The following is a 103,310-nucleotide window of genomic DNA, read 5'->3' as shown; positions in this document are numbered from 1 at the left end:
CCTACCAGGTTGCACAGAAACAGAAGGCTGAAGCCGCTGTAGCTCAAAGCAAAGCCAAGGCGGCCGATCACTCCAACAGCTGATCGGTGTAGCGCGTCACCCGGCTGACAGAAACGCGGGGAGCATGAAGAACTCGAGTCACCAAATGAATCAGTAGCCGACTTAGGTACGCTCATGACCATTGAGCATGCTTAAGCCGGCTCGCTAACTGGCGCGAAACGTTGTGCGTACTCCTTTGGACTCACCCCCATGCGTCGCACGAAGGCTTTTCTGAGCACGTCGACACTGTGGTAGCCGCATCGGCGCGCAACCTCCTCCATCGACCGCCTTCCCAGCTCTATTTGCCGACAGGCCGCTTCGACCCGAACGTCCTCGACGTATTTCGCAGGCGTTGTCTTGAACTCCCTCTGAAACATGCGGATCAAGGTCCTCACACTTGTGGCGAGCTTGTCTGCAAGTATCTCGACCGTAAGCTCCGAATGTAGATGCTCACTGATCCATACGCATAACTCATCCAGGTTCGAACCGGTCGCATGCTGCGACTGGAGAGCGACGCTGAACTGTGCCTGACCGCCTGGACGTCGCAGAAACAGGACCAGGTTCTTCGCGATCTCCAAAGCGATGTCGTCTCCCAGGTCTTCACTGACCAATGCGAGCGCAAGATCGATTCCCGCCGATATGCCAGCCGAGGTGTACAGGTTGCCATCCTTGACCCAAATCGGGTTGGGATCTACCTGCACATTGGGGTAGCGGTCAGCCAGGCTACGCGCCATCCGCCAGTGGGTCGTTGCCTTACGACCATCCAATAGTCCTGTCTCGGCCAAGGCGAACGCGCCGACACAGATCGAGCACACACGCCTGACGCTCTTGGCTCGCGTCCGGATCCACTCGATGGCGGTCTGATCCAGCTGATCCATGGCTTTCCAGCCCGACGTCACGATCAACGTGTCGATCGCCTTGTTTTCAAGACGTTCCTGTTCAAGCGTCTTGTGCGCCATGAGCGCGATGCCGGTGCTGCTCTCCAGGTGTTCATTGGCGCCCGCGCAAACGAGCTCAAGTACGTAGGGAGCAGAGTCGCCGCGATGCAGATTGTTCGCATAGGCAAACACCTCCGCCGGACCGATCACATCAAGCGAATCCACGGGCGGCAAACCCAAAATCACCACTCGTTTTTGCACCCCGCCGATAAGGGGCAAGCTTGATTTCGTCGTTTTCCGCACAGCGATCTCCCGCGTTGACCAGGTACACATATTGGCACAAATCATCTGTAAATAGTCAATTCTGCCAACCGCACCTATTTAGAATGAACTGCGAACCAACTTCATCTCCAGGAAGCAAACATGAGTACACCTGTCACCATCGGCGGCTTCAGCGCTCCAGACTCTGAACTCGCTCGCAAGGCCTCTGCCCTCGTCGAACGCGTCCACTCGACAGTGCTCCTGCACCATGTGCATCGCACGTGGTGGTTTGCCGAATTCCTTGGCCAGCAGCGAGGCTTGAAATACGACCGCGAGGCCGTCTATCTCGCCGCATTGCTGCACGACCTGGGCCTGACGCACGAATTTGCAGCCGACCAACGTTTTGAGGTCGATGGCGCCGACGCCGCCAGCCGCTTCCTGTTGGAAAACGGTTACCAGGAATCGAAAGCCGAGCTGGTTTGGGATGCGATCGCCCTGCACTCCAGCGCCGGCATCGCCGACCGCAAACAGCCAGAGATTGCCCTGATCTACATGGGCGCCCATGTCGACGTGATGGGATTACGACTGGAGGAAATCACGCCATCGCTGGTCGAGGATACGCTGGCCCTCTACCCCCGCATTGGAATGAAAGCCGCATTTACCCAAGCGGTCGCTGAAGTGGCCAGGAAGAAACCTCACACCGCGATTGGCACTGGGCTCGCTGATGTCGGACGTCGACACGTGCACGGGTTCGATTGCCCGAATGTGTGCGACCTGATTGATCACGCTCCTTTCGACAGCTGAATGCGGTGCTGCCCAACGGCACTGTTGCGCAACATTCGTGAATGGGTGACGCCTGATACGTGATATCGGCGCGAGCAATGTGTGTTCCTTTACTTTGGAGTATTCACCATGCAGCAACGTAAATACCTCGTCACCGGCGCTACGGGGAAAACTGGCGTCTACACCATTCGCCACCTTCTCAACGGAGGCCATGCGGTTCGGGCTTTCGTACATCAGGAAGACGAGCGCAGTGCAGCTCTCAAGAGTGAAGGCGCCGAAATATTTGTCGGCGATCTCCTCGAGCATGACGACATCATCCGTGCGATGGAGGGAGTCACAGGCGCCTATCTGTGCTACCCCGTGCGCCCGGGCTACATTCAGGCGACCGCCTATTTTGCCGATGCCGCCCGGCGAGCAGGCGTCGAGGTCGTGGTGGAAATGTCGCAGATTTCCGCGCGGGAAGATTCATTGAGCCACGCCGCGCGCGACCACTGGATCGCAGAGCGCGTACTCGACTGGTCTGGAGTACCCACCGTCCATATCCGCCCGACATTCTTTTCTGAATGGTTGATCTTTCCGTGGGTGCTTGATCAGATCGTGAAGGAGAACAAGATCACGCTGCCATACGGTAGCGGACGACATGCACCGATCGCTGCCGAAGATCAAGCGCGACTGATCGCCGCTGTTCTCACGCAACCGTCTGGCCATATCGGGAAAACCTACCCGCTTTACGGCCCTGTCGAGATGAACCATCAAGAGATTGCCGATGAAATCAGCGGCATCGTAGGTCGCACCATCACCTACAGCCCTTCGACCATCGAAGAGTATCGCCAGCATCTGGAGACCTACGATCTGCCGGAGTTTGTGATCCAGCATTTCCTTGCGGTCGCGATCGATTACCAGAACGGAATTTTTAGCGGCGAGGATGGGGTTATCGGTCAAATCACCGGACAAGCGCCTCAAACGGTGGGTGACTTCGTACGTGCCAACCGGCAAGCGTTCGAGGTGTGATCACCAGGGGTGTATGCGCCTGGTCTTGATGACCTTTGCATACGCCACTTTTTAAGTAAGCGTTCCGGGAAGCTCAAGCTGACACAGAACAAGACGGACAAGCGCTCTACACTGTCCAGATCAAGTAGCACCCACTGAATAGCCATTCATTCTTTCCAATGGAGTGCCTGATGAACACCGTAATAGAGCTGTATGGCGCTAATACCGGCAACAGTCTGAGGGCTGCAATAGCCTTGGAAGAAGCAGGTATCCCCTACACGGCACGGAGACTGAATCTGCAAGCCAATGAGCAGCGCGACCTGGCGTACCTGGCGCTTAATCCGGCGGGAAAAGTCCCAACCCTGGTCGACCATACGTCGACACCGGCACTGGTCATCAACCAATCAAACGCAATCATTCAGTTCGCTGATGCCAAAGCTCCCGGCCGACTCGCACCAGCGCATCCTGGACCAGAGCGCGACAGAGTGTTTGATCGCTACTTCTTTTTCGTAACGGACGTAATCGCGCCTAGCCATGCAGCATTCTTCCTGCGCCAAGCGGGATTAAATGATGCGGCCACGCTCATCGATCTGCGGGTCATTGAACAACTCGTCTATGCAGAACGGTTTCTTACCGACGACTTTATGGCCGGAGATCAGTTTTCCATGGCGGACATCTCTGCCTTCACCATTGCGGCATCAATTCGTGACCGGCTGGATTGGGCAGCGCTTCCACGCTTATCACGCTGGTTCGACGCGATCGAAGCCAGGCCCGCCGTGCAGCAAGGATTGAAAGCGTTCCAAAGTCACTAAGCGCTACCGCGCAGACCTTTTTGTGTGCGCTAAAGAGTTCGACGACGCCTGCCCTGACGTTGAAAAGCCATCCCGATGTGAAGAGCCACGCTTCAACGGATGCCGTTCCACTGGGTTAGTCATGGATAGAACCGGTCTCACCCGACTGGTTCTAAAGACCCAACGCAGGTTGTCCGTTCAGCCTGATTCCAATAACTCTTTGATAAATCCGGCACCAAGCCAGGGTTTAACGGACAAGTGGTCGAGAGCCTCAACCACGGGGGATTGCTGGCACTTGGCAGCGGCTGTGGCAACACCAGACAGGGGGCGTTCGTCGGGGTGGGGTGAACTTCACCCTCACCGACGGTCACTAAGTCCCTGCAAGCGAACTCAAACAGAGGAACAGCCTTATGCAAATGGCCTCAGTTGTCAGCGCGGTGATTTCCAGTCTCGCGCCAAGTGTATTCGCCCAGAACGGCCAGCAAGACCCCGGTGCGAGCATCTCCGCCGTGGACTACCACTACGGGATGGAAATCGATGTGCAGAAGGTGCTGCAACGCACCGACACGTCCCAGAAGACAGGCGTGGTACCGGTGACCCTGGTCTACGAGGACAGCGAGGGCGAGGTGCACAAGATCCGCTTCCTCGAATGGGGCGGAAGCACAGCGAGCACCACCAGCATTACCTGATCAGCCCTGTCGATAGGGGTGCAGGCTACGCGCCTGCTCAGCGTAGGTCTGTACCCTCGACTCGCTCCTGAAGCAGGAGCTCGTCCACCACCACGCGTCGGCCGGCTGAGTCAGCCAACGTCCGGATAGTGGCGATTGGCGCGAAGCCATCCATTCGACGCTGCTCCGCCTCCACGCCGCGGCCCCAGAAGCATCGGCGCACTTCCTCGCCGCGTCACGTCAGCTCGAAATAGCCTGGACCTGCCATGTTGGAAGATCACCGACCGTGATAGCACCATTGATGTGATGGAGCTGCGCAGGATTGATGTTGGAGAGGAGCAGTTGTAGCTGCGCCATCGACTACTGCGCCGAACTCCAGGGCGTGCATTCGCAGATGCGATCACGACCCTACGTGCGAAAGCTCTTCGTCAATGAATCGCTCTGCATTCTTCGCAGCGGTTGTCGCAAACTCGTAACAGACCCGGAAGTCCTGCTCTGTTACGGATGCAGATCCCTGCAAGTTCTCCAGGCAGCGCGTTAATGCATGCTTTATCAAGCCATCATTCAGAGCATTGCGGGCTGCCTCTTCACCTTCAACCGCTCGAATGGCCGCTTCGATTTCTTCGATCTGCTCAATCTTTGCCGCCAGCGCGCCCCTGGCGAACTCATCTCGCTCGATGATTTTGGTCCAAGAGTGATCAACTATCAGCGTTTTCATTAATAGCCCCCTGTCTTACGGACTCATGCCGGGTCATCAACCAATAGCCCACAAACTCGAATCACGCCAGCCGGTGGGGATTCTCTATGTCCGCACAACAGAAGAAACCCCAGTTCATCCATGGCCAGCCAAGCATGGGTCTGCCCTTCCAGAAAGAGTGCCAACGCCGCCGACATCATCGAGCTTTACCAACGCCTTGCGGCCTGATCAGGCATCCCAGAAAACAAAAGCACCTGTGATGACCGGGATCCGCTCGGGATGAGCATGCCGCTGGCGCTCAAACCACCACCTCGTTTTCGTAACATCGAATCGGCGGTCTTGTTGAACTGAAAGCAGACGCCCCGAAACGCCGAAGTGACCACAATCCGGGCACCTCAGTTCTGTTCCATCAAGATCAGACTCAACTTTTAAAGCATCGACCCCGCAGACCAGGCATTCCATACGACTCTCCTTTTTTTAGTTAATTGCTCAACTGTAGCTGATCCCTACTCACCCTCCACCACCCGGGCATGGCCCGGCATAGGACGCCCCATGCCCACAGAAAATCAAATCCCTCGCCTTCCGAATACCAGGGCGACTTGGAAGGCGTTGCTTGATGGCAACCCCGGAGACGGTGGCGCCTGGTTGCAGCCACTCCTGAACAACCTGGGCCTTGAAAGATTTTGGATAAGAGGTTCGTTGGCGCATGGAAATCCTGACGTTAAGGGCAATCGCGTCCGCTTAAAATGATCCGACCCCGAAATGTTGGACATCACCATTGGGGGATGTCCAACATCTCAGGGTCAGATCACTCTGCGGTGCCACCGTTTTCTTCCAACCACACTCAACACACACAAACGTAAATGGCCTGGGTTTAATTGGCATCGCAGTTCTCCTGAAAATTGATCCAGAGTTGGCTCCATGAGCTCCCTCAGCCGCCGGGATACGCCCGCTCGATCTGCTGATCAAACTCTCCGCCATTCCCACAGTACTCCCGCGGAATACGTTCAATATCCTCGGAGATCTGCACAATCACCTCGCGTAACTCCAATTGTTCGTACCACCGGGCAGGAATCACCGCAGCACCATACTGAACACCCAACAGGTGCCCGGCGATCAGCCCGGTGCTGTCGCTGTCGCCACCGTGATTCACCGCCGTGATCACACCCTCCTCGAACGAGTGCGCCGTCAGGGCACACCACAGGCCAATAGCCAATGCTTCTTCGGCGACCCAACCGCCACCGAGTTCGCCGATGCGTTGCGGGGTGGGCTGGTAGCCTTCGTAAAAGAAGAACAAGACGCGCTCGATGAGACAGCGTGTTTCTTCCATACCGGGCTTTTGCCCGTATTCCCTCAAGCTCTCGGTGACTGCATTTTCAAGGCTGCCTTGCCCGTCAACAATGCGCTGGAGAATATCGGCGAACAACCCAGCCGCCAGGTAGCCCGTAGGGTGCCCGTGGGTTAACCGCCCGGACTGGCTAGCATAGTCAAAGGCGTTGGCAAAAAACGCACAGGGCGCGACACGCATCACGGCGCCACAGCCTTTGCTGTTGTTCTCCGCGACAGCCCCCAGCCGCGGACTGGCCTTGAGTGCACCTAAGCAGGTAGTGCCAGGGGCGCGGCGAGACCAGAGCGCCAGTTGCTCGATCAGCCACCCGTCCCTGCTGACAGGCATCACCGTAGGGTAATCCTGGGTCATCAACCAGCGCAGCAACGCATGATGGATAATGCTCGGCACGTCGCAAATCCCTCGCGAACTGCCGCGCACATGAGCCCGCAGCAACCCTTCGGCCGTGAAAAGCATCATCTGCGTATCATCGGTAATAGCTCCGGTGATGCCATAAGCCGGGGCAAAATCGACGATTCCCCGTGGCCCGAACTTTACCTGGATGGTGTGCCATTCAAGGAATTCGACGGGCGCCCCCAAAGCGTCGCCCACTGCGCCACCGAGCAAGCAGCCTTTGATCCGTTCAAGTCTGTTCATGTGCTTTTCCTTACGCCGCTGGAATCATTGCTTGCAGCAGCACCAGCTTTCTTTGCAACTGCTCGACGTGTGCCTTTTCGGCTCTAAGGGCCGAGCGCAGCTCGCGGTTTTCCATTTCCCAGATCCTTGCCCAGCGGGTTGCAGTCTTGCAATCGCGGATCGTCTGCCCGATGTCATGCAGCTTGAAACACTGAATCAGTAACACCAGCGCAATCATGCCCATCGCCAGCAAGGCCCCTGTCGAAACAGCATCCGACATTGTCATGTCTACATCCTTTCGTGAGTTCGATTGAGCTCGAAGACAGACCAAGAATATGTAGTGTTTTACGACAGGTATAGAATGTAGACTTATACAGGTAAAGTATTCACGCATATGGAGCGGTCATGAAACGCAAACAAGACATCAAGCAAGTTCGCTGGGATCTGGCACTTCGCTATCGCTTGATCGAGACCGTCGCCTGGTGGGAAGGCCGGCTGACCACGGTGCACCTGATCCAGAGCTTCGGGATCAGTCGTCAGCAGGCGTCCAAGGACATCAACACCTACATCACTGAACATGCGCCTAAAAACCTTACATATGACAAGCAGCTGAAGGGCTACGTCCCCAGCAAACAGTTCAAGCCACTGTTCATCGACGACAGCGCCAGCGCTTATCTGCACCTGCTCAATCAGACCCATTCCCGCGCGCCGCATGTGGAAGGGTTGGCCTTGGCGTATGCCCACACCATGGTGCTGGAGGTGCCGGACCGGACGATTCGACCCGAAGTGTTGCGCCCATTGCTCAAGGCATGCCGCGACAGCGAGGTTATTGAAGTCGAGTATGTTTCACTCGCTAACCCGGCTCCGGAAACTCGCTTGATTGCGCCTCACACACTGATTTACACCGGCATGCGCTGGCATGTGCGGGCGTATTGCGAGAAGAATCGTGAGTACCGGGATTTTGTGCTGAGTCGTCTGCGCGGCCAACCGGAGTTCGAACGCAAGACCGAGAACCTCATCGGCGAGGATGAAGACTGGAACACCGAAGTGAATGTGGTCATCGAACCCGACTCACGCCTCAAGCCTGCGCAGAAGGCAATCATCGAAGCCGACTTCGGCATGGAGGATGGTGTGCTGGTCATTCCGACACGCCGGGCCTTGGTCAAGTATGTGTTGCAACGTTTTCAGATCGATCCGAAAAAGCTCGACCCCAAAGCGGCGGCGCAGCAGATCGTGGTGAAAAATCTGGATGAGTTGAAGCCTTGGTTGTACGAGTGATCTAACAGCTACTGACTTGATTCGTGACGCAGTGCATCACGAATTACCCGTCTTCAGTGTAAGTGGGGGCGGACCGGGCTTACCTGATATTGCAGCTTACCTAAAAGAAGCCAAGTGCCACTATTGGCGTCCGACGGATAGTCCTTGTCATTCCTGTCCTGGAGAAAAGGGCGAAATTGAACACATCGCTATCTGCACCCCGGATTTTTTAGTCAGTACACGGACAGAGGTTTCGCATGACAGAAGAAAAGGAAGACAACGGCTCCTCTCTGATGAAACTTGTCGAGGCCATTGCCATCACGCCTAAGGACGCCCGGGAACTGGTCTCTCAGTATGAAGGCCAGGTACGCAAGGCAGAGCCGGATGCCAGCGGCGAGCGCATCCAGGCACTGGTTACTGACAAGATCATCGAGCGCTACTCCAAAATGGCAGCGGCCACCGGCGGTGCAACGTCCTTGGCCGGCGTCATTCCTGGCATCGGTACGGCGGTGGCCATGGTCGGGGGCGGCGCAGCAGACGTTTCGTTATGCATGAAACTGCAAATCGATATGACGATGTGCCTTGGCATTGCGATCAACAACAAAATGTCAAATGAAGACGCCAAACATATGTCCTTCGTCATCGCGCTTTGCGGATCGCTGGAACAGATGGCCTCAAGCGGCGCCACCAATGTTGCTTCGAAGGCGGCAGTAAGGGTTGTCAGTGAGTACCTCAAAGGCGCCACCCTTCAGACCATCAAACAGCTTTTCAAACAGGTGGGGATCAACTTCACCAAAGCTGCGGCGTCCAAAGCCATTCCATTCGGAGTGGGTGTCGTGATCGGTACTGCGGTCAATTATGCGCTGACTCGTTATGTGGGTAGCGTAGCCCGGGACGTATTTTTGCTTCATGTAGAGGGTAGTGAGGGCGCCACCACGGCGCTGTCATAGCAGCTCACTGAAACAACCTGCATACCGTCGCCACCCATTGTCTGGGCAATTGGGTGGCGGCGATACCAATTTGGAGCACGGCACCGCATCGACGATCCGTCGCCTCAAAAGCGCGCAGTCGCGAAAGCCATTCAGCCAGCGTTCGGTCAATAAATCCTGCATGCCGATGGCTCAACTTTTGGCTCCCAGCTCTATGGTTACCCCCTTTGATAGCTGGGGCTTTGTATCAATATGCGATCACCAGCAACTCCCAATTACCGCGACGCATTCTGCCCCCTACCTCATCCTGCCCTCGCCCAGGTTTCAGGATTTCCGCGATCTGGATCAGATCGGATTCATTCACCGAGCACGCTAAAGATTATTGGATTCAAGCCGATAGCCGACAAGCCAGCGTATTTCTACGTACAAGCCAAATTTTTTCACAAGGTGTCTCCGGAGAAGCGAGACGCCGCTCAGCACTGACGTGGTGGCGACATATGGACATGAAGAGGTCAACATCATGAATCAGCCTTACAGCGGTATCGTGCGCACTCCAAAGGCGCCACAGGCATGCCTGGCTATCGAACTGCGGCGTGTACCAGATGACATTCGCAACGACCTGCACAAATGGATGTGGGCGTTTGCCGAACTTTGGGCCTACAAACACGAGCAGCAGCCGCCCGCGACGCTGTGGACGAAAGATGTGTGGGTCCAGAACGCGGACGGCCATCGCGAACTCCACCTGGTATGCAGCAGCAAGATGCCTCACTATTTCTTGAGCGAGTTGGCCGAGCACTTGAGCCAATGGATCGAGAAAGCCCTCAAATTCACCGGGCGCGCCACAGTCGACGGCAACAACGAATGGATGCCACTGTTCCATTGGCAGGATGGCAAGGCCTGGAGCTACAAGGACCTGGACAACTGGCAAGACCGGGACCAGACACCCATGCCGCATGCTCCGCCCACCCCCGAATGCAATAACGGTTTCACCAACTACATCGAACCCACCACGTACTCGCCGGAAGAACTCAACACACTGGCATTCCAGGCCGCCCGCGAGTCAGGTGACCGTGAAGACCTCGGCGAGTATCTCGAGGCTAATCGAGACATCCTCCATTCCTTCGAAGCCTATGACAGAGGTGTAACACCGTTGCATCTGGCAGCGGCACAAGCTGATGTCGAGGCTTGTGAGACGTTGCTGCGCTATGTCTCTGACGCGGTACCGAACAGTTACTTCCAAACGCCACTCATGCACCTCGCGGACAGCCGTGCAAAGCAGTCCTTTGGGCCAATCATTTCCCTGCTCCACTCAACACTCCATCACAGAGATCCGAAAGGACGTACTGCATTGATGTTTGCCGCACATGGACAAGGCATCGGGAGTCGTCTCGGTAACCTGGCACTGGTCAAGGCACTGGTGGCGGCAGGCGCAGACGTTTGTGATACCGACGAACACGGTTACAGCGCTTTGGGTTGGGCCAAAAAAAACCTGAATCCCGAAAGGCCGGATGCCAATAGAGAAGTGATCAAGTGGCTCGAACAGCGCTATTACGAGAAGGAAGTCGAGCGTTTCTTCCGGCGGAACTACGAGCACCATTTTGATGAGAAAGGTGGGATGCATATTGTGAGTCGCAGCCGATAGATGACGATCATTATCAGGAGAACGATGCAACGTGAACTATCAGTCACAAGCAGAAGATGCCAACAGCCGCTTTCAGATCATGCAAGGTGGTTACGTCATGAAAGGCCGCGAGGCGCGACGCAAGATGTCGTAGGCACGCGCAACACTCTGCTCGTCTGCGGATGCCTTGTTCACACTCACTTTTCTTGACGGATCAAAGGTTCGAACCCATGTCATCGAATGACTACCTGCGCAACAAAATCCGCCCGCGGTTTCTCGAAGGGCTGGACGAGCAACCAACCACAGCCCCCTCTCCTGCCAAAGCAGAATTTCGCTGCGTCGAACCACGTTTCACCCTTGAGCGTGACGTGGTGATGTCGAGCGACCTGGAGCAACAGCTGGCAGAGGCTGTCGCCAAGATCGAGCATTACCAGACCATCTATGTCGAGTGGGGCTTTGCTGCTGCGGACCCGGCCGGCAAAGGCACGATCCTGAATTTTTACGGCCCGCCGGGCACCGGCAAAACACTGACGGCTGAAGCCTTCGCCGGAAGTCTGGGCAAAAAGATCATGCTGGTAAGCATTGCAGACCTGGAAAGCAAGTTCATGGGCGATACGTCCAAGAACATCGCTGCCGTGTTCCGCAGTGCCCAGACCGAGGGCGCGGTTCTGTTTTTTGACGAGGCGGACACCCTGCTGGGCAAACGGCTTTCATCGGTCACCCAAGGCATCGACAACGAAGTCAATGCCATGCGTTCGACCCTGCTGATCGAGCTGGAGCGACACGAAGGCGTGGTCATCTTCGCCACCAACTTCGCCAAGAATTACGATGCAGCGTTTGTCAGCCGTATCTCCCAGCACGTGGGCTTCGAGCTGCCGGGCGAGCCTGAGCGGCATGCCATCTGGGCAAAGCTTTTGGTACCCGGCATCCCGCTGGCCGATGAGCGCGACATGCTGCTGAGCTCGGTGGCGCAATCATCCCAAGGGCTATCGGGGCGTGAGATTCGCACCTGCATGCGCCTGGCCCTGGCCAAGGCCGTGAGGGTGCAGACAAAGCCCGCATTGGCGCTGGCCCACCTGCAGGACGCCATCGACCAGGTCGCCAACGCCATGGAGCAGATACAAACAAACAACAGCAAAAACAACACACCAACATTGGAAGCGGCACGCAAATTACTGGGCGTCAGCTGAGGAGCAAGTCATGGGTTTTTGGGATCGGGTAAAATCAGTAGGCTCCAGTGTTATCAACACGATAAAAGAAAAGGCCGTCGCCGCCGTCAACTGGATGGCCGACAAGGCGGAAACCTTTGTCGGCGACGTCAAGAAAATCTGGAAGACAGTAAAGCCCTATCTCAGTCAGGCTCGGGTCGCCCTCACCATGCTGGCCCAGTACTCCCCCTGGCCCATCCTGACCGCCTTGGCGCTCGGCCTGGAAAAGGTCCTGGGGTTTCTTGAAAACATCGACAAACATCCGTTGATGGAAAAACTGCAGAAGGCCATCGACTGGGTGATCAACGCCGCCCGGGAAATCCGCGAGAAAGTCCTCAACGACATCGAAATCAAGGAAGCCGAAGCACGTGCTCGCACGTTCAAGGAAACCATCGACAGAGTCCCGGCGGCTGAACTGGCAGCGGTCAGGGTAGCCGAGTTGATCAACGCCTACCTGCTGACCAAGGCCAAGATCCTACGCGTGGTCGACAGCGAGCAGTTCAAGGACTTCAACCATTACCTGCGCATCCGCGCGGCACAGAAGCTGCTGATGTTCTACGAAAAGCGCATGACCTCCATTGAGCGATTGAGCGATGTTGATGCCGACATGATGGCCCTGATGGATATCTCCACCAGCCTGCTGGACGAGAACCCGTCGCTGACGATCGAACAGACCGAAACCCTGAACGAGCTGACCACCCTGCATTTCGGTAAGCCTGTGGTGCCCTTTGTTTTCGAAGAAATGACCCTGGCGTGGAACATGGATCTGCAGCACCTCGAAGATCAGTGGCAACAGCTCAACAAGAGCCTGGCCCGCGACAAGGTACTGGCCAAGCGTATGGCAATGGCCAGCCGTACCGAAGCGCTGACACCGGAAGAACAGGTGGTACTCAATGACCTGGAGCGCAATCTGGGCCGGGACAGCCAGCGGCTGGACAATCTGGATGTGAGCATTCGGGAAAAACGCTCCTACGTGTATGCATCCGAGGGCTTTCTCCAGTTGCTGGAAAAGGACGAACAGCAGTTGATTGAAGCCGGGCAGGAATACCTCGCCGATCGCAGCGAGGAAGTCGGCGCGCTGATCGCCCGTTGTGCTCAACAGGATGTGAAGTGGGCAGACCTGAGCGAGGACGAGCAAGCCCTGCTGATCGACTTCGGCAATATCTTTGAAGATGACTGCCGCGCGCGCACTGAAGCGTTCAAGGAAATTGAGGTCAGCTTGTGAACAGCGAATTGATGAGCTTTTTGCTGCCGCATGCCGAACTGCTACAGATGGGCTTTTTCGTTTTCATCTGGAGCGTGACCGTCCTGACGGCTCTGACGGTCGCCCTGCAGGCCAAGCCCAAAGGCTGGGAAAAAAAGTGGCGCGGCGGCAATCTGGAATCATCGGCGCTGCAAGCGGACCATGGTTCGGTTCACGATTTGAGCGAAGCGGTGTCCACCACCGCCGAAAAAATCGCAGGCATCATGCCCGGGATGCTGTTGGTGGTGGGTTTGCTGGGAACCTTCCTGGGCTTGGGGATGGCGCTGGACCATGCGTCTACCATTCTCCAGAAAAGTGGTATTGCCTCCGTCGGTGCCATGGGCGGCGCCATGCAAGATCTCACGGCCATGATGCAGGGCCTGGGCACCAAGTTCAAAACGTCCACCTGGGGCATCATGGCCTTCATTCTCTTGAAGGTGTGGGATTTGCTCCTGGGTTACGAGAGTCGTCGGCTGGCCTGGTGTATCGCCAGGGTAAAGGCCGAGATGGAACGGTCCCAGGAACAACGCGAGGCCGCCCGCAAGGCACACGACGCCTTCCTGCATAGCTGCATGGCCAATGCTGCCAAGTACTTGAGCGGTGCCATGGGCAAACAGGCAGACGCGATGAAGGTGCTATGGCATCAACAACTGAAAACTCAGCAACGCACTGAAAGCGAAAAACAACAATTGCTGCAGGCTGGCTTCGACAGCCTGAACACCAATATTGCAGGCGTAGCGCAAGGCATCGGTGCGTTGCTGCAAAGTAACACTGACAGCCAGCAAGCCATTGTCAGCGAAATTGCGAGTTCCGCCGAACGCACCGAGCGGACACTCAGCGAATTTTCCGACAGCAATCGCAGCAATCTGCAGACCGGCTTCGAGGGCCTGAACACCAGCATTGCCGGCGTAACTCAAGGCATCGGCGCGCTGCTGCAAGGTCAGAGTGACAACCAGCAAGCCGTTGTCAGCGAGATTACGAGTTCCGCCGAACGTACCGAGCGGGCACTGAGTGAATTTGCCGACAGCAATCGCAGTAATCTGCAGACTGGTTTCGAGGGTCTGAACAGCGGTATCGCCGGCGTAACCCAAGGTATCGGCGCGCTGCTGCAAGGTCAGACTGACAGCCAGCAGGTTGCTCGCGAGGGGCAGGCCATTTTCAGCGAGATCGCGAGCTCCAGCAAACGTAGCGAGCAGGCGCTGACCGAATTCACCGACAGCAGCCGCAACAATCTGCAGGCCTTGCAAGCAGCAGCGCAGACTATGGGCGATGCCGGCATCAAAGTGGCGCAGTCTGCCTCTGAGCTCCAGGCAGTGGTGGATGACTTGAACGTCCGAATGAAGGAAGTCATGGAAGGTGTGAAAGCTGACCTGAATAGCACCTTGACGACCATGAACAACGACTTCAGCCACAACCTGAACACCATGGGCGCGCAACTGGAAATCGCAACGGGGAACCTTGCCCAAGTGATGGAAGCAGTCAAGGTCGACCTCGGTTCGACCATTCGAACGATGAACCAGGACTTCGGCGACAATCTGGTCAACATGACCACCAGCCTCGGCGAGGCAACGCAGAATATCTCCAACGCCATCGGCAACATGTCGACCACGGTTAACGCTGCCATGGAAAACGTGGCCGGGAACATGAAGGCAACTGCCGATGCACAGAAGCGGACCACCGAGGAGTTCGAGATGGTCAGCCTTAACTTGAACAGCAACATCGTTTCGATTCAAGGCGTCGTCGAAAAGCTGGCCAAGGATATTGTCCACGGCCTCAAAGCCGTGTCCGAAAACGGGCAACGCATGGTGTCGCTGGACAAGCGCTACGACAAGGTCTCGGAGATGCTCATCAAGGTTCCGGAGTCGCTCAACGCTCTAGCCACCGTTGCCTCACGGCCGCCAGTCGACCTCTCACCGCTTCAGCAATCCCTTGAGCAACTGACGGATGTTGCCCTCAGCATCAACGAGTCAGTCACGGCCAGAAAAGCCGTAGAAGCCTTGGTGCGAACATGAAAGAGAAACCAAGCGAGTGGGTATCCATCTCTGACCTGATGGCTGGCGTGATGGCCGTGGTGATGTTGCTGCTGGTGGTTTCGGTGCTGCAAAACCAGTTTGCCGAACTCAAGCGTCAGGAAGAGAAGAATCAAAGTGTGGTGACCGAACAGGAGAAAGTGACCGGTCTGCTGCAGGAGATGAAGGCTGCACTGGAGGAACAAGGCGATACCGGGCTTGTGTCTTTCGATCTGGCGGGAAACAAAATGACCCTGGGCGACAAGATGTTCGCCCGCGGCAGCGCTTGCCTGACCGAAGAGGCACAACGGCAGTTGCGGCTTGTCAGCCCGCGCATTGCCAGGTTTTTCGAAAGCTCCGGCCAGGCGCAGGTTCTGGTGGAGGGGCATACCGACAATATCCAGGTGTCGCGCCCAGTGACTGACTTCGCCAAATTCTGCACGGTGTACGACGATAACTTCACCTTGTCTGCGGCCCGCGCACGCGAAGCACGCAAGCTGCTCATCGAAACGCTGGAGGCTGCACAGGCCAGGCGCGTCATCGTAGCGGGCTATGGCGACTCTCAACCCTTGCCGGACCTGGACCCTGCCGATGAGCACAACAGGCGCATAGAGGTGCAGTTCATCAACCGCGCGGATTCGACCACGCGTATTTGACTGTATGAGCTGGCCTCACCCACTCGATGGGCCGAGGCCAGCGATCGCGTTCGATAAAACTCTCTGCAATAGCCACCAACCTTCAGAAGCGAATGCTGCTCTCAAACCAACCCCTCATTCCCCAACTTCACGCGCGCATAAAAGATAATCGCCACTGCCGGTATCAACGCCGAGTACCCTGGCATTAACGCCGTCTTGAAATTGGTAATTACCCGGCTCACTGAGTATTTCGCCAGCATCCCGGGCAGAAATGAAAGCACGCTCAACGACGTAGCACTCGCTACAGTTGCCAATGCGGTCTGCGAACTGATTGGTGACGAGTCTTCAGCCGTGCTGGCTGACGCCGGCGACTTGATATAGGACTCCAGCGTCAACCGCTCAGCTAGTGCATCTATGTGTTTGAAGTAATTGCGCTCGGACATGTTTTTTAGCGCCTTGATGGGCGAATGGCTCAAAACATGGCCGCCCGGGAAGGCATTACTGAAAAACTTGCATACCAACGCGGCTTCGAGGTCCAGGATAGTTCCGCAATCATGTATTTCGGCGCGCAATTCAAAATGTGAAGCCAGCATTTCGAGCACCTCGGCGTATGGCAAACCCTGGCGGCGAGTCATGTTGGCCAGACAATTGCCTCCCAACAGCTGGAGCTCCCTGGTGAAGGAGTACAGCTTGTCGTTGTCGTCCAGGTCAGTCCAGCTGCTGGTTTTGAGATGCTTGACCGCTTCGTCCAATACTTGCGGGGGCGAAAGATCCAGCAGGTCGTAGAGCAAGTAGTCGTCACGAATGTGGTCTTTTTCCAGCGCCTCGCCACTGCTGATGGGCGCGGGTAACTGCTGCCCCTGGAAACCGGCGAAACCGGTGCATTTCAGGACTTCGTGCAATTTCGGCCAATAATCCAAGTGTCCATAACCGGTCATGGCAACGTTTTCGAAATTCGGAACCTCGTGGCGGCCCAGGCAAGTCTCGTCGATGTTCATCAACAATATAGCGTCAGACTTGGAGTAAGCGTTGATCAGGCGACCACTAATACGCCCCTTGATAGCCAGCGCCTCGTCAGCAGTTACTTCTACCGCTGCAGCCATAAGAAGCACGTCACCTATGGTGAGACAACAGTAGTCGGGTTGACGGACCAACTTCCTTAGTGCGCTGACCAATACCCGGCCACCCAAGGAATGACCAATCAGGTTGACCTCGGTCACATAGGGATGTTTCTCGAGCAGATAATCGTCCAGCTCGCTCAGAAGTACATCTCCCATTTGCGTCGCACGGCGTCGGATGAGGGCAAAGTGCGCTGCCCGGTCGGCTACCACAGCCGCCGCCGCGGCATAAGGATGCACCCGAGATGCTCCGTATATCAGGCCGCGCGACACGCTGTTCACATGGGAGTAATGACTCGAGCGCCAGAAACCCAAAATGTTTATACCGCTATGAAGCGTGGATGGGACTTGCCTGGACAAAGCCCTGCGATCGCGCAGGTCATGGCCGGCCGAGTAACCGTGAATGAATACGTTAGCCACCGTGCTCGCTTGATGAGGCAAGGTCAAAAACTTGAAGTGTTTTTCCACAAGTGAAACTCCGATTGAACAGCTCTGTCACACAGTGGTTTGCGTTATTGCTGGAGGAAGAATTTTTTGCCAATTACGCCGATCAGGCGAAGGCAGAGCACGACCGCGGTGAACACTGCTACCGCTTTGGCGGCAAGCAGGAAGTATTCCTCGATGCCGTGGAACAAGAGATTCAGTATCAGCCCTACCCCGGCAATCAGGGTGGCGATAAGGAAAAGTCCAATGAAGGGTCGCAGGAATTGGGAGTCGGTACCTTTTTCGATCAGGCCCAAGAAGGCCCGCAAAACCAGAAGACAGATTACCGCGCCAACAATGATGCCCATACGTTCCCTGTTTGAATGTAGACGCAGATTACCGGCGCCATGCCGGCCCCTTCGAATGACTTCAAGTGCCGCCCTGTTGCCGATTGCTTAAGGTTATCCCCCAGGGTATCTGCTATTGGATCCTCAACTTTAATGATCGATAGCCTATAGCCATTAAGCGCCAGAATGTGTCGCACCAAACCTTTGCTTGAATACGAAAGCGCACAAGAGCGCGCACTCCTCGTCGATACCGTCGTGGCCACTACTCTTACCCGGGCAACCTGTCTCTTCGCACCGCACACATTGGTCTACACCGGTTTGCGCTGGCACGTTCGCGCGATGTGCGAGAAGACGCTCAACTGGGGCTTCATCACACGACACATTCTGACCACCCCTCCCCCCATCCTGTCTTCTCCCAAGCGTCAGGACACCCCCGCATGCCAACCCGACTTACCCCTTTCGCCCACGACAGCCTGCGTGCCGGCGACACCTGTCCGCTCTCGCTGAAGTGGAGTTTTCAGCTGATGCTGGACCTCGGTGGTCACCGCACCTTCATCGGCCGCCACGGCTTCAACGATGACGAACTGGCCCGGGAACTGGGCCTGGTGGAGTGGGTCGATGGCAATGAATACAACGCGGCACAGGCGTTGAAGGCATTGCACCAGAGTGCGCGCGCATTCAAGGCCGATTATCCCCATGCGCCTTACCCCGATCGCTTGGCAAGCAACCTCCAGGCGCTGGGATCCTTACTGGAGTTGAGCGAAGCTGAGTTGCGGGTGTTGGGCTTCTGCGTGCTGATGCACAACGATCCGGTGCTCAGCGATGCCACCGACCAGTTGGGCATGTTGGGCTACAACCGAGCGCTCAAGTCATTGTCGGTGTTGTTGGGCCTGCCGCTGACAGAGGTCAGAACATGCCTGAGTCGTGACAGTCAGCTGGTGCGTGCTGGCTTGTTGGAGCTCGGTACCAGCCACCGCGCTTCCACTATGGTGCTGAGTTCTTTGCTGTCTGTGAGCAACCAGGACCTGCCCGGGCTTCTGCGTTTCAGCCAAGGCTCGCCACTGGAGTTGTTTGCCTATGCGTTCCGCTTGAGCCCGCCGGGTAATCTGATTCGCGAGCACTACGGCCATGTGGAGCAGCCGCTGGATATCGCCGAACGCTATCTTGCCAAGGCGTTGGCGCAGGGCCGGGCCGGGGTGAACATCTTGCTCTACGGCCCGCCGGGCACCGGCAAGACCCAGCTGACCCGCTTACTCGCCAAGAGCCTGAACAGTGCGCTTTACGAGGTGGCGTGCACCGATAGTTATGGCGACCCGCTTCACCCACAGCAGCGGTTATGTTCACTGCGTGCGGCCAACAGCGTGTTGCATGCGCAGCGGGCCTTGCTGGTGCTCGACGAGATCGAGGATATCTTTCAAACCGCCACCTTCGATATCAACGGCCGCTCCCAAAAGGCCTGGATCAACCGCATGCTTGAGGAAAATGCGTTGCCGTGCTTCTGGCTGAGCAACAGCATCGAGGCGATCGACGCTGCACATATCCGTCGCTTCGATCTGGTGATCGAGATGCCCAACCCGCCGCTGGCGCAGCGCGAGCGACTGTTGCGCGACTGTGGTGGCGGCAAGCTGGGCGACGAGTTAGTCGAGCATCTCTCGGCTCACGGGCAAGTTACCCCGGCGGTGCTCGAGCGTGCCGTGCGGGTGGGCCGCAATGTGTCGCAGCGCGCGGGCAAGGCCTTGGACGGCACCATCCGCTGCATCGTCGACGGTACCCTCAAAGCCCAAGGTTTCGCCAAGTTGCCGCACAACGACGCCAACGGCTTGCCAACCTTCTATTCGCCGGAATGGATCAACGCCGACCTGCCACTCGCCGGCCTGGTCGAGGGGCTGCGCGCCCATCCCCAGGCGCGGCTTTGTTTCTATGGCCCGCCTGGCACCGGCAAAACCGCGTTCGGGCGCTGGCTGGCCCAGGAGTTGGATAAGCCGCTGATGGTCAAACGGGTGTCCGATCTGGTCTCGCCCTACGTGGGCATGACCGAGCAGAACCTGGCTAGTGCCTTCGAGCGCGCCCAACAGGAAGACGCGGTGCTGCTGCTCGACGAGGTCGACAGTTTTCTGCAGGACCGCCGCAAGGCGCGGCAGAGCTGGGAGGTGACCACAGTGAACGAGATGCTCACACAGATGGAGAGCTACAGCGGGCTATTCATTGCGTCCACCAACTTGATTTGCGACCTGGATGAAGCTTCGTTGCGCCGCTTCGATTTGAAGGTGCATTTTGGCTATCTGGCGCCGGCCCAGACGCTGGCGTTGTTCGCTGCGCATCTGAACGCGCTGGGGCTGAAGGATCCGAAACAGGCCGCTGGGCAGCGATTGCTTGGTGAAGGGCGTCTGACTCCGGGTGACTTTGCGGCAGTGGCGCGGCGTGGGCGCTTCAAGCCGTTCGAGAGTGCCGACGAGTTAGCGGCTGCATTGTTGGCAGAGTGTCGGTTAAAGTCTGCAGGGCTGCAGCGTCCTATTGGGTTCATCCACTGAACGGGCTGAATGCGACAATTAACTGAAAGCCGATAGCAACTCGCCTTACTCGCTATCCAAATGCTTGCTCCACCAGCCGCGGCAGAACTTCTGCTGCCCTGCCGATCAGGCTGAACGCACGCCCCCCCGCTACCGCCTCCGGCTGCACATTGATGTGCACCACCCGCGCCCCGTGCTGCAGGGCAATCCGCGGTATCTCGGCCGCTGGCTGTACCAGCCCCGAAGTGCCCACCGACAGCAACAGATCACAATCCCTGGCTGCTGCCATCGCCTTGCGCCACAGGTCATCCGGTAGCGATTCGCCAAACCAGACGACGCCCGGCCGCACTTTGCCGTTGCAATGCAGGCAGCGTGGCGGCTCGATGCTGCGCCCCTGTTCAGGTTCATCGAGTTGATCACCTTTGAACTCATAGGGTCGCGCGCAGGCAAAGCAGCGCGGCGAGCCAAGGCTGCCGTGCAAATGCAATACGTCAGGGCACCCTGCGCGCTCCAGCAAGTCATCGACGTTCTGGGTGACAACGGTAAGCTTGGGCACTCGCGTAGCCAGTTTGGCTATCGCCAGGTGCGCGGCGTTCGGTTGTGCCGCCAGTACCTTGGCACGCCGCCATTCGTACCAACCCCACACCAGGGCGGGGTCATTGCGAAAGGCTTGTGCAGTGGCCAAAGCGGCAGGGTCAAATCGTTCCCATAGCCCGGTCAAGGCATCGCGGAATGTGGGGATGCCGCTCTCTGCGGAAATACCGGCGCCCGAGAAGACCACGACACGGGATGCATCGCGCAACTGTTGAGCCTGGAATTCCATTATGACCTCCTACGCTCTACCGCCGACCGAGCCGCAGCAGATCTCGGTGGACTATTGGTTGACCGTCGCCATCGGCTAACGGACGTCATAGCCAATCATGAACAATGCCCGCTCCAGCTCCAGCAGGGTTACTACCCGCCCTTGAGCGGTGAGCGCCAAGACCACTTTTTCCAGGATACGGTTGGTAACACGGACAAGATCGGCCCAATACTCGGTTTGGTTCGTCGCCAAAGTGCTGGTTTTATAAAGCGATACAAATTCGAATCCATCACGCGAGGGGTCACGCGTTTCCGCCTTGTTATTGGCCGTTTTGGTGTTCGGTCCCCAGCGAAACGCGAGGTCGGCCGGTACGACGTACTGTCGATTTTTCACAAGCCAGCGACGCGCCAACAATCCCAATGCAGCGCCCACCCGCCCATCGTAGATGATGATGTTGTCCGGGTCTGCCGCCGCGTAAATCTTGGTCATCGCGGAGTTCATGAGCAGGTTCTTGCCATCAAAGGCCTTCAGCGATGCATTGCATTCGGGCCGAAGCAGTTTGACGGCGGCGAGGATAGCTGAGCACAAGGTCTCGGCAGCGGCTTGCGCCTTGACCCACACCAGGGAAGCATCGTCCTCCTTGCGAGCGACGCCGCCCCAACTGAATATCTCCAGGCAGGCTGTTTGTGCAGCAATGTGATCGTTCGCATCGAGCGCTTGGCAAAGTCGGCTCGCAATGCTGGCAAAGTCATCAGGTGCGGGCCTTTCAGGCCACGAATAATGCTCAACTGCCTGAGGCAGGGTCAAACACCACCAGTCGCTACCTTTGGCAAGCCGTTTCCAGGGTTTCCAGGAATGATGCTTGCTGGTTTGATAGCGATGTTCGAAAGATCCTGGCTCCCCCACCCACAGCGCGCCCAGATGATTGGCGAAAGCCAGCTGGTTAGGGGTCAGGAGTCCTGGATGTGTGCTGTCAATGACCTGTTCGGTTGGTTGACGGTCAGCCACGACAGCAATTGGCCGGTTCGTCAGCCAGACGGAAGTGGGTCTTTTCGGGCTGATGCCCACAACCCCCAGTTGCTCCAGAATCGGAAGTACATAGGTGATATTTCGCTGGCCGTACGCTCCAGAGGGAAGCAGGCGGGCGGCTTTGCAAAGGGGGCCGGCTTTTTCATGGCCATTAGCAGACTCAATCACACACGGATTGCCTGCATGATGATCGTTGGCATACAGATACTCCAACGCTGCTTCGAAGGCGGCCTTGGGGATAACAAGCCCGGTCTTCCCGACCGACACCTTGACTCGCTCAGGCATTACGCTTTCTACACCGAATGAAGCGCTTTGCGAGGGCGTTCGAAGCGGTCCCAACTCGCCCATCATTGGCCACAACGATGAGACTGTTTGAGCTGCCAATTGCTTCATGGTGACTTCCTTACCAAATCCAGGAGTGGGTTGAGACGGGCGGACACTAGGCCGGTCCCTGCCCCTTGCGCAAGAACTCATTCTCCGCCTCCAACGCCTTGTAATGCCGATACACCTCGTACCCTTTCTTGGCGATGACGAAGACGCCGACGGTGGCCAGGATATTTTTCAGCACAGTCCTTACTCCCATTGTTGGATGGTTTGAGCATGCCCATACCTCGCGACAGATTGCGTCGCCACCAAAAATGAATCACAGACGATTCAGTCAGGCGACGATGAGCGTCGGCGGCCGACAATTCGCCCTTGCAGTCACTAACGAGCGCTTCCGGTTGAAATGGCGGCGTCCCTGGATGCCCTCCACACATATCCGCGTATAGATCAAAAACTTTAATAAGTGATAGCCTATCGCCATTGCGCGGCAAAATGTGTCGCATGAATTCCCCTGAACGCTCAAGCCCGGCCTTCATCAGCCGATGCAGCCACGACACTCAACACTAAGCAGCCCCCCTCAGCCCCAAGGAAAGGCCTGGAATGGATTACCAGTCACTCAAGACCCGCCACCGCAACGAACGTGACGCGCACCACCCCAACCTTGCGCTGCGGGTTCATCGGGCCCTGAGTTGGCTCAATCGCGCCGAACAGGCGCAGGACGTGGATGGTCGTTTCATCTTCCTCTGGATCGCCTTCAACGCCGCTTATGCGACCGATATCGATGACCATCAGATGTTCAACCGCATCTATACCCTGCGCAACCAACTGATCCATGGCGGCGCCACATGGGAAGGCAGCGTTAATCGCGCCAAGCTGCTCGGCAAGCTTGTTCCACTGGTGATTCTGCTCATGCTCGACAACCCGAGAACACTGTGGGGCGATGCCTGTTATCCAGTGGTCAAGGCGTAGCACCCTTTCGCCCTCCAAGCCTCTGCACAAGGACATTCCCGTGCCTTCAGCCAAATCGCATTCCACGGTTAGCCGCCAGTGGGAACTGCTCAAGCATCTGCCCAAGCGTGAATCAGGTATCACAGTGACCGAGTTGCTGGCGCGTCTTGAGTCTTCCGGTTTCAAGATCAGCCGGCGCACCGTCGAGCGTGATTTGATTGATCTGTCGCTGGTCTTTCCGTTGCAGTGCAACGATGAGATCACGCCGCAAGCCTGGTACTGGACGCCTGGGGTGAATGTGGAGTTGCAGGGCATTACGCTGACCGAAGCCTTGAGCCTGACATTGGTTGCAGACGCGATCCGCCCGTTGTTGCCCGCCAGTATGCTCAGCGTGCTGGAGCCGCGCTTCGTGCATGCACGACAGAAGCTCAAGGGGTTGGAGGACGATAACCCCGCTGCCCGTTGGTTGGAGAAGGTCGCCAGTGTGCGGCCGGATCTGAACCTCCAGGCACCGGACATCGACCCGCAGATGCTGGAGGCATTGCAGAAGGCGCTGATCAATGAGCGTCAGGTGCAGTGCCAGTATTACTCTGCGCACACCGACAAGTTGAGCGAGATGACGCTCAATCCGCTGGCGATGGTGCAACGCGGATTGGTGACCTATTTGATTGCCACGGCGCATCCGTATACCGATGTGCGCCAGTTTGCTGTGCATCGTTTTCGCAATGTCGATCAGCTCGATAAACCTGTGGAGGGATTGCAGGGTTTCGACCTGCGCGAGTACCTGGCCAGCGACGCTCTGCAGTTCGGAACGCCGGCAAAGATTCAGTTTCAGGCGTGGGTGAGCGAGCGGCAGGCACGCTTGATTCGCGAGACTCCGTTGAGTACGGACATGACGCTGGAGCAGTTGGAGGATGGTTATCGATTGCGCTCGACGCTGAGCAATACCTGGCAGTTGCATTGGTGGATTCTGTCCCAAGGCGATGCAATGGTAGTGGAGCTACCAGTCGAGCTTCGGACTCAGATTGGCGACACGCTGCAGCGCGCGGCGACGGCTTATCGGCCGACGGGTGATGTCGAGAATGTGGCGGGCACAGTGGTTTCGCTGAAGAACGTGCTGGCCACGACGTAATCCGTCGCACCCCGTACGTAGGCTAGCCGCAAACAGCTCAGAAAAGTCTGTCTTTAGGTCATTACAACAACACATCGATTGCGGTGCGTTGAACCCTCAACGTTCACAAGGAGAGTCAACGTGTCTGAAATGCTCATCACGTTCGGTATGCAACTCGATGGTCAGCGGGCAACCCGGGCGAGCAATCGGCTGGGGGCATTGACAGTCGGGCCACAGGGGTTGCTGGATATTCTGGAAACTCAACTGGGTCTGGTGGCACATCAGCCTTGCGCGGCGCAGCGTACAGCGGCGTATCGGGATTGCCTGGCACACCGCAATAACGCACAGCGCTTCTATCACGCCAGTTTTTCCGCTGATGAGCTGGGTGTGGCCGCTGCGTTACTGGCCTGGCGGGATGACTTGTATCTGTACGGTTGGGACGGGTGCGTAGGTACAGATGCCAGCCTGCGCCTCAAGGACCTTGCCGAGGTAGAGATCAGAGCTCGCGAGGTGGTCGCACCTTCGATGGGACAACGTCTGCACAATGTTGCCGAGGCTCTGGCTGTACGGCGACCACCCATCAAGACCGTGCTGCTGGCTGACGATTGGGAAGTGTATCCAGTTGCCTGGCAAGCGGTGTTGCATCACCTCCCTCGCGAGCGTCTTGAGATGCCGGTGGGTACGGCGCAAGGCTTTCTGGGGCAGTTGCAGGCACAATTGCGCAAGAGCATTGCCGGTGAGCGAGTAACGCCGATGCCGTGGCAAGAGGACGGCACGGTAAAAGTCGTTCAGGCACAGACTCGAGTGTTGGGGGCGAGCTGGTTGAGCCGCTCTCTGGATGAGGGCGCGCAGACCTTGCTGGTGGCCTGCGCTGAAGGCGGTTGCCTCGACGGTTATATGGTCGGTGCAAACCAGGCTCGCCATGGCCTGAATGGCAACAGTGATTTGCGGCCGGCCCTGCAGGTATTGCCTTTGGCAATGGAGTTACTTTGGGCGCCGCTGAATTATCCGGCGCTATTGCAGTTTCTGACCCATCCGATATGCCCGATTCGACTGTTTGCCCGTCGACAGTTGGCAACCAAAGTATCGAGCATGCCCGGTATTGTCGGAGCCGCATGGGAAAAAGTACTCGAGCGTATAGCAGAGCACTACGGTGCCGAAGCGCCTCGCGTACGGGCGTCCATTGGCGACTGGCTCGAAGCTCCCGCGTTCAGTGCTGACGAAGGCGCGCCGCTGAGCGAAGTGCTGGTACGTGTCCAACGCTTGCTGGCGTTCTTTCAACCGCGCCTTGGGCACGAAGAACCTGCGCACAGTCTGGCTGCTCGGGCGGGTTATGCGCAGTGTGAGGCTGCTTTGGAAGCACTCGAGACCCTTCAGCTTCAAGGCGTCGAGCGGTTGCGTCCGCGGCAGTTGCAGCAGGTGATCGAACAGGCCACTGCGAGCGGCACGGATAATCCGTTACTGGCCGCTCAGGTCGGCGCCCATTTGACCGTTTCCCGCCCGGGTGCCGCTATTGAGAACTCGGACACGGTGGTGTGGTGGAACCTGGCCATGCCGTCATTGCCTGCAATTTCGCCGTGGTCCAAGGCGGAACTGCTGCAACTCGCAAACGCTGGTGTGGCGCTGCCCGACGGTGGGACGCTGCTGGCTCAAGCGGCCCAGGACTGGCTGCGGCCTGTTCTGGCCGCGAACTGCCAGCTGACACTGGTGCTCGCGCCGCCACACGAGGAAAGTCATCCACTTTGGCAGATGATCGAAGCGGTGGCGCAGCACCCGAAAGTGCACGCACTAGAGGACCTTCTGCATACGCCCGGCCCACTCTGTCAGCCCCAACCGTCGGTCCCCCTGCCGGTGCGCAAACGCTGGTGGAAGCTGCCGCCAGACATGCCGCTGGCACTGCCGGAAAAAGCCTCTTTCTCGAGCCTCAATCTGCTGTTGTTCAACCCTTACCAATGGCTGCTCCAGTATGGAGCCAAAATTCAGGCATCCAAGAGTCTCAGCCTGAGCGACAGCTTTCTTTTGAACGGTTCGCTTGCCCACCGTTTGGCTGAACACTTTTTCAGCAGAATGGACGCGCTGACCATGAACGCAGCGGACTTCGACACATGGTTCTCGATTCATTTCCAGCGCGTGGTTCGTGAGGAAGGGGCCGTGCTGTTGATGGAGGGGCGCGGTGCCGATCTGTCGACCCTGCGCCACCGAGTGTTGCGTGCAATGACCCAGCTGCGAGCGCACTTTGCCAATGCCAATGTCCGCATCGTAACCGCAGAGCAGGCGTTGGACGGGCAATTCGCCGGAGGCGCTCTGGCGGGTTCTGCCGACCTGGTACTGACCACAAAAGACGGGCATCGAGCCATCGTCGACATGAAGTGGGCCGGCGGCAAAAAATACCCCGAACAACTCAAGGCGAACCGCCATTTGCAACTGGCGATTTATGCCGAGTTGCTTCGTCAGGAGACCGGCTCGTTGCCGTCCGTGGCGTATTTCATTCTGGAGTCCGCCCGCCTGCTGACACCGGACGACCGCGTATTTGCCGATTCGGAACGGGTGCCCGCCAATCCACCAAGCACCACGCCCGAGCTCTGGCGGAGCTTTACCGAGACCTGGAAATGGCGTCAGGCGCAAATTACTGCGGGTCTCTTTGAAGTGGCGCTGGAGGGCATTGAAGAGGACGAGGCTTCCACACCACCCGAGAAGGCGATGCCGATGGAATACCTCAAGGAAGCCTACAACGACTACCTGGCCCTAGCCGGATGGGAGCAATGACAATGCCCATGAACGCGCACATCACTTTTATCAGCGCAGGCGCCGGTAGCGGAAAGACTCACCGGCTCACAGAGATTCTGCACCAGGAACTGCTCAGCCAGCAGGTCCAGCCTGCAGGCGTTATTGCCACCACCTTCACACGAAAAGCGGCGGCGGAACTTCGCGAGCGAGTACGCAGCCATCTGCTCGAAAAAGGTGAAATCAGCTTGGCCACCGCGATGGGCCAGGCCCGCATAGGCACCGTCAACAGCGTTTGCGGCCAATTGCTTGAGCGCTTCGCATTTGAAGCAGGCATGCCACCCCAACAGCGAGTCCTGGAAGAGAATCAGGCGAAAGTGCTGCTCAATCAGGCGATCGATCGGGTGCTGCATGGCGAAAGCATGGACAGCTTCCTCGCCATCGCACGCCGTCTGGGCCTGGAGGTCACCCATCAACAGGGCGACTATGCAAGCAATAACTGGCTCGATGAACTGCGCCGACTGTTGGATCAGCTACGCACCAACGACATCGACCTCGATCTGGCTCGTGGCTTTGCTGTCCGCAATGCCGAGGACATGCTTGAGCATTTTCCCACAGCGACCAAAACCGACTTGAGTGGTGAGCTCCTACGCATCATTCCTGATGTGCTTGGACAACTGATCGCTGCCAACAGCAAGATAAAGCTTACGGCGGACTATGTATCCCTGCTCATGGATTTCCACCGTGAGTTGCTGCAAGGCAACGCGCGCTGGAGTGCCTGGGCAAAGTTGGCCAAATCGGCCCCGGAAGCCAAGCTCAAGCCATTGGCTGCAAGCCTGACCGAAACGGTAGAGCGCTACGCAGAACACACGGACTTGCGTCGCGATATCACGGTGTATCTGGAACAGGTGTTCACCTTGGCCATCGACGCATTGCACGTGTACAGCCAGAGCAAACTTGAGCTCGGCGTGCTGGACTTTGCCGACCAGGAACACGCATTGCTGAAACTGCTGGACAACCCCGCCGTGATTCAGGTGCTGGAGCAAGAACTTGATCTGGTCATGGTTGACGAGTTCCAGGACACCAGCCCTATGCAGTTGGCAGTCTTCCTGAAGCTTTCGCGCTTTGCCAAACGGGTTTACTGGGTAGGCGATATCAAGCAGTCCATTTATGGCTTCCGTGGCAGCGACTGTGCATTGATGCAGGCCATCCTCAACGCGTTACCCGAAATGGGCGGTGAGAAACAGGTGTTGCGTAACTCGTGGCGCTCACGACCGGAGTTGGTCGAACTGGCCAACGAAGTGTTTAGCCAGGCGTTCTCCAACAGCTTGCCGCCCGAGGAAGTTCGTCTGCTACCCACCCGCCAGGATCAATTGCCTGGGCCCGCTTTTGCCAACTGGTTACTCGATGGCAGCAATGCCGAGCTACAGGTGAGTGCGTTGGCCGAAGGAATTGGCCAACTGGTGAAAAGTCGGCATCAGGTATTCGATAAAGCCACCAAAGAAATCCGTGATGTTCGTCTGGGCGATATCACCGTGCTTTGCTACTCCCACAGCAACGTTGCGAAAGTGGCTGCAGCCCTTGCCGCAGCAGGCATGCCCTGCTCCACCGCGCAGCCGGGATTGCTGGCTACCGCAGAGGCAACCCTGGCGCTGGCATGCTTGCGTCGTTTGAACGACCCCACTGATACGCTGGCTACTGCACAGATTGTCTCGTTGGCCGAGTCCGAAGAACCGGAAAGTTGGGTAGCGGAGCGCCTGCGTTATCTGAACGCAGGTCATCCAAAAGCGCAGTGGCGCGAGCAAGACGTCGACGATTATCCGGCGCATCCCTTGGTCGCGGCAGTAGCGCGGCTGCGCGCTGACCTTCCATTGCTGACGCCTGTGGAAGCGTTGCAGCGCTTGATCGCCGAGTGTGATTTGCCCTCGCGCGTCACTGGCTGGTCGACCTCAGCTGCGCAGGCTCAAAAGCGCATGGCTAACCTCGACGCATTGATCGACCTGGCGCAGCAATATGAGGACCTCTGCCGAAATGGGTTGGGGGCGGCATCGATCTCCGGGCTGGTGCTCTGGTTGGACGAAACGGCCAGCGGCAAAAACGATGCATTGGCCACACCGGCATTGGATGCCGTTCAGGTCATGACCCACCACGCCAGCAAAGGCCTGGAATGGCCGGTCGTCATCCTGATGGATTTGGCGCGCGATATTGGCGACCGGTTATGGTCGGTCTCGGCGCGCTCCAATAGCGCGTTCGATCCTCACAAACCATTGCACGACCGCTTCATCTGCTACTGGCCATGGCCGCTGGGCAAACAGCAGGCGGTACCGTTGGCCGAAACGTTCGAGCAGACCGCCCTGGCCCAGACGTGCCGAGAGGAAGCCGTTGAAGAAGCAAAACGGCTGCTCTACGTGAGCATGACTCGCGCCCGTGACTTGTTGGTGATTGCACGTTCTGGCAAAAAGATAACCGGACAGTGGCTCGACTGCATCCAGGCGCCGTGGTTGATGACAACCCCGGGCGAGCCTGTTCTGAGTTTGCCGAACGGAAAAACGCTGCCGACCGACTGCCGAACACTTACCGCCAGCAATGCGCCAGAACCTATCGCAGTTGCCACGCGAAACCTGCACTGGTTTGCCCCGCTGGGAGCTGCCGAGCCTCGCTTGCCACTGGGTTTTCAACCGTCCAGCAGCGTCACCCGATCAGTGACAGGCGCCGGGGAAAAATGCCAGATCGGCACCCGCATTGCCTTGCAGGGCAGCCCGGAAATGAGTGCATTGGGAACCGCGATTCACGCCAGCCTGTGCCTTTCGTTCACCGATCCAAGCCGTCCCGTCGTCCTGGACGAAGTGCAGCGCCTGCTGCTGGGCCACGGAGTGCACGAGCATGTAAGCGCCAGCCAGGTCATCGGTCAGCTGTTGGCCTTGCATGCCTGGATAGAGTCCCGGTGGCCGCAGGCTAAAGCCATGGCCGAATACCCGGTGCAGCAGCTGCTCACCTCGGGTCAGGTATTGAATGGTCGGATCGACCTGTTGCTGGACACCAAGGATGGCTGGGTGCTGATTGACCACAAATCCAACCCATCACCCGAGACGCAGTGGGAGCGGCTGGCAGAAGAACATGCAGGCCAACTTGACGCGTATGCCCAAGCGATTGAGGTGGCATCTGGTCGGTCTGTGAAAGAGGCGTGGATCTTCCTGCCTACGGCGGCCGGCGCCGTTCGGGTTTTCTAGCCGTAAGCGTGTTTGCGCACTGGCGTTAACGATTAATCACGGCGGTCGGGTTTCCTTCAGACCGCCTATCTCTCTAAGGAAGAAAGCATGACGTTGTATGAATCAATCCTTTTGGAAGTACGCAATGGCGTTCTGAACGATCCGTTTGAGGTTCAGGAGCTTACTTCAGAGCGTCGTAAGGTGAAGCGTCAGGACACCCCCGCATGCCAACCCGACTTACCCCTTTCGCCCAGATGCTATTACAGTAAATAGCTGAGCTTACAAACTCAGCAATCCACGTATGTGCGCGGCTCCGAACAGCACTGTCCCACTGTCTATTTTCACTAGATGCTTCAGCCCACCCCCTCCCCTTGAAAGACGATACCGCAGGGCTTACCACCGCCATCACAAAGGTAGAGGCCTATCCTGAATGACCCGTTTCATAACGAGGGTCGAGGTCAACCGTTGTACGTTGGGCAAGGTCGAAAGGCTCTCATCGTATAGCCGTTGGAAGGCCGGCAAATCCTGAGTGATGACGTGCAGCAGGTAGTCCGGTTCCCCGAATAACCTCTGGGCATCGACCACTTGCGCAATGTCAACGAGCGCCGTCTCGAAAGCCTCGACAGCTTGCCTGTCTCCCTCACGAAGCGTGGCAAACACCATGGCGGAAAAGTTAAGGCCCAATGCGCCCGGGTCCAGCTGTGCTCGATAGCCGAGCAACACACCCGACTCTTCCAGTGCCCGTACTCGTCGATGACAAGGGGAAAGACTCAGTCCCACACGCTCGGCGAGTTCGGTGACCGAAAGGCGACCGTCCTTTTGAAGCTCAGAAAGAATCTTTCGATCAATCCTGTCCATTTGGAAGAATCTCCCATCTTGTAGCGTTTTCATGACCATCTTTGAAAGTAAATTCTAACAAGATTTAACTATTATTCCTCACACCAATAATTGCCGCACTCCCTGGACCAAAGGAGCGGCGGCCTTTGATTCGCGGAGCGGGACGATGCACAGAGCGATGTGTCAGCAGCAAGAGTGGGTAACGCCATGACCTTGAGCGTTTTCGTTGCCTTCTGGGCGGTGTCGATTCTGTTCGTCATCACGCCAGGCGCAGATTGGGCCTACGCGATTTCAGCGGGCTTGAGGGGCCGGGTCGTCATACCCGCCGTGGGCGGGCTGTTGTCCGGTCATTTGATAGCCACCGTGATTGTTGCCGGTGGTGTCGGCACGCTGGTTGCCAACCACCCCGCTGCCTTGACGGTGCTTACCGTTGCCGGGGCGGGTTATCTGCTTTGGTTGGGCATCAACATGCTTGCCCGCCCCGCTACACCGCACGCTGATGACATTCAGGTGTCGGGCTCCTGGAAGCGCTGGGCGATCAAGGGGCTTTGCGTGAGCGGGCTGAATCCGAAAGTGTTCCTGCTGTTCCTGGCGCTATTGCCTCAATTTACCGACGCTGCCGCTGCCTGGCCTGTGCCGATGCAGATGATTGCGCTGGGGCTCATCCACACCGTCAGTTGTGGCGTTATCTATCTGCTGGTCGGATTTGGCTCACAGGTCGTACTGCAGGCACGCCCCGCCGCTGCTCACTTGGTCAGTCGTTTCTCCGGCGCGGCCATGGTCATCATCGCGGTCGTTCTGCTCACCGAGCAGATGCTGGGTTAATCCATTATTTCAGCGAGACGACACCATGAGCGATCAGCCTTCACCGTATGACAACGCCCAACAGGCGCCACGAGTCCGGATCCCGCATCTGAAACAAATGAAAGTAGAGGGCCGGAAATGGGCGATGCTCACCGCGTATGACATGTACAGCGCGGCCATTTTCGAAGAGGCCGGAATACCTGTCCTACTGGTGGGCGATTCCGCCTCTAATAATGTCTTCGGCAATGAGTCCACGCTATCCATCACCGTTGACGAACTTATCCCTCTGGTTCGCGCGGTCAGCCGTTCGACACGGCGGGCACTGGTGATTGCGGATCTTCCTTTCGGCTCTTATCAGGCTTCGGCGGAGCAATGCTTCCACACAGCCGTCCGGTTCATGAAAGAAGGCGGCGCGCATGCGGTCAAACTGGAGGGCGGGATCGAAATGCTGCCTCAGGTCGAGAAGCTCGTCCGCTCTGGCATACCCGTCATGGCACACATTGGTTTCACACCACAGATGGAACATCAACTGGGAGGCTACCGAGTCCAGGGTCGGGGCGAAGATGCGCAGCGCCTGATAGACAGTGCCAAAGCGTTTGAAGCAGCGGGCGCATTCGCTGTTTTGATTGAGATGGTGCCAGGAGATGTGGGTCGAGCGATCACTGAAGCCGTTTCAATTCCTACCGTCGGGATTGGCGCGGGTAGCCAATGCGATGCCCAGGTGCTGGTCTGGCAGGACATGGCCGGACTGCGCGCAGGTCGTATGCCGCGATTCGTCAAGCAATACGCCGACCTTCGTTCGGTACTTCAGACGGCAGCAAGGGACTTTGCACTTGAGGTGGGAGCAGGAACATTTCCAGGCCCCGAACATACTTTTTAACCTCCCACCCTCACCGCCCAGGGAGTCTTTATGATGAGCCCAAGAGAATGTGCTGCCGAAGATCTCCAGGTGGGAGACCGGTTCACGATAGTCCGCTGCTTTTCAGATGACGATATTCGTCAATTCGCGCAGATTTCTCGAGACTACAATCCGGTTCACTGCGATGCACGCTACGCCGAGATACGAAGGTTCAAGGCGCCCATCGCCCATGGCCTTCTGACAGCCAGCCTCGTCACCGAAATTGGCGGGCAAATCGGTTGGCTGGCAACAGGGATGAGTTTCGCGTTCAAACGACCGGTTTATGCGGGAGAACAGATCACCTGCCACTGGCTCATCGCCGACATCGATGAACTCGGTCACGCAAAAGCCGAAGTCAGGATACTCAACGCAGAGGGAATCACAGTGCTGGAGGCGACTACGACTGGAGTGCTACCGGGAACTGAAGAACGTGAACGCCTCAAACAGATGCTTTCTGACGGAGATCCTACCAACGGTGCTGAAGATTCCGACCAGAACTAGCCGTTTTGTGGGGGTAAAAACGACAAAAAATAAAAAGGGGTCGCGAGATAAAATCTCGCAACCCCTTGAATTATATGGTCGGGACGGAGTGGTTCGAACACTCGCCCCCTAGCACCCCATCTTTTTTTTCATACTTCTTGAAAGACTCCAAAATTTCACCCTGGATTCTTCGAATCTAGTATTTACTTGAGCTCCAGCGGTGTTCAGCTCTACGAGTGTCCAGGAACGCCCATCAAGAGCCGACGTTTTTGTGGGGGGAAAAGTAGGGGGAACCCATTTCATGGCCAAAATTACCATTAAAGAACTCGAGTCGCTGACCGCCAATGATGCCGGCCGAATCTTCAGGGAGGATGGCAATCCAGCCGGTCGAATCTCAATCCGTAAGGACGGTGTGTCGCTCAGCGAATAGCGCAAAATGGTAATAATCTACATGCGTACCTGATGGACATGCCGACGTATTTACCAACACAGCATACCAGTGATAAGTGCCTGGCAATCACTAAAACAACCGAGTTACCCAACTGGGCTATTTATTTTTGTTGATTGAAAACAAGTCAAATCAAGCGAGTGTTGAGTAGCCTAGCTCATTGGCTCTCTGCTGGTAGTCAAGTACCAGTTGATAATCCTCAATGCTGGACCTGACAAAGCCTTTTAGAGCCAGCGTTTGAGACAATAGCGGCACCTCTTTCAGGCACGCATTGAAAGCACCAATAACAGACAAACAAATCTCGTTCGTTGTCGTAATAGCTCCGATCAGTGGCAAAGCTGGGCTACTTGCAGTGGCTTCGAGAATACGTACTCCTCGAAGGCGACTTGGCTCATGAAGTTGCAAATATCCAAAAGTTACGGCATCGATGCAAGCCAGATCTGCTACCCCCTGAGCTACCATATTCAGACTGAGAACATGGGCACCGCTAAGCAATACTTTACGGAAAAACCTTCCATCTCGACTAAACTGAGCGACTTTGTGACGGAACAAATTCATACCACTGTTGGAGTCATACCCGTTCAGAGCTGCAACACTACCATGAAACTCAGACAGCGATTGTCGAGGGTCGTCTTCGCGGACTATTAGCCAACTGCAATGTAGATTATCCTGGCAGCCCGGCAAGTCATAACAAGGCGTTGCGATCAGTTGAACTTTGCCTTTGAGGCTATGCATCAGCGGGTAGCCACAGGTCTGTGCGAACAAGAGTTGGGGATTTAGCCATTGTTGCATCAAGTCGACCGGTTGCGAGGACTGCAATTCTCGCCCTAAACGAGCCAATACCAGATCTGTTAAGCGAGCACTGGCTTCAGCAACTAGTCCAGGCTCGGTGTACATCGACAATCCGGCAACCACCGAAACATTACTCATGACGGCCTCCAACCACAAATGGATGCTGTGGCTCGTCAATTGGGGTGACGCCATAACGATTCAGCAACGGCACATACCCGTCGAAGACAAAATCACCACTACGCCGGCGATAGGCTCGCCGATTAGCTCGATACACTCGCAGTAATAAGTACCACGGTAGCCCTGGCAGATCATGATGAACCAAATGCAGATTATTATTGAGAAACAGCAGGCGAAACGGCCAGGATGCTTCGTTGATCACGCAGCGTTGCGCCGATTCTAACGCCGGCCGATGTTCATGGAACGAACGCAACATGCTCAATGATAGCGCCGGATAAGCGACCGCCAGCATGTACAACCAAGCGGGAATACCACAATAGTATTGCAATGCCCCCAATAGGAACCCGCAAAGCGCCAGATGCGGCCCCCATCGTTTCCATGCCTCGGCCTCACCCCGCAGCAAGCGAGGTACCTTGCGCATTGCCAATTCTACAATTACCCGCAAAGGCCCTAGTATTAGACGTACCAACAAGGTCTTTTCAGCCCGCAACATCAGACGTCGTAAAACACCGGCCTCCTGCCATTGTCGGTGAGTGACATAACGGCTTTCGGGATCGACGCCCGGCACTGTCAAGCTGTCTTCTTCGTGATGCTTGAGATGGCTATCGCGGTACAACGCGAAGGGGAACCAGATAGCCAAGGGAGGAGTGCCAATCAGCGCATTAATCATGGGCCAGCGAGTTGGGTGACCGTGAATCAATTCGTGCTGCAATGACATGTAAAGACCGCCTACCAACGCCAACAATGGCAGCGTCACTAATGCGCCAAGTCGCTCATACTGGAGGACCAACAGCAGCCAACTGCTATACACTATACCAATCAATAGCCAAGTCGGCCATTCGCCTCGCGCGACCCCGGACTTGTGTAGCTTGGAAACGAAGCGCTTCTGTCGAGCACTGAGGTAATGATTCATTAAAATTTTCTCCGTTCAATTCGCATGTATCTTCCCTTCAAAGCAAAGACTCATCGATACGCTTGGCAACTTCTGCGGGCACCCACTGGACCCAAATTTCACGATGTTCACGTAAGAACTTCGTTCTGACTTGCTCCACCCTCATACGACCGACACTCATTTCGGCAAGAACCTGGTTGAACACTGGCAAGGGCAATTGGACCTTCTCAAACAAGCTGATTAATTGAGGAGCTTGCTCGTGCAGAGATCGAGATACACCGATAGTTAGTTTGGTCGGCAATGAACTCCCGCCGATGGGATGTTCGTTGTTCTGATCCGACAAAGTTGCCCAAGAAGCCTCACTAAAAGGGGGCTCCTCAAGCTTGATCAGCTTGAAACGCCCCATCAGCGGAGTCGGTGACCAGTAGTAGAACAGTACCGGTTGGCGCTGACGCATAGCGGAACTTATCGCGGTATCAAGCGCCGCACCGGTGCCTGTACGGAAGTTGGTAAAACTATCCTGCAGCGCATAAGCTTTGAGCTTCTGGCTGTTAACCAGCTCGCAGGTCCAACCACTTGGGCAATTGAGAAATCGCCCCTTGGACGGCTCCTCGGGATCGCTGAACAATGTCTTATAGCGCGGCAGATCGGCTACAGACTTGAGTTCCGGCGCCATCGGCTCGATGCCGTGTTCGGGGTCGCCCTTTACGACGTATTCCGGCACCCACCACCCCTCGGTAGCTCCCTGAACAGTCTCTCCGACAGAAAATACTTCACCGGTTTTTTCTGCCTCTCGCCAGATCGGACTGCGACCTGCCCATTGTTCGGCCGAAACCTGAATGTCGTTATGCCGCAGGGCATTTTCCATAGTGATGGTATTGCCTGGTAAAGCATCGGTCTGACAGCCATAACCCTTTTCCAATACGTAACGCAGCACCTCAGTAGTAAACATTCCGCTTTCCCAATTTAAGCCAGCAAATACCACCGGTTTTGGATAGGGACAGTTAACGTTATTGGCAGCGAAAGATATCCGGCTTGCCAGAGCAACCAGCAACACTAGGCCGGCGAAGGCAATACGAGCTATAGACATGTAGTACTCCTGCATGAAATACAATGAATTCTGAATGAGCCGTATGTGCGCATCTGCACTGCAGCCACTCGTCCGCTATGGATTGGAGCCATACATGCACACTTGTACATACATGACCAGGCTTCCTGATCAGCAAAAAACAGGGCAGATTTTCGGCACGTGCCTTATAAGTAACTCATGGTGTTTAGATGGTTATTTTTTCCAAAACCCAACCCGGCGACCTTTCTTGGGGCGACGAGAGGAAAGTTGCACCAAGTTGGCGATTTCTTCGCGTACAGCGTCATTTGAAATCAGCTATCGCTTACAGAGTTAATTATTCACCCCCAATATATATACAGGCACGAACAGGTTAAACTCTATAAATACTGGAGTAAATACGGTAAATTCTCATGCAATCCATGCTTTCAGATCATGTATTAGTCAGCCCTAACTTCAGCCGTCGATTGCCACCATTGCATGCGTTGGAAGTGTTCGCCGCGGCAGCTCGCTGCGGCACGTTCAGTCGCGCCGCCAAGGAGCTTTTCGTCACTCAGAGCGCCATCAGCCGCCAGGTTCAACAGTTGGAGGAATACCTAGGGGTAACACTCTTCATTCGCCATAAGACCGGCCTTCGCCTGTCTCCTGAAGCTAAAGCATTGCTACCAGTGGTTGATGATGCTTTCGCGCGACTGATCAACATGTGCAACAGCCTACGCAACGCAGGCCAAGTATTGACCTTACGCATGCCTCCCACCCTGGCGACGCGCTGGTTTCTACCGTTGCTACCGGGACTACGCACCGTGATGCCAGATATGGACGTACGGGTAACCACCTACGACGCCTGGGAGCCACGCTTCGAAGATAGTGACATTGATGCTGCGATCATTCAGGGGCGGGGTGACTGGAAGGATGTCGAGATCATTCCTCTGATGCAGGAGCGGTTAACGCCAGTCTGCTCACCAGAACTAGCGAAGCTGCTAACCGAACCTGCCGATCTGAGGTATCTGCCCCTATTGCATTGTATTCCGGTACAGGGCTGGAGTCGGTGGCTGGAGGCGGCCGAAGTGGATGGAATAGCCGCTCACCGAGGACAATCGTTCGACACCCTGGATCTCGCTTTATCCGCGGCGACCCGCGGACAAGGCGTCGCCCTGGGGGATTTGAATCTGGTGCGCGAAAGTCTGAACGACGGTGTGCTTGTTGCACCGTTCGATATCGAACTCAACCAAGGTATCTCTTACTATCTGATTTATCCGACTCAACGCGCCCAACTACCGAAAGTTCGTGCGCTACGCGAGTGGCTTCAAGCAGCCACAATATGTACCTGCTCACATAAGCCCTGAACATACCCAGACAGCACCGCAGGGTGCTGCTTGGCTACAACCATTTTTCCAGTCTGCCCGTCGGGCAACCGACGACTCCTGAAATAAACCTGTCAGGGAATACATCGATGACACTTCAGACTGCGGGTCGTCATCGCCCCCCCCTTAAAAGATGTAATCGGTGATCAGAAAGTCCGATTCGCGACCGCGAATGATCTCGCTGATCAACTGCTTGTTTTCTTCCTGGAACTTCGCAGCCACCAAGGTCCGGATCGAGAACACCTGCAATGCGTCATGCACCGGCAAGGTGCCTTCAGCCGAGTTCTTGCGCCCGTTGAACGGGAAGCTGTCCGGACCGCGCAGGCATTGGGCGTTGAGGTTGATGCGCCCAACCAGTCGTTTTGTAGGGGTAAAAACGTCTAAAAATAAAAAGGGGTCGCGAGATAAAATCTCGCAACCCCTTGAATTATATGGTCGGGACGGAGTGATTCGAACACTCGACCCCTAGCACCCCATCTCCTTTTTCATACTTCTTGAAAGCTTCCAAAATTTTACTCTGGATTTTTCCAAGCGAGTATTTACTTGAGCTCCAGCGGTGTTCTGCTCTACGAGAGTCCAGTAACGTCCATCAAGAGCCGACGTTTTTGTGGGGGGAAAAGTAGGGGGAACTCATTTTATGGCCAAAATCACCATCAAAGAACTCGAGTCGCTGATTCCCAACGATGCCGGCCGAATCCTTCGGGAGGATCGCAGCGACTCAGAGTGGTGCTTTCCCAACAAGCAGGATGTGAATGCGCTTCCTTGACTGGTTTTAAACTGCTGCTTGCCGGCAGTTCGTCAGAGCGCCTTTAGCGCACGTTCGACGCTGATAGCAAGCGGCGTGGTTGGCCTCCCGATAAGTTCAGCCAAGGCACGCTCGTTGCCGTAGAGAGCCCCCAGGGAGGCGCTGACGTCATAGGAAGCCAATGCTGCGGCAAGCCCCTTCGGCAAGCCAACACCTTCGAGCGCGGCGGCGTAGTCGGCTTCCGGGAGGTTGCGGTAAGGGATGTTCTTGCCGGTCTGCTTCGAGATTTCCGCCGCCAGATCAGCCAGCGTCCAAGAGGTATCGCCGACCAGTTCGTAGGTAGTGTTTTCATGGCCGTCAGCAGTCAACACCACTGCGGCGGCTTCGGCCAGATCCTCGCGTGTCGCTGACGAAATCCGGCCTTCGCCTGCACTACCAAACAGCGCGCCGTTAGCCAGCGCCACACCAGCGAAACCTGTGTAGTTTTCTGTGTACCAACCATTGCGCAACAGCGTGTAGGAAAGTCCGGACGCCTTGAGGGTAGCCTCGGTTGCGCGGTGTTCGTCGGCAAGGGGCAGCACGGACGAGTCAGCGTGCAACACGCTGGTATAGACAATGCGCTTGATGCCGGCCCTCTTCGCCGCCGCAATGACGTTGCCGTGCTGCGCGGCGCGCTGACCGATTTCGCTGGAGGAGATCAACAGCAAGGTTTCCACTCCGGACAACGCCGCATCCAGCGTCTCGGTCTTGGAATAGTCGAACGCCCTTGCCGCAACGCCCAGCGCTTCTGCCTGTTCCGGCTTGCGCACCAGGGCAAGAATGCTGCTCGTGGAGGTTCGCTGCTTGAGGTTCTCGATGACGATGCGGCCCAGTTGGCCGGTGGCGCCAGTAACGGCAATGCTCATGATGTCACTCCTTGGTGAACGGAAGGGTTGAAGAAATAGCCATGATCGACTGTAGGATTCAGGGTGCGTTGCGGGCAACTTAGGCCTCTGGCCGCTACTCATCGATTGCCTCCTGGTAGCGCCAGGTTTGATGGATCTAGTCCGTCATTTGAGCGTCACACTTCAGACTCAGACTCCCAACGGCGAAACAGCACGCTGGCGTTAACACCGCCGAAACCGAACCCATTTGAGAGCGCATGCGTGATCGACAACTGCCGAGCGTTGAGTGCGACCAGATCAAGTCCGCCGGCCGCCTCATCGGGATGATCGAGATTCAGCGTGGGCGGCACCACCTGGTCGCGAAGCGCTAGTACGGTGAACACAGCTTCAATGCCTCCGGCCGCTCCCAGCAGATGCCCGGTGGCGGACTTGGTCGAGCTGATCGCGACGCTAGAGTCGCTCCCGAATACCGAGCGAATCGCTGCCAGCTCGCCTTTGTCACCGACCTGCGTGGAGGTCGCATGTGCATTGATATGCTGAACATCGGCAGGACTCACAGCCGCCTGGCGAAGTGCCTGTTCCATGGCGCGGCGTGCACCGCTGCCGTCCTCCGGACCCGCCGTCAAGTGATAGGCATCGGCGCTGGTGCCGTAACCGACCAGTTCCGCCAGTGGCTTGGCTCCACGAGCCAACGCATGCTCCAGTGACTCGATCACCAGTAACCCGGCACCTTCGGACATGACGAAGCCGTCACGGTCGCGATCAAAGGGACGTGAAGCCTGCTGTGGGTACTCGGCAAAGCCAGTTGATAGCGCGCGGGCCGCCGCAAAACAACCCAGGGTTACACGGTCTATCGCTGCTTCGGTACCGCCGCATATGGCGATATCCGCCTCACCACTTCTGATGATTCTGGCCGCATCGCCGATGGCTTGTACCCCAGCAGCACAGGCTGTTACCGGAGCGCCGAGCGGCCCTTTGAATCCGTTCCGAATGGATACGTGCCCGGCCGCCATGTTGGCGAGAAAAGACGGCGCGGTGAATGGCGACAATCGGCGAGGACCACGCGCATCGGTGGTGCGGACAGCGTCGGCAATCGCGCCAAAGCCACCCACGCCCGATGAAATGATCGTGGCGGTCCGCTCCTGGTCTGTGACTTCTGTCGGATGCCAGCCTGCCTGCTCCAGAGCTTCGTGCGCTGCCACAAGTGCAAACTCGATGAAGCGATCCATCTTCTTGCGATCCTTGGCCGAGATCATGCGCTCCGGGTCGTAACCCGCGATGGCATCATCTTCTAGAGACGGCACCTGGCCGCCTACTGCAACGCCCGTACCCTCAGTAATATCGGCAGGCAGGTTACGGATGCCAGAACGCCCAGCCAGCAGTCTCTTCCAGACTTCTTCTACTCCGCATCCCAGAGGCCCGACAATTCCGACGCCCGTGACCACGATTCGCTTTTGACCTTCGAGATTAATCATTGAACCCTCTTCATTTTTCAGTCGACGTCCACGCTATGGCCTATGGCTAAAGCTTTGTGGTGAGGTGAACGGCGAGAGGACGGGGTGGTGCCCTATCCACCAGGCTTGCTTGCTTATTCGCTGTTTCGGTTTGACCCGTATTGTCAGGACGGATCTTGAACCAGATGGCGTACATCGCCGGCAGGAACACCAGCGTCATGATGGTGCCGACTAACGTGCCTCCGATCAGCGCGTAGGCCAGCGTCCCCCAGAAGACGGAATGGGTTAGCGGAATGAACGCCAGGATTGCCGCGAGTGCTGTCAGCAGTACCGGGCGGGCACGCTGTACCGTGGCTTCGACCACTGCGTGAAACGGGTCCAAGCCTTCTTGGGCGTTGTGATGGATCTGCCCGATCAGAATCAGCGTGTTGCGCATCAAGATGCCCGACAGCGCGATCAGCCCGACCAGGGCGTTGATTCCAAACGGCTGCTGGAAGATCAGCAGCGTCGGCACCACGCCAATCAATCCCAGCGGTGCGGTGAAAAACACCATGATCATTGCCGAGATCGAACGCACCTGGACAATGATGATCAGCAGCGTCAGGGCAATCATGATGGGAACCAGCGGCACTATCGCCTGGCCGGCCTTGCCCGATTCCTCGATCGCACCCGCCTGCTCGATCCGGTACCCGCCAGGCAGCGTGTCGATAATCGGCTGCAGTTGCTTGACGATCACACCCGATACATCGGGCGGCTGAAGGCCTTCGGCAATATCGCCGCGCACGGTGATAGTCGGCGTGCGGTCACGGCGCCTAAGGATCGGATCCTCCATACGCACATCCACCGCTCCGACCTGGGACAGAGGGATACGCTGACCCGCCGCTCCCACCAATGTGAAGCCTTCAATCCGGGCGGGATCGAGCCGGATATTCCCCGCGGCACGACCAACCACCTGCACTGAACGAATGTCTTCACGAACCGCCGTGATCGGCACCCCGGCCAGCAGGAATTGCAACTGCTGGGCGACTGCACTGGATGTCAGTCCAACCGCCTGCAAGCGATCCTGATCCAAGTTGAAATGCAGCGTCGGCGTCAGAGGGCCCCAGTCGCTGTTGACCGTCCTCATCATCGGGCTGGCTTGCATGACATCTTGTACACGACCCGCAATCTCGCGCAGCTTCGTCGGGTCAGGCCCCATTACCCTGTAGGCGACGGGGAATGGTGAATACGGACCAAACACAATTTGAGTCGCCCTGACTCGGGCCTCTGGGGCGAGGCCTGCAGCGACCGCTTCGCGAAGACGGAACTTGAGGGTTTCACGTGCCTCCTGACTGTCCGTCAGCACCACGATCTTGGCGAACGATGGATCGGGCAGTTCTGGCGCCATCGCCAGGAAGAAACGCGGCGCGCCCTGCCCAATATAGGCCGTGACGATTTTTGCCTCTTCCTGCTGTTGCAGCCAGGCCTCGACCTTTGCAGCAGTGGCACTGGTCTGCGCGATGGAGGTTCCGTAGGGCATTTGCACCTCGACCATCACCTCGGGACGGTCCGAGGTCGGGAAGAACTGTTTCTTCACCAGGCTCATGCCCAGAACTGCCACGAAAAACAGCGTGATAACCGTGCCAGCCACCAGCCATTTGCGGGCGATGACGCGTGTCAGAACCCGGCGGAAGCGGTTGTAACGGGGGGTGTTGTAGATAGCCGCATGCCCACCCTCGACCTTCTTGATGTCTGGCAACAACTTCACTCCCAGGTAAGGGGTGAAAGCCACCGCGACGACCCAGGAAGCGATCAAAGCAATGCCGACGATCCAGAACATGTTGCTGGTGTACTCGCCGGCAGTGGACTGGGCGAAACCGTTGGGCATGAAGCCAATCGCCGTTACCAGTGTACCGGAGAGCATTGGCGCGGCCGTATGACTCCAGGCATAAGCGGAAGCTTTGATTCGGTCGTAGCCCTCTTCCATTTTCACCACCATCATTTCGATGGCAATGATCGCGTCGTCCACCAGCAGTCCCAGCGCCAGAATCAACGAGCCGAGGGTAATACGGTCAAAGTTCTTTCCGGTGGCCGCCATCACCACAAACACTATCGCCAGCGTCAACGGTACCGCCGCTGCGACCACGAGGCCTACCCGCCAGCCCATGCTGAGAAAGCAAACAAGCATCACCACAAGCAGCGCGACAAAAAATTTGACCATGAACTCGCCGACAGCCGAGTCAATGTTCACGGCTTGATCAGTGACCTTGGTCAGCGTCATGCCCAGCGGCATGCCTTCATTTATCTTCGCCGTCTCGGCGTCCAGCGCCTTGCCCAGGTCCAGGCCATTCCAGCCTTCGCGCATTATGACCCCCAGCAACAAGGCCTCTTCGCCGTTATTGCGCACCAGGAAGGTGGCAGGGTCTTCGTAGCCTCGTTCAACCGTCGCCACGTCCGAGAGCTTTAACGTGCGCCCCTGAATCGCCAGGGGCGTGTCACGAATTTTCTCCAATTTATCGAAAGCACCATCCACCCGCAGGAAAACCTGCGGCCCGTTGGTTTCGATGGAACCGGCGGGTGTGAGCACGTTCTGGCTATTCAGCGCGGCGAAGATGTCCTGGGGAGAAACGCCCAAGGTGGCCAGTCGGTCATGGGAGAAAGACACAAAAATGCGCTCGGCTTGCTCACCGATGATGTTGACCTTCTTCACGCCCGGCACATGCAACAGTTGTTGGCGCAACGACTCAGCATCACGCACCAACAGTCGCCGCGGCTCGCCTTTGGCTTTCAAGGCGAACAGCGCAAACGTCACGTCCGAATACTCGTCGTTGACCAATGGCCCGATCACACCCGCCGGTAGCTTGGTGGCTTCGTCGTCGAGCTTTTTGCGCGCCTGATAAAACTCTTCCTGCACCTGTGAGGGTGGCGTGCGGTCCAACAACGACACCATGGTGAAAGCGAGACCGGGCCGCGTATAGGTTTCCGTGCGGTCGTACCATTTCAGTTCTTGCAGGCGTTTTTCAAGTGGCTCTGCTACCTGATCCTGCATCTCCTGCGCCGTGGCGCCCGGCCACGCGGTAATGACCGTCAACTGCTTGACCGTAAACGGAGGATCTTCCGCACGCCCCAGCTTGAAGAACGCCAGGGTGCCTGCAACGGCAATCAGGAAGATCAGAAACACCGTAATAGATCGCTCACGAACGGCGATCGCGGAAAGATTGAAGCGACCCTCGCTCATGGACGCCCCCCAGCAACTTTTTCGTCATCCTGTTGAGGCAATTTCACCTCTTCACCTTCGCGCAACAGATGTGCGCCTAACGCTACGATCTGCTCGCCGACTTTGAGGTCGCCTGCGACTCGCACTGTGTCGTCGCTCAAACCCAGGACTTGTACAGGTCGCCAGGCCACCTTCGCCGGTGTACCGGCGATGACCCACACGCCAGTGCCTTGGCCTGGGTCATAAACAGCAGCGATCGGTACTTGCAGCCCCTGCCCTTGCGTGGTGCCTTCAGCGATCCGAAGCGTGACGGTCGAACCTATCGGTGCATTGGCCAGCGCGCCCTCAAGCACATACCGCGCCTCGAAGGTGCGTGTCATGCGGTCAGCCGAGTCAGACAGCAGCCTCAGCTTCGCTGTAACAACATCCGTGGTATTGCCATAAAGCGTCGCCTGCGCAGTGGATCCTGCTGCGGGGCGCAACGTCTCGGGCAGGTGCACGATGGCTTCGCGCTGCCCTGCCCGCGCCAATCGAACCACGGGCTGTCCCGGGCTGACAACTTGTCCGGGCTCGGCGAGCGTCTCCACCACCACGCCGTCGGAATCCGCAAGCAGCACCGCATAACCAGAAGCATTACGGGCAACGTCAGCCTGCGCTTCAGCGGCGCTAAGTTGCGCCTTTGCGGTATCCGCTGCGGCTTTGATCTGGTCGTAGGCCGATGCAGAAATAGCGCCTGCGGCAACCAGACTGCGGTATCGCGCCTCGTCATCTGCTGTCTGCTTGGCTCGGGCCCGAGCGGCTATGACCGACTCCTGCTGTGCTCGTGCCTGCAACCCCAGGTCGATCGGATCAAGGCGCATAAGTGGCTGACCACGTTTAACGGTCTGACCGGTATCTACCAACCGCTCAAGGATCTTGCCTGACACCCGAAAGCCCAGGTCGCCCTGGACGCGGGCAACCACGACACCACTGAAAGAACGCGAGACGTCGGACGAAGCCTGAACAGCAGTGGACCTCACCAAAGGAGCATGCATGCGTGGATCGTCAACGGTGGATGAGTCGCCACATGCCGTCAGGACGAGAGGCAACAAGCAAGCGGCAATGGTGAAAGGTCGAAGCCGGCGCATAGGTTCCCTTACTTAAACAAATAGGACAGGCGTAATATTCTCAGTCTAGTGACCACACATGTCAACGGTCACATATTATAAAGCGCTAAGCTCCTCAACCTCAGCAGTGGAATCGCCGAATACACTGGGTCAATTTCGAACTTGGCTGAACGAGCGTCGATTGACAGAAAGTGACCATAACGTAACATGGTCACAAACATACTCAATTGAAGGAACCTCAATGCCTCCCCTCCGTCCCGTTGCTCTCTTGGTGAGTGCCAGCTTGATGACAGGTTGCGCGGTCGGTCCGGACTATCACCGTCCGGACGCCCCGCTTTCGGACCGTTACTTGGGTCAGCCTTCTGTCGAACAGAGGCCCGGGGCGACGCCTGCCAGTCTTGTCGCCTGGTGGGAAGGCTTCGGTGATCCACTGCTAGCCGACTTCGTCTCCAAGGCACTTGAGCAGAACCTGGATCTGGCGCAGGCGTCGGCGCGAGTAACGCAGGCACGGGCAGGACTAGGCGCCGCAAATGCCGCTTTATTACCCTCGGGAAACATCAGCGGCCAAGCCGCGCGCTCCTACCAGTCAATCGAGACCCCACTCGGCCAGGTGTTGAACTCAACGCCTGGCTATGATCGGTACGGAAGTTCCTACGAGGTCAACCTCGATGCTAGCTGGGAGGTGGACGTCTTTGGCGGCTTGCGACGCGGACGCGAGGCTGCACTGGCCGAGTACCAGGCTTCCGAGGCGGGTGTCGCTGCCACACGACTGGCCATCGCCGCGCAGACCGCCGATATCTACATCGCTATCCGCGGATTGCAGACCCGGTTGGACATTGCGAACCGACAAGTCAAAACGCAGCAGGAGCTACTAGAGAAAGTCCAATTGCTCTACAGCAAGGGCCTCGCCGCCAACTATCAGGTTCGTCAGACTGAGGGGGCACTATCGCAAGTCCAAGCGACAGTACCGGCCCTGCAAACCGGCCTGGATGCTGCCATGAATGCACTGGATGTCATGCTCGGCACGCCGCCAGGCACTCACCGCACGCAATTGGCAAATACGGGGAACATTCCTGTAGCGCCGCAGATAAAGGCCACGGGAACGCCGGCCGATCTGCTGCGCCGCAGGCCAGATCTCATTGTTGCTGAGCGCCATCTCGCAGCCTCAAACGCACGCATCGGGGAGGCGATTGCTGAGTACTACCCGAAATTCTCCCTTAGCGCATTGCTGGGCAGTGCCACGGCTGTATCCGCAGGCAACCTTTTTACCGGCGGTGCCAGCCAGTCGGCGGGCGTACTGGGACTACGCTGGAGACTCTTCGACTTCGGTCGCATAAACGCCCAAATCGACCAAGCCAAGGGACAGGAAGCCGAAACCCTGGCCGCTTACCGTCAGTCTGTGCTGCGCGCCACCGAGGATGTCGAGAACGCGTTCTCCGCACTGGTGAATCGGGAAGCTCAAGCAACCACCCTCACCGGGGGAGAGACGTCTCTGACACAGGCTCGCCAATCGTCGTTCATTGCCTATCAGAAAGGTACGGCCAGCCTGATAGATGTCCTTCATGCCGACGAGACGATGCTGCAGGCTTCCGATGCCCGAGCGCAAGCACGAACGGAATCGGCACGGGCGGCGGTCGCGGCATTCAAGGCGCTCGGTGGTGGCTGGCAACCTCCTGAAGCCCAGCCTGTGGCGACCCGATGACTTAACCTGATGACGCGGCACTTAATGCACGCCCCCCTCCTCTTTCAGCTATTACCCAACCCGAGAGCGGGCTTCGCTCACCAACTGACGACCATTGGTCTCAGGCCGTTCTGTTGCGATGCGGTCAGCAGCCAATTGCTCAATAGAAACCAACCGGAGAACAGCGAAATGAAATCGAACGAGAATTCCTGGGTGCTCATCACAGGCGCATCAAGCGGATTTGGCGAGGAGTTTGCCCGGCAATACGCAGCGCAGGGAAAATCGCTAGTCCTGGTAGCAAGAAGGCTGAGTAAGCTCGAAGCGCTATCGGCGCAGTTGCGCGAACGCTTCGGCGTTGATGTGATAGTCGAACAAGTAGACCTGTCCTCGATCCCGGCGATCATCGAACTGCATGAGCGACTCAGCGAACGCAATATAGTGATCGATGTGCTCATCAACAATGCGGGTCATGGATTGCAAGGACCTTTCCTGGATCAGCCTCTGGACCACTCACTGACCATGATTGATCTGGATATCGCCAGCCTGACAGCCCTGACACGCCTTTTCGCGGCCGACATGCGAGCCCGCAAACGTGGGCACATCCTGATGGTCGCAAGCTTGCTGTCCTTCTTGGGCGTGAAGAATTTCGCCGTTTACTCTGCCGCGAAAGCCTATGTTCTTCGCTTCTCTGATGCGCTTCATCGTGAACTGAAAAATGACGGTGTCGTCGTTACCGCACTTTGCCCCGGGATGTCGGATACCGGATTTGCAGAGAGCGCCAAGCAACGGATCACGCCAACCTTAAAAAGGGTGATGATGCAGCCCCAACCCGTCGTACGAGCTGGAATCCGTGCACTGCAAGCCGGACGCATGAGTGTGGTGCCGGGTTTTGGCAACAAGGCCATCACTGTCTTGACGTGGGCCACGCCACGTCGGTTTCATCAGAGCCTGATGGCGCAGGTCATGGGAGTCTGAGGGGGCGACCAAGAGGCCTTTCCCCTGAAGGGATAGGCCCAGGATTTTTCTTGAAGGTCGGAAGGTAAAGCGTGCTTCAGACCGGACATTTATCGTGTAACAGCACTCAATTAGAAGCGGTAACTAACAGACGTACCGAGCCCGCTCGCACTGTTCTTATATTTGGCACTGTATGCACCTCTGGTCGGCGAGGTGTCGTTGACCTGCACGCTCTCTTCCCACAGGTAAGAGTAAGCAACATCGATCGTGACATTATCCGCCGGCGTCCAGCCAGCACCGAAGCTGACAACCTTCCGGTCGCCCGTAGGAATGCGCGGTCCACGATTGGTGTTGTTGGTCGGTGACTGATCGACCGAAAAGCCTGCGCGAAGTACCCATTGGTTGTTCAGTTGATATGCCGCACCGATAGCATGAGCCCACGTATCGTGCCAATTCTGTTCTTCGGTAATGGTGCCCAGCGCATCGCTCAACGCAGGGGGTAAACCTGTGTTCTCGATGGTTAACGCTTTGAAGCGACTCCAGCGAGTCCAGGTGCTCCCCACGTATAGGGTCCAGTCGTTATTAAGCTGATGAGTCACCGAGAAATCCACTGACTCCGGGGTATCCACATCCAGCGAAGCGTCATAACTGCGGCCGCTGACCCCCAACACACTAAAGATGCCGTCAGTGACCTTGGTCTTGGCATCCAATTGATAACTGACCTTGGAATGGTAGGTCATGCCCAAACGGGTTCGGTCTGTAGCCTGCACCAAGATACCGGCGTTAAAACCCAGGGCAGTGTCGTCACCCGTGCTTTTGAGTTTTCCGTCATTGCGACCAGGGCTAAGCGGATTGGGCACCATACCGGAAATTTCACCACCGATACGGTTGATGGTCGGACCGAACCCGATCGAAACTTTGTCGTTGAAGGCATAGCTGACAGTGGGCTGGAACGTAAGGGTCGTGACTTCGCTTTTGTTGGCGTAGTAACGCCCGGCGAAACCGCTGCCATAGTCAGTCATCAGACCGAAAGGCACATAAAAACCTACACCGAACGCCCAATGCTCATCGATCGGTTTGACGTAGTACCCCATAGGCACGGTGGTGGTTGGCACCATGTCGCCGTCTTCCTGGCCGCCGAATGTACTGCGGGTGTGGCTTATGTCGGACTTGGCGAAAAGAGTCGCCGCCCCCACGCTGACCTGTTCTCTTTTCAAGCGAGACATGCCCGCAGGGTTACCGAAGACCGTACTCGCATCTTCAGCAGCGGAAGAACGACCGGCAAACCCGGCCCCCATCCCACTGATGCTTTGTTCATTGAGAGCGAAGCCGCTTGCAAAAACGTTTGAGGATGCGAGCACGACAGCAAGGCCAAATGGGGACTTGAGCACTATTTTTTTCATTGTTTGGACTCTATGGGTATCACTGAGATGAAGCATTAGAAGCGATGGACCACCATATTTATTCATGTGACCATATCAGTCAATGGTCACACAACAGATAAATAAAATGCCCTTCGACGGATGGAAGAAGGGCAAAGTGAAAAGCCGTTTGGGATCTGACGCGTACCGCCGTATGCGATAAACCTTTAGCCAAAGGTCAAGGCATGAGGCTACGCAAGATGAGATTGGAGGTAAGCGTGGGCGCCTCCTCGACGAAATCGAGGTTGTACTGCAGCAGCAAAGGGTTGACGAATGGCCGCAGCGCGAGATGTATCGCTTCTACTGTCTCGTCCAGCGGAGTCTTGCGTTCAAATTCGCCGATCTCTCGTCCCTCCCGCACGATTTGCAACACTAAGTGTTTGATGCGTGCGTCATAAGCCTGCGAACTGGGCCAGCTTTCCGACGCCGCGAACGCTGCGATGTCATAGAGTTTTCGGTCGTTGAAGAACAGATTCACACCTGTGGCAATCACGGTTTTGACCAAACGTCGAAAGCGCTCCGTCGGCGACAGGTCTTCTACATTGATAGCCTGCTCCACAGCCGCGACGATTTCTGCCAGACAATTTGCGCAGATGGCTTCACCGATCGCCTGCTTGGAATCAAAAAATTTGTAGATGTAGGCCTTGGAAAACCCGATGGCCTTGGCCAGGTCGGAAACCGTGGTTTTGCCATAGCCGTATTGACTGAAGTGTTCGTTGGCCGCTGCGACAATTTGATCGCGAATCTCGTGATCGATTGGGCCACGGGGGCTAGGCGAAGATATTGATGGCTGATTCATGGGAATAGCTTACTCACCCTATCGAGGACTTACAAATTGTGACCAAATAAATATATAGTCACAAATCTAACGCTTGGAAACCACAGTTGACCTGATTTGCAACGAGCTGACGTTTTGAGTAGTCCAACATGGCGCATTAGCGTTCCAACAGCTCATTGTCGCTAACGCTAGACAGCTTTATGCCCTTTGCCTCGTGCTGATGACGAAGCTCAGCCCAGTCTATAAGGGCGGGGTTTCACAGACGGCATCTGTAAAGACCAGTTACTGACCGCTGCAGAGCACCTGTGTGAACTGGGTGCCGATGTGCTCATCCTGGGGTGCACAGAGTTACCTCTGGTGCTCGAGCATAGCGAATCCTACATGATCAAAAATCATGAGGTTGCATTGGTCGACCCGACAACCATTTTGGCATTGAAGTGCATTGAACTTGCCCATGAGAACACGGACAAGCCTCAGTCACTGAGCAAGCAACACTGTGTCGGTTGATTACAACGGAGCTATGTCAAGGGAAGGCGTCTGTATTCAACGGGACAGGCACCTCCATCCTAAAAACCTTCTTCGAAGCGGAACGAGGCGCCGTAGGCAGAATCCGGTAAATGGTTAGCGCCATCGTCCCGTAACCGCGAACGGAAAGTACCGCTCTGTGGTTCAGTACGATACAAGCCACGCTTTTGCAGTTCAGGAATGACCAGCTCAACAAAGTCTTCGAGGCTGCCTGGGCTGATCAGCGGGTTGAGCATGTAGCCACTGGTGCCGGAAATTCGGGCGTGCTCCTCGATCCGATCGGCCACTTGTTGCGGCGTTCCCACCAGAATCAGATCACTGCCCCGAGTGACGTTGGCAAAGCGCTGTTTGACATCGCCGGCGGTCAAGGGCTTGCCACTGCCATCAGGCCGCATCACATAGGAAGTCATGCCTTCGGTGTGAGTGGATAACGCATCGCTGTCCGCGTAGCGGCTGATGTCGATACCGGTATCACCGGCATAACTCACCAGCTGCGCCTGCAAGTGATAGTTGCTTTGCAGTTCGTCATATTTGCGTTGGGCTTCGATCTCGGTCCTGGCCGTAACGATGCGCAGGACCGTCAGAGATTTAACATCCTCCGCCTGACGCCCCCGTGCCCTGGCCTGCGCCCATATATCTTCCAAGCCCTGGCGAATCTCCAGCTGGTTGGATTTTGCGATGAAAATCAGTTCGGCGTGCTTGGCCGCAAACTCGCGACCACGGCCTGACCAACCGGCCTGAATCAGCAAGGGTGTGCGTTGTGGTGATGGAGAAGTCAAATGCGGCCCGGCCACCCGGTAGTGCTCGCCAACATGGTTGATTGGTCGCACGCGATCGCCCTTGGCATAGATCTGGCGAGACTTGTCAGCCACCACGGCATCGTTTGCCCAGCTGCCTTCCCAGAGCTTGTAAACCACATCGAGAAATTCCTCTGCGCGTTCATAGCGATCATCGTGCTTGATCATCTGCTCCAGGCCGAAGTTGCGAGCGGCACTGGTCAGATAGGAGGTGACGATATTCCAGCCGACCCGGCCATTGGTCAGGTGATCCAGTGTGCTGAAGCGCCGGGCATGGGTGAAAGGATGCTCGTAACTGGTGGTGACAGTGACGCCGAAGGCCAGGCTTTCCGTCACGGCAGCTAATGCCGGGATGATCATCAACGGATCGTTGGCCGGCGCTTCCACCGCCCACTTCATGGCCGCATCGGCATTGCCACCGAACACATCGTAGAAGCCCAGCACATCACCAAAAAACAGCATGTCGAGATGAGCCTGGTCGGCGATGCGTGCCAGGTTGGACCAGTAGCCCAGCGAGTTGAAGGTCAGTCGCTCGTCAGCCGGGTGCGTCCAGAGGCTCGGCGCGCCGCCACAGCCAACACTGGCTTGCTCGTATAACGCAAACAACAGAGGTTTTGGATCGGACATCGTAGTACCTGTAAAAAGTCATTAAACGCGCGGGTCAGCGCTGATGCTTGAAACCTTTGCCGTAGTGGCGTTCAAGACGGTTCTGAATCAACTCCAGTCCAATGGACAGGAGCCAATAGATAACGGCTGCGGTGGTGAGCATTTCGATGTAGCGGTAGGACGAGCGACCGTACGACTGCGCCAGGAACATCACTTCCCAGACGCCCATCACCGATATCAACGAGGAGTCCTTGAGCATTGAAATGAACTGACTGGTTGTCGGGGGAATGATCGTGCGCATGGCTTGCGGCAGGACGATGTGCAGGAACGTCGCCGCCGACCTCAGCCCCAGAGCCATCGCCGCTTCGCGCTGTCCAGGTGCTACAGCCAGGATGCCAGCACGAAAAATCTCGCTGAGGTAGGCACCATAATTAAGCGAGAGCGCAATGATCCCGGCGCTGATTGCACCTGGCACAACGCCCAACTGCGGCAAGCCCAAATAGATCAGCAGGATCTGGATCAGCAGCGGTGTACCGCGAAAAAAAGATGCATAGAAACTGGCAATACCGAAAGCTACTGCACTGCGAGACAGGCGCGCTAGCGCCGTCACGAAACCAAGGAGCAATGAAAGCCAGATTGAACAGAAGCATAGAAACAACGTCAGTGCGGCGCCTTGCAAGAAACCGTTTGGCCCCAAATGCAGACCGACCAGATTGGGCAACTTCTCCAGGATGATCGAGAACTTCAGATCGAAGCTCATGAAAAACATGACGCACAAGCCGAACAGCGCCGCCCAGGTCAAATACAAGCGAGTACGAAAACCGAATAGCTGGCTAAAACGGTGCGGTACGGGCTCGGGTACAACAGTCGCCTTTGCGGGGTGTGGATTGAGGGCTGTCATTGGCTGATGTCGGCACCGATCCACTTTTGCGAAATCTTGCTCAACGTGCCGTCAGCCTTGAGTTGAGTGATGACCTCAGTGACTTTGTCATTCCATTGAGGGTCGCCCTTTTCGATCGCTACCACGTTGGGCTCTGCATACAGTGTGTCGCCAGCAATTTTAAAGCGAGGATCCTGGGCGATGCGTTCGCGAGCAGTGATGAGGTTGGTGACCATGGCATCCAGGCGCACGCCCGTGCCCAAAGCCAGATCCTGGAAGGCTACCGTTTCGTTGTCGTATGGCGCGATCTGGACGCTTTCGAAGGGATAACTCAACGGCTTGTCCTCGGCACCTTCAATCACCAGATCTTTGTTCAAATAGGCTTCATAGGTCGACGCACTGATCACACCGACTTTTTTACCTGACAGATCCTTGCCCGTGACAATGTTCTTGTCTTTGGCATTCACCACGATCACGGCCGGTGACTGGTAATACTCGACCGGGAAGTCGAACACTTCGGCCCGTGCCTTGCTCGGGGTCATCGAGCAGACGCAGATGTCATATCGTCCGTTCCAGCGTCCGGCAGCGATGACATCCCAAGACGGTGTTTGCAGCTTCAGTTTCACCCCTAGCCGTTGCGCAACGGCCTTGGCGACATCGACGTCAAACCCGTCCAGTTGGTTCTGTTCATTGAGAAAGGAGAAAGGTGGATAGCTTTCCATCAGGACGCCGGTCAGCTCCCCGCTGCTGGTTACGCGATCCAGAGTGGAACCCGCGAACGCCGTCGAGCATGTAGCCAATAATGCCAAGCCAAAAGGTAAAAGCGCCTTAGTTTTCACAGACAAGTGCTCCAATCGATTCAAAATACTGAATAGATTAAAACGCACTATAAAAATAGTTTGTACTACATTTATGGAATATAAGACTGCATTCAAGCTATATTGGATCTAGCGATTCAGACGCTACTTACGAGCCGTCAACGAGTTCCATCCCTCGCCCTCCATCGCCAAACTTCCTGCGGGGAAGGGAGGACTTTGGCACACAGAAATCTTGCGTCCATCCCCTCCGAAAGAGGTGAGGATTCCACCGAGAGCCAGTCGTTTTGTAGGGGTAAAAACGACTGAAAATAAAAAGAGGTCGCGAGATAAAATCTCGCAACCCCTTGAATAATATGGTCGGGACGGAGTGATTCGAACACTCGACCCCTAGCACCCCATGCTAGTGCGCTACCGGACTGCGCTACGCCCCGACTAGGCGTGAAACCCGTCCCTCACCTCGAGGAACGCTCAAGAATATATCGCAAGCTTTTGAAAACTGGAAGTATTTAAAAGCAGAAATTTACTTCTTGAGTACCACCAGAACATCTTCCAGTTCGGCGATCATCTGGCGGATCATTTGTTTGTATTGGGTGGTGTCGTCTTTGGCTTCATCACCGGAAAGACGCAGGCGCGCTCCGCCGATGGTGAACCCCTGGTCATACAGCAACGCGCGGATCTGGCGGATCATCAGCACATCCTGGCGCTGATAATACCGACGGTTTCCGCGGCGCTTGACGGGGTTGAGTTGAGGAAACTCCTGCTCCCAATAGCGCAGCACGTGTGGTTTAACCGCACAGAGCTCGCTGACTTCACCGATGGTGAAGTAGCGTTTGCCTGGGATGACGGGAAGCTCGTCGTTATGACTTGGTTCCAGCATAAGCCTCAACTCGGGCCTTCAACTTCTGCCCTGGACGAAAGGTGACCACACGGCGAGCCGTGATCGGGATTTCTTCACCCGTTTTCGGGTTGCGGCCTGGCCGCTGGCGTTTGTCCCGAAGGTCAAAGTTGCCGAAACCGGACAACTTCACCTGCTCGTTGTCTTCAAGAGCGTGCCTGATTTCCTCAAAGAACAGTTCGACCAATTCCTTGGCCTCCCGTTTATTCAGGCCCAGCTCTTCATACAGACGTTCCGCCATTTCAGCTTTCGTCAGAGCCCCCATACGTCACTTCCTTAGCGTGGCGTTCAACCTTTGTTCGAGCGAGGTGAGGATGTTTTGCGTCGTGGTATTCACCTCATCGTCATTAAGAGTGCGCGATGGATGCTGCCAGGTCAAGCCAACTGCAAGGCTTTTTCTATGCGGATCAATGCCTTTACCCTGATACACGTCAAATAGCCTGAGGTCTGTCAGCCATTCACCTGCATTGTCACGGATTACGTCCAGTACGGCACTGGCTGCAACGTCTTTGTCTGCCAGCAGCGCAAGGTCGCGACGCACTTCAGGAAAGCGCGATAACTCGTGGAATTCAGGCATTTTGCCCAACGCCACTTCGGCCAGAACCAGCTCGAAAACGAAGACCGGACGGTCGAGACCGAGGGTTTTCGACAATTCAGGGTGGATAGCGCCGATGTAACCGACTACGCGACCATCACGCTCGATACGCGCGGTTTGACCCGGGTGCAACGCAGGGTGGCTGCCCGGCACGAACGTGAACGCGTCCAGTGCACCGGCGAAGCCCAGCACTGCTTCCACGTCGGCCTTGACGTCGAAGAAATCCACGGTATCGCGACCTTGGGCCCAGCCTTCCGGCAGACGGCTACCGCACACCACACCGGCCAGCATCGGCTCTTGCTTGAGGCCTTCCAGCTGACCGACGAAGCGCAGGCCACTTTCGAACAGGCGCACGCGATCCTGTTGACGGTTCAGGTTGTGCTGAAGCGCCTTGACCAGACCTGGCCACAAGGACGAGCGCATGGCGGCCATGTCGTTCGAAATCGGGTTGGCCAGCAACAAAGGCTCGACGCCGGGGCTGAACAGCTCGAACTGTTTCGGATCGATGAAGCTGTAGGTGATCGCTTCCTGATAACCACGAGCCACCAGCAGACGACGCAGCTCAGGCAGATCGCTACGGGCTTCAGCCTTGGCTTGCGGCGCCAGACGGGCTTGCGGGTAGCGAACCGGCAGACGGTTGTAGCCGTACAGACGGGCCAGTTCTTCGATCAGGTCGACTTCCAGGCTGATATCGAAGCGATGGCTTGGCACGTCTACGCGCCACTGCCCTGCCCCATCCGCGGAAATCGTCAGGCCCAAAGCGCCGAGCAGACGCTCGACTTCGGCCGAATCCATTTCCATGCCCAGCATCTGGGTGATCCGCTGGGCACGCAGGGTGACCGGCGCGATCTTCGGCAGGTGCTGCTCGCTGACGGCTTCGATGATCGGGCCAGCTTCGCCGCCGGTGATTTCCAGCAGCAGGCCAGTGGCGCGCTCCATGGCTTCACGGGCCAGTTGCCAGTCCACACCACGCTCGTAGCGGTGCGAGGCGTCGGTGTGCAGGCCATAGGAACGGGCCTTGCCAGCGACGGCAATCTGATCGAAGAACGCGCTTTCCAGGAATACATCGCGAGTGGTCGCCGAAACACCACTGTGCTCGCCACCCATCACGCCGGCAATCGCCAGGGCGCGGGAGTGGTCGGCAATCACCAGCGTATCGCTACGCAGGCTGACTTCCTGACCGTCGAGCAGAACCAGCTTCTCGCCTTCTTCAGCCATGCGGACGCGAATGCCGCCATTGATTTCGGCGAGATCGAAAGCGTGCAACGGTTGACCCAGCTCCAGCATCACGTAGTTGGTGATGTCGACGGCAGCGTCGATGCTGCGCACGTCGGCACGACGCAGACGCTCGACCATCCACAGCGGCGTAGGCCTGGACAGGTCGACGTTGCGGATCACACGACCCAGGTAACGCGGGCAAGCGGCTGGTGCCAGAACCTCAACCGAACGCACTTCGTCGTGCACGGCTGGAACAGTGGCAATGACCGGGCGCGTGACTTCGGCGGCGTAGAGCGCACCGACTTCACGGGCCAGACCCGCCAGGGACAGGCAATCGCCGCGATTCGGGGTCAGGTCGACCTCGATGCTGGCGTCTTCCAGATCCAGGTAGACGCGGAAGTCTTCGCCAACCGGTGCATCGACCGGCAATTCCATCAGGCCGTCGTTGCCTTCACCGATTTGCAGTTCGGCCTGGGAGCACAGCATGCCGTTGGATTCAACGCCACGCAGCTTGGCCTTCTTGATTTTGAAGTCGCCTGGCAGTTCGGCACCGATCATGGCGAACGGGATCTTCAGGCCAGGGCGCACGTTTGGCGCACCGCATACCACCTGGAAGGTCTCCGAGCCATTGCTGACCTGGCAAACGCGCAGCTTGTCGGCGTCCGGGTGCGGCTCGGTGCTCAGCACCTCGCCCACGACCACGCCGCTGAATTCACCGGCGGCCGGCGTAACGCTATCGACCTCAAGACCGGCCATCGACAGACGAGCAACCAGCTCGTCGCGATTTACCTGCGGGCTTACCCAGCCGCGCAGCCATTGTTCACTGAATTTCATCCTGCTCTCCTAAAAATTCGTTACGACTAGCGAAATTGCGCGAGAAACCGCAAGTCGTTGTCGAAGAACAGACGCAAGTCGTTCACGCCGTAACGCAGCATGGCCAGACGCTCAACGCCCATGCCGAAGGCAAAGCCCGAGAACTCTTCCGGGTCGATCCCGGACATACGCAGCACGTTCGGGTGAACCATGCCGCAGCCCATGACTTCCAGCCAGCCAGTCTGTTTGCAGACACGGCAGCCTTTACCGCTGCACATCACGCATTCCATGTCGACTTCGGCGGATGGCTCGGTGAACGGGAAGTACGAAGGACGGAAGCGCACTGCCAGTTCTTTTTCGAAGAACACGCGCAGGAATTCCTCGATGGTCCCTTTCAGGTCGGCGAAATTGATATCGCGGTCGACCAGCAGGCCTTCGACCTGGTGGAACATCGGGGAGTGGGTGATATCCGAGTCGCTACGGTACACACGGCCTGGGCAGACGATGCGGATCGGCGGCTGTTTCGATTCCATGGTGCGGACCTGTACCGGCGAGGTATGGGTGCGCAACAGCATGTTGGCATTGAAATAGAAGGTGTCATGCATCGACCGGGCCGGGTGATGGCCTGGGATGTTGAGCGCCTCGAAGTTGTGATAATCGTCTTCGACCTCAGGGCCTTCGGCGATGCCGTAGCCGATGTGGGTGAAGAACTGTTCGATACGTTCCAGAGTGCGGGTAACCGGATGCAGACCACCAGAGGTCTGACCACGGCCCGGCAGGGTCACATCAATGGACTCGGCGGACAATTTGGCAGCTAGATCCGCCTCCTCGAACAACGCCTTGCGCGCATTGAGAACCTCTGTCACACGCTCCTTGGCAACGTTGATCAGCGCACCGACCTGCGGACGCTCTTCAGCCGGCAAATTCCCCAGGGTCTTCATCACCTGAGTCAATTCACCCTTTTTGCCAAGGTAGTGAACCCGGATTTGCTCCAGGGCATTGATGTCTTCAGCGCTTTGCACAGCCTCTAGAGCTTGAGAGACCAGCGCATCCAGGTTTTCCATGTACAGACTCCAGATACAAAATAGGGGAAGAGCTTGAAGGCTCTTCCCCTATTTATGACGTTTAACACCTGAGCCCACAGAGGTGAGCCCGGGTGACTGTCGGGGGTACTTAAGCCAAGGTGGCTTTAGCTTTCTCGACAATCGCAGCAAACGCCGCTTTTTCGTTCACTGCCAGATCAGCCAGAACCTTACGGTCGATCTCGATGGACGCTTTTTTCAGGCCGGCGATGAAACGGCTGTAGGACAGACCGTTGATACGAGCACCAGCGTTGATACGAGCGATCCACAGAGCGCGGAACTGACGTTTTTTCTGACGACGGTCACGGTAGGCGTACTGGCCTGCCTTGATTACCGCTTGCTTGGCAACACGGAATACGCGTGAACGCGCGCCGTAGTAGCCTTTAGCAAGTTTCAGAATTTTTTTGTGACGCTTACGGGCAATGACGCCACGCTTTACACGAGCCATGAGTTACTTCCTCTATTCTTAACCAAAAATTAACGAAGGCGCAGCATGCGCTCGACTTTTGCCACGTCGGACGGATGCAGCAAGCTGCTTCCGCGCAGTTGACGCTTACGCTTGGTCGACATTTTGGTCAGGATGTGGCTCTTGAAAGCGTGCTTATGCTTGATACCGTTAGCAGTTTTCAGAAACCGCTTAGCAGCACCACTTTTAGTTTTCATCTTTGGCATGTTCGGATACTCCGCATTCAGTTGATAAACATAATCGCAAGGCCTGCCGTGCCCTGTTGATTACTTCTTCTTTTTCGGGGCGATGACCATGATCAGCTGGCGTCCTTCCATCTTAGGATGCTGTTCGACCGAACCGTACTCGAGCAAGTCAGCTTCAACCCGCTTGAGGAGTTCCATCCCCAGCTCCTGGTGGGCCATCTCACGACCGCGGAATCTCAACGATACCTTGGCCCTGTCCCCGTCACTCAGGAAACGTACCAGGTTGCGCAGTTTTACCTGGTAATCCCCTTCCTCCGTCCCTGGACGAAACTTGATTTCTTTAACCTGAATCTGCTTCTGGTTCTTTTTCGCTGCAGCAATCTGCTTCTTCTTTTCGAAGATCGATTTGCCGTAATCCATCACACGGCAAACCGGTGGGACTGCGTCGGCGGAAATTTCCACCAGATCCAGTTTGGCTTCTTCAGCAATACGAAGCGCTTCATCAATCGAGACGATGCCAATCTGCTCGCCGTCAGCGCCAATTAACCGAACCTCGCGTGCCGAGATATTCTCGTTGATCGGGGCCTTCGGTGCAGCTCGTTTATCTTGTCTCATTTCACGCTTAATAATAATTACTCCGAATCATGGCGACCACGCCGGGAAACCGCTTGAGCGAGGAATTCAGCGAATTGGGCGACGGGCATCGAGCCCAGGTCAGCACCTTCACGAGTACGCACAGCGACAGTCTGCATCTCGACTTCCCGATCTCCAATAACCAAGAGATAGGGAACCTTGAGCAAAGTATGCTCGCGGATTTTAAAGCCGATCTTTTCATTTCTCAAGTCGGACTTGGCACGAAATCCGCTTTGATTGAGAGTTTTTTCAACCTCAGCGGCAAAATCTGCCTGTTTATCAGTGATATTCATGATCACTGCCTGAGTCGGAGCCAGCCACGCAGGGAACGCACCCTCGTAATGCTCGATCAGAATCCCGACGAAACGCTCGAAGGAACCCAGGATCGCCCGGTGCAACATAACCGGGTGCTTGCGACTGTTGTCTTCGGAGACGTATTCGGCTCCCAGACGGATCGGCAGGTTAAAATCGAGCTGCAAGGTACCACATTGCCAGACACGACCGAGGCAATCTTTTAGCGAGAACTCGATTTTCGGACCGTAGAAAGCACCCTCGCCCGGCTGCAGATCGTACGGCAGGCCCGCACTATCAAGGGCTGCGGCCAGCGCGGATTCTGCGCGATCCCACAACTCATCGGAGCCGACGCGTTTTTCCGGACGAGTGGACAGTTTCAGCTCGATGTCCTTGAAGCCGAAATCGGCGTAGACATCCAGAGTCAGCTTGATGAACGCAGCGGACTCGGCCTGCATCTGCTCTTCAGTACAGAAGATGTGTGCATCGTCCTGGGTAAACGCACGCACGCGCATGATGCCGTGCAGCGCACCGGACGGCTCGTTACGGTGGCAAGCACCGAACTCGGCCAGACGCATCGGCAGCTCGCGGTAGCTTTTCAGGCCCTGATTGAATACCTGCACGTGGCAAGGGCAGTTCATTGGCTTGATGGCGTAGTCGCGGCTTTCCGACTCGGTAGTGAACATGTTCTCGGCGTAGTTGGCCCAGTGCCCGGATTTCTCCCACAGGCTACGGTCAACCACTTGCGGAGTCTTGATCTCCAGGTAGCCGTTTTCACGCTGAACCTTACGCATGTACTGCTCGAGTACCTGGTACAGGGTCCAGCCGTTCGGGTGCCAGAAAACCATGCCCGGCGCTTCTTCCTGGGTATGGAACAGACCAAGACGCTTGCCGATCTTGCGATGGTCGCGCTTTTCAGCCTCTTCGATACGCTGGATGTAAGCTGCCAGTTGCTTCTTGTCAGCCCAGGCTGTGCCGTAAACGCGCTGCAATTGCTCGTTTTTGGCATCGCCACGCCAGTAGGCGCCGGACAGCTTGGTCAGTTTGAAGGATTTCAGGAAGCGGGTGTTCGGCACGTGCGGACCGCGGCACATGTCGACGTATTCTTCGTGATAGTACAGGCCCATGGCCTGCTCGTTCGGCATGTCTTCGACCAGGCGCAGCTTGTAGTCTTCGCCACGGCTGGTGAACACGTCGATCACTTCGGCGCGCGGAGTGACTTTCTTGATGACGTCGTAATCTTTTTCGATCAGCAGGTGCATGCGCTGTTCGATAGCCGCCAGGTCGTCCGGAGTGAAAGGACGCTCGTAGGCGATGTCGTAATAGAAGCCTTCATCGATGACCGGACCGATCACCATTTTCGCCGTCGGGTACAGCTGCTTGACCGCGTGGCCAATCAGGTGGGCGCAAGAGTGGCGAATGATCTCCAGCCCCTCTTCATCCTTTGGCGTGATGATTTGCAGGGTCACGTCGCTGTCGATGACATCGCTGGCGTCAACCAGTTTGCCGTTGACCTTGCCGGCCACGGTGGCTTTGGCCAGACCGGCACCAATGGATGCGGCGACCTCGGCTATGGAAACCGGATGATCGAAGGAACGTTGACTGCCGTCGGGAAGAGTAATAGTGGGCATGGCGCCTCCTCTCCTAGTGGTGACCCCTACCAAAGGTCACGTGGGTTGGGATGAGCAGCCAGTACGCGACTCAGTTCAGGCCATTCAATAACGAACGCCTGCCTTACAGCGGCAGGAGCCTTGCGGCCAACCGGAAACCGAACCAGAGTGACTGGAGATCAAATCAGGGTTATTCGGGTATTGACCGCCACCGGAGAAAAAGTCATCCAGAGCCTGAAAATACCCAAGCCGAGGATCCTAGCACAGATGAACGGTCATCGCCGCGACCTTGTTTCAGGAGCACAGAATTCAGGGCTTTTACGCCATAAAGTGAACTTGGGATGTACGGTCCACCTCAAATAGGCCGAGAATTGCCACACATTTTCGACCTCACGGAGTTCCAGCCATGCGTTTTATCCACCTTTTCGCCCTCGCCACTCCGCTCGCTCTGCTGCTGCCATTGAGCGCTCAGGCTGCCTGGCCCGCAGGTGTAAAAGCCAGTTACATGAAGGATTGCACTGCGGCGGCCAGTCAAGGCGTCAACCCTGAGCTCGCCAAGCAACACTGCACCTGTGGCGCCGACGTCCTGGAGAAGAAGTTCACGACTGAGGAGATCAAGCAGCTGATGGATGCGAAAAACCCTCCGAGCGCCGATCTGGGCAACCGCGCACTGAAGGAAATCTCCGTCTGCAAAGTTCAGAAATAGGCCGTTTCGGCGCAAATGTTAAGGCTCCAGAAGCCGGAAACCGCTCAAAAAACGGTTGTTTTACACAATTTACGCAGCTTTTACGGCTTTTTTTAATGAGCGCTTTTTCAGGAGAAACCCCCTGAAACCGGGGCCTCCAGCCCATCAGGATCACAAATAAAGCACAACCAGGGGGCAAACAACACGTCCGGGGGGCTCCCAAGCCGAACATTTCGACTATGATACTCCCGTGTGCCCAGTTGGCCTGAGCAGCACAGCACTACTGAAAATATTTGTTTCTTGGAGATACACCATGTCTAATCGCCAAACCGGCACCGTTAAATGGTTCAACGATGAAAAAGGCTTCGGCTTCATCACTCCTCAAGGTGGCGGTGACGACCTGTTCGTACACTTCAAAGCTATCGAAAGCGACGGTTTCAAAAGCCTGAAAGAAGGCCAGACTGTTTCCTTCGTGGCTGAGAAAGGCCAAAAGGGTATGCAAGCTGCACAAGTTCGCCCTGAGTAATTTCTCGGCTGGCTAAAAAAACCCCGTCCATGTGACGGGGTTTTTTATGCGCCTGAGAAAAGCCGGAAGCGGTCAGCCGCAGTTGACGCGAGTGATCACCAGGTTTTCATCGGTGTTGAGATTCAGGCGATCCGAGCGGTACTCCAGAGTCACCATGTCGCTCGGTCTGAGGACTCGCGCGTACTGCGCACCTGAATGCGTACGGGCTTGCTCCAGGAGCTCAGGCGAGGCCTTCTTGCCAATGGCGAATTCGGCGCCTTTAGCCTCACAGCGACTGTGCCCGGTCTCGGTAGCCACAGAATCCTTTACCGAATCGGAAGTGCTGCACCCCGACAGGATAACTGCTGCTAACAAAGTTCCGAATGACGCGAGCTTCCAAGGCATGAGGCCTCCTTTTTCAAAAATGGACAGAGATCGTGCGACAGCCATTTTGGCTGTTGGTTTCAACGGAGCACTGAGGTGCTGTTGTAGGAGCAGCCGGTCGACGCTCGATTGCTCGCGATGGACGTTAACGATGACGCGTGTTTTCTGAATAAACGCATCGCCCTTGAGTCCATCGTCGGAACGCCACCCAGAGCAAGCTCGCTCCTACAGGGTTTGATTTCACACAGCGGCAAGTCTGCCTCAGCCCCGAGGCAATGTTCACTGCGCAATCGTGACTGAATATGAGCAATGATCAGTAGATGTCGATGTAGTCGAGCGGTGGATTTGGCCAGTTCTGCTTGAGTGCATTGAATATCTGCATGACCCAGACCGCATCACTTGCAGCTACCGCTCCGACATAGCCAGATCCCTTCGCCCAGGTTTCCAGACGAAACAATAGACCTTCAATATCGGTACCGCCCACGACACCTGAAGAAATATAGGCAATACCGGCCTTGGTGACCCGCAACTGGGTATGCGCATCATCGCTGGCAGAAGCCAACAGTTGGCGCACAGCCTCAAGCGTCAAACCGTCAGGAGTGCTCAAATCGATCTGCAAAGTGTTTTCCTTGAAATAATCAAAGCTCAAGTGTCGCATAGCCCTCTCCTCATGCCTAAGACGGAGTGCCAAAAGCCTCGCGAGATGTTTAACTCAACACAACCCAAACCACTCGGATAGACCTCCAGGCATTACCCGGCCTATTCAGACTTTGCGAGTTCATCATGACAACCATAACCATCGACGCCGACATCAAAGCCAAATGGCCTGAAGGCCACTGCTCCTACAGTCCTGGCAGCCCTGAAGAACTGGCGATCATCGGTATCGACCTGTTGATCAAGGAATTGGGAACGCAGGCGGCCCAGGCATTTATCGCTCAAATATTCGAAAAACACCCAAACAACACTATGGACACGCCACGCACCGAAAAGGAGTAACACCCCACAGGCTGGACACTTGCGGGGCTGAAACTTATGCAAGACGAGCGAGACGTGCCGTGAGCAAGTCGAAGAAGCCTTGTGCATCAGCGTCCCGAACCCAGAACACGTTCTTTTCCTGCTTCAGGCCGTCGTACCAGTCGACGATGGTCTGACCAAAGGTCGGCCCTTCACGGCTGTCGACCACCATGTTTACCTGACGACCGGTGAACAACTCCGGCTTGAGCAGATAAGCGACGACCGTGGCGTCATGCACCGGACCACCCGGGATGCCATAGTGCTCCATGTCGCCTTTGATGTACTCGTTGAGGATTGCGCCCACCACCTTGCTGGCATTGTTGCCCAGTGCAGCGATCTGTTGCAGACGCGCCTCACTGGTCAGCACCTTGTGGGTCACGTCCAGTGGCAGGTAGGTCAGTTTGACAGCGCTTTTAAGGACGACTTCAGCAGCCTGCGGATCGGCGAACAGATTGAATTCGGCGACCGGGGTAATGTTACCGCCGTTGAAGTGCGCGCCCCCCATGACCACCACTTCCTTGATGCCCCGGGTAATGTCCGGTGCCTGATTCAGCGCCAGTGCCAGATTGGTCTGCGGACCCAGCATGGCAATGGTGATGCTGTGGGGTTTGGCTGCGCGCAAGGTGTCGATCAGGTAGTCGATCGCGCTGCCTTTGGCCAGGCCTTCCCCGGGTTCGTGCACCGTTACACCCGAGATACCCTCCTCGCCGTGGATATCCTCGGCGTAGATCGGTGTACGCAACAATGGTTTGGTCGCACCCGCATAAACCGGCACTTCTTCGCGCCCTGCCCACTCACGGGCCAGGCGTGCATTACGTGAGGTCTTGTCCAGTCGCACATTGCCGGCAACGGTAGTGAGCGCACGAATGTTCAGTTCCTCGGGCGAAGCCAGGGCAAACAACAAGGCAACGACGTCATCGGCACCCGGATCGGTGTCTATGATCAAATCGATTTTTTCTGCCGCCCGGGCGTTGGTAGCGGTGATCAATGACAAAAGCAGCAGACTCCGGATCAGGTATTGCACTATTTGAGCATAGCGGTACATGGCGCACTCCTTGCGCGTGAAAAACGGGTTGAGGTACAGCGAGCTAAAACGTTACACCTGCGACCAGCACAATGTTGCAGTACGGCTGACATTCACCCGTACGAATAATCGCACGTGCTTGTCGGGTAAGGATTTTGAATGCGTCATGACTCAGTAACGTGCGCTGGCCCAATTCAGCCTTGGCCGTCAGCTCGTCAATCACCTGAAGCGCGGGAGGTTGTTTGAGCAGGATTTCTTCAGCCAGCACATGGCTTTGCACCTGCATTTCGCTGAGCACGATCTGCAAGGTGCTGACGAAGTCCGGAATGCCCTTGGTCAACGCCAGATCGATCAACTCGACACCCGGCGGCACAGGCAAACCGGCATCGCCGATCACCACCCTGTCGCCATGACCCAGGGAGGCAATCAATCGCGACAACGCGATGTTGAGCAAAGGTGTCTTTTTCATGAGGGGCTAATGGCCTGTACGTCGGACAAGGTGGGAATGGAAGGCTGCGCGCCCGCTCGAGTGACCGACAGCGCGGCCGCGATCTGACCGAAGCGAATGGCCTGGGCTTCGCTTTTGCCGGCCGCCAGTGCCGCGGCAAAACCGCCGACGAACGTATCTCCCGCCGCTGTCGTGTCGAGCGCCTTGACCCTGGGCGCCGGGAAGTGCTCGAAGCTCTGCCCATCGGCGAACAACGACCCCTGGGCTCCGAGGGTAATGATGACTTTGCCAGCGCCGGCAGCAATCAATCGACTCGCGGCGGCTTCAGCGGTTTCCAGCGAATCCACCGGCATGCCGCTCAGGGCCGACGCCTCACTTTCGTTAGGGATCAGGTAATCGATGGACGAATACCAGTCAGCCGGAAGTGGACGGCTCGCCGGGGCTGGATTAAGGATCACGGTCTTGCCCAGTTCACGTCCGCGCTTGAGGGTGTAACCAACGGTCCGCATGGGCACTTCGAGCTGGCAAATGATCACATCGGCCGCCTGCAACACCACGTCAAAATCTGCAACCACTTCAGGCGCGAGCAGCCCGTTAGCGCCGGCGACGATCACGATCGCATTCTGGCTGCTGTCATCGACCACGATCAGCGCCACGCCACTGGAGCCTTCGACGGTTCTCACCGCCTGACAATCGATTTGTTCAGCCTCCAGCGCCGCTCGCAGTTGCTCGCCATACGCATCGGCACCGACACAGCCAACCATCGATACTTCAGCTCCCAGTCGTGCCGAAGCAACGGCCTGGTTCGCCCCCTTGCCGCCCGAGACGGTGGCAAACGACTCGCCAATCAGAGTTTCACCGGCCCGGGGCAGCCGCTCGGCCCGGGTGACCAGGTCCATATTCAGGCTACCTACAACCACTACTTTTGCTGGCATACATCAGTACTCGTCAATTCGTTTCAGCGGCATTCAGCGAAAACGCCGGCAAGCGGCGCAGTCGACTCTCGCAAGACAATGCTGGGTGTCACGATGCGCTGATCGGTCGCCTGCTCCGGGTTTGCGATCCGTCGCAACAGGCGCTCCGCCGCCATCTCGCCCAACTGCAGGATCGACTGGCCCACCGTCGTTAACGCCGGATAGACATACCGACTCATCTGGATATCGTCGAAACCAATGACCGAGAGCTCGCTCGGCACACGGATATTGCGCTCGGCCGCCGCACGCAATACACCGATTCCGATCATGTCGTTACCGGCAAATATGGCGCTGGGCGGATTCTTTTCCAACAGCAGCGCAGCAGCGCTATAACCGCCGGTACTGGTGAAGTCGCTTTCCAGCATTCGCTGTTGTGGCACCTCGACGCCTGCCTCTTTCAGCGCCCGGCAGTAACCGGCCAGGCGCATCTGCGCCACACTGGTATGCGCCGGACCGCCGATGCAGGCGATGTCCCGATGCCCCAGCTTGAGCAGGTGTCGCGTCGCCAGATAGGCACCGTATTCGTGATCGATGCGCACCAGATCCGCATCAATCCCCTCCAGCCCCCGGTCGACAATCACCATAGGCGTGCGCACGGCGGCCAGACCTGCAGCCAGGCCGGCGTCACCGCCAGCCGAAGCGACGATCAAGCCATCGATCCGCTTTTCCAGCAGCACCCGCAGATAACTGCGCTGCTTGTCCGGGTTGTCATCGGAGTTGCACAGAATCACGCAGTAGCCATTACGCTCGCAGTAATCCTCGATGCCCCGGGCCAGTTCGGCGAAGTACGGGTTGAGGCTGTTGGGCACCAGCAAACCGATGGTCGCGGTGGTCTTGGCCTTCAACGAACGGGCCACGGCACTGGGCACGTAGTCCAGGCGCTTGATCGCCGCCTCGACCTTGACCCTGACCTCTTCACTGACTGGCCGCGTTTTGTTCACCACATGAGAAACCGTGGTGTAGGAAATCCCCGCCAGTGCAGCCACATCTTTGATTGTTGCCATGATTCAGGCCCGCCGACTTGCGCGTTGACTGCGATAAGTATCGAGCACTACCGCCACCACGATTACCGCGCCAGTGATGATGCGTTTGGTCGGCTCGGTTGCACCGATTTGTGCGAGACCTGCCGCCAGCACGGAAATGATCAAGACGCCAAAAAAGGTACTGATGACCGAACCGCGCCCGCCCATGAGGCTGGTGCCGCCGATCACTACAGCCGCGATCACTTGCAGCTCCAGCCCGGAACCGGCATTCGGGTCCGCGGCCTCCAGACGGGAGATCTGAAACAGCGCCGCCACACCGGCCAGCAGCCCCATCAGACTGAATACCAGAATCTTGTAAGGCTTTGGATTGATACCCGCCAGACGCACCGCTTCTTCATTGGTACCAATGCCGATCAGGTAACGACCGAACACCGTGCGCGTCAACACTGCCTGAGCGATGAAGATGATCAACAACGCAATGATGAACGACGGCGAAATGCCCAGGGCAATCGGGTTGGACAGCCAGGCGAACGCATCACCGATATAGGCGGTGCGCGAGCCAGTCATCTGGTAAGCCAGACCGCGAGCCATTTCCAGCACACCCAGCGAAACGATGAACGAAGGAATGCGCCAGGCCACGGTGATCGAACCGGTGATGGTGCCAGCCAGAGCGGCGACGGCCATGCCGAGCAAGGCTGCCGGCAAGACACTCCAGCCCCAGCCGAGGACCGCCACGCTGACCGCCGATGCCGCCAACGCCAGTACCGAACCGACTGAAAGGTCGATACCGCCAATGATCAATACAAAGGTCATGCCGACAGCCAACACCATCAAATCCGGAATCTGGTTGGCAAGCGTGCTGAAAGTGTCGTAGGAGAGGAAGTGACTGCTCAAGGTCGAGAACAGGGCAATCATCGCCAGCAAGGCACCGGCCAGGCCCAGATAGGTGCCCAGACCATAATAGTTGCCCCTGCGTACGCTGACAGTAGTAGCAGTTGTCATGAAATGTCCCTAGGCGCCGCTTCATTGAGCAACGCATCACGTTTTTGGTAGCCGGCAAATGCGGCAGCAAGTAGTTCATCCTGAGTCCAACGGTCGCGCTCGAAGGTCTCGATCAAGCGCCCGGCGGAAAGTACACCAATCCGGTCGCAGATCAGCATCAACTCGCGCAGATCACTGGAGACCACCACCAATGCCTTGCCCTGGCGGGTCAATTCACCCAGCAAGCCGTAGATATCGAACTTGGCGCCAACGTCGATCCCTCGGGTCGGCTCGTCGAACAGCAGTACCGAGCAATCTCGCTCAAGCCAGCGGCCGATCACGACTTTCTGTTGATTGCCGCCGGACAGTTCGGACACCAACTGTGACGGGCTGGAACTGCGAATCCGCATGGCGTCGATCTGACGCTGAGCCAGGGCCGCCTCGTCATCGCCGTTGACGATGCCGGCACTGGAGATGACCGGCATGTTGCCCAAGGCAATATTGGCGCTGATCGATTGGCTCAGCAGCAGTCCTTCGCCCTTGCGATCTTCAGTGATCAGGGCAATCCCGTGTCCCACCGCATCGACCGGTGAGCGAATGCTGACGACCTGTGCAGGTGACCCCAGCGCGACTGTGCCGCTGTCTGCGATGTCGGCACCAAAGATCAACCGCAATAGCTCGGTGCGCCCGGCCCCAATCAACCCGGAAATACCGAAAATCTCGCCGCTGCGCACTTCAAAGGAGACATCGCGAACCTTGTCCGAACGGGTGAGCCCTTTGACCGTCAAGGCAGGAGCGCCAATCTGGCGTGGTCCCAGGTCAATGTGCTCGCCCAGTTCGCGGCCAACCATCAGGTTGACCAGTTGCTCACTGTTGTAATTGGCTATTGGCTCGACGCAGACCAGATAACCGTCACGCAGCACTGCAATGCGTTGTGCGACACGGGCCAGTTCTTCCAGTCGATGGGAGATGTAGATGATCGCCACTCCGCGCGCTTGCAGGCGGGTGATTTGTTCGAAGAGCATTTCGACTTCACGGGCCGTCAGCATTGCGGTCGGCTCATCGAGGATCAACACATGGCAATCGCCAATCAGGTTGCGGGCGATTTCGACCATTTGCTGGTGACCAATGCCCAACTCGCCGACCAGCGTGTCCGGATCGATCGAATCCAGCCCGACCTGAGCCATCGCTTCTATAGCCGCCTTGCGCAGTTGCTTGCGACTGATCCAGCCGCCAAGGCTGGGTAGATTGTGCAGAAACAGGTTTTCGGCGACGGACAGGGTCGGCAGCAGGTTGAGCTCCTGCATGACCATGCGGATCCCTAGCTCTTCGGCCTGCGTGCGACTGCCGGGCCGGTAATCCTGACCGTTGAACTGCATCTGACCCGCGGTCGGTGTGACCAGGCCGCCGATGATTTTCGACAGGGTGCTTTTGCCAGCGCCGTTTTCACTGGTCAACGCCAGCACTTCACCGCGCATCAGCGTCAGGTCGATATTGGTCAGCACCGGCTGAGCATAGGTCTTGCCGATACCGCTGACCGAAAGGACAGCGTTCGGGGTGCAAACTGACATAAGAAACTCTCCATGCGCCCGCCCGGATGAGCGAGCGCCGTTGTGCCGCCAGAATGACTATTTGGTGACCAGTTCAACCGGAGTTTCGATTACGCCATTAGCCGCGCCGTCGACCTTCTCACCCTTGAGGATTTTCAGCGCCGTTTCGATACCGAATACGGCCTGCCTGGCGGCAAACTGGTCTGCGGTAGCCAGCACACGACCATCGTTGAGCATTGGTTTGATGGCATTGATGTTGTCGTAACCCACCACTTGAACCTTGCCCGCCTTCCCTGCTGCGCGCACCGCCGACACAGCGCCGACCGCCATGCTGTCATTACCGGCCAACAATGCCTTGAGGTTCGGATACTCGCTCAGCATGGCGGCGGCGACGCGGTTGCCGGCGTTGATTTCCCAGTCACCGGATTGCAGAGAAACCACCTTGATCTGCGCAGCCTCCATTGCATCCTTGAAGCCTGCGGTACGCTGCTGAGCATTGGTGGTGGTGGAAACACCTTCGATGATGCCGACTTCGTCACCAGCCTTCAGCTGCCTGGCCAGGTACTCACCGACCAGGCGAGCACCCTTGCGGTTGTCCGGCCCTACGAAAGGTACGCTGATGTTTTTGCTTTTGAGCACACCGACATCCAGCTGGTTATCGATGTTGATGACCGTGATGCCGGCGTCGACCGCCTTCTTGATCACCGGCACCATCGCTTTCGAGTCGGCTGGCGCGATGATCAGTGCGTTGACCCTGGAAACGATCATCTGCTCGACGATGCGAATCTGGTTGGCAGTGTCCGTCTCGTCTTTGATCCCGTTGGAAATCAAATCGAAATCTGCGGAGTGCTCTTTCTGGTAGCTCTTGGCGCCGTCTTCCATGGTCAGGAAGAATTCGTTGGCCAGGGATTTCATGACCAGGGCGACTTTAGGTTTTTCAGGGGTGTCGGCGAAGGCCGGGGAAAGAGGCAGCGCGGCGGATGCGGCTGCGAGCACAGCGACAGCAAGAAGACGTCCAGCGAATGGCAGCTTCATGGGTTCACTCCGTTCTTATGATTATTGTGAGCAACGCTTGCACTGGATCACGCTTCGACAGCCGTTAAACGCAGCGGCACTGGATCGAGACAAGATTTCCAGGCTGCTCATAAAAGATCACCTGGAAACACGCGCAAACGTTTGCCTGGATCGAACTATGCGAATCCGGCTGTCATTTGTCAACGGCCAGAACTTCCCGTTTCAAGAGCGCGTGCGCAGAGTTCGCTAACACCCCGAAGAAATCCTGGCCGACGCGTTGGCCTTGCCACTCTCTTCGTCATCCCCGCCCGGCATGTGCCAGGCCCCATCGACATTTGCCGTAGCCTTTTTTTTCGGAGAGCCGAACGTAAAGCGTCCATATCGTCGGAAAGCCGGACGCAGGCCTGTACGAAAAATCAAATTCAAAATAAAAAATTGATAAATATCAACTGCTTATATTAACAAGCCAATCAAAGTACATCTGGTACAGATCCTGCTCTCCTCCAGGACCCCACGGCATTCAGATCTGCCCGGGGCGTGTCTTGATAAACCCGCATCAGCACCTTCATTACAACAAGAGAAAAAATAATGAAATCTGCTTTCAATACCTTTGTTCCGGGCGCTTTGGCCCTCCTGTTGCTGCTCCCTACCGCACTGCAAGCAAAAGAAGTCGAAGCCAAACAAAAACTGGCTAACGTCGTAATTCTCGCGACCGGCGGGACAATCGCCGGGGCTGGTGCCAGTACCGCCAACAGCGCCACTTATCAAGCGGCCAAAGTGGGTGTCGATAAGTTGATTGCCGGCGTTCCCGAGCTGAGCCAATTGGCCAATGTGCGTGGCGAACAAGTCATGCAAATCGCGTCGGAAAGCATCACCAACGAAAACCTGCTGCAACTGGGTCGCCGTGTCGCTGAACTGGCCGACAGCAAAGACGTCGATGGCATCGTCATTACTCACGGTACCGACACGCTGGAGGAGACTGCATACTTCCTTAACCTGGTCGAGAAAACCGACAAGCCAATCATCGTCGTTGGCTCGATGCGCCCAGGCACCGCCATGTCTGCTGACGGCATGCTGAACCTGTACAACGCTGTCGCGGTTGCCAGCAGCAAAGATGCGCGCGGCAAGGGCGTGCTGGTTACCATGAACGATGAAATCCAGTCGGGCCGTGATGTCAGCAAGATGATCAACCTCAAGACCGAGGCCTTCAAAAGCGCCTGGGGTCCGCTGGGTATGGTGGTCGAAGGCAAATCCTATTGGTTCCGCCTGCCAGCCAAGCGTCACACCATGGATTCTGAATTCGACATCAAAACCATCAAGAGCCTGCCTGACGTCGAAATCGCCTACTCCTACGGCAATGTCAGCGGCACCGCCTACAAGGCCCTGGCTCAATCGGGCGCTAAAGCCATCATTCATGCCGGCACCGGTAATGGCTCGGTCTCTTCGAGCGTTGTTCCAACCTTGCAGGCACTGCGCAAGGATGGCGTACAGATCATTCGCTCTTCCCACGTAAATGCCGGGGGTTTTGTACTGCGCAACGCAGAGCAGCCTGATGACAAATACGACTGGGTCGTCGCCCATGACCTGAACCCGCAAAAAGCCCGCATCCTGACGATGGTCGCCCTGACCAAGACTCAGGACAGCAAAGATCTGCAGCGGATGTTCTGGGAATATTGATTCACATCGCCCGACCTGATCAGATCGGGCATCTGTCGCACCACTCACCTTTAACGGTGAGTGGTTCTACCCCCACTTGCTGATCCCGCCCCGCACCGCTGCGCCCCCCTTTCTCGAAAAAATCAATCGACTTACACCAGACGGAATAAATCACTGTCAGAGGGTTTTCTGGAATCTTAAGCAGTTGCGAAAAATCCTACAGTTAAATACTGTATGCACATACAGCTTAATAAGGATTGTTCCGTGGCCAATACCTCAGCAACAACTACATCTCCAGGCGCATACGAACGACTCGGTTTGCGCGTTCAGAAAATCATTAACTCCCCCACCGCACAAACAGCCAAAGCCGCATTGATCTTCCGTCTTCCGGACGAACCCGTGGATGAATGGGAGCGCCTGCTCGAAGAGATTGCCGAGAACGATAACGTCACCCTCGCCTATCGCGACGATGGCGGCGTGCACATTTTCTGGGTCGTGCCGAAGGAAGACTGAGTCAATGATTGTCCGTTTGCTGGCATCAGCAGTGGACATGAAAGCCTGCGGCTGAACCACTGTTCAAACGCAAAGGCCCCGGACAAACTGTCTCGAGGCCTTTTTTGTTTTCTGACTTGCCGGGATGACCGATCACTGAGCCGCGCTATGCTCAACCACCACTGACTCGACGTTGCGCTTTTTGGCCCGCTCCAGACTGGCTGTCAGTTGAACCTGCCTGGCTTCGGCTTCGGCTTTCGAACTGAAAGGGCCGACCAGAATCCGCTGTTTGCCGCCGACGGTGGTCACATAGCAAATGAAGCCGTGTTCGATCAACCAGCCGGTCAAATCGCTCACGGCCTGCAAGGTGTCCCCTCTAACCTCGACATCCCACTGGGGCGCTGCCGCAGCCGCCGGAGATTGTGCAGCTGAAGCCGCCGAAGACGCGGCCTTGTGCTCGACGCCGGTTCCTTCACCGCAGCCCGCCAGCACCAACACCGCCATTACCATCGCCAGTTTACGCACAGCCTTCCCCTCGAAAATTCAAGTCGACGATTTTACCACCCACGACCACCCCATGGCCGCGACAAACCTGCCCGAAAACAACGAGAATGATGTGTATAGGCCCTGTATAGTTACAGCTTGGAAATTAATACAGTGGCTACGCGTCTGAAAGAGGCACCTACAGTGGCACTTCGCAGTAATCTATACATACTACCGACATCTGCATTATCTGAATCAGGTGCCCTACAAAGCAATCAAGGAGAAGATCATGCTGATACTCACCCGCAAAGTCGGTGAAAGCATAAACATTGGTGACGATATTACGATCACCATTCTGGGCGTTAGTGGCCAACAGGTCAGGATTGGTATCAACGCTCCGAAAGACGTAGCCGTACATCGCGAAGAGATTTATCAGCGTATCCAGGCAGGACTGACTGCGCCGGACAAACGCGAGACTCCCTGAGCCTCATCAGTAGCCAGCCTCTCCTCTCACAGCGATGGCTGGCGAAAAACCCGAGCATGCTCTTGCCTGATCATTTTGCCTCGACCCTCCATCCCTCCTCCTTGGCAGCGGCGCATGTCCAGGCTGCCACAGCCACTGCAACCAACACAGACCAGAACCCGCACGCCAGGTACAGCAGCGCTGCACTGATGCAACCCACGGCAAACCCCAACAGATTCATTCCGATCGGCTTCAAGCGCTGAATGATCGCCGCTCTTTCAGCGGCATTGCGCTGAGCTATCAAAGCAAAGAGGTCGATGGCGAACTGAGTCACGTTCCCTGTCATGAGCGTGGTGGGCGGCGCTCCTTTCATGTGCTGACGGGAAACAGCATTTTGAATCGCCATGGCCGCGACGCCAGTCATGCCCGTCAACAATGCCGCGGCGCTGTCCCCATCGGGGAAAGGTCCCAGCCATAGGGCAAGCCCTCCAAACGCGGCCAGCAACAGCGTATGCGCAATGAGCAGAATGCGTAACGGCGCCCAGCCTCGGGCGTGAATGGCCACCGCCGCCAAATGGGACAACCCCACCACCAGGGCAAAAACCGGCAATGCCAACAACTTGGCCAGCGCCCCGGAAGTACCGTGCACGATACTGACCCCCAGCGTGACAAAGTTCCCGGTCACGTGCGCGGTAAACAATCCCTGCAACGCCAGAAACCCCAGCGTATCAACGAAGCCGCCATTAAAACTCAGTGCCGGCGCGAGAAAGTGGCGAATGGACGACATGGCTTTTCCTTGTAGCGCAGCTTTCAGTCAAATGTGCCAAGCCTGTTGGCCATCAACAGACGTGAGACCAGGATCCTGATTGAATCGCAGCACATATCCATGGGGATCAAGCACCGGAAAACCCGGCTGCCCGCGAAGAAGGTTGCGATTTCTGTCGCAGCACTCCTCGACAGCCCTGCAAACTGCTAGCCGGACACCAGCCCACGAGCCATGCCGGTCGCCGCTACCACCATGAGAACAATCAGCAATGCCTCAATGTGGCTGATCCTGGCGAACAGCGTTGCACGCCGAACGTCAATCGTACGCCCTCGACTCAAGGCGATCCGCCATTTGATCAGGGCGACCATCGGAGCAGTCTCAAGCAGCAAAATAACGATGAACAACGTCATCTTGAGATGAAACAGTGGCTGGTGCAGGTAGTAGTCCGTGCCTTTTTCGTACCCGCCAAAGGCGCGAACCGCACCGGTGACCAAAAGAATCGCCGCCGAGATTCCCCAGCAGTTATCCGCAAACAATACATTCCGGACCTCAGTGGCGCTCACAGCGACACGACGCAAAGCCGCTCCGCGAGCGAGCACCGCCGCGAACCCCGTTGCAAATGCCAGAAGATGAATTGCCGCAAGGAACCAGTGCGCAAGCATCGACTTGACCTCCTATCCATGAAGAAAAGAATATCGGCCTGACAGTAGTAGCCCATAAAACACAGCGCTGCTTAAACCAGCTGCAACGCCTTAGCCATGTCTAATTCCCATTTTTGAAGCGGCAAACCGTCGATAAAAGCACCTTGCTTTACCCTCCCCTGCGTCGTGGCGAACGAGCACGATCCGAAAAGCCAACAATTCGTCACCTCGACTCGACAGTTTTCCATTGATATAGAGCCTTTGGCGATCAGTCCATTTACACTTCAATACCTGTCCAACCCCAAAGATCAAAGTCCATGTCTGAAGAGTTCGAAGTCCCCAGCCCCCATGAAGAACATCTGGAACACGTCACCAAAAACGCCCATGCCCACGGCGATAATTTCGCCAGCAAGATAGCGGTGATGACGGCGATCATGGCGACCATAGGTGCCTTGCTCAGCTATCAGGCGGGCTCCACGGAGAGCGAAGCGGCAATGGACAAGAACAACGCCGCCATCAAGAAAACCGAAGCCTCCAACCAGTGGAATTATTACCAGGCCAAATCCAGCCGGCAAAACCTGTCTGAATTGGCGATCCATATCCCTGGCGTCGATGCCGCACACTACACCGCCGAAGCGCAACGCTATAAAAATGAAAAAGAAGTGGTGCGCCAGAAAGCAGAAGCACTCGAGGCTGAGGCTCGCGAGTGGGATGAAAAGTCAGAATTGGCGTTGCATCAGCACCACCGCTGGGCCCAGGCGATGACGGCAATTCAGATTGCCATTTCGCTGGCGGCGATTACCTTGCTGACGCGCAAGGAATGGCTGAAAAGGGTCGCCTATAGTGCGGCGGGAGCCAGTGTAGTGCTGGGTACTCTGGCCTGGTTACATATATAAACCGGATGAGCCCCCGATACGCCTGGTTCAAATATGAATTTCAACATACCAATGTGAGAGCCAGGCCCAACTGGCCCGGGCACCTTCGATCCGAAGTAATAAATGGGCGGGCATTCGCTCGAATGAACCCGCCTGACCCACCCTCGCCTATTGCGCTGAACGCCTCAGCAGCCGCCTGTTCAGGTGATAATCAGTTGGTTATAAGCAACATCGAATGGCGTTATCGCCGGGACAACACCGATAACTCTACGTGACGCCAAAAAAATTCTTGTGCGCACCACATCAAGATTTTGATTTCGCTTCACCATGTCAGTGACCAGTGCTCGAGAAATGCAGTAGCGCCCGCAGCCAGGGCAGTCTCTTTCCTCGAACTCACCGACTGACAGAACCTCTTTGGCTGCGCCCTTGCAGATCAAGCACCTCATTTTCGATCTCCATTTCGATGAGCAATCAACTGTAGCCGATCCCCGTCGGGGTATCCCCATGCCCACAGAAAACAAAACCATCGACCAGCAGCGCAGTAAGCGCATCATCGCCAACGAGTTCATCCAGGTGATCGCCAGTTTTTTCGCAACAAGACGGTCGCCGGCCCCCTTGGGGCTATGACGACGACATTCTGATCGTTCGGGATAGTGTGCGGCTTGGGCTTATTCGGAAACCGACCGAAGCTCAGGAGGCAGCATGCATCGCGTTTACATTAGCGGCTTGGTCCATCATCTTGCTTGAAATTGCTGTATTCCCCTGGCAATTCCATCCAGGCATCAAGGGCTGTAATCTGCCGCGCTACGGCAGCATCCCACTCGGGGCCTGTGGCTTTGTTCTCACTCATTATTTTGTGGATGACGATCGTAGCCTGCTCATATTCATGATGAACCTCTAATACTTTCGCCAAAAATTCTTCTCGCCGGTTCATAGAGATTCTCCCAAGACAGGTGAGAAGTATTGACCCGTAAACACTTGAGCACCAATCGGCAAGGAATCATCGTGCATCGATTTTTTTGTCAGTCTCCAAACTACCTGGCCAGGGAGTTCAGCAAGGCACGCGACGCGCCCCACGCCTGACTGGCGTCCTGAGTGGGGGGGTGAAAAAGTTTTGCAAACGCCAGACGCAAAAAAGGGCCAACCTCTCGGTTGACCCTTCTAGACCGCCCAGCAGAGCGGATTTTGTTTGGTAGGCGCGATTGGACTCGAACCAACGACCCCCACCATGTCAAGGTGGTGCTCTAACCAACTGAGCTACGTGCCTGCTGTGAGGCGGCATTCTACGGAATTCCGGAGGGGTGTCAACACCTTTTTTGCAGCTAAGCCTATGAATATGCGAATTTTTTATTTTCAGGGCCACAAAGAAGATTTTTCGTTGGCTGGTAGCCTATTTTTAACTCAGGTAGGATCGATGCACTCGTAAAAAATATAAAACAGAGGTTACAGGATGGTGAACACCCCCTATCCGAAGTCCTATTACGCCGCATCGGCTAACGCGGTTGCGCCGCGCCCATCGCTACAGGATGAGGTAGATACTGATGTCTGCGTGATCGGTGCAGGCTACACGGGCCTTTCCAGCGCGCTGTTTCTGCTGGAGAACGGTTTTCGGGTGACCGTCCTGGAAGCGGCCAAGGTCGGCTTCGGCGCCTCGGGCCGCAATGGCGGCCAAATCGTCAACAGCTACAGCCGCGACATCGACGTCATCGAGCGCAGCGTCGGCCCCAAGCAGGCACAGTTGCTCGGCCAGATGGCGTTCGAGGGCGGCAAGATCATCCGCGAGCGCGTGGCCAGGTACCAGATCCAGTGCGATCTGAAGGACGGCGGCGTATTTGCCGCAATCACCAGCAAACAGATGGGCCACCTGGAGTCGCAGAAGCGCCTTTGGGAGCGTTTCGGCCACACTCAACTGGAACTGCTGGATCAGCGCCGCATCCGCGAGGTGGTGGCCTGCGATCAATACGTGGGCGGCATGCTCGACATGAGCGGCGGACATATGCACCCGCTCAACCTCGCCCTTGGCGAAGCCGCTGCAGTGGAGTCGCTGGGCGGAACCATTTATGAGCAATCGCCCGCCATACGCATCGAGCGCGGCGCCAATCCGGTCGTGCACTCGCCGCAAGGCAAAGTCAGGGCCAGGTTCATTATCGTCGCCGGTAACGCCTATCTGGGCAATCTGGTTCCGGAACTGGCAGCCAAGTCGATGCCCTGCGGCACCCAGGTCATCACCACCGAACCCTTGAGCGATGAATTGGCGAAAAGCCTGCTGCCGCAGGACTACTGTGTCGAAGACTGCAACTACCTGCTCGACTACTACCGTCTTTCAGGTGACAAGCGCCTGATCTTCGGCGGCGGTGTGGTCTATGGCGCGAGAGATCCAGCGAATATCGAAGCGATCATTCGACCGAAGATGCTCAAGGCCTTCCCGCAGCTCAAGGACGTGAAGATCGATTACGCGTGGACCGGCAACTTCCTGCTGACTTTGTCGCGCCTTCCGCAAGTCGGACGCCTGGGTGACAACATCTATTACTCGCAGGGCTGTAGCGGCCACGGCGTGACCTACACCCATCTGGCGGGCAAAGTCCTGGCTGAGGCTCTGCGAGGCCAGGCAGAGCGTTTTGACGCCTTTGCCGACCTGCCGCACTACCCTTTCCCTGGCGGGCAAATGCTGCGCACCCCATTCGCCGCATTAGGCGCCTGGTACTACGGCCTGCGGGATAAATACGACTTGTGATTTACACGAGCACAACAAAAACAAAACCCTGCCAGCTAGCGGGGTTTTGTTTTATCCAATTCGAGAAAACTTCTGGAACCAGAAGCAAAAGAAAAGCCAAATCCCGGATACAAAAAACCCCGGTCTTTCGACCAGGGTCTTTGCTATCAATCAGAAGCAGCCATCGGCTTTCTTCGTAGCTTCAAGGCGTTCAGTGGGCCTTGAGGCAGATATGGCGCAGCGGACGGGACTCGAACCCGCGACCCCCGGCGTGACAGGCCGGTATTCTAACCGACTGAACTACCGCTGCGTATCGCTTGGACTTGCGTCCATTTGAACCTTTGAAATCATCTGACTGGAAGCTCTAGGCTTTTCAATCTCAAACCGGGAAAACCCGATCTGGAAAATATGGCGCAGCGGACGGGACTCGAACCCGCGACCCCCGGCGTGACAGGCCGGTATTCTAACCGACTGAACTACCGCTGCGTATCGCTTGGACTTGCGTCCATTTGAACCTTTGAAATCATCTGACTGGAAGCTCTAGGCTTTTCAATCTCAAACCGGGAAAACCCGATCTGGAAAATATGGCGCAGCGGACGGGACTCGAACCCGCGACCCCCGGCGTGACAGGCCGGTATTCTAACCGACTGAACTACCGCTGCGCGTCGGTGGAGGCTTTTAAAAGCTTCCATCTTTCTTTCGAAAGACTCTCAAGAAGTGGTGGGTGATGACGGGATCGAACCGCCGACCCTCTGCTTGTAAGGCAGATGCTCTCCCAGCTGAGCTAATCACCCTTTGCTTCGTTGAGGCCGCGAAATTTACGCAGATACCGAAGCTAAGTCAATACCCTGCTTGAAGTTTTTCTGAAAAAGACAAAATAAGTTTATCTTTCCCGGACAGCCTTCCATTCGAACAGCTCGATCGCGTAAGCCGCATCGCGATGCAAGCTGCGCTCCTACCGATAAATCATTTTCTTGGTCATGCCACCATCGACCACAAACTCCTGGCCCGTGACAAAACCCGCATTCTTCGACAGCAGCCAGGCCACCATCGCCGCCACGTCCTCAACCGTCCCTACCCTGCCCGCCGGGTGCTGAGAATGATCAGCGTCCGTCAGCGGCTCGGCCCGGCGCGCAGCCGGGTCTCGGGCATCGATCCAGCCAGGACTGACCGCATTGACCCGAATCTCCGGACCCAGACTGATCGCCAGCGCATGTGTCAACGCCAGCAGACCGCCCTTGCTCGCCGCATAGGCCTCGGTATCCGGCTCCGATTGCCCGGCGCGGGTCGAGGCCAGATTGACGATGGCACCCGCGTGAGCACGCAGATAAGGCGCGCAGTGCTTGGCCAGCAACATCGGCCCACTGAGGTTCACCGCCAGAACACGATTCCAGTAAGCCAAATCAAGACTTTCCAGCGTGATATTGCGCGGTTCGGCCACCGCCGCATTGCAAACCAGCGCATCAAGGCGCCCGAACTGACCAAGCACTTCGGCAACGCCCAAGGCGACTTGCTGCTCATCCGCCACATCCATGGTGATGAACCAGGCGCTTTCACCGAGAACCTTGGCGACCCTGGAGCCACGCACACGGTCAAGATCAGTCAGCACCACCTGCCAGCCTTCGCTGATCAGCCAGGCCGCAATCCCCAGACCGATGCCACGCGCCGCGCCGGTAACCAGCGCGACACGACCATTGGCGCTACCCGCCCCCATGGACAAATCGATCACAAGGCAGCCAACCCGCGCGCCAGATCCACTTGCAAGTCAGCGACATCTTCCAGACCGACCGCAATGCGGATCAGGCTGTCACGAATCCCGGCAGCCTCACGCTCTTGCGGCGCCAGACGGCCGTGAGAGGTGGTACTCGGATGAGTGATGGTGGTTTTGCTGTCGCCCAGGTTCGCGGTGATCGAAATCAGTCGGGTTGCATCGATGAAGCGCCAGGCCCCCTCTTTGCCACCCTTGACTTCGAAGCTCACCACCGCACCGAAGCCACGCTGCTGACGCCGGGCCAACTCATGCTGCGGATGGCTCTTGAGGCCGGCGTAATGCACCTTCTCGATCCCGTCCTGCTGCTCCAGCCACTCGGCCAGAACCTGAGCACTGGCACAGTGAGCACGCATACGCAGGTTCAGCGTTTCCAGGCCCTTGAGGAAAATCCAGGCATTGAATGGACTCAGGGTCGGCCCGGCAGTACGCAGGAAACCAACCACTTCTTTCATCTGCTCGCTGCGACCGGCAACCACGCCCCCCATGCAACGGCCCTGACCATCAATGAACTTGGTGGCCGAATGCACCACCACGTCCGCACCCAGCTTCAACGGCTGTTGCAGCGCCGGCGTACAGAAGCAGTTGTCGACGACCAGCATCGCACCCTTGGCATGGGCAATCCCGGACAATGCCGCGATATCCACCAATTCGGCCAGCGGGTTGGACGGTGATTCAACAAAGAGCAATTTGGTATTGGCCTTGATTGCCGCATCCCAACCGGACAAGTCCGCCAGGGGCACGTAATCGACTTCGATACCAAAGCGCTTGAAATACTTTTCGAACAGACTGATGGTCGAGCCGAACACACTGCGCGATACCAGCACATGATCACCGGCGCTGCACAGGCTCATGACCACCGCCAGGATGGCTGCCATGCCGGTTGCCGTGGCAACCGCCTGCTCGGCCCCCTCCAGCGCTGCGATACGCTCTTCGAACGACCGCACCGTAGGGTTGGTGTAACGCGAGTAGACGTTGCCCGGCACTTCACCGGCGAACCGCGCAGCCGCATCGGCGGCCGTGCGGAACACGTAACTGGAGGTGAAGAACATCGGATCACCGTGCTCACCTTCCGGCGTACGGTGCTGACCGGCGCGCACGGCCAGGGTATCGAAAGCTACGCCATCGAGGTCGCTGTCCAGCCGACCGGCATCCCAATCCTGACTCATGCTGCCTACTCCTTAGTCTTGTATTCCAAATCAGTTGTTGTACAGGTCGATGATCGCGCTGACGGCCTGAGTCTTGACCTTGGAGGCATCGTTACGCGCCTGCTCGATCTTGTTCAGGTAGGTCTCGTCGATATCGCCGGTGACGTACTTGCCGTCGAACACCGCGCAGTCGAAGCTCTCGATCTTGACCTTGCCACCGCCAACCGCTTCGATCAGGTCCGGCAGGTCCTGATAGACCAGCCAGTCGGCGCCGATCAGATCGGCAACGTCCTGGGTGGTACGATTGTGTGCGATCAGCTCGTGGGCGCTCGGCATGTCGATACCGTAGACGTTCGGGTAGCGAACAGCCGGTGCCGCCGAGCAGAAGTAGACATTCTTCGCACCCGCTTCGCGGGCCATCTGAATGATCTGCTTGCAGGTGGTGCCGCGAACGATGGAGTCGTCCACCAGCATCACGTTCTTGCCGCGGAATTCCAGTTCGATGGCGTTGAGCTTCTGGCGTACGGATTTTTTCCGTGCAGCCTGGCCCGGCATGATGAAGGTCCGGCCGATGTAGCGGTTCTTCACGAAACCTTCGCGGAACTTCACGCCCAAATGGTTAGCCAGCTCCAGTGCAGCGGTACGGCTGGTGTCCGGAATCGGGATAACTACGTCGATATCGTGCTGTGGACGCTCACGCAGGATCTTGTCCGCAAGCTTCTCACCCATGCGCAGGCGAGCCTTGTAGACCGAAACGCCGTCGATGATCGAGTCCGGACGCGCCAGGTAGACATGTTCGAAAATGCAAGGCGTGAGCTTCGGATTGGTCGCGCACTGACGGGTGTGCAGCTTGCCGTCTTCAGTGATGTAGACCGCTTCGCCCGGTGCCAGGTCGCGAATCAGGGTGAAACCAAGCACGTCCAGGGAAACGCTTTCCGAGGCGATCATGTACTCGACGCCTTCATCGGTATGACGCTGACCGAAGACGATCGGACGAATGCCGTGCGGGTCACGGAAACCGACGATGCCATAACCGGTGATCATCGCAACCACGGCATAACCACCCACGCAGCGATTGTGCACGTCGGTTACGGCGGCGAAAACGTCTTCTTCGGTTGGCTGCAACTTGCCGCGCTGGGCCAGCTCGTGAGCGAACACGTTGAGCAGGACTTCCGAATCGGAGTTGGTGTTGACATGGCGCAGGTCAGATTCGTAAATCTCCTTGGCCAGTTGTTCAACGTTGGTCAGGTTACCGTTGTGCGCCAGGGTAATGCCGTAAGGCGAGTTGACGTAAAACGGTTGAGCTTCGGCCGAGGTCGAGCTGCCCGCGGTCGGGTAACGCACATGGCCAATGCCCATGTGACCGACCAGGCGCTGCATATGCCGCTGATGGAACACATCACGGACCAGGCCATTGTCCTTGCGCAGGAATAACCGGCCATCATGGCTGGTCACGATACCGGCAGCGTCCTGGCCGCGGTGCTGGAGGACGGTTAGCGCGTCATACAGCGCCTGATTGACGTTCGACTTACCGACGATACCGACGATGCCACACATGCGACGCAACCCCTACTTAATGAAACTGAACTGAACACTTCTCACTGCGGCGTTTTGGCCGTCGGCAAGAGATGCTCCTTGAACGGTATGTCAGCGGGTACGCTGATACCGCTGGCCAGCCACTGACTGCTCCACCCTAATATGAGGTTTTTGGACCAATCTGCAACCAATAGAAATTGTGGTACGAGCCTTGACTCCTGCCACCACTTATCCTGCTGTACCGGGCCCAGACTCAAGAGCCCGACGGCGGTGACCACCAGCAGCGCGCCACGCGCCGCGCCGAAGGCCATGCCGAGAAAACGATCGGTCCCGGACAGGCCGGTGACGCGAACCAGTTCGCTGATAAGGTAATTGATCATTGCGCCCACCATTAAGGTGGCGACAAACATGATGGCACAGCCCGCGATCACGCGTGCCGAAGGTGTTTCGATGTATCCGGCGAGGTACTGGGACAATGAGCCACCAAACATCCAGGCTACGATTCCTGCGATGATCCAGGTGAGCAGCGACAGTGCTTCTTTGACGAAGCCGCGACTCAAACTGATCAAAGCGGAGATGGCGACGATTGCAACGATCGCCCAGTCAACCCAGGTAAATAGCACAGTGCAGCCTACAGACGGATAAGGCGGCGCATTTTAGCAGAGCCCATGGCTGTCGGTAAGCTGCGATTGTCAGTGCATTTCAAATCAATGAGATAGCGTCAGCCGATAACACGACCTGCGTAGCCGCTGGCGAAGGTTGCGTCCAGCTGCTCAGCAGTCGCAATACCAGGCATCTCGGTCATTCAGGCAAACCGCGCAAGCCGGGCTTACGACTGCTGCGCAGCCGGACGCAGGCTGCGCCAGCTGCTACGAGCAACGTGGCTTCAGCCGCGCTCAGGCTGGAAACGCACCACAAAACCCTTGAGGTTCTGCTGACGACCCAGCAAGTCGCGCAGACGATCGGCTTCAGCGCGCTCGATCAGCGGCCCGACGAACACCCGGTTCTTGCCATCTGCAGAACGGATATAGGCGTTGTAACCCTGGCTGCGCAGGGATTTCTGCAAGCTCTCGGCACTTTCCCGACTGGACAGGCTGGCCAATTGAACCGACCAGCTGACTGACAGACCATTGGCATCGACGCGACTTTGGCTCACATCGGGTTTGCTCGGCGCCGGTGCAACAGGCTGGGCTGCTGCAGGTTTTGGTACCGGCGCGGGGGCTACAGGCTTGCTGGCTACGACCGGCGCCGGGACTGGAGTCATCGGCGCGACCGGCTTGGCCGGCACCTCCTGATCAGCGATCTCGTCATCACTGGGAACCGGCTCTTGCGGCAGGCTTTGCGGTTCAGGCACGACCACTGGCTCAACCTGAACTTGCTGCACCGCAGGCGCTTGAGGCTTGGCCGGGGCGTCAACGATTATCTGACGCTGCTCATCCTGACGGGAAAACAGCATCGGCAAGAAGATTACCGCCAACGCCACCAGGACCAGTGCTCCGACCATACGCTGCTTGTAAACGTTATCCAGCAAAGCCATTTGCAGCCTCCTCCGTGGAGCGCCGGGCTAACCATTGGAGCGCCTCGGCAACACAATAAAATGATCCAAACAACAGAATTTCATCCTCGGCCGCCGCTTGGGCACACTGCCCTTCCAGCGCGGCAGCGACACTTTCGTAGGACGTCACCGACGCACCAAGGTTCTGCAAGGCCGCCTGCAGATCTTCGACCGGGCGACTGCGCGCAGAATCCAGCGGAGCAACAGCCCACTGCTGGACACTACCACTCAACTGCGCAAGAACTCCATCGAGGTCCTTGTCAGCCAGCAAACCAAACACCGCCAGACGCCTGCCTGCCAGAGGGCGGCGAGCCAGGCGATGGGCCAGATACTCCGCTGCATGCGGGTTGTGTCCCACATCCAGCAGCACATTCAGACGCTTGCCGTGCCAATCAAACTGACGCCGATCGAGGCGACCAACCACCTGAGTGGCTTTCAGCGCCTCGACAATTTGCTTCGCCTGCCATGGCAAACCGAGCAACAGGTAAGCCTGCAACGCCAGCGCCGCGTTTTCCATCGGCAGATCGAGCAGAGGCAAATCATGCAACTCGACAACACCACCTTGCGCATCCAGGCCGCGCCACTGCCAGTTATGCTCGGTGATACCCAGATCGAAATCGCGACCACGCAGGAAAAACGGGCAACTCAGCTCGCGCGCTTTGTCCAGCAAGGGTTGAGGAGGATTGAGATCGCCGCAGAGCGCAGGCACGCCCTGACGGAATATGCCGGCCTTTTCGAAAGCCACCGACTCACGGGTATTACCCAGCCAGTCAGCGTGATCGACGCCGATGCTGGTGACCAGTGCCAGGTCGGCATCGATCAGATTGACCGCATCCAGACGACCACCCAGACCGACTTCCAGCACCACGGCATCGAGACCGGCACGCTGGAACAGCCAGAACGCCGCCAGGGTGCCCATCTCGAAATAAGTCAGGGAGATTTCGCGGCGACCGGACTCGACCGCCACGAAGGCCTCGCACAGTTCAGCGTCAGTGGCTTCGACGCCATTGACCTGCACCCGCTCGTTGTAGCGCAGCAGATGCGGCGAATTGTAGACGCCGACCTTGAGTCCCTGCGCTCGCAGCAAGGAAGCCACGAACGCACAGGTAGAACCTTTGCCGTTGGTACCCGTAACCGTGATCACCCGAGGCCCCGGCTTGCCCAGCCCCATCCGGGACGCTACCTCTTGCGAGCGCTCCAGCCCCATGTCGATGGCCGACGGATGTAATTGCTCAAGGTAGGCGAGCCAGTCGCCAAGGGTACGTTCGATCATAGGTTTGCAGGCACCGGAGGGATCGCGATCGACTCGACCGGAGCGGCAATGAATACCGGCGTCGGCAGGCCCATCATTTGCGCCAGCAGGTTACCCAGACGCGGGCGCAGCTCCTGACGAGCAATGATCATGTCGATGGCGCCGTGCTCCAGCAGGAACTCACTGCGCTGGAAGCCTTCCGGCAGTTTTTCACGCACGGTCTGCTCGATCACACGCGGGCCGGCGAAGCCGATCAGGGCCTTGGGCTCAGCGACGATGACGTCACCGAGCATCGCCAGACTGGCGGAAACCCCACCATAGACCGGGTCGGTAAGAACGGAGATAAACGGAAGACCTTCTTCACGCAGACGCGCCAGAACCGCCGAGGTCTTGGCCATTTGCATCAGAGAAATCAGCGCTTCCTGCATCCGCGCACCGCCGGAAGCAGCAAAGCAGATCATCGGGCAGCGGTTTTCCAGCGCATAGTTGGCGGCACGAACAAAACGCTCACCAACGATGGCGCCCATCGAGCCACCCATGAAGGAGAACTCGAACGCCGAGACCACCACAGGCATACCCAGCAGAGTACCGCTCATGGAGATCAGCGCGTCTTTCTCGCCGGTCTGCTTCTGGGCCGCGGTCAGACGATCCTTGTACTTTTTGCCGTCGCGAAATTTCAGACGATCCACTGGCTCCAGGTCAGCACCCAGTTCGGCACGACCTTCAGCATCGAGGAAGATATTGATACGAGCGCGGGCGTCAATACGCATGTGGTGGTTGCACTTGGGGCAAACATCCAGGGTCTTTTCCAGCTCCGGACGATACAGCACGGCGTCGCAGGACGGGCATTTGTGCCACAAACCTTCAGGCACCGAACTTTTCTTCACCTCGGAACGCATGATCGAAGGGATCAGTTTGTCTACTAACCAGTTGCTCATGCTTTCTTTCTCCAGTACCGGCGACCCGAACATTTGACGTTCGCAGCCCCGCGCATGCCCTTGAGCTAAATTCATGTGTGCGGCGATGATCCGTTGGTTACCGCGGTCAGCGCGAGGCTTGACCTGCGTGTAACCGAACAAATCCTCAGCCATCCCGGCAGCCGCTCCAGAGCGGCTGCCACTTTAATTTCGGCCCGTCCAGGGACGGTGCCAAGCCTGTTTTGTACAGTGGTGTTATGGACGGCGGCAGACTGCCAGCCGTCACATCGGCTAGCTGCTGCTACGTACGGCCTGAATAAACGCACGAATCTTTGCGTGATCCTTGATGCCTTTGCTCTGCTCCACCCCGCCACTGACGTCCACCGCATACGGATGGACCCGGGCGATGGCCTCAGCCACATTCGTCGCCGACAGACCTCCGGCGAGGATGATCGGCTTGCTCAGGCCCTGTGGCACCAATGACCAGTCGAACGCTTCTCCGGTACCTCCAGGAACGCCTTCGACATAGGTATCCAGCAATATCCCGCTGGCACCCGCATAAGCCTCGCACCTGGCAGCGATGTCATCGCCTGCCTTGACCCGCAGCGCCTTGATGTAGGGCCGGTGATAACCCTCGCAATCGGACGGCGTTTCGTCGCCATGAAACTGCAGCAGGTCCAGCGGCACGGCATCGAGAATCTCGCCCAGCTCGCAACGACTGGCATTGACGAACAAACCGACAGTGGTCACGAATGGCGGCAACGCCGCAATGATCGCCCGCGCCTGCTGCACATTCACCGCCCGAGGGCTTTTGGCGTAAAACACAAAACCAATCGCATCCGCCCCGGCGTCGACGGCTGCCAAGGCGTCTTCTATGCGGGTAATCCCGCAAATCTTGCTGCGAACGGCTGACATGTCGTTTGAACCTCAGGGCTGATCCGAGAAAGTCCCGGATGGTAACAAATGCTTTTCCGGGCGTCAGCCGTCAAGTTCCGAGAAGCCAGTCAGGAAATGCGGGCCAATGAAACGCTCGGGCAATTGGAACTCGTCGTGGTACTCAACCTGTACCAGATACAGCCCGTACGGATGGGCGGTCACGCCACCGGTTCGACGAATACGGCTTTCGAGCACTTCCCTGGCCCACTCCACCGGCCGCTCACCGGCGCCGATGGTCATCAGCACCCCAGCGATATTACGCACCATATGATGCAGAAATGAACCGGCACGGATATCCAGCACGATCATCTTGCCGTGCTGGGTCACACGCAGGTGATGGAGCTTCTTGATCGGTGACTTGGCCTGGCACTGACCGGCGCGAAACGCACTGAAATCGTGAGTCCCGACCAGATGCTCGGCGGCTTCGGCCATACGCTGTACATCCAGCGGGCGATGGTTCCAGGTAATTTCCTGATTCAAATGCGCCGGGCGAATCTGATCGTTGTAAATCACATAACGGTAGCGCCGGGCAATCGCCTTGAAGCGTGCATGGAAATCGGCAGGCATGACCTTGGCCCAGCTCACGCTGATATCGTGGGGCAGATTGATGTTGGCCCCCATGACCCAGGCCTTCATCGAGCGTTCGGCCTGTGTATCAAAATGCACTACTTGCCCGCAGGCATGCACGCCGGCGTCGGTACGGCCGGCACACATCAGCGATACCGGAGAGTCGGCGACTTTGGACAAGGCATTTTCAAGGGTTTCCTGCACCGTCAAAACGCCGGAAGCCTGACGCTGCCAGCCGCAATAACGCGAACCTTTGTATTCAACACCCAAAGCGATTCTGAAAAAGCCTGCGGCCGCCATTTCGGCGGCCGCGTTATCTATATTTGCCAAGGACTTACAGCCTGCTGATTTACGCAAAGGTGTCCATTATAAGGCCGCGAGACCGAGACGCCATGTTCACGCCGTTTTTAGTTTCAGACTTCAACTTTTTGATCGCCACCTCACGCAACGATTGCATCCTGCCCAACGACACCGCTATATATATTTATATACAACGAAGATCACAAAACCCCCTTACCGAGACCTGATCGATGACCGCCATAAACAAAGAAGCCGTTGGCCTGGCCTATAGCCTGGAAGGCATGCGCCACGCCAAACGCAAGACCTGGGAAGCCATCGAAGAGATGGCCAGACGCATCAAGCCCGGCATGCTTGAATCCGAAGCCAAAGCGCTGGGCCTGGAGGTTTTGCAAGAACTGGGCATGGACCGCATCTGGCACCCACTGCTGATCCGTTTCGGCGAAAACACTTTAAAAACATTCAAACAGCGCTCCGAAGGCGATCCGGCACTGGGTGACAACGATATTTTCTTTATCGACCTGGGCGTGGTCTGGGATCAGCATGAGGGGGACTGCGGCGCAACCTTCACCACCGGCAACGATCCAGAGATGCGCGCTTGCGCCACGGCTGCCAAAACCCTGTTTGATCAGGTTCACGACTATTGGCGAACCCATCAGGTAGCCGGGCCTGAGCTGTATCGCTACGCCGAGGCGCAGGCAACGGCCATGGGATGGGTACTGAACCTGGACATCAAAGGCCATCGCGTCAGTGATTTCCCCCACGCCATCTATCGCGCCGGGGATCTGGGAAATTTCGAAGCCTGCCCCGATGTTGGCCTGTGGATTCTGGAAATCCAGATCGCCCACCCTACTCGTCCGTTTGGGGCATTTTATGAAGATTTGCTGGCCTGACTCGCGCACTGGCATGGGGTATTAGGGGTCTAGTGGCCTGTGTGGCTAGTTCGTTAGCTCAAATTCGGATGCCGGCGGCCCAGAGCCAAGGCGCTGTGACGAGTCATAGCCCGCTATGGCGAGGAACAGCAACGCAGGATATGGGCTGCTGGCGCCGAAGTTGACTAACAGAACTAGCCACACAGGCCACTAGATCCACCCACCCCACTGCAACAGAAATATCCCGATGTTGGTGGTCACCGCCGCCATCAGCGTGGTGATCACAATGATCGCTGCCGCCAATTCGTGATTGCCGTTGGCCTGTCGGGCCATGACGAAACTGGCGGCGGCAGTCGGGCTGCCGAAGTACAGAAACAGAATCCCCAACTCCGCCCCGCGAAAGCCGCAGAGCCAGGCCCCAGATGTAGCCAGCACCGGCAAACCAATCATCTTCACCAGGCTTGCGCTCAACGCCAGCTCACCACTTTTGCGCAACGCCGCCAGCGACAGCGTGCCACCGATGCAAATCAGTGCCAGTGGCAAAGTCGTCTGCGCCAGATACCCGCCGGAGGTTTCCAGCCAGTTGGGCAGGCCTATCCGGAAATAGGCGAACGGCGCCGCGGAAAACACGCTGATGATCAGCGGGTTGCTGAACACGCTTTTGCAGACGCTCCATGGATCAGACTTGATGACCGGACTGTAGACCGCCAGCACAATGGTCGAGAGGGTGTTGTAGAACACAATCACCAGCCCCGCGAGAATCGCCCCGAGAGAAATCCCGTAGCTGCCATACATACTCGCTGCCAAGGCCAGACCAATAACGCCGTTGTTGCCACGAAACGCGCCCTGGGCGTAGATCCCACGGTCTTCCTGCGGGCAACGCCAGATCGCCCAACCCCAGGCAATGGCAAAACCGACCAACGTGGCGATGGCGAAATAGATCAGCAATGATGGCTGCAACGCCGAATGCAGATCGGCATGCAGGATGCCGAGAAACAACAACGCCGGCATGGTGACGTTGAACACCAGTGCCGACGCGGTGTGGATAAAATTGTCGTCGATCCAGCCGATGCGTTTGAGCAACACCCCCAAAAACAACATGGCAAACACTGGCGCGGTGATATTCAGTGTTTCGAGAAAGATTGCCAGCATGCCTGGTGAACCTTGTGCCTGTCATTAGGGGGCTAATGATAAGCCAGCAGCGACAGATAAGCCGCATCGCAATCCAGGATCGTTCCCACGCGCGAGCGTGGGAATAATCATAAGGTCAGGTAATCGGCGCCGGATTGAACAGCGTGATGTCGTTGTGCAATTTGTGCTTCTCGGCCCAGGTCTGTTTCTTGCCGCTGGCGACGTCCAGGTAGAAGTGGAACAGCTCCCAACCCAGCTCTTCGATGCTGGCGCGGCCGGTGGCAATGCGCCCGGCATCGATGTCGATCAGGTCCGGCCAGCGCTGGGCCAGTTCGGTACGGGTCGAGACCTTCACCACCGGTGCCATAGCCAGGCCATAAGGCGTACCCCGCCCGGTGGTGAACACATGCAGGTTCATCCCGGCCGCCAGTTGCAGGGTGCCACAGACAAAATCACTCGCCGGCGTCGCGCAGAAGATCAGGCCTTTACGCTTGAAGCGTTCGCCCGGACCAAGCACGCCGTTAATCGCGCTGCTGCCGGATTTGACGATGGAGCCCAACGACTTCTCGACGATATTCGACAACCCGCCCTTCTTGTTGCCCGGCGTGGTATTGGCGCTGCGATCGGCTTCACCCTTGGCCAGGTAACGGTCGTACCAGTCCATCTCGCGCACCAACTCCTGCGCCACCTCCTCGGTTTCGGCGCGCGAGGTCAGCAAGTAGATGGCATCGCGCACTTCGGTCACTTCGGAAAACATCACCGTCGCACCCGCTCTTAACAGCAAGTCCGAGGCATAACCGAGCGCCGGGTTGGCGGTGATCCCGGAAAACGCATCACTGCCGCCGCACTGCATGCCGAGAATCAATTCGGACGCCGGCACGGTTTCGCGACGGCGCTGGTCGAGTTTCTTCAAACGGGTTTCGGCCAGCGCCATGATCTGTTCGATCATCTCGGTGAAACCGTGGCTGGAGTCCTGCAAGCGATACAACCACGGCTCACTGAGGTCCACCGAGCTGTCGTTCTCATGCATCACCTGGCCGGCCTGCAACTTCTCGCAACCCAGACTGATGACCAGCGCTTCGCCGCCCAGATTCGGGTTGCGCGCCAGATTGCGCACGGTGCGGATCGGGATGTAGGCATCGGTGGCGGTAATCGCCACACCGCAGCCGTAGCTGTGGGTCAGCGCCACCACATCATCGACATGCGGGTACTTGGGCAGCAGCTCGTCGCGTATACGCTTGACCGCATGATTCAGCACACCGGTCACACACTGCACGGTGGTGGTGATACCCAGAATATTGCGCGTGCCAACAGTGCCGTCGGCATTGCGATACCCCTCGAACGTGAAGCCTTGCAGTGGTGCTTGTGCGGCCGGCACCTCGGTGGACAGCGGCAAACTGTCCAGCGGCGGCGCGGTGGGCATGCGCAGTTGATCTTCCTTGACCCAGCTGCCACGCGGGATCGGCTGCAAGGCGTAACCGATGGTCTGACCGTAACGAATCACCTGGCCGCCTTCGGGAATATCTTCCAGCGTCACCTTGTGGCTTTGCGGGACGAAATCCACAGTCACCAGGCCGTCCGGGAACTCGGTACCGGCCGGCACACCCTGGTCGTTGACCACGATCACTACATTATCCAGCTCGTGCAGACGGATGTAGCGCGGCGAGTCGGAATGTTCAATCAACTGCATGACGCCGCTCCTCAGGAATGAGCTTGAGAAAATTTATTAAGTTCCGGGCCGGCACTCGGCGGCTCCTTGAGCACCACGCGTTTGATCGGGCCGACGATCACCAGATAACTGAAGACCGCCACCAGCGCATTGCAACCGACAAACACCAGCGCCCATTTGAATGAACCGGTAGAGCTGATGATGTAGCCGATCACGATCGGCGTGGTAATCGAAGCGATGTTGCCGAACATGTTGAACAGGCCACCACTGAGGCCGGCAATCTGTTTCGGCGAGGTATCGGACACCACCGCCCAACCGAGCGCGCCAACACCTTTACCGAAGAACGCCAGGGCCATGAAACCCACCACCATCCACTCGATATCGACGTAGTTGCAGGCCACGATGCTGGTGGATAACAGCAAACCGCCAATAATCGGTGCCTTGCGGGCGAAGGTCAGGGAATGACCTTTGCGCAGTAGGTAGTCGGAAATAATCCCGCCCAATACGCCGCCGATAAAACCGCAGATGGCCGGCAAAGAAGCGATGAACCCCGCCTTCAAAATGGTCATGCCGCGCTCCTGAACCAGGTACACCGGGAACCAGGTCAGGAAGAAGTAGGTGATACCGTTGATGCAGTATTGGCCCAGGTACACGCCGAGCATCATCCGGTTGCTGAGCAACTGACGCACGTAGTCCCATTTTGGACCGTCGGTGCGCTTGCCCTTGCCTTTGTCCTGATCCATGTCGACCAGGCCGCCGTTATCGGCGATGTGTTTGAACTCGGCGTCGTTTATCATCGGATGCTGGCGCGGGCTGTGGATAACTTTCAGCCAGACCAGCGAGAACACAATGCCGATTGCGCCCATTACCACGAACACATGCTGCCAGCCGAAGCGGTAGACGATCCAGCCCATCAGCGGGGCGAAGATCACCGTGGCAAAGTATTGCGCCGAGTTGAAGATCGCCGACGCCGTTCCGCGCTCTGCAGTCGGAAACCAGGCCGCAACGATGCGCGCATTACCGGGGAAGGATGGCGCTTCGGCCAGGCCCACCAGAAAGCGCAGCATGAACAATGCGACGATGGCGGTGGATACACCGATCTCACCCACATAGCCTTGCAGCACGGTGAACAGCGACCAGGTGAAAATGCTCAGGGCATAGACTTTTTTCGAACCGAAACGGTCGAGCAGCCAGCCGCCGGGGATTTGCCCGGCCACGTAGGCCCAGCCAAATGCGGAGAAGATATAGCCGAGGGTGACGGCGTCGATGCCAAGGTCTTTTTGCAGACTGGAGCCTGCGATGGCGATGGTTGCGCGGTCGGCGTAGTTGATTGTGGTCACCAGAAACAGCATGAGCAAAATCAAATAGCGGACATGCGTCGGCTTGGTCGCTTGCATGTAGATGTACTCCCACTAATTATTTTTTTTGCGGGTAATGATTTTTGATTTCTGTAGGAGCAGCCGGTCGACGCTCGATTGCTCGCGATGGTCGTCAACGATAACGCGGGGCATCAGGAATACCGCGGTAATTTCGAGTGCATCGCGAGCAATCGAGCGTCGACCGGCTGCTCCTACAGGGTGGTGCGTGTTACGAACCGACGTAGCTGGTTTTTACAACGGTGTAGAACTCCTGCGCATAGCGACCTTGCTCGCGAGAACCATAGGATGAACCTTTTCGACCACCAAACGGCACATGGTAATCAACGCCGGCGGTCGGCAAATTGACCATCACCATCCCGGCCTGGGAGTGGCGCTTGAAGTGGTTGGCGTACTTCAGCGAGGTAGTGGCGATGCCCGCCGACAGACCGAATTCGGTGTCGTTGGCCATGGCCAGCGCTGCCTCGTAATCCGCTACACGAACGATATTGGCCACCGGGCCGAAGATCTCTTCACGGCTGATGCGCATCTGGGCCGAGCTGTCGGCAAACAGCGTCGGTGCGAGGAAGTAGCCTTCGGTATCGCAGGTCACCAGGCCACCGCCACTGACCAGTCGCGCACCTTCGGACTGGCCGATGTCGATGTACTTCAGATCCTGTTCAAGCTGCGCTTGAGAGACCACCGGACCGATATCGGTTCCGGACTTCAACGCATGGCCGACCTTGATCGAGCGCATACGCTCGGCCATGGCTTCGACGAATGTATCGTGAATCCCTGCGGTGACGATAAAACGGCTCGAGGCGGTGCAACGCTGCCCAGTGGAGTAGAACGCGCTCTGTACCGCCAGCTCGACCGCTTGCTTGAGGTCGGCATCGTCAAGAATGATCTGCGGGTTCTTGCCGCCCATTTCCAGTTGCACTTTAGCCTGGCGCGATACACAGCTGACCGCGATCTGCCGACCCACGCCGACCGAGCCAGTGAAGCTGATGCCGTCGACTTTCGGGCTGTTGACCATGGCGTCACCGATCACTCGACCGCTGCCCATCACCAGGTTGAACACGCCAGCGGGGAAGCCTGCGCGGGAGATGATTTCCGCCAACGCCCAAGCGCAGCCCGGCACCAGGTCGGCCGGTTTGAGCACCACGCAATTGCCGTAGGCCAACGCCGGAGCGATCTTCCAGGCTGGAATGGCAATCGGGAAGTTCCACGGCGTGATCAGACCGACCACACCCAGGGCTTCGCGGGTGACTTCAACGTTGACGCCCGGACGCACCGAGGGCAGGTAATCGCCCGACAAACGCAGGCATTCACCGGCGAAGAACTTGAAGATGTTGCCGGCGCGGGACACTTCGCCAATAGCCTCGGGCAACGTTTTGCCCTCTTCCCGAGCGAGCAGCGTGCCGAGTTCTTCGCGGCGGGCGAGAATCTCGCTGCCGACTTTATCCAGCGCATCACTGCGCGCCTGAATACCGGACGTCGACCAGGCCGGGAACGCGGCACGGGCGGCGTCGATGGCGGCGTGTACCTGAGCCAGGTCGGCCTTGGCGTATTCGCCGATGACATCGGACAACTCGGACGGATTGATATTGGTCGAGTAGTCGGTACCAGCGACCCATTGGCCGCCGATGTAGTTATCGAATCGTTTTGTATCTGACACGAGCAATCTCCTTGCACGATGGCCGCTGATTGCTCGGCGGCCCAGGAAAATTCTTACTGCGGACCTTGCTTGTCGATCAGCGCAGCCAGTGCTTCGTATTCTTCTGGCAGCAGATCAGTCAGCGGAGTGCGCACAGGGCCTGCGTCGTAGCCGGCAATTTTTGCTCCTGCCTTGACGATGCTCACCGCGTACCCGGCCTTGCGGTTGCGGATATCCAGGTACGGCAGGAAGAAGTCATCGATGATTTTGCCGACGGTGGCGTGATCTTCACGGGCGATGGCGTGATAGAAATCCATCGCGGTTTTCGGAATGAAGTTGAACACCGCCGAGGAGTAAACCGGTACGCCCAACGCCTTGTAAGCCGCGGCGTAGACCTCTGCGGTCGGCAAGCCTCCAAGGTAGCTGAAGCGATCGCCGAGGCGACGACGGATCGACACCATCAACTCGATATCACCCACGCCATCCTTGTAGCCGATCAGATTCGGGCAGCGCTCAGCCAGGCGTTCCAGCAATGGCGCGGTCAGACGGCAGACGTTGCGGTTATAGACAATCACGCCGATTTTTACCGATTTGCACACCGCCTCAACGTGGGCGGCGACGCCGTCCTGGCTGGCTTCAGTCAGGTAATGCGGCAACAGCAACAAACCTTTGGCGCCCAGGCGCTCGGCTTCTTGAGCGTATTCGATGGCCTGGCGGGTAGAGCCGCCGACACCGGCAAGGATCGGCACACTGGCGGCGCAGGTGTCGACGGCCGTCTTGATGACTTGCGAATACTCGCTGGCTGCCAGGGAGAAGAACTCACCGGTACCACCCGCCGCAAACAAGGCCGAGGCGCCATACGGGGCCAGCCACTCGAGACGCTTGATGTAGCCAGCACGATGGAAGTCGCCCTGGGCATTGAAATCGGTCACCGGAAAAGACAGCAGACCGGAAGAAAGGATGGACTTCAGTTCTTGTGGATTCATTATTCGAACACCCTGGGAAGCACGTTGTGATGAAGAGGTACATCAGTCCTGGCTGATGTCGTACGTCATCGTACAACTTAAATTATAATCGTCAACTGCAATTCATCGTCGATGCTGAGATCTGGGCAGGAACTGCTTTCCAATGGCGTGCCGATTGCCAAGGGCGACATAGAATGACAAGGGGGGGGGGTCAAGGCCAAGCCAGTTGGAGGGCAACTGGCGATGAGAGTGGATCGTTCGATTCTAAAGACCGGCTGAGTTTCAAGCCTTGCACTGCACCTGTGGCGAGTGGGCTTGCCCTAATGCCGTTCAGTTAAGGAAATATAGGTCCCTATTGTAGGAGCGAGCTTGCTCGCGATGGACTCAAGGGCGGCACGTCTATTCAGAAAATACGCGTTATCGTTAACGTCCATCGCGAGCAAGCTCGGCTCCTACAAAAAGCTGCGCTCGCTTAACTGAACGGCATTAGGGCAAGCCCACTCGCCACAGGTCATTGTTCAAACCAGAAATTGTACTCCCCCATCTACCCCTGCTGCGCCTGCGCCTCTTCATGGGCGTGGCGCAGACGTTCGCGGCTATTGGTCAGGTGCAAACGCATGGCCGCACGGGCCGCGTCCGAGTCCTGGCGGGCAATGGCTTCATAAATTTCTTCGTGTTCACGACTCAAACGGCTCATGTAGTGCTGCTGGTCATCATGGGCCAGACGCGCGGAGTTGAGCCGGGTGCGAGGAATGATGCTGGTGCCCAGGTGGTTCATGATGTCAGTGAAGTAACGATTGCCGGTGGCCAGTGCGATCTGCAGATGAAACTGGAAGTCCGACGCTACCGCATCACCGGCACGGGCGGCACTTTCGTTCAGCGCATCCAGTGCTGCGCGCATCGCCGCCAACTGCTCGGCGCTACGGCGTTGCGCCGCGAGGCCGGCAGACTCCACTTCCAGGCTGATACGCAGCTCAAGAATCGCCAACACATCACGCAAGGTCACCACGGTCGCCGGATCGATACGAAAGCCGCTCGGGCTCGGTGTGTCCAGCACAAAGGTGCCGATACCGTGGCGAGTCTCGACCTGCCCGGCGGCCTGCAAGCGCGAAATCGCTTCGCGCACCACGGTGCGGCTGACGCCATGAGCCTCCATGATCGCCGACTCGGTGGGCAGCTTGTCACCGCGCTGCAGCTGACCGTCGCGGATCTGCTCGGACAACACCGTCACCAACTCTTGCGCAAGGCTGCGACGTTTGCGCGGAAGGCGTGGCGCCTCGATCTGGTTTTCCATGGTGAACATCTTTCTCGGCAAACGGCTGAACCCGTATCATAGCTCAACCGGGTTGTACGATCACTGTTGACTACGCCGTCACCGCTTGCTCGACCAAGTGACCACCCTCGATGCGCACATGCCGTGAGTGGAAACGCTTGAGACTGCTGCGATGCCCGACGCTGACGATACTCAAGCCCGGCAACTGATGAATCAAGGCTTGATAAAGCGCCGCTTCGTCTTCTTCGTCCATCGCCGAAGTGGCTTCATCCATGTACAGCCAATGCGGGGCGTAGAGCAGCGCGCGGGCAAAGGCCAAGCGTTGCTGTTCGCCCGGCGACAACATGCGCTGCCAGTGATTGCTCTCATCCAGACGCGGGATCAGATGCGGTAAACGGCAGGTCTCCAGCACTTGCACATAACGCTCGTGAGGATAAACGTCACCCGGCTGTGGATAACTCAGGGCGTCGCGCAGGCTGCCAATCGGCAAATAAGGCTTTTGCGGCAGGAATAGATAGCGCTGGGCCGGCAAGCGGATATTGCCGTGGCCGCTGGGCCAGAGGTGACCCATAGCCCGCAGCAAGGTACTTTTGCCGCTACCGGAACGGCCGCTGAGCATCAATCGCTCACCCGCCGCAACACTCATGTTGGCGCCGGCCAGCAAATGACGGCCGTCGGCCAGGTCCAGCCCCAGGTTGTGCACTTTCAGCTCATCGCCCTGGCTCTGCACATCTATTGCCGGCGGCCGCTCTTCGTTTTCGCTCATGGCCTGGTGAAAGCTCAGCAACCGGTCACAGGTGGCGCGCCACGCTGCGATCTCGGAGTACGCGGTGATGAACCAGCTGAAGTTCTCCTGAACGTTGCCGAACGCCGAGTTGATTTGCATCAGCTCGCCGAGCTCGATCTTGCCGGTAAAGTAACGCGGTGCCGCGACGATGAACGGGAAGATAATAGCAATCTGACCATAACCGGCTGTGAAGAATGTCAGGCGTTTTGACACCCTCATGATCTCCCAGAAATTCTGCCAGACCATGCCAAAGCGGGTACTCAGCCGTTTGTTCTCGTTGGGTTCGCCGTTATACAGCGCAATGCTCTCGGCATTTTCACGGACCCGGACCAGGGAAAAACGCAGGTCAGCTTCAAAGCGTTGTTGTTGGTTGTTCAAGCTGATCAGGCGCCGGCCGATCAAATGAGTCAGCCAACTGCCAACCACCGCATACACCAGCGCGCACCAGAACATGTAACCGGGAATGGTGTAGCCGAAGACTTCGATACTACCCGACACGCCCCAGAGAATGATCGAGAACGAGACCAGACTGACCACGGTCCGGATCAACCCCAACCCAAGGCTCAAGGTGTTGGAGGTGAAGCTGTTGAGGTCTTCGGAAATCCGTTGGTCCGGGTTATCGGTATAACCGCCCTGTTCCAACTGGTAGTAGTTCTTGCTTCCAAGCCAGCGGGCAAAATGATGCTCGGTCAGCCAGGCCCGCCAGCGGATGGTCAGCATCTGCGTCAGATACAACCGATACACCGCCCCGAGGATAGCCACTGCGGCGATCCCGCAGAAATACAGAATCAACTGCCAGAACGCCGCATCGTCCTTCTTTTGCAGCGCGTTATAGAAGTCTTTGTACCAACTGTTGATCCACACCGAGATCGCCACGCTGAACAATGACAGCGCGATCACGGCTATTAACAGCGTCCATGCCTTACCCTTCTCCTCACTGCGCCAGTACGGCGTAGTCATGCGCCAGACCCGCCGCAGGAATTGCCCACTCACAGCGTCGTTGACCGCAGAATATTCAGCGTTCTGATTCATTGTTCAGGCTCTATAGGGAAAAGAACACGCGTCGAGCCGATCATAGATGATCAGCCCGGGTTATCGCGAGTCTGGAGATATTCGTTCAGCGCCCGTTCAGCGGCGAACGGGACGTTTCTGCAGTTTGCGCTGCAGGGTACGACGGTGCATGCCCAGGGCGCGGGCAGTGGCGGAGATGTTGCCTTCGTGCTCGGTCAGCACGCGCTGGATGTGCTCCCATTGCAGACGGTCCACCGACATCGGGTTTTCCGGCACCAGGGTGTCGAGGTCGGCATGCTCGGAAAGCAGAGCTGCCAGCACGTCATCGGCATCCGCCGGTTTGCACAGATAATTGCAGGCGCCGCGCTTGATGGCCTCGACCGCCGTGGCGATGCTCGAATAGCCCGTCAGGATCAACACGCGCATTTCCGGGTCGAGCTCGAGCAGCTTGGGCAGCAGCACCAATCCCGAGTCGCCGTCCATTTTCAGATCCAGTGCGGCGTAGTCCGGAATGTCCTGCTGGGCGATGGTCAGCCCCTCTTCGGCAGAACCTGCGGTGCTCACGCGAAAACCGCGGCGGTTCATGGCGCGCGCCATGACGCGGGTGAAGGTAGCGTCATCGTCTACCAGCAATAAATGCGGCAGTTCTTCGCCTTCGACTTGGATCTCGTCACTCATGTTCGTCTCCTCGGGCGACACGGGGCAGGCGCAGCTCGGTGAGCGTACCGCCTTCCTCATGACTATAGAGTTTCACTGAGCCGCCGGCGCGTGTCACGCTGGCCTTGCTCAAAAACAGGCCCAGGCCGAAACCTTTGCCCTTGGTGGTAAAAAATGGCTTGCCGATTTGCTCGGCAATCGCCAGCGGCACGCCGGCGCCGTGGTCGCGAATACTGATGGTGAGGTTTTCGGCGTCCCAATCCAGATGCACTTCCAGGCCTTCGGGGCAGGCATCGGCGGCATTGTTCAGCAGATTGAGCAACGCCTGGGTCAGGTCCGGCGGCGGCGCCAATCGCGGCACCGGGCCCTGGCCCAGACGCTGGAGGCGGTAACTGGCCTCCGGACGCATCAGGTGCCAGCGGTTCAGCGCTTCGTCGAGCCAGTCGGTGACGTCTTGCATGTCCACCGCCAAACGGCGATTGGCTTCAGCGGCGCGGACCAATTGCTGCAAGGTCTCTTTGCACAGCTTTACCTGGTCCTGGAGCACGCTCAAATCATCCTGCAGCAACGGGTCGTGGTGGTCCTGACGCATTTCCTTGAGCAGCACGCTCATGGTCGCCAGCGGCGTGCCCAATTCATGGGCGGCACCGGCGGCTTGCGTGGCCACGGCCAGCAGTTGTTGATCGCGCAGGCCTTCTTCGCGGCGGATCGCCCGCAACTCTTCCTGACGACGCAGTTCCTCGGCCATCCTCGCCGCGAAGAAGGTAATCACCGCCGCTGCCAATGCAAAGCTCAGCCACATGCCGTAGATCTGCATCTTCTCCCGGGCGATCGGGAAGGTATCCAGCGGGTAGAACTGCGCCAGCAGCAAAGTGTACATCGTCAAGGCGATGCCGGAGAGAACCACCGAATAACGCCAAGGCAAGGTCACTGCAGCGATGGTCAGCGGCACCAGGTAATAGGAAACGAAAGGGTTGGTCGAGCCGCCAGAGAAGTACAGCAAGGCACTGTGGATAAACAGGTCACAGGCCAGTTGAAGGGCGTATTCCAGCTCAGTCACCGGCCACGATGTGCGCAGGCGAATGGCGGTGAAAGCGCACAGCACCATTGAAAAACCGAGGGTCACCGCCAGTTGCAGCCAGGGCAACGGCAGCAAATCGAACCAGTAGGCGAGCCCCACCGAACCGGCTTGGGCGGCCAGTACCAGCGTGCGGATAAAAGTCAGACGCCAAAGGTTCTGGCGAGTGGCGGAAAGCAATTGAACGGGGGCGAGCATGAGCTCTCCTGATGAGCGCTCCAGGCGGATCGCGATGAGTATAACCAAGCCGCGCCTCCCACAGGCAAACTGCGGCAAACGGCCACAGTCCAGTCGGGATCTTCGGCGGCTGTCAGGGCGCCTCGCGGGCAAGCCTTGCTCCTGCAGGGACCGCGCAATTAGGAGCGAGGCTTGCCTGCGATCGACCGCGAAGCGGTCGTCATCAGCCTTAGATGTATAGAAGTTGTAACCAGGTGAACCGGAGAATAGAAGCTACAGTCTGATGGTTTCACGCAGGCTCGGACCATAGCCCCTGCGGATTGCACTCAAGGAGTTTCCATGCATACATTCAGCCGCAGCGCTGCCCTACTTGCCCTAAGCACTGGCGCCCTCGCCAGCCTGCCGGCCCTGGCCGCCGATGAGCTTCATTACAACCAGATTTCCCTGCGCGCCGAAGTCAGCCAGGAAGTGGCCCGCGACCTGATGATCGTGACCCTCTACAGCGAACAGCAGAATACCGACCCGGCCAAACTCGCCGCCGACATCAGCACCACCATCAACAAGGCGCTGGGCCAGGCTCGTCAGGTCAAGGACATCACCTTGCGTCAGGGCAGCCGCAACAGCTACCCGATCTACGACACCAAAGGCCAGAAAATCACCGGCTGGCGCGAACGTGCCGAACTGCGCCTGGAAAGTCCGGACTTCGCCGCGCTGTCCAGGCTAACCGGCGAACTGCTGACGGACCTGAAAATGGGCGGCATGGATTTCGCCATCGCCAACCCGACCCGCAAGGCCAGCGAAGACGCCTTGCTCAAAGAAGCCGTCGGCGCCTTCAAGGCCCGCGCACAACTGGCCACCGAGGCACTGGGCGGCAAGGGTTACAAAATCGTCAACCTGAACCTCAACAGCAACGGTTACCCGCGCCCCTACATGCGCGCACCGATGATGATGAAAGCCGCCAGCATGGATTCAGCGCCGGTGACCCCGGAAGTCGAACCCGGCACCAGCCAGGTCAGCATGACGGCCGATGGTTCGATTGAAGTGTTGATGCCTTAAACGCATCTATTGATCGTTCCCACGCTCTGGACTGCACCCCAAAGGTTAGACATAACCGATGGGGTGTTTCATGGGGAAGTACACAGA

At 57.2% G+C, this 103,310-nt stretch carries 98 protein-coding genes, 6 tRNA genes and 3 pseudogenes; 38 read left to right on the top strand and 69 right to left on the bottom strand.

Going from position 1 to position 103,310, the window contains the following annotated elements:
- A pseudogene (locus tag AC07O1_RS22730) lies at positions 1–83 on the top strand (co-regulatory protein PtrA N-terminal domain-containing protein); the annotation flags it as partial.
- 108 nt (positions 84–191) lie between these two features.
- Here the strand turns inward: AC07O1_RS22730 and AC07O1_RS22725 are convergent.
- Positions 192–1,265 (bottom strand): GlxA family transcriptional regulator, encoded by a 1,074-nt coding sequence (locus tag AC07O1_RS22725; protein ID WP_495090192.1) that lies wholly within the window; start codon positions 1,263–1,265, stop codon positions 192–194.
- 75 nt (positions 1,266–1,340) lie between these two features.
- On the opposite strand from AC07O1_RS22725, the gene AC07O1_RS22720 reads away from it, so the two are divergent.
- The 4 genes from AC07O1_RS22720 (at position 1,341) to AC07O1_RS22705 (ending at position 4,431) form a co-directional block, all read left to right on the top strand.
- On the top strand, positions 1,341–1,982 hold the full coding sequence (locus tag AC07O1_RS22720; protein ID WP_495090191.1) for an HD domain-containing protein: 642 nt from the start codon (positions 1,341–1,343) through the stop codon (positions 1,980–1,982).
- A 108-nt stretch (positions 1,983–2,090) separates the two neighbouring features.
- On the top strand, positions 2,091–2,972 hold the full coding sequence (locus AC07O1_RS22715; RefSeq protein ID WP_495090190.1) for an NmrA family NAD(P)-binding protein: 882 nt from the start codon (positions 2,091–2,093) through the stop codon (positions 2,970–2,972).
- Between the two features lie 170 nt (positions 2,973–3,142).
- Positions 3,143–3,763 (top strand): glutathione S-transferase family protein, encoded by a 621-nt coding sequence (locus tag AC07O1_RS22710; protein ID WP_495090189.1) that lies wholly within the window; start codon positions 3,143–3,145, stop codon positions 3,761–3,763.
- Positions 3,764–4,152: 389 nt separating this feature from the next.
- Entirely contained in the window at positions 4,153–4,431 is a 279-nt protein-coding gene (locus AC07O1_RS22705) for a DUF2790 domain-containing protein (RefSeq protein WP_495090188.1), read from the top strand.
- A 379-nt stretch (positions 4,432–4,810) separates the two neighbouring features.
- Here the strand turns inward: AC07O1_RS22705 and AC07O1_RS22700 are convergent, their stop codons facing one another.
- The 5 genes from AC07O1_RS22700 to AC07O1_RS22680 form a co-directional block, all read right to left on the bottom strand.
- Positions 4,811–5,128 (bottom strand): hypothetical protein, encoded by a 318-nt coding sequence (locus AC07O1_RS22700; RefSeq protein ID WP_495090187.1) that lies wholly within the window; start codon positions 5,126–5,128, stop codon positions 4,811–4,813.
- A gap of 207 nt (positions 5,129–5,335) precedes the next feature.
- Positions 5,336–5,569, bottom strand: a complete 234-nt coding sequence (locus AC07O1_RS22695; protein ID WP_495090186.1) for a hypothetical protein — start codon at positions 5,567–5,569, stop codon at positions 5,336–5,338.
- A 48-nt stretch (positions 5,570–5,617) separates the two neighbouring features.
- Positions 5,618–5,815 (bottom strand): transposase, encoded by a 198-nt coding sequence (locus AC07O1_RS22690; protein WP_495090185.1) that lies wholly within the window; start codon positions 5,813–5,815, stop codon positions 5,618–5,620.
- A gap of 223 nt (positions 5,816–6,038) precedes the next feature.
- Entirely contained in the window at positions 6,039–7,091 is a 1,053-nt protein-coding gene (locus tag AC07O1_RS22685; RefSeq protein WP_495090184.1) for an ADP-ribosylglycohydrolase family protein, read from the bottom strand.
- 10 nt (positions 7,092–7,101) lie between these two features.
- Positions 7,102–7,356: a hypothetical protein gene (locus AC07O1_RS22680; RefSeq protein WP_495090183.1), complete on the bottom strand. Its 255-nt coding sequence runs from the start codon at positions 7,354–7,356 to the stop codon at positions 7,102–7,104.
- Positions 7,357–7,475: 119 nt separating this feature from the next.
- Between AC07O1_RS22680 and AC07O1_RS22675 the strand changes: the two genes are divergently transcribed.
- The 7 genes from AC07O1_RS22675 (at position 7,476) to AC07O1_RS22645 (ending at position 15,993) form a co-directional block, all read left to right on the top strand.
- Entirely contained in the window at positions 7,476–8,348 is an 873-nt protein-coding gene (locus tag AC07O1_RS22675) for a BrxR family helix-turn-helix transcriptional regulator (protein ID WP_495090182.1), read from the top strand.
- Between the two features lie 236 nt (positions 8,349–8,584).
- The gene (locus AC07O1_RS22670; RefSeq protein ID WP_495090181.1) at positions 8,585–9,277 is read left to right on the top strand and encodes a hypothetical protein; all 693 of its coding nucleotides are present in this window, start codon (positions 8,585–8,587) and stop codon (positions 9,275–9,277) included.
- A 499-nt stretch (positions 9,278–9,776) separates the two neighbouring features.
- Positions 9,777–10,898 carry an ankyrin repeat domain-containing protein gene (locus AC07O1_RS22665; protein ID WP_495090180.1) on the top strand — a complete coding sequence of 374 codons (1,122 nt, stop codon included), beginning with the start codon at positions 9,777–9,779 and terminating at the stop codon, positions 10,896–10,898.
- Positions 10,899–11,107: 209 nt separating this feature from the next.
- On the top strand, positions 11,108–12,067 hold the full coding sequence (locus AC07O1_RS22660) for an ATP-binding protein (protein WP_495090179.1): 960 nt from the start codon (positions 11,108–11,110) through the stop codon (positions 12,065–12,067).
- A 10-nt stretch (positions 12,068–12,077) separates the two neighbouring features.
- Entirely contained in the window at positions 12,078–13,310 is a 1,233-nt protein-coding gene (locus tag AC07O1_RS22655; protein ID WP_495090178.1) for a hypothetical protein, read from the top strand.
- On the top strand, positions 13,307–15,340 hold the full coding sequence (locus AC07O1_RS22650; RefSeq protein WP_495090177.1) for a hypothetical protein: 2,034 nt from the start codon (positions 13,307–13,309) through the stop codon (positions 15,338–15,340). The genes AC07O1_RS22655 and AC07O1_RS22650 overlap by 4 nt, the downstream gene beginning before the upstream one ends.
- A complete protein-coding gene (locus tag AC07O1_RS22645; protein WP_495090176.1) occupies positions 15,337–15,993 on the top strand; it encodes an OmpA/MotB family protein in 657 nt (218 codons plus the stop codon). The genes AC07O1_RS22650 and AC07O1_RS22645 overlap by 4 nt, the downstream gene beginning before the upstream one ends.
- A 101-nt stretch (positions 15,994–16,094) precedes the next feature.
- On the opposite strand, the gene AC07O1_RS22640 is transcribed toward AC07O1_RS22645, so the two are convergent.
- A complete protein-coding gene (locus tag AC07O1_RS22640) occupies positions 16,095–17,558 on the bottom strand; it encodes a DUF726 domain-containing protein (RefSeq protein WP_495090175.1) in 1,464 nt (487 codons plus the stop codon).
- A 14-nt stretch (positions 17,559–17,572) separates the two neighbouring features.
- On the opposite strand from AC07O1_RS22640, the gene AC07O1_RS22635 reads away from it, so the two are divergent.
- Together AC07O1_RS22635 and AC07O1_RS22630 are read left to right on the top strand one after the other, a co-directional pair.
- Positions 17,573–17,896 (top strand): hypothetical protein, encoded by a 324-nt coding sequence (locus AC07O1_RS22635; protein ID WP_495090174.1) that lies wholly within the window; start codon positions 17,573–17,575, stop codon positions 17,894–17,896.
- 401 nt (positions 17,897–18,297) lie between these two features.
- The gene (locus tag AC07O1_RS22630) at positions 18,298–20,391 is read left to right on the top strand and encodes an AAA family ATPase (protein ID WP_495090173.1); all 2,094 of its coding nucleotides are present in this window, start codon (positions 18,298–18,300) and stop codon (positions 20,389–20,391) included.
- Between the two features lie 52 nt (positions 20,392–20,443).
- Here AC07O1_RS22630 and AC07O1_RS22625 read toward each other — a convergent pair whose 3' ends face one another.
- The 3 genes from AC07O1_RS22625 to AC07O1_RS22615 form a co-directional block, all read right to left on the bottom strand.
- Positions 20,444–21,193: an SIR2 family NAD-dependent protein deacylase gene (locus AC07O1_RS22625; protein WP_495090172.1), complete on the bottom strand. Its 750-nt coding sequence runs from the start codon at positions 21,191–21,193 to the stop codon at positions 20,444–20,446.
- Positions 21,194–21,268: 75 nt separating this feature from the next.
- On the bottom strand, positions 21,269–22,594 hold the full coding sequence (locus AC07O1_RS22620; protein ID WP_495090171.1) for a hypothetical protein: 1,326 nt from the start codon (positions 22,592–22,594) through the stop codon (positions 21,269–21,271).
- A 46-nt stretch (positions 22,595–22,640) separates the two neighbouring features.
- On the bottom strand, positions 22,641–22,769 hold the full coding sequence (locus AC07O1_RS22615) for a hypothetical protein (RefSeq protein ID WP_275671774.1): 129 nt from the start codon (positions 22,767–22,769) through the stop codon (positions 22,641–22,643).
- Positions 22,770–23,125: 356 nt separating this feature from the next.
- Between AC07O1_RS22615 and AC07O1_RS22610 the strand changes: the two genes are divergently transcribed.
- From AC07O1_RS22610 to AC07O1_RS22595, 4 genes are all read left to right on the top strand, one after another.
- Positions 23,126–23,494, top strand: a complete 369-nt coding sequence (locus tag AC07O1_RS22610; protein ID WP_495090170.1) for a hypothetical protein — start codon at positions 23,126–23,128, stop codon at positions 23,492–23,494.
- Between the two features lie 40 nt (positions 23,495–23,534).
- Positions 23,535–24,605, top strand: a complete 1,071-nt coding sequence (locus AC07O1_RS22605) for a helix-turn-helix transcriptional regulator (RefSeq protein WP_495090169.1) — start codon at positions 23,535–23,537, stop codon at positions 24,603–24,605.
- Between the two features lie 129 nt (positions 24,606–24,734).
- A complete protein-coding gene (locus tag AC07O1_RS22600) occupies positions 24,735–27,350 on the top strand; it encodes a PD-(D/E)XK nuclease family protein (protein ID WP_495090195.1) in 2,616 nt (871 codons plus the stop codon).
- Between the two features lie 8 nt (positions 27,351–27,358).
- Positions 27,359–30,538, top strand: a complete 3,180-nt coding sequence (locus tag AC07O1_RS22595) for a UvrD-helicase domain-containing protein (protein WP_495090168.1) — start codon at positions 27,359–27,361, stop codon at positions 30,536–30,538.
- Positions 30,539–30,922: 384 nt separating this feature from the next.
- Here AC07O1_RS22595 and AC07O1_RS22590 read toward each other — a convergent pair whose 3' ends face one another.
- Entirely contained in the window at positions 30,923–31,375 is a 453-nt protein-coding gene (locus AC07O1_RS22590) for an Lrp/AsnC family transcriptional regulator (protein WP_495011726.1), read from the bottom strand.
- Between the two features lie 186 nt (positions 31,376–31,561).
- Here AC07O1_RS22590 and AC07O1_RS22585 point away from each other — a divergent pair, with 186 nt between their 5' ends.
- From AC07O1_RS22585 to AC07O1_RS22570, 4 genes are all read left to right on the top strand, one after another.
- Entirely contained in the window at positions 31,562–32,179 is a 618-nt protein-coding gene (locus tag AC07O1_RS22585) for a LysE family translocator (protein ID WP_495090167.1), read from the top strand.
- 25 nt (positions 32,180–32,204) lie between these two features.
- Positions 32,205–33,038: a 3-methyl-2-oxobutanoate hydroxymethyltransferase gene (gene panB, locus AC07O1_RS22580; protein WP_495090166.1), complete on the top strand. Its 834-nt coding sequence runs from the start codon at positions 32,205–32,207 to the stop codon at positions 33,036–33,038.
- A 30-nt stretch (positions 33,039–33,068) separates the two neighbouring features.
- Complete coding sequence (locus AC07O1_RS22575; protein ID WP_495090165.1) at positions 33,069–33,557, top strand: MaoC family dehydratase; 489 nt, start codon at positions 33,069–33,071, stop codon at positions 33,555–33,557.
- Between the two features lie 280 nt (positions 33,558–33,837).
- The gene (locus AC07O1_RS22570; protein ID WP_495090197.1) at positions 33,838–33,966 is read left to right on the top strand and encodes a hypothetical protein; all 129 of its coding nucleotides are present in this window, start codon (positions 33,838–33,840) and stop codon (positions 33,964–33,966) included.
- Positions 33,967–34,116: 150 nt separating this feature from the next.
- On the opposite strand, the gene AC07O1_RS22565 is transcribed toward AC07O1_RS22570, so the two are convergent.
- From AC07O1_RS22565 to AC07O1_RS22555, 3 genes are read right to left on the bottom strand one after another with little or no spacing between them, the layout of a single operon-like run.
- Entirely contained in the window at positions 34,117–34,914 is a 798-nt protein-coding gene (locus AC07O1_RS22565) for a phosphate/phosphite/phosphonate ABC transporter substrate-binding protein (RefSeq protein ID WP_495090164.1), read from the bottom strand.
- Entirely contained in the window at positions 34,907–35,866 is a 960-nt protein-coding gene (locus AC07O1_RS22560; RefSeq protein WP_495090163.1) for a fatty acid desaturase, read from the bottom strand. The genes AC07O1_RS22565 and AC07O1_RS22560 overlap by 8 nt, the downstream gene beginning before the upstream one ends.
- 37 nt (positions 35,867–35,903) lie before the next feature.
- A complete protein-coding gene (locus AC07O1_RS22555; RefSeq protein ID WP_495090162.1) occupies positions 35,904–36,935 on the bottom strand; it encodes an ABC transporter substrate-binding protein in 1,032 nt (343 codons plus the stop codon).
- Between the two features lie 389 nt (positions 36,936–37,324).
- On the opposite strand from AC07O1_RS22555, the gene AC07O1_RS22550 reads away from it, so the two are divergent.
- Complete coding sequence (locus tag AC07O1_RS22550; protein ID WP_495090161.1) at positions 37,325–38,257, top strand: LysR substrate-binding domain-containing protein; 933 nt, start codon at positions 37,325–37,327, stop codon at positions 38,255–38,257.
- Between the two features lie 144 nt (positions 38,258–38,401).
- Here AC07O1_RS22550 and AC07O1_RS22545 read toward each other — a convergent pair.
- Positions 38,402–38,629, bottom strand: a pseudogene (locus AC07O1_RS22545) (NADP-dependent glyceraldehyde-3-phosphate dehydrogenase); the annotation flags it as partial.
- Positions 38,630–38,912: 283 nt separating this feature from the next.
- On the opposite strand from AC07O1_RS22545, the gene AC07O1_RS22540 reads away from it, so the two are divergent.
- Positions 38,913–39,041, top strand: coding sequence for a hypothetical protein (locus AC07O1_RS22540; RefSeq protein WP_495090196.1), 129 nt, complete (start codon positions 38,913–38,915; stop codon positions 39,039–39,041).
- 32 nt (positions 39,042–39,073) lie between these two features.
- Here AC07O1_RS22540 and AC07O1_RS22535 read toward each other — a convergent pair whose 3' ends face one another.
- The 4 genes from AC07O1_RS22535 to AC07O1_RS22520 all read right to left on the bottom strand — a co-directional run bounded on the left by AC07O1_RS22535 (position 39,074) and on the right by AC07O1_RS22520 (position 45,681).
- On the bottom strand, positions 39,074–39,925 hold the full coding sequence (locus AC07O1_RS22535; protein ID WP_495090160.1) for an SDR family oxidoreductase: 852 nt from the start codon (positions 39,923–39,925) through the stop codon (positions 39,074–39,076).
- Between the two features lie 155 nt (positions 39,926–40,080).
- Complete coding sequence (gene fabF / locus AC07O1_RS22530; RefSeq protein ID WP_495090159.1) at positions 40,081–41,379, bottom strand: beta-ketoacyl-ACP synthase II; 1,299 nt, start codon at positions 41,377–41,379, stop codon at positions 40,081–40,083.
- Between the two features lie 46 nt (positions 41,380–41,425).
- Positions 41,426–44,575: an efflux RND transporter permease subunit gene (locus AC07O1_RS22525; protein WP_495090158.1), complete on the bottom strand. Its 3,150-nt coding sequence runs from the start codon at positions 44,573–44,575 to the stop codon at positions 41,426–41,428.
- Entirely contained in the window at positions 44,572–45,681 is a 1,110-nt protein-coding gene (locus tag AC07O1_RS22520) for an efflux RND transporter periplasmic adaptor subunit (protein WP_495090157.1), read from the bottom strand. The genes AC07O1_RS22525 and AC07O1_RS22520 overlap by 4 nt, the downstream gene beginning before the upstream one ends.
- A gap of 220 nt (positions 45,682–45,901) precedes the next feature.
- Here AC07O1_RS22520 and AC07O1_RS22515 point away from each other — a divergent pair, with 220 nt between their 5' ends.
- Positions 45,902–47,362 carry an efflux transporter outer membrane subunit gene (locus tag AC07O1_RS22515; RefSeq protein WP_495090156.1) on the top strand — a complete coding sequence of 487 codons (1,461 nt, stop codon included), beginning with the start codon at positions 45,902–45,904 and terminating at the stop codon, positions 47,360–47,362.
- A gap of 168 nt (positions 47,363–47,530) precedes the next feature.
- Positions 47,531–48,316, top strand: a complete 786-nt coding sequence (locus AC07O1_RS22510) for an SDR family NAD(P)-dependent oxidoreductase (RefSeq protein ID WP_495090155.1) — start codon at positions 47,531–47,533, stop codon at positions 48,314–48,316.
- A gap of 110 nt (positions 48,317–48,426) precedes the next feature.
- Here the strand turns inward: AC07O1_RS22510 and AC07O1_RS22505 are convergent, their stop codons facing one another.
- Positions 48,427–49,698: an OmpP1/FadL family transporter gene (locus tag AC07O1_RS22505; protein ID WP_495090154.1), complete on the bottom strand. Its 1,272-nt coding sequence runs from the start codon at positions 49,696–49,698 to the stop codon at positions 48,427–48,429.
- Positions 49,699–49,894: 196 nt separating this feature from the next.
- The gene (locus tag AC07O1_RS22500) at positions 49,895–50,515 is read right to left on the bottom strand and encodes a TetR/AcrR family transcriptional regulator (protein WP_495090153.1); all 621 of its coding nucleotides are present in this window, start codon (positions 50,513–50,515) and stop codon (positions 49,895–49,897) included.
- 231 nt (positions 50,516–50,746) lie between these two features.
- Between AC07O1_RS22500 and AC07O1_RS22495 the strand changes: the two are divergent.
- Positions 50,747–51,001, top strand: a pseudogene (locus AC07O1_RS22495) (aspartate/glutamate racemase family protein); the annotation flags it as partial.
- A 59-nt stretch (positions 51,002–51,060) separates the two neighbouring features.
- Here the strand turns inward: AC07O1_RS22495 and AC07O1_RS22490 are convergent.
- The 12 genes from AC07O1_RS22490 to thrS all read right to left on the bottom strand — a co-directional run bounded on the left by AC07O1_RS22490 (position 51,061) and on the right by thrS (position 61,929).
- Entirely contained in the window at positions 51,061–52,443 is a 1,383-nt protein-coding gene (locus tag AC07O1_RS22490; RefSeq protein ID WP_495090152.1) for an LLM class flavin-dependent oxidoreductase, read from the bottom strand.
- A 34-nt stretch (positions 52,444–52,477) separates the two neighbouring features.
- Positions 52,478–53,323: an amino acid ABC transporter permease gene (locus AC07O1_RS22485; RefSeq protein ID WP_495090151.1), complete on the bottom strand. Its 846-nt coding sequence runs from the start codon at positions 53,321–53,323 to the stop codon at positions 52,478–52,480.
- Entirely contained in the window at positions 53,320–54,141 is an 822-nt protein-coding gene (locus AC07O1_RS22480; protein ID WP_493061635.1) for an ABC transporter substrate-binding protein, read from the bottom strand. Before AC07O1_RS22480 ends, AC07O1_RS22485 begins: the two co-directional genes overlap by 4 nt.
- A 333-nt stretch (positions 54,142–54,474) precedes the next feature.
- Positions 54,475–54,551, bottom strand: a tRNA-Pro gene (locus AC07O1_RS22475).
- 89 nt (positions 54,552–54,640) lie between these two features.
- Positions 54,641–54,997, bottom strand: coding sequence for a MerR family transcriptional regulator (locus tag AC07O1_RS22470; RefSeq protein ID WP_003179985.1), 357 nt, complete (start codon positions 54,995–54,997; stop codon positions 54,641–54,643).
- Entirely contained in the window at positions 54,978–55,280 is a 303-nt protein-coding gene (ihfA, locus tag AC07O1_RS22465) for an integration host factor subunit alpha (protein WP_002553164.1), read from the bottom strand. Before ihfA ends, AC07O1_RS22470 begins: the two co-directional genes overlap by 20 nt.
- A gap of 3 nt (positions 55,281–55,283) precedes the next feature.
- Complete coding sequence (gene pheT, locus AC07O1_RS22460) at positions 55,284–57,662, bottom strand: phenylalanine--tRNA ligase subunit beta (RefSeq protein WP_495090150.1); 2,379 nt, start codon at positions 57,660–57,662, stop codon at positions 55,284–55,286.
- Between the two features lie 26 nt (positions 57,663–57,688).
- Positions 57,689–58,705 (bottom strand): phenylalanine--tRNA ligase subunit alpha, encoded by a 1,017-nt coding sequence (gene pheS / locus AC07O1_RS22455; RefSeq protein ID WP_007905876.1) that lies wholly within the window; start codon positions 58,703–58,705, stop codon positions 57,689–57,691.
- A 109-nt stretch (positions 58,706–58,814) separates the two neighbouring features.
- Complete coding sequence (rplT, locus tag AC07O1_RS22450) at positions 58,815–59,171, bottom strand: 50S ribosomal protein L20 (RefSeq protein ID WP_007905879.1); 357 nt, start codon at positions 59,169–59,171, stop codon at positions 58,815–58,817.
- Positions 59,172–59,200: 29 nt separating this feature from the next.
- Positions 59,201–59,395, bottom strand: coding sequence for a 50S ribosomal protein L35 (gene rpmI, locus AC07O1_RS22445; RefSeq protein ID WP_002553160.1), 195 nt, complete (start codon positions 59,393–59,395; stop codon positions 59,201–59,203).
- A 60-nt stretch (positions 59,396–59,455) separates the two neighbouring features.
- On the bottom strand, positions 59,456–60,007 hold the full coding sequence (gene infC / locus AC07O1_RS22440; protein WP_170929410.1) for a translation initiation factor IF-3: 552 nt from the start codon (positions 60,005–60,007) through the stop codon (positions 59,456–59,458).
- On the bottom strand, positions 60,007–61,929 hold the full coding sequence (gene thrS, locus AC07O1_RS22435) for a threonine--tRNA ligase (RefSeq protein WP_495090149.1): 1,923 nt from the start codon (positions 61,927–61,929) through the stop codon (positions 60,007–60,009). The genes infC and thrS overlap by 1 nt, the downstream gene beginning before the upstream one ends.
- Positions 61,930–62,314: 385 nt before the next feature.
- On the opposite strand from thrS, the gene AC07O1_RS22430 reads away from it, so the two are divergent.
- Both AC07O1_RS22430 and AC07O1_RS22425 read left to right on the top strand, forming a co-directional pair.
- Positions 62,315–62,614, top strand: coding sequence for a hypothetical protein (locus AC07O1_RS22430; protein ID WP_495024599.1), 300 nt, complete (start codon positions 62,315–62,317; stop codon positions 62,612–62,614).
- Between the two features lie 292 nt (positions 62,615–62,906).
- Positions 62,907–63,119: a cold-shock protein gene (locus AC07O1_RS22425; protein ID WP_003179963.1), complete on the top strand. Its 213-nt coding sequence runs from the start codon at positions 62,907–62,909 to the stop codon at positions 63,117–63,119.
- 72 nt (positions 63,120–63,191) lie between these two features.
- Here AC07O1_RS22425 and AC07O1_RS22420 read toward each other — a convergent pair whose 3' ends face one another.
- Entirely contained in the window at positions 63,192–63,503 is a 312-nt protein-coding gene (locus AC07O1_RS22420; protein ID WP_495011699.1) for an I78 family peptidase inhibitor, read from the bottom strand.
- Between the two features lie 292 nt (positions 63,504–63,795).
- Complete coding sequence (locus tag AC07O1_RS22415) at positions 63,796–64,101, bottom strand: hypothetical protein (RefSeq protein ID WP_494994841.1); 306 nt, start codon at positions 64,099–64,101, stop codon at positions 63,796–63,798.
- Between the two features lie 164 nt (positions 64,102–64,265).
- On the opposite strand from AC07O1_RS22415, the gene AC07O1_RS22410 reads away from it, so the two are divergent.
- Positions 64,266–64,478, top strand: coding sequence for a hypothetical protein (locus AC07O1_RS22410; RefSeq protein ID WP_495011698.1), 213 nt, complete (start codon positions 64,266–64,268; stop codon positions 64,476–64,478).
- Between the two features lie 34 nt (positions 64,479–64,512).
- Here AC07O1_RS22410 and AC07O1_RS22405 read toward each other — a convergent pair whose 3' ends face one another.
- Genes AC07O1_RS22405 through AC07O1_RS22375 form a run of 7 tightly spaced genes read right to left on the bottom strand, consistent with a single transcriptional unit; the run spans position 64,513 to position 71,491 of the window.
- Positions 64,513–65,541, bottom strand: a complete 1,029-nt coding sequence (locus AC07O1_RS22405; protein ID WP_495090148.1) for a nucleoside hydrolase — start codon at positions 65,539–65,541, stop codon at positions 64,513–64,515.
- Between the two features lie 43 nt (positions 65,542–65,584).
- Entirely contained in the window at positions 65,585–65,989 is a 405-nt protein-coding gene (gene rbsD, locus AC07O1_RS22400; protein ID WP_494994711.1) for a D-ribose pyranase, read from the bottom strand.
- Complete coding sequence (rbsK, locus tag AC07O1_RS22395; RefSeq protein WP_495090147.1) at positions 65,986–66,903, bottom strand: ribokinase; 918 nt, start codon at positions 66,901–66,903, stop codon at positions 65,986–65,988. The genes rbsD and rbsK overlap by 4 nt, the downstream gene beginning before the upstream one ends.
- Positions 66,904–66,926: 23 nt before the next feature.
- Complete coding sequence (locus tag AC07O1_RS22390) at positions 66,927–67,946, bottom strand: LacI family DNA-binding transcriptional regulator (protein ID WP_494994709.1); 1,020 nt, start codon at positions 67,944–67,946, stop codon at positions 66,927–66,929.
- A gap of 3 nt (positions 67,947–67,949) precedes the next feature.
- On the bottom strand, positions 67,950–68,927 hold the full coding sequence (locus AC07O1_RS22385; protein WP_495090146.1) for an ABC transporter permease: 978 nt from the start codon (positions 68,925–68,927) through the stop codon (positions 67,950–67,952).
- Positions 68,924–70,477, bottom strand: a complete 1,554-nt coding sequence (locus AC07O1_RS22380; RefSeq protein ID WP_495090145.1) for a sugar ABC transporter ATP-binding protein — start codon at positions 70,475–70,477, stop codon at positions 68,924–68,926. Before AC07O1_RS22380 ends, AC07O1_RS22385 begins: the two co-directional genes overlap by 4 nt.
- Before the next feature lie 57 nt (positions 70,478–70,534).
- Positions 70,535–71,491: a sugar ABC transporter substrate-binding protein gene (locus tag AC07O1_RS22375; protein ID WP_494994706.1), complete on the bottom strand. Its 957-nt coding sequence runs from the start codon at positions 71,489–71,491 to the stop codon at positions 70,535–70,537.
- A gap of 567 nt (positions 71,492–72,058) precedes the next feature.
- Here AC07O1_RS22375 and AC07O1_RS22370 point away from each other — a divergent pair.
- On the top strand, positions 72,059–73,147 hold the full coding sequence (locus AC07O1_RS22370; protein ID WP_494994705.1) for an asparaginase: 1,089 nt from the start codon (positions 72,059–72,061) through the stop codon (positions 73,145–73,147).
- Between the two features lie 213 nt (positions 73,148–73,360).
- Positions 73,361–73,639 carry a DUF1654 domain-containing protein gene (locus AC07O1_RS22365; protein WP_494994704.1) on the top strand — a complete coding sequence of 93 codons (279 nt, stop codon included), beginning with the start codon at positions 73,361–73,363 and terminating at the stop codon, positions 73,637–73,639.
- Between the two features lie 132 nt (positions 73,640–73,771).
- Here the strand turns inward: AC07O1_RS22365 and AC07O1_RS22360 are convergent, their stop codons facing one another.
- On the bottom strand, positions 73,772–74,143 hold the full coding sequence (locus tag AC07O1_RS22360; protein ID WP_495090144.1) for an SPOR domain-containing protein: 372 nt from the start codon (positions 74,141–74,143) through the stop codon (positions 73,772–73,774).
- Between the two features lie 247 nt (positions 74,144–74,390).
- Here AC07O1_RS22360 and csrA point away from each other — a divergent pair, with 247 nt between their 5' ends.
- The gene (gene csrA, locus AC07O1_RS22355; protein WP_007920550.1) at positions 74,391–74,585 is read left to right on the top strand and encodes a carbon storage regulator CsrA; all 195 of its coding nucleotides are present in this window, start codon (positions 74,391–74,393) and stop codon (positions 74,583–74,585) included.
- Positions 74,586–74,655: 70 nt separating this feature from the next.
- Here the strand turns inward: csrA and AC07O1_RS22350 are convergent, their stop codons facing one another.
- Together AC07O1_RS22350 and AC07O1_RS22345 are read right to left on the bottom strand one after the other, a co-directional pair.
- Positions 74,656–75,351, bottom strand: a complete 696-nt coding sequence (locus AC07O1_RS22350; protein WP_495090143.1) for a YoaK family protein — start codon at positions 75,349–75,351, stop codon at positions 74,656–74,658.
- 185 nt (positions 75,352–75,536) lie between these two features.
- On the bottom strand, positions 75,537–75,992 hold the full coding sequence (locus tag AC07O1_RS22345) for a DUF2214 family protein (protein ID WP_495011691.1): 456 nt from the start codon (positions 75,990–75,992) through the stop codon (positions 75,537–75,539).
- A gap of 296 nt (positions 75,993–76,288) precedes the next feature.
- Here AC07O1_RS22345 and AC07O1_RS22340 point away from each other — a divergent pair, with 296 nt between their 5' ends.
- Together AC07O1_RS22340 and AC07O1_RS22335 are read left to right on the top strand one after the other, a co-directional pair.
- On the top strand, positions 76,289–76,867 hold the full coding sequence (locus tag AC07O1_RS22340) for a DUF4337 domain-containing protein (RefSeq protein ID WP_495090142.1): 579 nt from the start codon (positions 76,289–76,291) through the stop codon (positions 76,865–76,867).
- 405 nt (positions 76,868–77,272) lie between these two features.
- Positions 77,273–77,473: a hypothetical protein gene (locus tag AC07O1_RS22335; protein WP_495090141.1), complete on the top strand. Its 201-nt coding sequence runs from the start codon at positions 77,273–77,275 to the stop codon at positions 77,471–77,473.
- Between the two features lie 91 nt (positions 77,474–77,564).
- Here the strand turns inward: AC07O1_RS22335 and AC07O1_RS22330 are convergent, their stop codons facing one another.
- Both AC07O1_RS22330 and AC07O1_RS22325 read right to left on the bottom strand, forming a co-directional pair.
- Positions 77,565–77,780, bottom strand: coding sequence for a hypothetical protein (locus tag AC07O1_RS22330; RefSeq protein WP_495024608.1), 216 nt, complete (start codon positions 77,778–77,780; stop codon positions 77,565–77,567).
- A 256-nt stretch (positions 77,781–78,036) separates the two neighbouring features.
- Positions 78,037–78,113, bottom strand: a tRNA-Val gene (locus tag AC07O1_RS22325).
- A 183-nt stretch (positions 78,114–78,296) separates the two neighbouring features.
- Here AC07O1_RS22325 and AC07O1_RS22320 point away from each other — a divergent pair.
- Positions 78,297–79,580, top strand: a complete 1,284-nt coding sequence (locus AC07O1_RS22320; protein ID WP_495090140.1) for an NAD(P)/FAD-dependent oxidoreductase — start codon at positions 78,297–78,299, stop codon at positions 79,578–79,580.
- A gap of 212 nt (positions 79,581–79,792) precedes the next feature.
- Here the strand turns inward: AC07O1_RS22320 and AC07O1_RS22315 are convergent.
- The 13 genes from AC07O1_RS22315 to truA form a co-directional block, all read right to left on the bottom strand.
- A tRNA-Asp gene (locus AC07O1_RS22315) sits at positions 79,793–79,869 on the bottom strand.
- Positions 79,870–79,968: 99 nt separating this feature from the next.
- Positions 79,969–80,045, bottom strand: a tRNA-Asp gene (locus AC07O1_RS22310).
- A 99-nt stretch (positions 80,046–80,144) separates the two neighbouring features.
- Positions 80,145–80,221 (bottom strand) — tRNA-Asp (locus AC07O1_RS22305).
- 56 nt (positions 80,222–80,277) lie between these two features.
- Positions 80,278–80,353, bottom strand: a tRNA-Val gene (locus AC07O1_RS22300).
- A gap of 161 nt (positions 80,354–80,514) precedes the next feature.
- Entirely contained in the window at positions 80,515–81,273 is a 759-nt protein-coding gene (locus AC07O1_RS22295) for an SDR family oxidoreductase (RefSeq protein WP_495090194.1), read from the bottom strand.
- Between the two features lie 11 nt (positions 81,274–81,284).
- Positions 81,285–82,496, bottom strand: a complete 1,212-nt coding sequence (locus AC07O1_RS22290; RefSeq protein WP_495011689.1) for an O-succinylhomoserine sulfhydrylase — start codon at positions 82,494–82,496, stop codon at positions 81,285–81,287.
- Between the two features lie 30 nt (positions 82,497–82,526).
- Positions 82,527–84,032 carry an amidophosphoribosyltransferase gene (gene purF / locus AC07O1_RS22285; protein ID WP_494994696.1) on the bottom strand — a complete coding sequence of 502 codons (1,506 nt, stop codon included), beginning with the start codon at positions 84,030–84,032 and terminating at the stop codon, positions 82,527–82,529.
- 41 nt (positions 84,033–84,073) lie between these two features.
- Entirely contained in the window at positions 84,074–84,634 is a 561-nt protein-coding gene (locus AC07O1_RS22280; RefSeq protein WP_495090139.1) for a CvpA family protein, read from the bottom strand.
- Positions 84,635–84,897: 263 nt separating this feature from the next.
- Entirely contained in the window at positions 84,898–85,548 is a 651-nt protein-coding gene (locus AC07O1_RS22275) for an SPOR domain-containing protein (protein WP_495090138.1), read from the bottom strand.
- The gene (gene folC / locus AC07O1_RS22270; protein ID WP_495090137.1) at positions 85,532–86,839 is read right to left on the bottom strand and encodes a bifunctional tetrahydrofolate synthase/dihydrofolate synthase; all 1,308 of its coding nucleotides are present in this window, start codon (positions 86,837–86,839) and stop codon (positions 85,532–85,534) included. Before folC ends, AC07O1_RS22275 begins: the two co-directional genes overlap by 17 nt.
- Positions 86,836–87,756, bottom strand: coding sequence for an acetyl-CoA carboxylase, carboxyltransferase subunit beta (gene accD, locus AC07O1_RS22265; protein WP_494994692.1), 921 nt, complete (start codon positions 87,754–87,756; stop codon positions 86,836–86,838). The genes folC and accD overlap by 4 nt, the downstream gene beginning before the upstream one ends.
- A 270-nt stretch (positions 87,757–88,026) precedes the next feature.
- A complete protein-coding gene (locus AC07O1_RS22260; protein ID WP_495090136.1) occupies positions 88,027–88,650 on the bottom strand; it encodes a phosphoribosylanthranilate isomerase in 624 nt (207 codons plus the stop codon).
- A 63-nt stretch (positions 88,651–88,713) separates the two neighbouring features.
- A complete protein-coding gene (truA, locus tag AC07O1_RS22255) occupies positions 88,714–89,538 on the bottom strand; it encodes a tRNA pseudouridine(38-40) synthase TruA (protein ID WP_495090193.1) in 825 nt (274 codons plus the stop codon).
- A gap of 230 nt (positions 89,539–89,768) precedes the next feature.
- On the opposite strand from truA, the gene AC07O1_RS22250 reads away from it, so the two are divergent.
- The gene (locus AC07O1_RS22250; RefSeq protein WP_495090135.1) at positions 89,769–90,428 is read left to right on the top strand and encodes a M24 family metallopeptidase; all 660 of its coding nucleotides are present in this window, start codon (positions 89,769–89,771) and stop codon (positions 90,426–90,428) included.
- 189 nt (positions 90,429–90,617) lie between these two features.
- Here the strand turns inward: AC07O1_RS22250 and AC07O1_RS22245 are convergent, their stop codons facing one another.
- The 9 genes from AC07O1_RS22245 to AC07O1_RS22205 form a co-directional block, all read right to left on the bottom strand.
- Positions 90,618–91,559 (bottom strand): AEC family transporter, encoded by a 942-nt coding sequence (locus AC07O1_RS22245; protein ID WP_494995204.1) that lies wholly within the window; start codon positions 91,557–91,559, stop codon positions 90,618–90,620.
- A gap of 115 nt (positions 91,560–91,674) precedes the next feature.
- Positions 91,675–93,228, bottom strand: a complete 1,554-nt coding sequence (garD, locus tag AC07O1_RS22240; RefSeq protein WP_494995205.1) for a galactarate dehydratase — start codon at positions 93,226–93,228, stop codon at positions 91,675–91,677.
- 11 nt (positions 93,229–93,239) lie between these two features.
- Positions 93,240–94,604 (bottom strand): MFS transporter, encoded by a 1,365-nt coding sequence (locus AC07O1_RS22235; RefSeq protein WP_495090134.1) that lies wholly within the window; start codon positions 94,602–94,604, stop codon positions 93,240–93,242.
- 190 nt (positions 94,605–94,794) lie between these two features.
- Entirely contained in the window at positions 94,795–96,240 is a 1,446-nt protein-coding gene (locus AC07O1_RS22230) for an aldehyde dehydrogenase family protein (protein ID WP_494995207.1), read from the bottom strand.
- A 53-nt stretch (positions 96,241–96,293) separates the two neighbouring features.
- On the bottom strand, positions 96,294–97,205 hold the full coding sequence (gene kdgD / locus AC07O1_RS22225; RefSeq protein ID WP_494995208.1) for a 5-dehydro-4-deoxyglucarate dehydratase: 912 nt from the start codon (positions 97,203–97,205) through the stop codon (positions 96,294–96,296).
- A 523-nt stretch (positions 97,206–97,728) separates the two neighbouring features.
- Positions 97,729–98,478, bottom strand: a complete 750-nt coding sequence (locus tag AC07O1_RS22220) for a FadR/GntR family transcriptional regulator (RefSeq protein ID WP_495090133.1) — start codon at positions 98,476–98,478, stop codon at positions 97,729–97,731.
- Between the two features lie 70 nt (positions 98,479–98,548).
- Positions 98,549–100,276: an ABC transporter ATP-binding protein/permease gene (locus AC07O1_RS22215; RefSeq protein ID WP_495090132.1), complete on the bottom strand. Its 1,728-nt coding sequence runs from the start codon at positions 100,274–100,276 to the stop codon at positions 98,549–98,551.
- A gap of 96 nt (positions 100,277–100,372) precedes the next feature.
- Positions 100,373–100,933, bottom strand: coding sequence for a response regulator transcription factor (locus tag AC07O1_RS22210; protein ID WP_494995211.1), 561 nt, complete (start codon positions 100,931–100,933; stop codon positions 100,373–100,375).
- A complete protein-coding gene (locus AC07O1_RS22205; protein WP_495023338.1) occupies positions 100,926–102,188 on the bottom strand; it encodes an ATP-binding protein in 1,263 nt (420 codons plus the stop codon). The genes AC07O1_RS22210 and AC07O1_RS22205 overlap by 8 nt, the downstream gene beginning before the upstream one ends.
- Positions 102,189–102,506: 318 nt before the next feature.
- Between AC07O1_RS22205 and AC07O1_RS22200 the strand changes: the two genes are divergently transcribed.
- Positions 102,507–103,223 carry an SIMPL domain-containing protein gene (locus AC07O1_RS22200; RefSeq protein WP_494995213.1) on the top strand — a complete coding sequence of 239 codons (717 nt, stop codon included), beginning with the start codon at positions 102,507–102,509 and terminating at the stop codon, positions 103,221–103,223.
- Positions 103,224–103,310: the final 87 nt, after the last annotated feature.

It is taken from the genome of Pseudomonas sp. GW821-FHT07G10 (assembly GCF_059418545.1).
This window is presented reverse-complemented; position numbering and strand designations above follow the sequence as displayed.

What these genes read in the sequence shown, in the direction of transcription:
- AC07O1_RS22705 (WP_495090188.1), top strand. Translation starts at nt 4,153, where the DNA reads ATGCAAATGGCCTCAGTTGTCAGCGCGGTGATTTCCAGTCTCGCGCCA.
- AC07O1_RS22555 (WP_495090162.1), bottom strand. Translation starts at nt 36,935, where the DNA reads ATGTCTATAGCTCGTATTGCCTTCGCCGGCCTAGTGTTGCTGGTTGCT.
- kdgD (WP_494995208.1), bottom strand. Translation starts at nt 97,205, where the DNA reads ATGAATCCACAAGAACTGAAGTCCATCCTTTCTTCCGGTCTGCTGTCT.
- AC07O1_RS22505 (WP_495090154.1), bottom strand. Translation starts at nt 49,698, where the DNA reads ATGAAAAAAATAGTGCTCAAGTCCCCATTTGGCCTTGCTGTCGTGCTC.
- AC07O1_RS22210 (WP_494995211.1), bottom strand. Translation starts at nt 100,933, where the DNA reads ATGAGTGACGAGATCCAAGTCGAAGGCGAAGAACTGCCGCATTTATTG.
- AC07O1_RS22510 (WP_495090155.1), top strand. Translation starts at nt 47,531, where the DNA reads ATGAAATCGAACGAGAATTCCTGGGTGCTCATCACAGGCGCATCAAGC.
- AC07O1_RS22410 (WP_495011698.1), top strand. Translation starts at nt 64,266, where the DNA reads ATGACAACCATAACCATCGACGCCGACATCAAAGCCAAATGGCCTGAA.
- rpmI (WP_002553160.1), bottom strand. Translation starts at nt 59,395, where the DNA reads ATGCCAAAGATGAAAACTAAAAGTGGTGCTGCTAAGCGGTTTCTGAAA.
- AC07O1_RS22375 (WP_494994706.1), bottom strand. Translation starts at nt 71,491, where the DNA reads ATGAAGCTGCCATTCGCTGGACGTCTTCTTGCTGTCGCTGTGCTCGCA.
- AC07O1_RS22200 (WP_494995213.1), top strand. Translation starts at nt 102,507, where the DNA reads ATGCATACATTCAGCCGCAGCGCTGCCCTACTTGCCCTAAGCACTGGC.
- AC07O1_RS22590 (WP_495011726.1), bottom strand. Translation starts at nt 31,375, where the DNA reads ATGGACAGGATTGATCGAAAGATTCTTTCTGAGCTTCAAAAGGACGGT.
- AC07O1_RS22720 (WP_495090191.1), top strand. Translation starts at nt 1,341, where the DNA reads ATGAGTACACCTGTCACCATCGGCGGCTTCAGCGCTCCAGACTCTGAA.
- AC07O1_RS22645 (WP_495090176.1), top strand. Translation starts at nt 15,337, where the DNA reads ATGAAAGAGAAACCAAGCGAGTGGGTATCCATCTCTGACCTGATGGCT.
- AC07O1_RS22470 (WP_003179985.1), bottom strand. Translation starts at nt 54,997, where the DNA reads ATGCTGGAACCAAGTCATAACGACGAGCTTCCCGTCATCCCAGGCAAA.
- AC07O1_RS22665 (WP_495090180.1), top strand. Translation starts at nt 9,777, where the DNA reads ATGAATCAGCCTTACAGCGGTATCGTGCGCACTCCAAAGGCGCCACAG.
- ihfA (WP_002553164.1), bottom strand. Translation starts at nt 55,280, where the DNA reads ATGGGGGCTCTGACGAAAGCTGAAATGGCGGAACGTCTGTATGAAGAG.
- AC07O1_RS22560 (WP_495090163.1), bottom strand. Translation starts at nt 35,866, where the DNA reads ATGAATCATTACCTCAGTGCTCGACAGAAGCGCTTCGTTTCCAAGCTA.
- csrA (WP_007920550.1), top strand. Translation starts at nt 74,391, where the DNA reads ATGCTGATACTCACCCGCAAAGTCGGTGAAAGCATAAACATTGGTGAC.
- AC07O1_RS22570 (WP_495090197.1), top strand. Translation starts at nt 33,838, where the DNA reads ATGGCCAAAATTACCATTAAAGAACTCGAGTCGCTGACCGCCAATGAT.
- AC07O1_RS22685 (WP_495090184.1), bottom strand. Translation starts at nt 7,091, where the DNA reads ATGAACAGACTTGAACGGATCAAAGGCTGCTTGCTCGGTGGCGCAGTG.
- rbsK (WP_495090147.1), bottom strand. Translation starts at nt 66,903, where the DNA reads ATGCCAGCAAAAGTAGTGGTTGTAGGTAGCCTGAATATGGACCTGGTC.
- AC07O1_RS22725 (WP_495090192.1), bottom strand. Translation starts at nt 1,265, where the DNA reads ATGATTTGTGCCAATATGTGTACCTGGTCAACGCGGGAGATCGCTGTG.
- AC07O1_RS22675 (WP_495090182.1), top strand. Translation starts at nt 7,476, where the DNA reads ATGAAACGCAAACAAGACATCAAGCAAGTTCGCTGGGATCTGGCACTT.
- AC07O1_RS22235 (WP_495090134.1), bottom strand. Translation starts at nt 94,604, where the DNA reads ATGCAAGCGACCAAGCCGACGCATGTCCGCTATTTGATTTTGCTCATG.
- AC07O1_RS22485 (WP_495090151.1), bottom strand. Translation starts at nt 53,323, where the DNA reads ATGACAGCCCTCAATCCACACCCCGCAAAGGCGACTGTTGTACCCGAG.
- AC07O1_RS22625 (WP_495090172.1), bottom strand. Translation starts at nt 21,193, where the DNA reads ATGGAATTCCAGGCTCAACAGTTGCGCGATGCATCCCGTGTCGTGGTC.
- AC07O1_RS22220 (WP_495090133.1), bottom strand. Translation starts at nt 98,478, where the DNA reads ATGGAAAACCAGATCGAGGCGCCACGCCTTCCGCGCAAACGTCGCAGC.
- AC07O1_RS22380 (WP_495090145.1), bottom strand. Translation starts at nt 70,477, where the DNA reads ATGTCAGTTTGCACCCCGAACGCTGTCCTTTCGGTCAGCGGTATCGGC.
- AC07O1_RS22535 (WP_495090160.1), bottom strand. Translation starts at nt 39,925, where the DNA reads ATGAGCATTGCCGTTACTGGCGCCACCGGCCAACTGGGCCGCATCGTC.
- AC07O1_RS22660 (WP_495090179.1), top strand. Translation starts at nt 11,108, where the DNA reads ATGTCATCGAATGACTACCTGCGCAACAAAATCCGCCCGCGGTTTCTC.
- AC07O1_RS22700 (WP_495090187.1), bottom strand. Translation starts at nt 5,128, where the DNA reads ATGAAAACGCTGATAGTTGATCACTCTTGGACCAAAATCATCGAGCGA.
- AC07O1_RS22370 (WP_494994705.1), top strand. Translation starts at nt 72,059, where the DNA reads ATGAAATCTGCTTTCAATACCTTTGTTCCGGGCGCTTTGGCCCTCCTG.
- AC07O1_RS22550 (WP_495090161.1), top strand. Translation starts at nt 37,325, where the DNA reads ATGCAATCCATGCTTTCAGATCATGTATTAGTCAGCCCTAACTTCAGC.
- AC07O1_RS22290 (WP_495011689.1), bottom strand. Translation starts at nt 82,496, where the DNA reads ATGAGTCAGGATTGGGATGCCGGTCGGCTGGACAGCGACCTCGATGGC.
- AC07O1_RS22385 (WP_495090146.1), bottom strand. Translation starts at nt 68,927, where the DNA reads ATGACAACTGCTACTACTGTCAGCGTACGCAGGGGCAACTATTATGGT.
- AC07O1_RS22690 (WP_495090185.1), bottom strand. Translation starts at nt 5,815, where the DNA reads ATGCGCCAACGAACCTCTTATCCAAAATCTTTCAAGGCCCAGGTTGTT.
- AC07O1_RS22695 (WP_495090186.1), bottom strand. Translation starts at nt 5,569, where the DNA reads ATGGAATGCCTGGTCTGCGGGGTCGATGCTTTAAAAGTTGAGTCTGAT.
- AC07O1_RS22390 (WP_494994709.1), bottom strand. Translation starts at nt 67,946, where the DNA reads ATGGCAACAATCAAAGATGTGGCTGCACTGGCGGGGATTTCCTACACC.
- pheT (WP_495090150.1), bottom strand. Translation starts at nt 57,662, where the DNA reads ATGAAATTCAGTGAACAATGGCTGCGCGGCTGGGTAAGCCCGCAGGTA.
- garD (WP_494995205.1), bottom strand. Translation starts at nt 93,228, where the DNA reads ATGCAGTTGATTGAACATTCCGACTCGCCGCGCTACATCCGTCTGCAC.
- AC07O1_RS22620 (WP_495090171.1), bottom strand. Translation starts at nt 22,594, where the DNA reads ATGAAGCAATTGGCAGCTCAAACAGTCTCATCGTTGTGGCCAATGATG.
- AC07O1_RS22490 (WP_495090152.1), bottom strand. Translation starts at nt 52,443, where the DNA reads ATGTCCGATCCAAAACCTCTGTTGTTTGCGTTATACGAGCAAGCCAGT.
- AC07O1_RS22420 (WP_495011699.1), bottom strand. Translation starts at nt 63,503, where the DNA reads ATGCCTTGGAAGCTCGCGTCATTCGGAACTTTGTTAGCAGCAGTTATC.
- AC07O1_RS22595 (WP_495090168.1), top strand. Translation starts at nt 27,359, where the DNA reads ATGAACGCGCACATCACTTTTATCAGCGCAGGCGCCGGTAGCGGAAAG.
- AC07O1_RS22585 (WP_495090167.1), top strand. Translation starts at nt 31,562, where the DNA reads ATGACCTTGAGCGTTTTCGTTGCCTTCTGGGCGGTGTCGATTCTGTTC.
- AC07O1_RS22500 (WP_495090153.1), bottom strand. Translation starts at nt 50,515, where the DNA reads ATGAATCAGCCATCAATATCTTCGCCTAGCCCCCGTGGCCCAATCGAT.
- purF (WP_494994696.1), bottom strand. Translation starts at nt 84,032, where the DNA reads ATGTGTGGCATCGTCGGTATCGTCGGTAAGTCGAACGTCAATCAGGCG.
- AC07O1_RS22430 (WP_495024599.1), top strand. Translation starts at nt 62,315, where the DNA reads ATGCGTTTTATCCACCTTTTCGCCCTCGCCACTCCGCTCGCTCTGCTG.
- AC07O1_RS22350 (WP_495090143.1), bottom strand. Translation starts at nt 75,351, where the DNA reads ATGTCGTCCATTCGCCACTTTCTCGCGCCGGCACTGAGTTTTAATGGC.
- AC07O1_RS22655 (WP_495090178.1), top strand. Translation starts at nt 12,078, where the DNA reads ATGGGTTTTTGGGATCGGGTAAAATCAGTAGGCTCCAGTGTTATCAAC.
- AC07O1_RS22715 (WP_495090190.1), top strand. Translation starts at nt 2,091, where the DNA reads ATGCAGCAACGTAAATACCTCGTCACCGGCGCTACGGGGAAAACTGGC.
- AC07O1_RS22405 (WP_495090148.1), bottom strand. Translation starts at nt 65,541, where the DNA reads ATGTACCGCTATGCTCAAATAGTGCAATACCTGATCCGGAGTCTGCTG.
- AC07O1_RS22215 (WP_495090132.1), bottom strand. Translation starts at nt 100,276, where the DNA reads ATGAATCAGAACGCTGAATATTCTGCGGTCAACGACGCTGTGAGTGGG.
- AC07O1_RS22565 (WP_495090164.1), bottom strand. Translation starts at nt 34,914, where the DNA reads ATGAGTAATGTTTCGGTGGTTGCCGGATTGTCGATGTACACCGAGCCT.
- AC07O1_RS22340 (WP_495090142.1), top strand. Translation starts at nt 76,289, where the DNA reads ATGTCTGAAGAGTTCGAAGTCCCCAGCCCCCATGAAGAACATCTGGAA.
- AC07O1_RS22330 (WP_495024608.1), bottom strand. Translation starts at nt 77,780, where the DNA reads ATGAACCGGCGAGAAGAATTTTTGGCGAAAGTATTAGAGGTTCATCAT.
- AC07O1_RS22320 (WP_495090140.1), top strand. Translation starts at nt 78,297, where the DNA reads ATGGTGAACACCCCCTATCCGAAGTCCTATTACGCCGCATCGGCTAAC.
- AC07O1_RS22710 (WP_495090189.1), top strand. Translation starts at nt 3,143, where the DNA reads ATGAACACCGTAATAGAGCTGTATGGCGCTAATACCGGCAACAGTCTG.
- AC07O1_RS22365 (WP_494994704.1), top strand. Translation starts at nt 73,361, where the DNA reads ATGCACATACAGCTTAATAAGGATTGTTCCGTGGCCAATACCTCAGCA.
- AC07O1_RS22345 (WP_495011691.1), bottom strand. Translation starts at nt 75,992, where the DNA reads ATGCTTGCGCACTGGTTCCTTGCGGCAATTCATCTTCTGGCATTTGCA.
- AC07O1_RS22520 (WP_495090157.1), bottom strand. Translation starts at nt 45,681, where the DNA reads ATGCGCCGGCTTCGACCTTTCACCATTGCCGCTTGCTTGTTGCCTCTC.
- panB (WP_495090166.1), top strand. Translation starts at nt 32,205, where the DNA reads ATGAGCGATCAGCCTTCACCGTATGACAACGCCCAACAGGCGCCACGA.
- rplT (WP_007905879.1), bottom strand. Translation starts at nt 59,171, where the DNA reads ATGGCTCGTGTAAAGCGTGGCGTCATTGCCCGTAAGCGTCACAAAAAA.
- AC07O1_RS22295 (WP_495090194.1), bottom strand. Translation starts at nt 81,273, where the DNA reads ATGGGGGCGGGTAGCGCCAATGGTCGTGTCGCGCTGGTTACCGGCGCG.
- AC07O1_RS22680 (WP_495090183.1), bottom strand. Translation starts at nt 7,356, where the DNA reads ATGACAATGTCGGATGCTGTTTCGACAGGGGCCTTGCTGGCGATGGGC.
- AC07O1_RS22425 (WP_003179963.1), top strand. Translation starts at nt 62,907, where the DNA reads ATGTCTAATCGCCAAACCGGCACCGTTAAATGGTTCAACGATGAAAAA.
- rbsD (WP_494994711.1), bottom strand. Translation starts at nt 65,989, where the DNA reads ATGAAAAAGACACCTTTGCTCAACATCGCGTTGTCGCGATTGATTGCC.
- truA (WP_495090193.1), bottom strand. Translation starts at nt 89,538, where the DNA reads ATGGCGGCCGCAGGCTTTTTCAGAATCGCTTTGGGTGTTGAATACAAA.
- AC07O1_RS22515 (WP_495090156.1), top strand. Translation starts at nt 45,902, where the DNA reads ATGCCTCCCCTCCGTCCCGTTGCTCTCTTGGTGAGTGCCAGCTTGATG.
- fabF (WP_495090159.1), bottom strand. Translation starts at nt 41,379, where the DNA reads ATGATTAATCTCGAAGGTCAAAAGCGAATCGTGGTCACGGGCGTCGGA.
- AC07O1_RS22205 (WP_495023338.1), bottom strand. Translation starts at nt 102,188, where the DNA reads ATGCTCGCCCCCGTTCAATTGCTTTCCGCCACTCGCCAGAACCTTTGG.
- AC07O1_RS22245 (WP_494995204.1), bottom strand. Translation starts at nt 91,559, where the DNA reads ATGCTGGCAATCTTTCTCGAAACACTGAATATCACCGCGCCAGTGTTT.
- AC07O1_RS22630 (WP_495090173.1), top strand. Translation starts at nt 18,298, where the DNA reads ATGCCAACCCGACTTACCCCTTTCGCCCACGACAGCCTGCGTGCCGGC.
- folC (WP_495090137.1), bottom strand. Translation starts at nt 86,839, where the DNA reads ATGATCGAACGTACCCTTGGCGACTGGCTCGCCTACCTTGAGCAATTA.
- pheS (WP_007905876.1), bottom strand. Translation starts at nt 58,705, where the DNA reads ATGGAAAACCTGGATGCGCTGGTCTCTCAAGCTCTAGAGGCTGTGCAA.
- AC07O1_RS22525 (WP_495090158.1), bottom strand. Translation starts at nt 44,575, where the DNA reads ATGAGCGAGGGTCGCTTCAATCTTTCCGCGATCGCCGTTCGTGAGCGA.
- AC07O1_RS22575 (WP_495090165.1), top strand. Translation starts at nt 33,069, where the DNA reads ATGATGAGCCCAAGAGAATGTGCTGCCGAAGATCTCCAGGTGGGAGAC.
- AC07O1_RS22610 (WP_495090170.1), top strand. Translation starts at nt 23,126, where the DNA reads ATGGATTACCAGTCACTCAAGACCCGCCACCGCAACGAACGTGACGCG.
- thrS (WP_495090149.1), bottom strand. Translation starts at nt 61,929, where the DNA reads ATGCCCACTATTACTCTTCCCGACGGCAGTCAACGTTCCTTCGATCAT.
- AC07O1_RS22250 (WP_495090135.1), top strand. Translation starts at nt 89,769, where the DNA reads ATGACCGCCATAAACAAAGAAGCCGTTGGCCTGGCCTATAGCCTGGAA.
- AC07O1_RS22670 (WP_495090181.1), top strand. Translation starts at nt 8,585, where the DNA reads ATGACAGAAGAAAAGGAAGACAACGGCTCCTCTCTGATGAAACTTGTC.
- AC07O1_RS22275 (WP_495090138.1), bottom strand. Translation starts at nt 85,548, where the DNA reads ATGGCTTTGCTGGATAACGTTTACAAGCAGCGTATGGTCGGAGCACTG.
- accD (WP_494994692.1), bottom strand. Translation starts at nt 87,756, where the DNA reads ATGAGCAACTGGTTAGTAGACAAACTGATCCCTTCGATCATGCGTTCC.
- AC07O1_RS22260 (WP_495090136.1), bottom strand. Translation starts at nt 88,650, where the DNA reads ATGTCAGCCGTTCGCAGCAAGATTTGCGGGATTACCCGCATAGAAGAC.
- AC07O1_RS22600 (WP_495090195.1), top strand. Translation starts at nt 24,735, where the DNA reads ATGCTCATCACGTTCGGTATGCAACTCGATGGTCAGCGGGCAACCCGG.
- AC07O1_RS22540 (WP_495090196.1), top strand. Translation starts at nt 38,913, where the DNA reads ATGGCCAAAATCACCATCAAAGAACTCGAGTCGCTGATTCCCAACGAT.